General features: G+C 64.7%; 100 protein-coding genes and 3 tRNA genes (2 of these 103 only partly in view). 52 read left to right on the forward strand and 51 right to left on the reverse strand.

Annotated features, from left to right (window positions below; translation table 11 throughout):
* The 5 genes from ABRP28_RS15235 to ABRP28_RS15255 all read left to right on the forward strand — a co-directional run.
* A protein-coding gene (locus ABRP28_RS15235) for an AAA family ATPase (protein ID WP_350003432.1) crosses the window boundary here: on the forward strand, window positions 1–1447 show its 3' portion. It extends 1244 nt beyond the left edge of the window; only the last 1447 of its 2691 coding nucleotides appear in the window; its start codon lies beyond the left edge, outside the window; the stop codon is at window positions 1445–1447.
* Between the two features lie 188 nt (window positions 1448–1635).
* Window positions 1636–3198 carry a sugar transferase gene (locus tag ABRP28_RS15240; RefSeq protein ID WP_374152981.1) on the forward strand — a complete coding sequence of 521 codons (1563 nt, stop codon included), beginning with the start codon at window positions 1636–1638 and terminating at the stop codon, window positions 3196–3198.
* Between the two features lie 53 nt (window positions 3199–3251).
* Window positions 3252–4397, forward strand: a complete 1146-nt coding sequence (locus ABRP28_RS15245; protein ID WP_350003428.1) for a Gfo/Idh/MocA family oxidoreductase — start codon at window positions 3252–3254, stop codon at window positions 4395–4397.
* 85 nt (window positions 4398–4482) lie between these two features.
* Window positions 4483–5613, forward strand: coding sequence for a DegT/DnrJ/EryC1/StrS family aminotransferase (locus ABRP28_RS15250; RefSeq protein WP_350003668.1), 1131 nt, complete (start codon window positions 4483–4485; stop codon window positions 5611–5613).
* On the forward strand, window positions 5610–6275 hold the full coding sequence (locus tag ABRP28_RS15255) for a NeuD/PglB/VioB family sugar acetyltransferase (RefSeq protein WP_350003427.1): 666 nt from the start codon (window positions 5610–5612) through the stop codon (window positions 6273–6275). The genes ABRP28_RS15250 and ABRP28_RS15255 overlap by 4 nt, the downstream gene beginning before the upstream one ends.
* Here the strand turns inward: ABRP28_RS15255 and ABRP28_RS15260 are convergent.
* From ABRP28_RS15260 to ABRP28_RS15335, 16 genes are all read right to left on the reverse strand, one after another.
* Window positions 6272–7591 (reverse strand): M18 family aminopeptidase, encoded by a 1320-nt coding sequence (locus ABRP28_RS15260; RefSeq protein ID WP_350003425.1) that lies wholly within the window; start codon window positions 7589–7591, stop codon window positions 6272–6274. The genes ABRP28_RS15255 and ABRP28_RS15260 overlap by 4 nt on opposite strands.
* A gap of 33 nt (window positions 7592–7624) precedes the next feature.
* Window positions 7625–8317 carry a response regulator transcription factor gene (locus tag ABRP28_RS15265; protein WP_350003424.1) on the reverse strand — a complete coding sequence of 231 codons (693 nt, stop codon included), beginning with the start codon at window positions 8315–8317 and terminating at the stop codon, window positions 7625–7627.
* Window positions 8314–9666 (reverse strand): histidine kinase, encoded by a 1353-nt coding sequence (locus tag ABRP28_RS15270; RefSeq protein WP_350003422.1) that lies wholly within the window; start codon window positions 9664–9666, stop codon window positions 8314–8316. Before ABRP28_RS15270 ends, ABRP28_RS15265 begins: the two co-directional genes overlap by 4 nt.
* 28 nt (window positions 9667–9694) lie before the next feature.
* Window positions 9695–10540 carry an ABC transporter permease gene (locus tag ABRP28_RS15275; RefSeq protein WP_350003420.1) on the reverse strand — a complete coding sequence of 282 codons (846 nt, stop codon included), beginning with the start codon at window positions 10538–10540 and terminating at the stop codon, window positions 9695–9697.
* Window positions 10537–11484: an ATP-binding cassette domain-containing protein gene (locus tag ABRP28_RS15280; protein WP_350003418.1), complete on the reverse strand. Its 948-nt coding sequence runs from the start codon at window positions 11482–11484 to the stop codon at window positions 10537–10539. The genes ABRP28_RS15275 and ABRP28_RS15280 overlap by 4 nt, the downstream gene beginning before the upstream one ends.
* 149 nt (window positions 11485–11633) lie before the next feature.
* Complete coding sequence (locus tag ABRP28_RS15285) at window positions 11634–13133, reverse strand: phosphatase PAP2 family protein (protein ID WP_350003414.1); 1500 nt, start codon at window positions 13131–13133, stop codon at window positions 11634–11636.
* Between the two features lie 64 nt (window positions 13134–13197).
* Window positions 13198–14391, reverse strand: a complete 1194-nt coding sequence (locus tag ABRP28_RS15290; protein ID WP_350003412.1) for an MFS transporter — start codon at window positions 14389–14391, stop codon at window positions 13198–13200.
* Window positions 14388–15161 (reverse strand): DeoR/GlpR family DNA-binding transcription regulator, encoded by a 774-nt coding sequence (locus tag ABRP28_RS15295; protein WP_350003410.1) that lies wholly within the window; start codon window positions 15159–15161, stop codon window positions 14388–14390. The genes ABRP28_RS15290 and ABRP28_RS15295 overlap by 4 nt, the downstream gene beginning before the upstream one ends.
* A 41-nt stretch (window positions 15162–15202) precedes the next feature.
* Window positions 15203–16885: an ATP-binding cassette domain-containing protein gene (locus ABRP28_RS15300; protein WP_350003408.1), complete on the reverse strand. Its 1683-nt coding sequence runs from the start codon at window positions 16883–16885 to the stop codon at window positions 15203–15205.
* Between the two features lie 96 nt (window positions 16886–16981).
* Window positions 16982–18166 (reverse strand): IS30 family transposase, encoded by a 1185-nt coding sequence (locus ABRP28_RS15305; protein WP_374152828.1) that lies wholly within the window; start codon window positions 18164–18166, stop codon window positions 16982–16984.
* A 77-nt stretch (window positions 18167–18243) separates the two neighbouring features.
* The gene (locus tag ABRP28_RS15310) at window positions 18244–20232 is read right to left on the reverse strand and encodes a penicillin-binding transpeptidase domain-containing protein (RefSeq protein ID WP_350004119.1); all 1989 of its coding nucleotides are present in this window, start codon (window positions 20230–20232) and stop codon (window positions 18244–18246) included.
* 69 nt (window positions 20233–20301) lie between these two features.
* Window positions 20302–21750, reverse strand: coding sequence for an NAD(P)/FAD-dependent oxidoreductase (locus tag ABRP28_RS15315; RefSeq protein WP_350004120.1), 1449 nt, complete (start codon window positions 21748–21750; stop codon window positions 20302–20304).
* A complete protein-coding gene (locus tag ABRP28_RS15320; protein WP_350004121.1) occupies window positions 21743–23209 on the reverse strand; it encodes a glycosyltransferase 87 family protein in 1467 nt (488 codons plus the stop codon). Before ABRP28_RS15320 ends, ABRP28_RS15315 begins: the two co-directional genes overlap by 8 nt.
* Before the next feature lie 161 nt (window positions 23210–23370).
* The gene (locus ABRP28_RS15325) at window positions 23371–23508 is read right to left on the reverse strand and encodes a hypothetical protein (RefSeq protein ID WP_350004122.1); all 138 of its coding nucleotides are present in this window, start codon (window positions 23506–23508) and stop codon (window positions 23371–23373) included.
* A 579-nt stretch (window positions 23509–24087) separates the two neighbouring features.
* Window positions 24088–24672 (reverse strand): histidine phosphatase family protein, encoded by a 585-nt coding sequence (locus ABRP28_RS15330; RefSeq protein ID WP_231454169.1) that lies wholly within the window; start codon window positions 24670–24672, stop codon window positions 24088–24090.
* Window positions 24669–26192 carry a CCA tRNA nucleotidyltransferase gene (locus ABRP28_RS15335; protein WP_350004123.1) on the reverse strand — a complete coding sequence of 508 codons (1524 nt, stop codon included), beginning with the start codon at window positions 26190–26192 and terminating at the stop codon, window positions 24669–24671. Before ABRP28_RS15335 ends, ABRP28_RS15330 begins: the two co-directional genes overlap by 4 nt.
* Window positions 26193–26399: 207 nt before the next feature.
* On the opposite strand from ABRP28_RS15335, the gene ABRP28_RS15340 reads away from it, so the two are divergent.
* The 5 genes from ABRP28_RS15340 (at window position 26400) to trxA (ending at window position 32424) form a co-directional block, all read left to right on the forward strand.
* Window positions 26400–26900 (forward strand): NUDIX hydrolase, encoded by a 501-nt coding sequence (locus ABRP28_RS15340; RefSeq protein WP_350004124.1) that lies wholly within the window; start codon window positions 26400–26402, stop codon window positions 26898–26900.
* 71 nt (window positions 26901–26971) lie between these two features.
* Window positions 26972–29125 carry a murein biosynthesis integral membrane protein MurJ gene (gene murJ, locus ABRP28_RS15345; RefSeq protein ID WP_350004125.1) on the forward strand — a complete coding sequence of 718 codons (2154 nt, stop codon included), beginning with the start codon at window positions 26972–26974 and terminating at the stop codon, window positions 29123–29125.
* 164 nt (window positions 29126–29289) lie between these two features.
* Window positions 29290–30846, forward strand: a complete 1557-nt coding sequence (locus ABRP28_RS15350) for an ABC transporter substrate-binding protein (RefSeq protein WP_350004126.1) — start codon at window positions 29290–29292, stop codon at window positions 30844–30846.
* 258 nt (window positions 30847–31104) lie between these two features.
* Window positions 31105–32061 (forward strand): thioredoxin-disulfide reductase, encoded by a 957-nt coding sequence (gene trxB, locus ABRP28_RS15355; protein WP_350004127.1) that lies wholly within the window; start codon window positions 31105–31107, stop codon window positions 32059–32061.
* Window positions 32062–32097: 36 nt separating this feature from the next.
* Window positions 32098–32424, forward strand: a complete 327-nt coding sequence (gene trxA / locus ABRP28_RS15360; protein ID WP_188810651.1) for a thioredoxin — start codon at window positions 32098–32100, stop codon at window positions 32422–32424.
* Between the two features lie 4172 nt (window positions 32425–36596).
* Here the strand turns inward: trxA and ABRP28_RS15365 are convergent.
* From ABRP28_RS15365 to rpmH, 8 genes are all read right to left on the reverse strand, one after another.
* On the reverse strand, window positions 36597–37883 hold the full coding sequence (locus ABRP28_RS15365; protein ID WP_350004128.1) for a ParB/RepB/Spo0J family partition protein: 1287 nt from the start codon (window positions 37881–37883) through the stop codon (window positions 36597–36599).
* A gap of 63 nt (window positions 37884–37946) precedes the next feature.
* The gene (locus ABRP28_RS15370; protein WP_350004129.1) at window positions 37947–39014 is read right to left on the reverse strand and encodes a ParA family protein; all 1068 of its coding nucleotides are present in this window, start codon (window positions 39012–39014) and stop codon (window positions 37947–37949) included.
* 89 nt (window positions 39015–39103) lie between these two features.
* Window positions 39104–39754: a 16S rRNA (guanine(527)-N(7))-methyltransferase RsmG gene (rsmG, locus tag ABRP28_RS15375; RefSeq protein ID WP_350004244.1), complete on the reverse strand. Its 651-nt coding sequence runs from the start codon at window positions 39752–39754 to the stop codon at window positions 39104–39106.
* 21 nt (window positions 39755–39775) lie between these two features.
* Entirely contained in the window at window positions 39776–40342 is a 567-nt protein-coding gene (locus ABRP28_RS15380; protein WP_350004130.1) for a R3H domain-containing nucleic acid-binding protein, read from the reverse strand.
* Window positions 40342–41322 (reverse strand): membrane protein insertase YidC, encoded by a 981-nt coding sequence (yidC, locus tag ABRP28_RS15385; RefSeq protein WP_350004131.1) that lies wholly within the window; start codon window positions 41320–41322, stop codon window positions 40342–40344. Before yidC ends, ABRP28_RS15380 begins: the two co-directional genes overlap by 1 nt.
* A gap of 15 nt (window positions 41323–41337) precedes the next feature.
* Window positions 41338–41733, reverse strand: coding sequence for a membrane protein insertion efficiency factor YidD (gene yidD, locus ABRP28_RS15390; RefSeq protein ID WP_350004132.1), 396 nt, complete (start codon window positions 41731–41733; stop codon window positions 41338–41340).
* Complete coding sequence (gene rnpA, locus ABRP28_RS15395) at window positions 41726–42136, reverse strand: ribonuclease P protein component (RefSeq protein ID WP_350004133.1); 411 nt, start codon at window positions 42134–42136, stop codon at window positions 41726–41728. The genes yidD and rnpA overlap by 8 nt, the downstream gene beginning before the upstream one ends.
* Before the next feature lie 39 nt (window positions 42137–42175).
* Window positions 42176–42313, reverse strand: a complete 138-nt coding sequence (rpmH, locus tag ABRP28_RS15400; protein WP_003800212.1) for a 50S ribosomal protein L34 — start codon at window positions 42311–42313, stop codon at window positions 42176–42178.
* A gap of 467 nt (window positions 42314–42780) precedes the next feature.
* Here rpmH and dnaA point away from each other — a divergent pair, with 467 nt between their 5' ends.
* The 12 genes from dnaA (at window position 42781) to ABRP28_RS15460 (ending at window position 56086) form a co-directional block, all read left to right on the forward strand.
* A complete protein-coding gene (dnaA, locus tag ABRP28_RS15405; protein ID WP_231454159.1) occupies window positions 42781–44205 on the forward strand; it encodes a chromosomal replication initiator protein DnaA in 1425 nt (474 codons plus the stop codon).
* A 525-nt stretch (window positions 44206–44730) separates the two neighbouring features.
* Entirely contained in the window at window positions 44731–45855 is a 1125-nt protein-coding gene (gene dnaN, locus ABRP28_RS15410) for a DNA polymerase III subunit beta (protein WP_350004134.1), read from the forward strand.
* Window positions 45856–45977: 122 nt separating this feature from the next.
* Window positions 45978–46862: a phosphogluconate dehydrogenase (NAD(+)-dependent, decarboxylating) gene (gene gnd / locus ABRP28_RS15415; RefSeq protein WP_350004135.1), complete on the forward strand. Its 885-nt coding sequence runs from the start codon at window positions 45978–45980 to the stop codon at window positions 46860–46862.
* Between the two features lie 45 nt (window positions 46863–46907).
* On the forward strand, window positions 46908–48119 hold the full coding sequence (recF, locus tag ABRP28_RS15420; protein WP_350004136.1) for a DNA replication/repair protein RecF: 1212 nt from the start codon (window positions 46908–46910) through the stop codon (window positions 48117–48119).
* A complete protein-coding gene (locus tag ABRP28_RS15425) occupies window positions 48103–48663 on the forward strand; it encodes a DciA family protein (RefSeq protein WP_350004137.1) in 561 nt (186 codons plus the stop codon). Before recF ends, ABRP28_RS15425 begins: the two co-directional genes overlap by 17 nt.
* Before the next feature lie 380 nt (window positions 48664–49043).
* Window positions 49044–51131 carry a DNA topoisomerase (ATP-hydrolyzing) subunit B gene (gene gyrB, locus ABRP28_RS15430; protein WP_350004138.1) on the forward strand — a complete coding sequence of 696 codons (2088 nt, stop codon included), beginning with the start codon at window positions 49044–49046 and terminating at the stop codon, window positions 51129–51131.
* A 54-nt stretch (window positions 51132–51185) separates the two neighbouring features.
* The gene (gene gyrA, locus ABRP28_RS15435; protein WP_350004139.1) at window positions 51186–53864 is read left to right on the forward strand and encodes a DNA gyrase subunit A; all 2679 of its coding nucleotides are present in this window, start codon (window positions 51186–51188) and stop codon (window positions 53862–53864) included.
* On the forward strand, window positions 53857–54534 hold the full coding sequence (locus tag ABRP28_RS15440) for a DUF3566 domain-containing protein (RefSeq protein WP_350004140.1): 678 nt from the start codon (window positions 53857–53859) through the stop codon (window positions 54532–54534). The genes gyrA and ABRP28_RS15440 overlap by 8 nt, the downstream gene beginning before the upstream one ends.
* 97 nt (window positions 54535–54631) lie before the next feature.
* Window positions 54632–54705: transfer RNA gene (locus ABRP28_RS15445), tRNA-Ile, on the forward strand.
* A 69-nt stretch (window positions 54706–54774) separates the two neighbouring features.
* Complete coding sequence (locus ABRP28_RS15450; protein ID WP_217700331.1) at window positions 54775–54891, forward strand: DLW-39 family protein; 117 nt, start codon at window positions 54775–54777, stop codon at window positions 54889–54891.
* Between the two features lie 71 nt (window positions 54892–54962).
* Window positions 54963–55038, forward strand: a tRNA-Ala gene (locus ABRP28_RS15455).
* Window positions 55039–55135: 97 nt separating this feature from the next.
* Window positions 55136–56086, forward strand: coding sequence for a DMT family transporter (locus ABRP28_RS15460; RefSeq protein WP_350004141.1), 951 nt, complete (start codon window positions 55136–55138; stop codon window positions 56084–56086).
* A gap of 21 nt (window positions 56087–56107) precedes the next feature.
* Here the strand turns inward: ABRP28_RS15460 and ABRP28_RS15465 are convergent, their stop codons facing one another.
* Window positions 56108–56983: a glycosyltransferase family 2 protein gene (locus ABRP28_RS15465; protein ID WP_350004142.1), complete on the reverse strand. Its 876-nt coding sequence runs from the start codon at window positions 56981–56983 to the stop codon at window positions 56108–56110.
* Between the two features lie 146 nt (window positions 56984–57129).
* On the reverse strand, window positions 57130–58071 hold the full coding sequence (locus ABRP28_RS15470; protein ID WP_350004143.1) for a hypothetical protein: 942 nt from the start codon (window positions 58069–58071) through the stop codon (window positions 57130–57132).
* Window positions 58072–58226: 155 nt separating this feature from the next.
* On the opposite strand from ABRP28_RS15470, the gene ABRP28_RS15475 reads away from it, so the two are divergent.
* The 3 genes from ABRP28_RS15475 to ABRP28_RS15485 all read left to right on the forward strand — a co-directional run bounded on the left by ABRP28_RS15475 (window position 58227) and on the right by ABRP28_RS15485 (window position 60661).
* Complete coding sequence (locus ABRP28_RS15475) at window positions 58227–58772, forward strand: peptidylprolyl isomerase (protein ID WP_350004144.1); 546 nt, start codon at window positions 58227–58229, stop codon at window positions 58770–58772.
* Window positions 58773–58781: 9 nt separating this feature from the next.
* Window positions 58782–59660 (forward strand): rhomboid family intramembrane serine protease, encoded by an 879-nt coding sequence (locus tag ABRP28_RS15480; protein ID WP_350004145.1) that lies wholly within the window; start codon window positions 58782–58784, stop codon window positions 59658–59660.
* A 533-nt stretch (window positions 59661–60193) separates the two neighbouring features.
* Entirely contained in the window at window positions 60194–60661 is a 468-nt protein-coding gene (locus tag ABRP28_RS15485) for a carboxymuconolactone decarboxylase family protein (protein ID WP_350004146.1), read from the forward strand.
* Window positions 60662–60904: 243 nt separating this feature from the next.
* Here ABRP28_RS15485 and ABRP28_RS15490 read toward each other — a convergent pair whose 3' ends face one another.
* Together ABRP28_RS15490 and ABRP28_RS15495 are read right to left on the reverse strand one after the other, a co-directional pair.
* A complete protein-coding gene (locus ABRP28_RS15490) occupies window positions 60905–61516 on the reverse strand; it encodes a DNA-3-methyladenine glycosylase I (RefSeq protein WP_350004147.1) in 612 nt (203 codons plus the stop codon).
* A 44-nt stretch (window positions 61517–61560) separates the two neighbouring features.
* Complete coding sequence (locus tag ABRP28_RS15495; protein ID WP_350004148.1) at window positions 61561–61812, reverse strand: cell division protein CrgA; 252 nt, start codon at window positions 61810–61812, stop codon at window positions 61561–61563.
* 173 nt (window positions 61813–61985) lie between these two features.
* Here ABRP28_RS15495 and ABRP28_RS15500 point away from each other — a divergent pair, with 173 nt between their 5' ends.
* Genes ABRP28_RS15500 through ABRP28_RS15510 form a run of 3 tightly spaced genes read left to right on the forward strand, consistent with a single transcriptional unit; the run spans window position 61986 to window position 63588 of the window.
* Window positions 61986–62780, forward strand: a complete 795-nt coding sequence (locus tag ABRP28_RS15500; protein WP_350004149.1) for a class E sortase — start codon at window positions 61986–61988, stop codon at window positions 62778–62780.
* Between the two features lie 2 nt (window positions 62781–62782).
* Entirely contained in the window at window positions 62783–62950 is a 168-nt protein-coding gene (locus tag ABRP28_RS15505; protein ID WP_231454144.1) for a hypothetical protein, read from the forward strand.
* Window positions 62947–63588 carry a gamma-glutamyl-gamma-aminobutyrate hydrolase family protein gene (locus ABRP28_RS15510; protein WP_350004150.1) on the forward strand — a complete coding sequence of 214 codons (642 nt, stop codon included), beginning with the start codon at window positions 62947–62949 and terminating at the stop codon, window positions 63586–63588. Before ABRP28_RS15505 ends, ABRP28_RS15510 begins: the two co-directional genes overlap by 4 nt.
* Window positions 63589–63605: 17 nt before the next feature.
* Here ABRP28_RS15510 and pknB read toward each other — a convergent pair whose 3' ends face one another.
* The 7 genes from pknB to ABRP28_RS15545 are packed head-to-tail and all read right to left on the reverse strand — an operon-like array spanning window position 63606 to window position 73053.
* Window positions 63606–65561, reverse strand: coding sequence for a Stk1 family PASTA domain-containing Ser/Thr kinase (pknB, locus tag ABRP28_RS15515; RefSeq protein ID WP_350004151.1), 1956 nt, complete (start codon window positions 65559–65561; stop codon window positions 63606–63608).
* A 15-nt stretch (window positions 65562–65576) separates the two neighbouring features.
* Complete coding sequence (locus ABRP28_RS15520; RefSeq protein WP_350004152.1) at window positions 65577–67319, reverse strand: protein kinase; 1743 nt, start codon at window positions 67317–67319, stop codon at window positions 65577–65579.
* Entirely contained in the window at window positions 67316–68776 is a 1461-nt protein-coding gene (locus tag ABRP28_RS15525) for a penicillin-binding protein 2 (protein WP_350004153.1), read from the reverse strand. Before ABRP28_RS15525 ends, ABRP28_RS15520 begins: the two co-directional genes overlap by 4 nt.
* Entirely contained in the window at window positions 68773–70170 is a 1398-nt protein-coding gene (locus tag ABRP28_RS15530) for an FtsW/RodA/SpoVE family cell cycle protein (protein WP_350004154.1), read from the reverse strand. The genes ABRP28_RS15525 and ABRP28_RS15530 overlap by 4 nt, the downstream gene beginning before the upstream one ends.
* Window positions 70167–71819 carry a PP2C family serine/threonine-protein phosphatase gene (locus ABRP28_RS15535; protein ID WP_350004245.1) on the reverse strand — a complete coding sequence of 551 codons (1653 nt, stop codon included), beginning with the start codon at window positions 71817–71819 and terminating at the stop codon, window positions 70167–70169. The genes ABRP28_RS15530 and ABRP28_RS15535 overlap by 4 nt, the downstream gene beginning before the upstream one ends.
* A gap of 11 nt (window positions 71820–71830) precedes the next feature.
* Window positions 71831–72313 carry an FHA domain-containing protein gene (locus tag ABRP28_RS15540; protein WP_350004155.1) on the reverse strand — a complete coding sequence of 161 codons (483 nt, stop codon included), beginning with the start codon at window positions 72311–72313 and terminating at the stop codon, window positions 71831–71833.
* Complete coding sequence (locus ABRP28_RS15545) at window positions 72310–73053, reverse strand: DUF3662 and FHA domain-containing protein (RefSeq protein WP_350004156.1); 744 nt, start codon at window positions 73051–73053, stop codon at window positions 72310–72312. The genes ABRP28_RS15540 and ABRP28_RS15545 overlap by 4 nt, the downstream gene beginning before the upstream one ends.
* 374 nt (window positions 73054–73427) lie before the next feature.
* On the opposite strand from ABRP28_RS15545, the gene ABRP28_RS15550 reads away from it, so the two are divergent.
* Window positions 73428–73510: transfer RNA gene (locus ABRP28_RS15550), tRNA-Leu, on the forward strand.
* Between the two features lie 193 nt (window positions 73511–73703).
* On the opposite strand, the gene ABRP28_RS15555 is transcribed toward ABRP28_RS15550, so the two are convergent.
* Both ABRP28_RS15555 and ABRP28_RS15560 read right to left on the reverse strand, forming a co-directional pair.
* Window positions 73704–74402 carry a FadR/GntR family transcriptional regulator gene (locus tag ABRP28_RS15555; protein WP_231457646.1) on the reverse strand — a complete coding sequence of 233 codons (699 nt, stop codon included), beginning with the start codon at window positions 74400–74402 and terminating at the stop codon, window positions 73704–73706.
* Between the two features lie 10 nt (window positions 74403–74412).
* A complete protein-coding gene (locus tag ABRP28_RS15560; RefSeq protein WP_350004157.1) occupies window positions 74413–75540 on the reverse strand; it encodes a mandelate racemase/muconate lactonizing enzyme family protein in 1128 nt (375 codons plus the stop codon).
* Between the two features lie 154 nt (window positions 75541–75694).
* Between ABRP28_RS15560 and ABRP28_RS15565 the strand changes: the two genes are divergently transcribed.
* Complete coding sequence (locus tag ABRP28_RS15565; RefSeq protein WP_350004246.1) at window positions 75695–76624, forward strand: NADP-dependent oxidoreductase; 930 nt, start codon at window positions 75695–75697, stop codon at window positions 76622–76624.
* A 15-nt stretch (window positions 76625–76639) separates the two neighbouring features.
* Here the strand turns inward: ABRP28_RS15565 and ABRP28_RS15570 are convergent, their stop codons facing one another.
* Window positions 76640–77350 (reverse strand): TetR/AcrR family transcriptional regulator, encoded by a 711-nt coding sequence (locus ABRP28_RS15570; RefSeq protein ID WP_350004158.1) that lies wholly within the window; start codon window positions 77348–77350, stop codon window positions 76640–76642.
* 138 nt (window positions 77351–77488) lie between these two features.
* Here ABRP28_RS15570 and ABRP28_RS15575 point away from each other — a divergent pair, with 138 nt between their 5' ends.
* Both ABRP28_RS15575 and ABRP28_RS15580 read left to right on the forward strand, forming a co-directional pair.
* A complete protein-coding gene (locus ABRP28_RS15575) occupies window positions 77489–78877 on the forward strand; it encodes an NAD(P)/FAD-dependent oxidoreductase (RefSeq protein WP_350004159.1) in 1389 nt (462 codons plus the stop codon).
* Between the two features lie 110 nt (window positions 78878–78987).
* Window positions 78988–79470: a pyridoxamine 5'-phosphate oxidase family protein gene (locus ABRP28_RS15580; RefSeq protein WP_350004160.1), complete on the forward strand. Its 483-nt coding sequence runs from the start codon at window positions 78988–78990 to the stop codon at window positions 79468–79470.
* Window positions 79471–79537: 67 nt separating this feature from the next.
* On the opposite strand, the gene ABRP28_RS15585 is transcribed toward ABRP28_RS15580, so the two are convergent.
* Window positions 79538–80146: a hypothetical protein gene (locus ABRP28_RS15585; protein ID WP_350004161.1), complete on the reverse strand. Its 609-nt coding sequence runs from the start codon at window positions 80144–80146 to the stop codon at window positions 79538–79540.
* A gap of 60 nt (window positions 80147–80206) precedes the next feature.
* Window positions 80207–80809 (reverse strand): hypothetical protein, encoded by a 603-nt coding sequence (locus ABRP28_RS15590; RefSeq protein WP_350004162.1) that lies wholly within the window; start codon window positions 80807–80809, stop codon window positions 80207–80209.
* Between the two features lie 215 nt (window positions 80810–81024).
* On the opposite strand from ABRP28_RS15590, the gene ABRP28_RS15595 reads away from it, so the two are divergent.
* Genes ABRP28_RS15595 through ABRP28_RS15605 form a run of 3 tightly spaced genes read left to right on the forward strand, consistent with a single transcriptional unit; the run spans window position 81025 to window position 84366 of the window.
* A complete protein-coding gene (locus ABRP28_RS15595) occupies window positions 81025–83487 on the forward strand; it encodes a nitrate reductase (RefSeq protein WP_350004163.1) in 2463 nt (820 codons plus the stop codon).
* Window positions 83484–83966: a hypothetical protein gene (locus tag ABRP28_RS15600; RefSeq protein WP_350004164.1), complete on the forward strand. Its 483-nt coding sequence runs from the start codon at window positions 83484–83486 to the stop codon at window positions 83964–83966. Before ABRP28_RS15595 ends, ABRP28_RS15600 begins: the two co-directional genes overlap by 4 nt.
* A gap of 19 nt (window positions 83967–83985) precedes the next feature.
* On the forward strand, window positions 83986–84366 hold the full coding sequence (locus ABRP28_RS15605; protein ID WP_231457652.1) for a VOC family protein: 381 nt from the start codon (window positions 83986–83988) through the stop codon (window positions 84364–84366).
* Between the two features lie 39 nt (window positions 84367–84405).
* On the opposite strand, the gene ABRP28_RS15610 is transcribed toward ABRP28_RS15605, so the two are convergent.
* Window positions 84406–84810 (reverse strand): DUF5997 family protein, encoded by a 405-nt coding sequence (locus ABRP28_RS15610; protein ID WP_066272755.1) that lies wholly within the window; start codon window positions 84808–84810, stop codon window positions 84406–84408.
* Between ABRP28_RS15610 and ABRP28_RS15615 the strand changes: the two genes are divergently transcribed.
* A complete protein-coding gene (locus ABRP28_RS15615) occupies window positions 84809–85615 on the forward strand; it encodes a LysR family substrate-binding domain-containing protein (RefSeq protein WP_374152982.1) in 807 nt (268 codons plus the stop codon). The two genes, ABRP28_RS15610 and ABRP28_RS15615, sit on opposite strands and share 2 nt — an antisense overlap.
* Before the next feature lie 171 nt (window positions 85616–85786).
* Here ABRP28_RS15615 and ABRP28_RS15620 read toward each other — a convergent pair whose 3' ends face one another.
* The 3 genes from ABRP28_RS15620 to ABRP28_RS15630 are packed head-to-tail and all read right to left on the reverse strand — an operon-like array spanning window position 85787 to window position 87728.
* Complete coding sequence (locus ABRP28_RS15620; protein WP_350004166.1) at window positions 85787–86449, reverse strand: DUF3618 domain-containing protein; 663 nt, start codon at window positions 86447–86449, stop codon at window positions 85787–85789.
* A complete protein-coding gene (locus tag ABRP28_RS15625) occupies window positions 86446–86877 on the reverse strand; it encodes a phage holin family protein (protein WP_350004167.1) in 432 nt (143 codons plus the stop codon). The genes ABRP28_RS15620 and ABRP28_RS15625 overlap by 4 nt, the downstream gene beginning before the upstream one ends.
* Window positions 86874–87728, reverse strand: coding sequence for a hypothetical protein (locus ABRP28_RS15630; RefSeq protein WP_350004168.1), 855 nt, complete (start codon window positions 87726–87728; stop codon window positions 86874–86876). The genes ABRP28_RS15625 and ABRP28_RS15630 overlap by 4 nt, the downstream gene beginning before the upstream one ends.
* A 307-nt stretch (window positions 87729–88035) precedes the next feature.
* Here ABRP28_RS15630 and ABRP28_RS15635 point away from each other — a divergent pair, with 307 nt between their 5' ends.
* Window positions 88036–88566 carry a MarR family transcriptional regulator gene (locus ABRP28_RS15635; protein WP_350004169.1) on the forward strand — a complete coding sequence of 177 codons (531 nt, stop codon included), beginning with the start codon at window positions 88036–88038 and terminating at the stop codon, window positions 88564–88566.
* A 72-nt stretch (window positions 88567–88638) separates the two neighbouring features.
* Here ABRP28_RS15635 and ABRP28_RS15640 read toward each other — a convergent pair whose 3' ends face one another.
* Complete coding sequence (locus tag ABRP28_RS15640; RefSeq protein WP_350004170.1) at window positions 88639–88974, reverse strand: hypothetical protein; 336 nt, start codon at window positions 88972–88974, stop codon at window positions 88639–88641.
* A 29-nt stretch (window positions 88975–89003) separates the two neighbouring features.
* A complete protein-coding gene (locus tag ABRP28_RS15645; protein ID WP_350004171.1) occupies window positions 89004–90260 on the reverse strand; it encodes a D-arabinono-1,4-lactone oxidase in 1257 nt (418 codons plus the stop codon).
* Between the two features lie 155 nt (window positions 90261–90415).
* On the opposite strand from ABRP28_RS15645, the gene ABRP28_RS15650 reads away from it, so the two are divergent.
* Window positions 90416–91705 (forward strand): glycoside hydrolase family 27 protein, encoded by a 1290-nt coding sequence (locus ABRP28_RS15650; protein WP_350004172.1) that lies wholly within the window; start codon window positions 90416–90418, stop codon window positions 91703–91705.
* On the opposite strand, the gene ABRP28_RS15655 is transcribed toward ABRP28_RS15650, so the two are convergent.
* The 3 genes from ABRP28_RS15655 to ABRP28_RS15665 form a co-directional block, all read right to left on the reverse strand.
* Window positions 91702–93468: an amidase gene (locus tag ABRP28_RS15655; protein WP_350004173.1), complete on the reverse strand. Its 1767-nt coding sequence runs from the start codon at window positions 93466–93468 to the stop codon at window positions 91702–91704. The genes ABRP28_RS15650 and ABRP28_RS15655 overlap by 4 nt on opposite strands.
* Entirely contained in the window at window positions 93465–94559 is a 1095-nt protein-coding gene (locus ABRP28_RS15660) for an agmatine deiminase family protein (protein WP_350004174.1), read from the reverse strand. The genes ABRP28_RS15655 and ABRP28_RS15660 overlap by 4 nt, the downstream gene beginning before the upstream one ends.
* Before the next feature lie 62 nt (window positions 94560–94621).
* The gene (locus ABRP28_RS15665; RefSeq protein WP_350004175.1) at window positions 94622–95338 is read right to left on the reverse strand and encodes an alpha/beta hydrolase; all 717 of its coding nucleotides are present in this window, start codon (window positions 95336–95338) and stop codon (window positions 94622–94624) included.
* A gap of 226 nt (window positions 95339–95564) precedes the next feature.
* Between ABRP28_RS15665 and ABRP28_RS15670 the strand changes: the two genes are divergently transcribed.
* Window positions 95565–97139 (forward strand): sodium-dependent transporter, encoded by a 1575-nt coding sequence (locus ABRP28_RS15670; protein ID WP_350004176.1) that lies wholly within the window; start codon window positions 95565–95567, stop codon window positions 97137–97139.
* Window positions 97136–97273 (forward strand): methionine/alanine import family NSS transporter small subunit, encoded by a 138-nt coding sequence (locus ABRP28_RS15675; RefSeq protein WP_013599219.1) that lies wholly within the window; start codon window positions 97136–97138, stop codon window positions 97271–97273. Before ABRP28_RS15670 ends, ABRP28_RS15675 begins: the two co-directional genes overlap by 4 nt.
* A 34-nt stretch (window positions 97274–97307) precedes the next feature.
* Here the strand turns inward: ABRP28_RS15675 and ABRP28_RS15680 are convergent, their stop codons facing one another.
* Window positions 97308–98801, reverse strand: coding sequence for an arabinan endo-1,5-alpha-L-arabinosidase (locus ABRP28_RS15680; protein ID WP_350004177.1), 1494 nt, complete (start codon window positions 98799–98801; stop codon window positions 97308–97310).
* A 295-nt stretch (window positions 98802–99096) separates the two neighbouring features.
* Here ABRP28_RS15680 and ABRP28_RS15685 point away from each other — a divergent pair, with 295 nt between their 5' ends.
* The 7 genes from ABRP28_RS15685 to ABRP28_RS15715 all read left to right on the forward strand — a co-directional run bounded on the left by ABRP28_RS15685 (window position 99097) and on the right by ABRP28_RS15715 (window position 107128).
* Window positions 99097–100431, forward strand: coding sequence for a sugar ABC transporter substrate-binding protein (locus tag ABRP28_RS15685; protein ID WP_350004178.1), 1335 nt, complete (start codon window positions 99097–99099; stop codon window positions 100429–100431).
* A gap of 143 nt (window positions 100432–100574) precedes the next feature.
* Window positions 100575–101480, forward strand: coding sequence for a sugar ABC transporter permease (locus ABRP28_RS15690; protein ID WP_350004179.1), 906 nt, complete (start codon window positions 100575–100577; stop codon window positions 101478–101480).
* A gap of 11 nt (window positions 101481–101491) precedes the next feature.
* Complete coding sequence (locus tag ABRP28_RS15695; protein WP_350004180.1) at window positions 101492–102445, forward strand: carbohydrate ABC transporter permease; 954 nt, start codon at window positions 101492–101494, stop codon at window positions 102443–102445.
* A gap of 3 nt (window positions 102446–102448) precedes the next feature.
* Complete coding sequence (locus ABRP28_RS15700; RefSeq protein ID WP_350004181.1) at window positions 102449–103810, forward strand: arabinan endo-1,5-alpha-L-arabinosidase; 1362 nt, start codon at window positions 102449–102451, stop codon at window positions 103808–103810.
* On the forward strand, window positions 103807–104457 hold the full coding sequence (locus tag ABRP28_RS15705; protein ID WP_350004182.1) for a DUF624 domain-containing protein: 651 nt from the start codon (window positions 103807–103809) through the stop codon (window positions 104455–104457). Before ABRP28_RS15700 ends, ABRP28_RS15705 begins: the two co-directional genes overlap by 4 nt.
* A gap of 69 nt (window positions 104458–104526) precedes the next feature.
* A complete protein-coding gene (locus ABRP28_RS15710) occupies window positions 104527–106077 on the forward strand; it encodes an alpha-N-arabinofuranosidase (RefSeq protein ID WP_374152864.1) in 1551 nt (516 codons plus the stop codon).
* A 1-nt stretch (window position 106078) separates the two neighbouring features.
* On the forward strand, window positions 106079–107128 hold the full coding sequence (locus ABRP28_RS15715) for an arabinan endo-1,5-alpha-L-arabinosidase (protein WP_350004248.1): 1050 nt from the start codon (window positions 106079–106081) through the stop codon (window positions 107126–107128).
* A gap of 82 nt (window positions 107129–107210) precedes the next feature.
* Here the strand turns inward: ABRP28_RS15715 and ABRP28_RS15720 are convergent, their stop codons facing one another.
* Window positions 107211–109172, reverse strand: coding sequence for an adenylyl cyclase (locus tag ABRP28_RS15720; protein ID WP_350004183.1), 1962 nt, complete (start codon window positions 109170–109172; stop codon window positions 107211–107213).
* A 287-nt stretch (window positions 109173–109459) separates the two neighbouring features.
* On the opposite strand from ABRP28_RS15720, the gene ABRP28_RS15725 reads away from it, so the two are divergent.
* The 5 genes in view from ABRP28_RS15725 to ABRP28_RS15745 are tightly spaced (at most 2 nt apart) and all read left to right on the forward strand, a layout consistent with a single transcriptional unit that may run on beyond the window.
* Window positions 109460–110752: an extracellular solute-binding protein gene (locus tag ABRP28_RS15725; RefSeq protein ID WP_350004184.1), complete on the forward strand. Its 1293-nt coding sequence runs from the start codon at window positions 109460–109462 to the stop codon at window positions 110750–110752.
* 2 nt (window positions 110753–110754) lie between these two features.
* The gene (locus tag ABRP28_RS15730) at window positions 110755–111744 is read left to right on the forward strand and encodes a sugar ABC transporter permease (RefSeq protein ID WP_350004185.1); all 990 of its coding nucleotides are present in this window, start codon (window positions 110755–110757) and stop codon (window positions 111742–111744) included.
* Window positions 111741–112658, forward strand: a complete 918-nt coding sequence (locus ABRP28_RS15735; RefSeq protein WP_350004186.1) for a carbohydrate ABC transporter permease — start codon at window positions 111741–111743, stop codon at window positions 112656–112658. The genes ABRP28_RS15730 and ABRP28_RS15735 overlap by 4 nt, the downstream gene beginning before the upstream one ends.
* A complete protein-coding gene (locus ABRP28_RS15740) occupies window positions 112655–114139 on the forward strand; it encodes a family 1 glycosylhydrolase (RefSeq protein ID WP_350004187.1) in 1485 nt (494 codons plus the stop codon). The genes ABRP28_RS15735 and ABRP28_RS15740 overlap by 4 nt, the downstream gene beginning before the upstream one ends.
* Window positions 114139–114607 carry the start of a LacI family DNA-binding transcriptional regulator gene (locus ABRP28_RS15745; RefSeq protein WP_350004188.1) on the forward strand. 593 nt of this gene lie beyond the right edge of the window, so only the first 469 of its 1062 coding nucleotides appear in the window; it begins with the start codon at window positions 114139–114141; its stop codon lies beyond the right edge, outside the window. Before ABRP28_RS15740 ends, ABRP28_RS15745 begins: the two co-directional genes overlap by 1 nt.

Below are 114607 nucleotides of genomic sequence, written 5' to 3' on the forward strand. Positions count from 1 at the left end.
CCGGAATCCTGCCTTGATCCTCCGGCTGACAGGGCTCTCCTTCGAAATCGACTTCATCCAGGGCGGAGCAGTCCGTTCCAGCATGGTGCTGCGCCTGGTCAAGGAATTTGGCCAGCATGATCCTGGCTTCGCCGCCAACCTCCTTGCCGTCGCCGCCGTGTACTACGCGGAACGCTGGGAATTCCAGGATGCGTGCGAGCTTCTCCAGTACGCCGGCAAGTTCCAGGAATCGGCATCGGCCGAGTGCCTTGAGCTCATGGAACGTGCCCGGCTGCTCACGGAGTCCACCAGTGGCGACGGAGTGCAGCCCGGACGCAAGTACAGCCTTGAGGGCGGATCCGTGGCCGGCCTCCTGATCCAGGGCCGCGCCTACAGCTACGCGGAGCGCTATGACCAGGCGCAGGAGCTCTTTGCCATGGTGCGGACCTCCACACGGGACGCCCACGTGAACTGGCGGGAAACGGCCCTGTTCCTGGCCGTGGACAACGAGATCAGGGCAGGAAACGTCCGGACGGCGAGCAAGCTCATGGACGACCTTGAGCTTTTTGAACCCGAGTTCAAGTACCACCGCGGCCTCCGCCACGTTTTCAGGGTCTGGCGCGCCCATGCCCTGGGGGATGAAGCCCTCGCCCACAGCTACGCGGCCGAGGCACAACGGTTTGCCGGCGCTGAAAGCCACCCTGCCATCACTGCGCAGCTTGCTGCATGGCAGGGCCATTTTGCACTGCTTCGGGGTGACCTTGCAGAATCCCTGGCCCAGCTCTCGCGTGCCGCTGAAATTGGCACAGGTTTCACCAATCCCACGTTGCTGCGGTGCGATGCGGACCTCGTGGAGGTACTGGTCCGGCTGGGACGCCACCGGGAAGCCACCCAGGCCCTCCTCAGCCTGGAGAGCCGGTCGGTGGGATTGCGCTCACCGTGGCTGATGATGGCGGTTGCGCGCAGCCGTGCCATCCTGGCCGACGGCGAGCAGTCGCTGCAGTTGTTCGGCCAGGCCTTGGACAGCAGGAACTCGCGGGATTCGTTGCTCGAACGGGCAAGGACCATGCTGTGCTACGCAGAAAGGCTGAAGGCACTTGGCCGGCTGCGGGACGCCCGCGACGGTCTCCTGCGGGCCAAGGTCATGTTCGACGAGGTGGGCGCCAACGCGTGGATCCAGCACGTGGACGCACTCCTGCTGGACGAACGGGTGGAAGCACCAGGCCCGCAGGGAAACCCGGCCATGCTGCTGCTTGCTGACCACGAACGCGTCCTGGCGAGGATGGTTGCCCGGGGGATGCGCAACAAGGAAATCGCTTCAACACTCTTCGTCTCCGTGAGGACCGTGGAAGTGAGGCTGACCGCCATCTACCGCAAGCTCGGGGTTGAGTCACGCGCCCAGCTGACTGCCCTGGCGGCCAGCAAGGAAAAGGCAGCTCCGGAGCCGTACATCCTGCCGGTCCTTTAGCGCCAACCGCTGCTGCTGCAGCTACCCGCATTATCCACAAAGTTCCTTCGCGGGACCCACAAAGGGCCCGCGCAAATCCTCCGCAGCGGGCTTTCCGTGACTAGTTTTGCTTCACGGCCAGAGCACAAGCGGACATACCGGAAGGGGTCACCATGGCAGAAGCACCCGTCACCGGACAGCGGCGTCCCATGCTTTACGGGACCAAACGCTCAGCGCTCACCGGCGGCCTGGCAGGTGAGCGTCCTGCCCTGGCGGGCGACGGTCCCGTCCCGGCGGCAGCTCCCGGCTACCGGCCGGCCGTCAGCCTGGTTCCTTCAGCGCTGGGACGCAAGGCGTCCTCCGCCGACTGGATTTCAGTCCACATCAACCTGTTGCGTGTCACCGACTCGCTGCTGATCGCCGGGGCAGTAGCTCTTGGCTACCACCGCTCGAGTCCAGGACTTCTGGACAGGACATCAACGGCCGCGGGCATCGCGGCCAGCGTTGCGCTGGCACTGATCTGGATCGCTGCACTGGAAATCTACAAGACACGCGATCCGAAAGTCCTTGGGGTCGGCGCTGACGAATACAAGCGGGTCATATCGGCCACCTTCCGTCTCTTCGGATTCATTGCAATTGCGTCGGTCGTGTTCTCCATCGAGAGCGGCGCCACCATGTTTGCCGTTTCATTGCCGGTGGGCATCCTCTCACTGACCGCGAACCGCTGGCTTTTCCGCCGCCGGCTGGCGACGGAAAAGGCCAAGGGGCGGCACCTGTCACGGGCCATCGTCGTCGGTGAGCCCGAGGATGTCCGCTACGTCGTCCAGCAGATCGAAAAAAAGTCCGGCCCCGTCTACAAGATCCTCGGCGTATGCCTCCCCGGTTCCCGCCGCGGGGCCAGGCTCCGCGTGGGCGAGCAGCTGGTGCCCGTGCTTTCTTCCACGGATGACATTGCCCGGACGGCACGCCTCTCCCAGGCAGATTCCGTGATCATTGCCGGACCCCTCCCGGGCGGCAACAAGTTCATCCGTGAACTGGGGTGGAGACTGGAGGAGTGCTCTGCCGAAATGGTGCTGGCAGCCACCCTCACGAACGTCGCGGGACCCCGGATTCACTGGCGTCCGGTGGAAGGGCTTCCGCTGATGCACGTGGACATTCCCCAGTACTCCGGCGGCAAGCACATCCTCAAGCGGGTCATGGATGTGACGCTTGCGGGTGCCGCGCTGACGGTGCTTTCACCCCTGCTGCTGCTCCTCGCCGTCATCGTCCGGATGGACAGCCCGGGGCCCATCCTGTTCCGCCAGGACCGCATCGGCAAGGGTGGCCAGACGTTCGGCATGTACAAGTTCCGCTCCATGGTGGTCGATGCGGAGGAGCGCCAGGCCGTGCTGCACGATACCAATGAAGGCGCCGGTGTCCTGTTCAAGATGCGCAATGATCCCAGGGTCACCCGCTGCGGGCGGTGGATGCGGAAGTACTCGCTGGACGAACTCCCGCAGCTCTGGAATGTGGTGCTTGGCGATATGAGCATGGTGGGGCCACGCCCTCCGCTTGCCCGCGAGGTCAGCGGATACGAACGGCATACCCACCGGCGCCTCCTCATCAAGCCGGGCCTCACTGGCCTGTGGCAGATCAACGGGCGCTCGGACCTGTCCTGGGACGAGGCCGTGCGCCTGGACCTCTACTACGTCGAAAACTGGTCCATCCCAGGTGACCTGCTGATCTTGTGGCGGACTTTCCGTGCCGTTATCCAGCCTTCCGGCGCCTACTGACAGCCCCTACTGACAGCGCCTACTGACAGTGCCTACTGACAAAGAGGATGAGAATGGAAGCTTTCGCTAAGGACTCCGGCCACGGCAGGGACGGCGTGAACGCGGACAGGTTGCGTATCGCTGTGGTTGGCGCAGGTTCCCGGGGAGCGGGCATGGCCGAAACCCTCCAGGACAGCCCGGACTGGGACCTGGCGGCCATTTGCGACGTGGACTCCCGCCGGGCCGCCAAGGTCTCGGAAAAACTTGGCGGTACGCCCTGGTTTGAGGCCATCGACGAATTGCTGGACAGTGTGGAGGTGGATGCGGTGGCAATCGCCACCCCCCTCCGGGCCCTGTTCGGAACAGGAATGACTGCGCTGCGGGCGGGCAAGCACGTTCTGGTGGAACAGCCGCTGGCGGACAGCCTGGAACTCGGGCAGGAGATGGCGGCGGAGGCGGACGCCAGGGACGTTGTCCTGATGGCAAACAAGGCGCAGTGTTTTGAGCCTGCTGTGCAAAAGATGCGGAAGCTGGTGGCCAGCGGGTCCCTGGGCGATATCCTCTTCGTCGAAGCCGTGCGCACCGAAAGCAACCTGTCCCGGACTGACCGGGACGTTTTCTGGGACCTTGCCCCGGACAGCCTCGCCCTCCTTGACTTTGTTTTTGCCGGGCGCCTCAACCCCCAGGGTGTTTCGGCCCTCGGCGGGGACCCGCTGGGTACCGGCCGCGACTGTGTTGGCCACGTGAACTTCAGACTTCCCAACGACGCTACGGTGCACCTGCATGTCAACAACCTGAGCCGCGTGAAGAGCAACCAGCTGGTCATCGCAGGTTCACAGCTCGTCCTGGTGTGGGATGCCATGCTGCAAGAGGAGCAACTGGGCATCTTCGACTCTGATTCATCCACCCAGCAGCGGCGGCGGTCCCCATACTGGGCGGAGCCCGGCGCACTTCAGGTGCCGGCCGAAGATGGACCGGTGACCGCCTTCGGCCAGGAGGCGCGGAATCGCGCGGCTGCCGAGTTTGCGCGCCGGGCGCGCGGCCAGCAGAGGGCACCGTCCACCAACACATCCGGCCTGCGGGTACTCGGCATGCTGGAGGCCGTCACCCGCAGCAGGGGCCTTGAAGGCCAGGCGTCAAGCATCCAGGTACCAGGGCCCGAGGATTACCAGCAGTATGCCGCAGGATCGTGGCTTGAAAGCGTCCTGTGGTCCAGGTGAGACAAGCCGCCCGTCTTCGTTCCGTTCCTCCTAGGAAAGATGGTGCCTCGTGGCCACCGAATCAGCTGTTGCACGCATCGAAGTAATGAAGCCCTGGCTGGGGCAGGAGGAAGCCCACGCGCTGGCCGAGGTGGTCTTCTCCGGATGCGTTACCCAGGGTCCGAAAGTCAAGGAATTCGAGGCCGACTTCGCAGCCGCACAGGGGGCCCGGTTCGCCGTGGCGACGTCGAGCGGCACCACCGCGCTGCATCTGGCCCTCGTGGTGGCGGGAATCGGTCCCGGCGACGACGTTGTTGTGCCTTCCCTGTCCTATATCGCCACGGCCAACGCCGTGACGTACGTCGGAGCGCGCCCCGTCTTCTGCGATGTGGATCCTGCCACCGGCAACGTCACCGCAGAGACGATCCACGCCGCCCTGACCTTGGACACCCGGGCGGTGATAGTGGTGGACCAGGGCGGGGTGCCCGTGGACCTGGACCCCATCCGCGATCTTTGCGACCGCCACGAACTCACGGTCATCGAAGACGCAGCCTGTGCAGTGGGCTCGCAGTACAAGGGCAAGCCGGTGGGCGCCGGCGCCCACATCAGCGTGTGGTCCTTTCATCCCAACCACATCCTCACCACCGGCGAAGGGGGCATGCTCACAACCCGTCGGGCGGACTGGGCGGCCCGCGCCCGGGCCCTGCGGGAACATTCAAGCAGCCTGGCAGCCCTCAACCGGGAAGAACTGTTCCTGTCCCCCCGCGAGGTCTGCCTTGAAGTTGGCTTCGACTACCGCATGACCGACCTGCAGGCCGCCGTCGGAATCATCCAGCTGCGGCGGCTGCCGCAGATGGTGGAACGGCGGCGGAACATCGCGGGCCTGTACGTGGAGGCCCTCAAAAGCCTCAAAGGGCTGAGGATCGTGTCCGATCCCCCCTATGGCACCACGAACTACCAATCCCTGTGGATGGAAGTCCTCCCGGGATTCCCCATGACCCGCGAAGCGCTGCTGGAAAGGCTGGCCGAGGCCGGCATCACCGCACGGCGCGGGGCGTATGCCGCGCACCGCCAGCCGGCGTACCGCTGGCGCGACAACGGCAACGCCAGGCTGCAATCCACGGAGCGGCTGAGCGACCGCACCCTGGTCCTCCCTGTCTTCCACGAGATCGACTCGTCCAGCATCAACCGCGTCATCAATGCGATCCGGAACGCAGCGCACCCGGTGGGCACGTGAGTGAACTGATCCTTATTTCAGTGAGCGGCCTTGCCCGTGAAGTCCTGGCGATGGTGCGAAGCAGTGGCCAGTACGACGTCGTGGGCCTGCTGGACGACGACAAGGAGATGGCGGGGGTCACCGTTGACGGTGCGCCTGTCCTGGGAAGCATCGATGATGCCGCCAACTACACCCACGCATTTTTGCTGGTGTGCCTGGGGTCAGGGAAGGCACGGGAGGCCGTGGTGGACCGGCTCACCTCGCTGGGCATCCATGAATCGCGGTATGCAACAGCAGTGGACCCCTCGGTCCAGTATCCCGAGGGCTGCCGGATCGGGCGGGGAAGCATCCTGTTGCGCAATGTCACCCTGACAGCCGCCGTCACGCTGGGCTCGCATGTGGTGGCGATGCCCTCGGTGACTTTCACGCATGACGACGACGTGGCGGACTTTGCGACGTTCGGCGCCGGCGTGTCGTTGGGCGGCGGCGTCCGGGTAGGGAAGGCTGCCTACCTCGGCATGAATTCGAGTGTCCGGGACAGGACGTCGGTGGGTGACTATGCCACGGTGGGCATGGGTGCTGCCGTCCTCAGTAACGTGCCCGCCGGAGAAACGTGGGTTGGAGTCCCCGCCCACGAAATCGACCAGCACCTGTTCGCCTTCGGAAAGGAACCGTCCCGCTAGGCGGCAGTGCGGAAGAACAACTCGGCCACCGCGGCCAACCGCCAGGGGTCCTCCACCCCGCACAACTCCCGCGCGGAATGCATGGAGAGCAGCGGAACACCCACGTCCACCGTCCGGATTCCCAGGCGGGTGGCGGTCAGCGGACCGATGGTGGAGCCACACGGAATCGCGTTGTTGGACACGAACTCCTGGTACGGCACGCCGGCATCGGCACACAGCCGGGCCCACAGTGCCGCGCCGGGGGCGTCAGTGGCGTAGCGCTGGTTTGCGTTGATCTTCAACAGCGGGCCGCCGTTCAGCACCGGATGGTTGGCGGGGTCGTGCCGCTCCGCGTAGTTGGGGTGTACTGCGTGGCCTGCGTCGGCAGAAACACAGAACGACGCCGCCAGCGCCTGGCGCCGCTGGCTGACCGTGGCGCCGAGGCCGTCAGAGATCCGCACCAGGACATCCTCGAGGATGGGTCCGCAGGCACCCGAACGGGAGTTGGAGCCGATCTCCTCATGGTCGAACGCCGCCAGGACGGCGATCGGGCTGCCGGTACCGGAAACAGCACCGGACACAGCACCGGAGGCGTGCGCGATCAGGGCCGCCAGCCCCGCATGGGTCGAGGACAGGTTGTCCAGCCGTCCGGAGGCAAAGAATTCGCTGTTGCCCCCAAAAACCGAAGGTGCCTGCGTGTCCGCAAGGACGACGTCGTACCCGCCAATTTTGGCAGGGTCCACGGAAGCCCCGGAAACGTGGGAGGCCAGCACGGCCAGCAGGTCGGCATCGGCAGGATTGCCGAGCCCCCACACCGGATTCATGTGGCGCTGCTTGTCCAGGGCCAGGCCGTCGTTGACAGCGCGGTCCAGGTGGATGGCAAGCTGCGGGAAACGGAGCATTGGCCCGGTGGCGGTCAGGTGCTCGGTGCCGTCCAGCATGACCAGGCGGCCGGCCAGCTGCAGTTCCCGGTCAAGCCACGAGTTCAGCAGCGGCCCGCCGTACACCTCCACACCGGCCTGGAGCCAGCCGTGGGCACCCGTGGTGGGCTTGGGCTTGAGCTTGAAGGTGGGCGAATCGGTGTGCGCGCCCAGGATGTTGAAGCCCGTGGCCGGCCCCGCCCCTTCGGGAACGACCCACGCGATCAGCGCCCCGTCCCGGATGATGAAGGACCGGCCCGGCCCGCCTTCCCAGGGCTGCAGTTCGTCCAGGCGCACAAAGCCCGCGTCTTCCAGCCGCCGCGCTGCTTCGTGCACGGCGTGGAAGCTCGACGGCGAGGCGCTGACGTAGGCGCCAAGGTCCTGGATGTGGTCTGCGGCGGAGGCAAGGGAAGGCATGGTCTCGAGTCTAGACGGCGTTGGGCCGCGGGCTCAGTAGTCCGGGTTGCTCGGCACCACCAGGCCGGTTTCGTAGGCGTAGACAACGGCCTGGACCCGGTCCCGGAGGTGGAGCTTGGTGAGGATGCGGCGCACGTGGGTCTTCACGGTCGCTTCCGAGAGGTAGTACCGGTGGGCGATTTCGGCATTGGACAGCCCTTCGGCCATCGCCTCCAGCATCTCCGTTTCCCGCGGGGTCAGGTCAGCCAGCAGGGGGTCCGGCGCGGGAACGGCCGGGGCCGGCCGGGCGGCACCGCGGACATACGTTTCCAGCAGGCGCTGCGTTACGCGCGGCGCCACCACGGCGTCGCCGCTGGCCACCACCCGGACGGCGCTGACCAGTTCCGACGGCGCCACGTCCTTTAGGAGGAAGGCCGAGGCCCCTGCCTGGAGGCCGGCAAAGGCATACTCGTCCACGTCGAAGGTGGTCAGGATGATGATCCGGGCACAGGAACCGGCCGCGGTGATGGCCCGGGTGGCCTCGATGCCGTCCAGCACGGGCATGCGGACGTCCATCAGCACCACGTCCGGGTTGAGCTCCCGGACCTGGCGCACGGCGTCGGCTCCGTCCGAGGCTTCGCCAACAATCCTCAGGTCCTCTTCGCCCTCCAGGATCAGGCGGAATCCCATCCGCAGCAGCGGCTGGTCATCGGCCAGCAGGACGTTGATGGGTGCGTTGCCGGTCATGGGTTGCCTTGCAGTTCGTAGGGGCGGATCGATCCAGCGGACTCCTCGCCGGGCCAGGACAGTACAGCGTGCACGCGCCAGCCCCGGCCGCTGGGCCCAGCTTCCACCGAGCCGGAGTAGATCCTGGACCGCTCGGCCATCCCCGCGAGCCCCTGGCCGGACCCATGGGAACCGCCAGCGCCGGGCGGAGAAGCAGCCCCCTCCGTGGCGGGATGTCCGGCCACCCCGGCACCGTCGTCGAGCACGTCGATGGTGACGGTGGAGCCGGAGCGGACAACGGTGACGTCCACCCGGGTGAGGGCGCGGCCGTAGCGGAGCACGTTGGTGAGCGATTCCTGCACGATCCGGTACACCGTGAGCTGGAACGCCGCATCATCGGGCAAGGCCGGCCCGGTGTGGGAGTAGTGCAGCGGCAGGCCCGCTATGCGGAAGCCTTCCAGCAGGCTGGCCAGGCTGTCCCCCGCCGTAAGGGGCAGCCTGGGGGCGGCTGTTCCGGTGTCATCGCGGAGCACGCCGAGGACCCGGCGCATGTCAGCGAGGGCGGTCCGTCCCGTCCTGGACAATTCGCCGAGTACCTCGCCGGCGCGCTCCGGGCTTTTCCGGACCACGACGGCGGCACCGTCGGACAGGCTGATCATTACCGTCAGCGAGTGGGCCACGACGTCGTGCATTTCGCGCGCGATCCGGTTCCGCTCGTTGACGGAGGCGAGACTTGCGGCCCGGGCGGCCCAGGCGGCGACTTCCTGCTCATGCTCACGGCGTTGACGGACGCCGATTCCAATGCCCGTGGCCACGATGTTGGACAGGGTTATCGTGGCGCCGGTGGCGATGCTGGTCAGGAGGTGGAAGTCGCCCGGGTTGACTCCGGGATCGTGGACGAAGGAGTTTTCCATGGGTCCCACGGCTGCCAGGAGGTAGAGCAACGCCAGCGGAGCGGTGCCGGCGGCCATGGTGATGAGGGCGAAGCGGCGGGTGTGCGCCACGGCCACGGCATACAGCGAGAACCACAGCCCCGCGGACACGTTGGAGCCCCAGGGGTGCAGCAGGGTGACTGCCACTTCCGCCACCGCGACGAAGGCCACCAGTCCTACGGGGTAGAACCGGCGCAGGAACAGCGATCCGGCCACCAGGACCAACAGGCCGGCTGCGGGCCAGTTGCCCGAGGAGGCGGCATCCACCGCGGTGGGTGCCACCAGCAGGCTGTAGCTGGCAGCCACAACTGAATCCATGACCAGCGGGCGCCCCTGCAGGTATCGGCGAAGCCGCCCTTTGCGCCTCGCCGTGAGTTCGGCAAAGGACGCGTCGGCCTGCCCGGCCGGCGCGTCCCTTGTATATGCCGTTTGGTTCATATCTGAGGCTGCGCGTTTCGTGGGGGTGCTAGACGTCGCGCTTCTTCAGCACGATCATGGCTGCCGCCACCGGAACAACCACCCACACGCCCAGCCATGTCCAGGCCTGCCAGACCTGCAGGGCGTCCTCAGCGGGGGCAGCTGTCACGATCCGCTCGAAAAGGCTGTCCGGCAGGTACTTCCGCGCTTCCTCGAAGAACTCCCCGGGGATGAGCTGGAAGGCGATGGGGACGACGAAGAACAGCCCCACCAGGGACATGATGCCTCCTGCTGAGTTGCGCAGGAGAGTTCCAAGGGACAGGCCGATTGCCGCTACTGCAGCCACATACAGGCCGCTGACCAGCAGGAGGCGGCGGGAGTGTTCGGAGCCCAGGTCTATGTCAAAGCCGTAGTTGTCCAGGATGGGGGTTGCCGCCACGTAGGCCAGGAGGGATGACACCACGGTCACCACGAATGCGCACGCCGTCACCACCATCAGCTTCGCAATGAAGGCCGGCGTACGTTTGGGAACCGCCGTGAAGGTGGACCGTGCCATCCCGGTGGTGAATTCCGAGCTCATGAGCAGAACCGCCAGCGATCCGATGATGAGCTGGGCGAAGGCGATGCCAGACGTGGGGATTCCCGCCGTAAGGTCGCCGCCCTGGGCAGCGAAGGCGGCGGCTGCCTGGGGGTCGTTCCGGGCTGCCTCCGAAAACTGTCCGATGCCCCACGCGTTCAGGGCCGCAAAGCCCACCATCACCAGCACGGTGGATGCCACCAGGATCAGCGTGGAGAGCAGGGTCCGGAACTTGATGAACTCCGAGTTGAGGACGCGCAGGAAACCGGGCCCGGGCGTGCCCTGCTGCCGGCGGGATTGAAGTGCTGCTGTGCTCATTGCTGTCCTCCGGTCTGGGTGGGCGCCGCAGCTCCCGTGGTGATGAGGGAGTGGTACTCCACCTCGTCCTTGGTCAGTTCCATGTACGCCTCTTCGAGGCTTGCCTGGAGCGGCGTGAGCTCGTAGACCATGATCCGGTTGTCCAGCGCTGTCCGGGCGATGTCCCTGGCGGGCAGGCCGGCAACCTCAAGGAGTTCGTGGTCCTGGATTTTCACGGAGACGCCGTCGGCCGCCAGCAGGCGCATGAGCTGCTCCGGCTGGTCCGTCCGGACCCGGGCGCGGGACTGGCCCTTGCCGGTGATGATTTCACCAATGGGGGCATCGGCAATGATCCTGCCCCGGCCAATGACAATCAGGTGGTCTGCGGTCATGGCCATCTCGCTCATCAGGTGGCTGGACAGGAATACTGTCCGCCCTTCCGAGGCCAGGTACTTCACCAGGTTCCGCACCCAGACCACGCCCTCCGGGTCCAGGCCGTTGACCGGTTCGTCGAGGATGATGGTCTGCGGGTCGCCCAGCAGTGCGGCGGCAATGCCCAGCCGCTGTCCCATGCCAAGGGAGAACCCCTTCACCTTTTTCTTCGCCACTTCCCCCAGTCCGGTCATCTCGATGACCTCCTGGACCCGTTTCCTTGGAATACTGTGGGTCGCGGCCATGGCCAGGAGATGGTTGTACGCCGTGCGGCCGGTGTGGACGGCCTTGGCATCGAGGAGGGAGCCCACTTCACGCAGGGGTGCGGCATGCTGCGCAAACGGCACCCCGTTCACGGTGACCGAACCTGACGTCGGCCGATCCAGTCCCATGATCATCCTCATGGTGGTGGATTTTCCTGCGCCGTTGGGTCCCAGGAAACCGGTGACGCGGCCTGCCTGGACGGTGAAACTGACCCCGTCCACGGCGGTTTTATCGCCGTAGACCTTGGTCAGCCCTGTTGCCTCAATCATGGAATGTTCCTTCGAACGAAAGCTGTGGACTGCGGGATGTCCTGCAGAAGACTGGTACGCACCACGCTACCCACGGCCGGGATGGATTGCGCCGGTCTCAGGGATGATTCAGGGACAGCTCAGGGTAGTCCCCTTGGATGACCGGGAAGTCACTGGGGCTGCGGCGAGTAGTAGGAAAGGGCCCGGCGGCGCACTGTGTACTCAACGCTGCGGACGCCGGCCAGTGCCTCACCGTCCACTGCCAAAGCCATCGGTGACCCGCCGGCATCGATCCGCACCCGTGTTGCCTCTGAGAGGTGGGTAATCCGCGAGGTGGACACCGTGCCCGTCAGCACGGACCACAGAAGCCGCATCCGGGCGAAGGATTCGTCGGCCGTGATCATGCGGACGTCGAGCACGCCGTCGTCCATGACGGGCCGGAACAAGGGCGCGTGGTCGCGCGGGTAGAACCGGCCCCTTCCAACGTATGCGATCCACACTTTGTGCCGCCTGCCGTCGACAGTGAGGGTGAGCGGGGTTCCTGCCGCGAACGTGCGGAGCATCGCCACTACGCCGGCCAAGGGCTTTCCCAGCGCAGGCTGCAGTTGTTCCCTGCGGCGCACGAAATTCGGGTACAGGCCAACGCTGGAGGTGTTCAGCATGGTCAACTGTGCCTTTTCCGGGCTGCCAGCCAGTCCGCGCTCCACCGTGACGATCCCCAGGTCCGCCAGCGCCGCTTCTCCCCTGGATGCGGCGGCCACAGCCTCCTTGAGGCTTCCGGTGCCGGCGTCCCGGGCAAAGTGGTTCAGGGTGCCGCCGGGGAGTACCAGGAGGGGAAGGGAATGCTCGACGGCCGCGGCGGCCGCAGCGCCGACCGTACCGTCACCGCCCCATACCCCGAGCGCACGGGTGCCGGGATGTTCCGCGGTAAGCCGGATTTCCTGCAGCAGGTCCTGGTCGGGATGGACGGAATTAATATGGGCGTTTGGGAATACTTCCTGCAGGGCCGCGGCCGTTTCCTCCGTGAAGGATCCGCCGAGGGTGTTAACCACGATGCTCAGACCCGTGCCGCCGGGGAGTTCGGGCGCCGGCGTCCTGCTGCGCGCCACCTGGGGAAAAGGGGGGCGTACCGGCCACCACTTCCGCGTCACGAGGGCAGCGCCGGCGCCCAAGGCGGAGCCGAACAACACATCGGAAGGCCAGTGCGCTCCGGTGTGGACGCGTGAGTAGGCGACCCCCGCCGCCACCGGTGCCAATGCGGCCCCAATCCCGGGCTGGACGAGTCCCGTTCCAACCGCGAAGGCGACGGCAGACGCGGAGTGGCCTGATGGCATTGAGGAACTCGTCGGCTGGGGGTGGACGAACCGGAAGACCGGAAGATGTTCCGGCAGCGGCCGCGTCCGGGGGAGCAGCGTTTTGAAGACAACGTTCGTAACCGCCGAAGCCACTGCCTGGGCTATAAGGCCGTGCAGCGCCGCACGGCGCGGCCGTCCCGGAAAGGCAGCCATCGCTGCAGCAGCGGCGATCCAAAGCTTGCCGTGATTGGCAGAGGCGGAGAGCCGGCGGAAGAAGGCATCATGGTTCCCTCCCGGGAGATCCGAAACATGCCGCACCAGGTATCTGTCCAGGCGGCTGATCCATCGATGGCCCCGGCGCCATTTGCTCTGCATTCCATCACCCTACCGCGCACGCAAAGCGAATTTTCCTGTCTGCCGGACCAGCCCGTGCGCGGCGTTAACCGGCCTTAAGGGGCTTAGCCACTCCTGCGAGCAGGAGCGCCAGGAGGATCGGGGCGAGGATGGCCAGGAGCGCCAGGTGGATTCCGGTGAGGTCGCCCAGGTACCCCAGGAGCGGAGGCCCGGCGAGGAACGATATATAACCCAGCGTGGATACAACAGACACCCTTGCGGCGGCATGCCTGGGATCGTCCGCAGCGGCGGACATGCCCATGGGGAAGGCCAGCGCTGCGCCAACTCCCCACAAGGCAGCTCCAACGGCGGCAAGCCACACGTTTCCTGCCAGCACGAAGAGGCAGAGCCCGGCCGCTGCGGCAGCCATGCTTGCCCGCAGGACGGCAACGCGGCCGTACTTGTCGATGACGCGGCCGCCAAGGAAGCGCATTGCCGTCATGGCAAGGACGAAGAGCGCGAACATCAGGGCGCCGGTGGATTCTGAGGTGCCCAGGCCGTCTACGGAGGCTTTGGCGATCCAGTCATTGCCCGCCCCTTCCGTCAGTGTTGCCCCCAGGACCACGATGCCGATGAGCAGGGTGCGGCTGTCGCGCCAGGCTGACGGGCCTTTTGCTGCCTTTGGTTCTCCATCAGGTGTGGCGTTGGAGATGTGCGGGAGGAAGTAGCGCGGGGCGGTCAGCATTACCAGTACCACCACGCCGGCGATGACCAGCAGGTGCAGGGGAAGGCCGACGCCCAGGTTCGAGAGTCCGGCGCCGATCAGAGCGCCGACGAAGGCACCGCCGCTGAAGGCTGCGTGGAACTGGGGCATGATGGTGCGCCGCAGCTTGTGTTCCACGTCGGCGCCTTCGATGTTTTGGGCTACGTCCCAGAGGCCGATGGCTATCCCGAAGAAGAACAGGGAAACCGCCGTCCCCGGAATGGAGGCAACAGAGAGCGACGCCGCGATTCCTACCCCCGCAAGGGCCGCCAGGCTGCCGCCGAAACGTGCGGTGTTGGCGGTCCCGATCCTGCCCACCACGAGGCCCGCAGTGGGGAGGGCGAGAAGCGAACCCACGGCGGTGCACAGCAGCAGCGTGCCCATCTGGCCGGAGGTGATCTCCAGGGTCTCGGTGACGGCGGGAATCCTCGCGGCCCAGCTGGCAAAGACCAGGCCGTTGATGCCAAATACCACAAAGGTGGCTGCGGCAGCGGCGTTCAGTCCAGCGTGCTGCTCTGTTCCGGTGTTGATGCTCATACAGTCACTACTTCCAGGGAGTATTTGTCGAGTTGCGCGCGGTCTTGGGCGCTGAAGCTCTTATCGGTCACCAGGACGTCCACCCGTTCCAGCCCGGCAACCAGTGCCCGGGCCTGTGCATCCCATTTGGAGGCGGCGGCTGCCACCACTACCCGGCCGGCGGATTCCAGCCCGGCACGTTTCACTGCCGCATCATCGATGTCGTGGGCCAGGAGGCCGGCGTCGAGGTCCACAGAGCACGGTGTAACAACGGCGGTATCGAAGCGCAGTGACCGGATGTTGGATTCGGCGAGCGGGCCGCGGAAGCACAGCTCGCCGGGGACAAGGCTGCCGCCCGGCAGCAGCAGGGCAGGACGGGTGCCCGCGGTGGGTTCTTCGCCCGCGAGGATGGTCAGCGACCTGAGGGACATCGGCATGACGGTCAGGTCCCTGCCGCCCAACGCGCGCGCCACCTCCGCAGCTGTGCTGCCGCTATCCAGCCAGACGTGTTCACGGTGCGCCAATAGTCCTGCCACCGCAGCCGCGATGCGCCGTTTGGCGTCCTGGTCCTCCAGCTCGCGCTGGCCGTAGCCCGGATTTTCGCCGCGGCCGATCAGGCTCCGCGCCCCGCCGTGGACGCGGCGGAGGACGCCGTTCGCTGCCAGGACCTCGAGGTCCCGCCGGATGGTGGCGCCCGAGGCGTCGCAGGCCACCGTCAGCTCCTCCACGGTCACCTCATGGCGCTTGCGGAGCAGCCCGGCAATAGCGCGGTGCCGCTCGTCAGTCTTCATGATCAAATGATAGCAACTTCTGATCATTTGATCATGCTGGGTTAGCGGACGCGCTCCACGCGCTTTTCGTCCCATACCGGCTCGGCAGATTCGTACACCTTGCCGTCGGATCCGAACACCAGGAAGCGGTCGAAGGTGCGCGCGAACCAGCGGTCGTGGGTCACTGCGAGGACGGTGCCTTCGAAATGGTCAATGGCCTTCTCAAGTGCCTCGGCCGAGTGAAGGTCCAGGTTGTCCGTCGGTTCGTCAAGGAGCAGCAAAGTGGCACCACTCAGCTGCAGCAGCAGGATCTGGAACCGTGCCTGCTGCCCGCCGGAGAGGGACTCGTACTTCTGCTCCGACTGCCCCGCCAGTCCATAACCGTCCAGAGCCCCGGCCGCTGCTTCGCGTCCGAGTCCCGAACGGTGCTCATCACCACGGTGCAGGATTTCCAGCAGCGTCTTGCCAAGGAGGTCAGGCCGGACGTGGGTCTGGGCAAAGAACCCGGGACGGATCCTGGCGCCAAGTTTCACCGTGCCCTCGTGCGGCACTTCGGCGATTTCGACGTCGGAAACGGGCAGGTGCTCCCGCTCAGGATCGGTCCCTCCCGTTGCCAGCAGCCGGAGAAAGTGCGACTTGCCCGAGCCGTTGGAGCCCAGGACGCCGACGCGGTCACCGAACCATACTTCGGTGGAGAAGGGCTTCATGAGCCCGGTCAGTTCCAGTTTCTCCGCCACGATGGCACGCTTGGCGGTCCGCCCGCCCTTGAGGCGCATCTGCACATTCTGCTCGATGGGCAGGGCCTCTGGGGGCCCAATTTCCAGGAACTTCGCCAGGCGGGTCTGGGCAGCGTGGTACCGGTTGGCCATGTCCGAGCGGAATGCAGCCTTGTTTTTGTACATGTTGACGAGTTCCTTGAGCTTGACGTGCTCCTCGTCCCACCGCTTCCGCAGTTCCTCGAAACGGGCGTTCCGGTCTGCCCGCGCCTCCACGTAGGAGCCGAACCCGCCGCCGTGGATCCAGGCGCCGGCACCGTTGATGCCTGGTTCCAGCGTGACGATGCGCCCCGCGGCGTTGTTCAGCAGCTCACGGTCGTGGCTGATGAAGAAGACTGTTTTCCTGGATTCATTCAGCTTCTCCTCAAGCCACCGCTTGCCCGGAACGTCGAGGTAGTTGTCCGGTTCGTCCAGCAAAAGGAGGTCGTCCGGCCCGGCAAAAAGCGCTTCGAGAACCAGCCGCTTCTGCTCGCCTCCGGAAAGGCTCGACGCCGGGCGGTGCTGCGCGCGGTCAAAGGGAAGTCCCAGCGCGGCCATGCACACCTCGTCCCAGACGGTTTCGACGTCGTAGCCCCCTGCGTCTCCCCAGTCCACGATGGCCTGGGCGTACCGCATCTGGCTGGGCTCGTCGTCGTGCTCCACCATGGCCAGCTCGGCGTCGTCCACCTCACGCGCCGCTGCCGCCAGCGCAGGCGGGGCAGCGGATACCAGCAGGTCCCGGACGGTGGAATCGTCCCGGACCTGGCCCACGAACTGCCGCATGATGCCCATGTTCCCCGAACGCCCGATCACGCCTTCATCCGGGACCAGGTCACCGGCGATGATGCGGAAAAGGGTGGTCTTCCCGGTGCCGTTGGGGCCGATCAGGGCGGTCTTGGTGCCGTCCGGGACCTTGAAGGTGACCCCGTTGAGCAGCTGGGTGCCATCGGAGAGGAAGTAATCTATGCCGGAAACGTCAATATGGGCCACGTACTCCATCTTCCCACGGCCACGACGGAGAGTTTTTGTCCACTTATGGCGACTTTGCCGGCGGCAATGTCAAGTGGTGGGAGCAACGCGGGGTGGTTAGGCCGCTTGCAGCAGCTGGTTTAGCCGGTTGGCTGGGGTATCGAGGTTGAGGGTCGGTCGGGGGCGGCGGTTGAGCTTTGCCGCGATGCGGTTGAGGTCCTCAGGGGTATGGGCCGAGAGGTCGGAGCCTTTTTCGAACCAGAACCGCAGGAGCCGGTTGGTGTTTTCATTGGTGCCGCGCTGCCAGGGCGAGTGCGGGTCGCAGAAATAGAGCGTGGTTTCCAGCGCGGTCTGGATCTTCGCGTAGCCGGCGAGTTCTGTGCCGCGGTCCCAGGTGATCGAGCGGCGCAGGTGCTCCGGGAGGTTCGCCATTTCCCGGATCATCGCGGCGGCGACGGTTTCGGCGGTATGGTCCCCGGGCAGGTGCAGCAGGATCGTGAACCGGGTTGAGCGCTCCACGAGAGTGCCGATCGCGGTCCCGTCAGAACCGATGATCAAGTCACCTTCCCAGTGCCCGGGGACCGCCCGGTCCTGGACCTCGGCGGGGCGTTCGCTGATCTTGAACGCCTCCTTGTAGGGGCTGCTCTTGAGCCGGTCGGCGGTGTGGGGGATGCGTTGTTTACGTTTCAGGCTGAGGTTTTCGGCCAGGTCTTTCCGCAGGCTTCCGCGGGTTTGGACATACAGGGCCTGGTAGATCGTCTCGTGGCTCACCTGCATAGTCTGGTCACCGGCAAAGTAAAACGCCAGCATCGACGAGATCAGCTTCGGACTCCACCCATCGTCCATCCACACCGCGATCAGCCGGCACAAATCCTCGTCCTCGATGAGCTTGAAGGGCTTGGGCCGGCGGCGTGCCTGATGGGCTCTGGTGTGCGCGACTTTAGCGTTGTACCTGCCCTCGGCGTCACAGTTGCGGTTGACCTCCCGCCAGATGACGGACTTGTCCCGTCCGATGGCCGCACCGATCTTCGCGTAGCTCATCCCGGCTTGCCGGCCCATCTGGATCATCCCCCTCTCGGCTTCGCTTAGTGCCCGCCCGCAGGAGACCTCCACGGACGGGGCAGGATCTGCCAGGCCGCCATGGGCCGAGATGCTCAGCGTCATCTGACCAGACTCGGCCCACCACTTCTTCCCGGTCCCGCGCGAGGCTCCGACACGCCGTGCAGCCTCACTGACGGACGCGCCGGAGCACACCAAATCAAGAAAATCATCACGAACATGGACAGGAAACAACTTCGGCATCAAACGCTCCATCAATCAGAACGTTGCAACCACCATATGAATCTGCCGGCAGCGAAGTCGCCATACATGGACAAAAACTACCCGGCTGCGGTGAGGAACTCCTTCAGCAGCGGCCCGGACGTCGTCGCTCCCAGTCCGCCGTCCTCCACGAACACGGCGACTGCCAGGTCGCCGTGGACAGCCACGATCCAGGCATGCGTCTTCGGCGGGTTTTCTTTGCCGTATTCAGCGGTGCCGGTCTTTGCCCCCACGGGTGCCCCGGGAACGCTCGAAAGGAATCCTGCGTGGCCGGAGGTGACCACGGCGCGCATCATGTCACCGAGGGCAGTGGCCTCGGCAGCGGTAATCGGCTCGCCCGACGCCGTCGACGGCGGTTCCGCCGTAGCGGACGCGGAAGGCTGGGCTGCCGGTGCCGTGGAACCGCTCGTCGTGCCGGCCGCGGCAGCACCGCCGTCGGGATTCAGGACCAGCTGTGGTGACACCGGTGCGCCCTTGGCCACGGAACCGGCCATCATGGCCGCCGCCAAGGGAGAAAGCAGCACCTTGCCCTGCCCGATCATGGAGGCGGCATGCTCCGTCCCGGCCGCCTCGCCGGGGACCGATCCGAGGAACGCGTCGGCGCCCAGTGAAGGTGCTTCGACAGCGATGCCCATGGCCAGGGCGGCGGCCTCGAGCTGTCCCTGTGACACGGTGTCCCGGGCGGCGATGAACGCCGTGTTGCAGGAATGTGCAAAAGCGTCCCGGAGGCTGACGGAACCCAGGGAGCCCTCGGGATAACCGTCGGCATTCTTGAAGGTGCGCCCGTCAACCGTGAGGGTCGGCGTGCACTCAACCTTGGAATCGGGGGTCAGCCCGTTGCGGAACATGGCCAGGGAATCCACCATCTTGAAGATCGATCCCGGGGCGTACTGGCCCAGCATGGCCGTGTTGTAGCCGTTGCTGCCGGGACCCGATGCCACGGCCAGCACGGCACCGCTGGAAGGGCGCAGCGCCACGATTGCCGATGCCGGTCTCACGTCCTCCAGGGTGGTCTCCGCCAGTGCCTGCAGGGCCGGGTCGATGGTTGTCTTCAGCGGAGTACCGGGCTCCGGCGCGACTTCAAAGAGCACCCGCCGGGGGTCCGTTGCCGCGGACTGGATCTGTTCGCGGGTCAGGTCGGCGCGCTGCGCGCGGATCACGACGGCGTCCGTCCCCCTGAGCTGTTCGTCGTACTGCTGCTGCAACCCGCCGATGCCGGTGACATCGCCCGCCGCCAGGGCGCCCTCCGAGGCTTCGATCTGTTCAGCAGTGGCCTCTCCCACGGTGCCGAGCACGGCGCGGGCGAAGGTCCGGCTGGGTGCCAGCGGCACAGAGGCAGGTATGGCACGGGCACCAGGGATGGCTGCGATCTGCTCATTGGTGATGGTCCGGCCCTCTTCACGCAGGGTGATCGCCGAAACAAAGGCTTCAGCACCGGAAGCCTGCACCTGCTGGACGTAGCCGGCAGGGTCGACCCCCACGAGGGAAGCAAGCCTGGTGGCGGAGTCGGCGGGATCGGCAGCGCCCAGCTGCGGTTTGTCTATGCCGACGTTCACCACCGGACGGTAGGTGACCAGGGGCACGTCCCCGGCCCCAAGGATGTCCGCGCGCGGCGGGGACTGGGACCCCTTGGCCAGGATCTCGCTGTCCGCGAGGCCGGGTGCCAGGGTTGCCGGGTTCCAGACCGTGAGCCATTTGTCCCCGGACTTCTTGAAGTTGGCCGGGACGGTGTATTTCCACTCGGCCTCCCCGAACTTCCAGGTGTAGTTCAAGGGAGCTGAGGCGTTGTCCCCGTCCAGGGTGACGGCGCCTGCTTCAACCTCGGGCTTCTGTGGATCCAGTGCTTTGAAGACGCCGCGCAGTTGATCGTTGGCGGCAGCGGCGTCCTTGCCGTCGAAGGCCACCCCCGCCACATCGAGTCCCGAAACTGCTGTGGCAAACTGCTGTGCTGCGGCTTCTGCGCCGCTCCTGCCGTCGTCGCAGGCCACCAGCGAAGTTCCCAGGATGAGCGCAGCTACGGCAACAGAAAGTTTTGTTGATTTCCCCATCCGGCCATTATCACCCCGCACAGCAGGTGGAATTGGCCACCGGGAGGGCCTGGAAGTGTTGCGTTTTGGCTACGGCGCGCCCAGGCCCAACGCCGGAACGGGCAGCTGGAATATGTCCTTCAGCGCATGGGTTGCCGCGTGCAGCCCGGGCATACCGGTAACACCGGGACCGGGCGGCGTGGAGGAGGAACAAAGGTAGACGCCGCGCATGGGGGTGCGCCAAGGGTGCCGGGACACCACTGGCCGCTGGACCAGGCCGCGGAGGTCCATGGTGCCCGCGCTGAAGTCCCCGCCGATGTAGTTCCGGTTGTACTCGGCCAGCTGGGCCGCGGTCACCACGTTGGTGTCCACCACGAGGTCCCTGAAACCGGGGGCGAACCTCTCCAGCTGTGCGGTGATGGCTTCCGCCATGTCCCTGGTTGACCCAGCCGGCACGTGGCAGTAGGTCCACAGGGTGTGGCGCCCGGCGGGAGCACGCCGCGGATCGAAACGGGAGGGCTGGGCCACCAGCACGTAAGGGCGCTCGGGGTGCCGGCCCATGCTGACCTCGTTTTCCGCGTGCGCGAGTTCCGCCCTGGTCCCGCCAACATGGACTGTTCCGGCGTCAGCCAGTTCCGCAGCCTCCCACGGCACGGGGCCGGAGAGGATGAAGTCCACCTTGCACGAGCCGTTCCCGTAGCGGAAGGCCTCCAGGGCTCTGCGGTAGCGCCCGGGAAGGGAGTCGCCGGCCATGTCCACCAGTCCACGCGGCGCAACATCGAGGAGGGTGGCACGCGCGGGCGGAAGGTCAGTCAACCGGTTTATCGGGGCGTTGGTGTGGAGGATGCCGCCATGTGCCTCTATGTCCGTTGCCAGGGCGGCGGCGATGGCAGCAGAACCACCCAGGGGAATGGGCCACCCTTCCGCGTGGCCCAGTGCTCCGAGCATCAGCCCTGCCCCGGAAGCGGCCAGGGACGGAAGGTGGGACACGGCGTGGGCCGCAACACCGCTGAGGAGCGCAGGAGCGGCTTCCTCCCGGAACCGGGCATTCCAGAGTCCCGAACCTTGCTCCAGGGTCCGCAGGCCGAAAATGCCCGCGGCCACAGGATTGCGGGGAAGGCGGAAGAGCTGGTTCTGCGTGAAGTCCATGACGTCGTCGATATTCCGCACGATGGGGCCCATCAGCCGCCGGTACGCCGCGCCGTCCCTGCCGAGTCCAGCCGCTGTCCGGTCCAGCGACCGGTAGGCGAGGGCTGACCGGCCGCCGTCCAGCGGTGATCCAAAGGAAAGCTCGGGAGTAACAAGTTCCATCCGCTGTGAGAGCTCGAAAGCCCGGAAGAAGGGCGAGGCCAAGGCCATTGGATGAACCGCGGAGCAGACGTCATGGAAATGGCCCGGCTGCATAAGTTCGGCAGTGCGGGTTCCGCCGCCGACCACAGGCGCGGCTTCGAAGACCTCCACGGCAAGCCCTGCCCTTGCCATCACTGCCGCGGCGGCCAGCCCGTTGGGTCCTGCGCCCACCACCGTTACGTCAGGCATCTGATGCTGCCTTCCGCGGGAGCGTGGTGCCTGTCCGGCGGCGCAGGTTCAGCCGGAACCGGTCCGGCGCGCCGGTGAACGGCCCGCCATGCGGATCGTCGAGGTGGTGCCGGCGGATGGGATCGTAGGTGGGGTCGTAGATGTCCCAGACAACCCGTGCCATCAGGTAGGCGACGGCCAGCATGTGCGCTGCCACGGCAAGGACGTAGTAGGGCATATCCAGGTTGTGCTGCGAGGAGCCGGCGCTGGTCACCTGTCCAAGGTACATCCATACTGCGGCCCAGTGCAGGCCTTCGATGCCCTGCCAGACCACGAAATCGCGCCACCGCGGCCTGGCCAGCGCCAGGAGAGGAATCAGCCACACGACAAACTGCGGCGAGTAGACCTTGTTCGTCAGGATGAAGGCCGCCACAACCAGGAAGACAAGCTGGGCCAGGCGCGGGCGGCGCGGCGCGGTCAGGGCAATCACGGCGATGAGGGCGCACCCCACCACGAACAGGCCGAGGGACAGCAGGTCTACGGCTGCACCGCTGAGCTCCTGCCCCCTCAGCCTGCCCAGCACCAGGTTGTAGGCAAACCAGGGTGAGCTGTATCCGGCGCCGCGGTCCGCCGAGAACTGGAAGAAGTAGGCCCAGCCAGGGAAATTTGTGACGGCGAAGGGGAGGTTGACAAGGGCCCACGAGGCAGCGGCAGCCCCAGCGGTCTTGAGGAAGGGCTGGAAGCGTCCGGTCCGGATGGCGAGCAGGAGGATGGCGCCCAGAATAAGCAGCGGATACAGCTTTGCTGCCGTGGCAAGACCGATAAAGACGCCGGCCAGCACCAGTCGCTCGCGGGAGAAGAAGTACATGCCCACGGCAAGGAGGGCCACCGCCCAGAGGTCCCAGTTGATTGTGCCGGCCAGGATGATGCCCGGCGCCAAAGCCACCATGGCCGCGTCCCAGGGCCGGCGGGCGCTCATCCGGGCGGTGGTTAGCACCGTGACCGCCGCGGCGGCGGCCAGAAGAGCGGCATTGATATCGAAGTAGGCAAGTATCCGGGCATCCGGGGTTCCGGTGCCGGGGACCAGCCACGCCGTAACCCCGGCGATAAGGGCCGTCAGGACAGGGTATTCAAACTGGCTCCCTGTTCCCAGGATGGGGAAGTTGCCGTCTGCCAGTCCGCGGTTGCGGAACAGTTCAGGGAAGTCGGAGTAGCAGGTGGCGTAAAACTGGGTGGGGGATTCCCACCCGTTGGCGCGGCAGTATCCCTTCAGCAGGATGCCCGCCAGTGCCGCCAAAACGGTCAGCAGGACAAGTACCCGTTCCACGCTGAAGACGCCGGGGGAAACGATCCCTGGAGCGGTCCGGGATCCGAGGGGTCCGCCCACCACTTCCGTGAAGTTCCTCAGCAGGACATCGCTGCGGCTTGGAACAACAAGGCGCAGCCTTCCTCGATGCTCGGGCGGCTGGGTGTCCTCCATGTCTTCGAGCTTACCGCCGCACCCCGAAGCCGTTTGGACGCCCGGGCGGGGAGCCCACGCGCCGCCGCGTGGGCTCCGGCCACAGGTTCGCTGATATCCACGGCAGCTCCTGGCTGAGGCAGTTCTTTTCGCAGCTGTCCCGGACCGCCCCCGCAGGTTCCTTAGCGGGTTCCGCCGATCTGCTGGTGCATCAGGACGAACACGTCCTCGCGTTGCTTTTCCAGCAGCGTCTCATTGAACTTCCTCCGGATGCTGCGCCGTCCTTGGGCGGGAAGCAGGAGTTTTCTGAACTTCTTCATGGCAATCACCTCCTTCAGTTGAGGGCGTGCGCCTACATTTGGGCACGGCAATTAGGCCCCTCCTAGCCGGATAAAATTGAGGCAGGGAATTATGGCGGTGCGAATATTGGCAGAAAGAATTAGACGCCAATTACCCGAAAATGGGCACTAAAGCTGCCGATGATCAGGGCAATAGGCAAAAGAATAGGCAGGAAGATTCCGTGTTCCGGGAAAATCGGTCACAGTGGCCGCACCTGCAATGCGCAGGTTGGTGCCCTGCCGATCCAAGGCCCGGGGAAAGGACGCTGCTGCCCGGAGATCCAGGCGGGAGTAGCGGCTAGGAGCCGGCGTAATCCCAGAGGGGGCGCACAAAAGCATCAGTGGCCGGGGCAGCGGTGATGGTCAGCTTCCGTCCGCTAGTCAAAGTAATCATTGTCCCAACCTCCTTTTCTGCTCTGCCGCGGCTGGGGCTAAGGCCCGGGCAGCGTGCGCCGTGATCCCGGCAGGACGCCCTGGGAACAGGAATAAAATTACACTACTGGTTGGATGATTCGCTACTAGATAGCTGGAATTTATCCAATTAATTTTTGGTTTTCGCTGCTAAAGGCCCCAGCGGACGATCGCGGGCGTCTTTTTATCCCACCCGAGTGTGCACACCTTTGCAGTACCCAGAATGAAATGGCGGCCCTCGGCAGGCGGCAATTCCAGCCAGCGCGCGGTAAGGATCCGTGAAAAGTGGCCGTGGGCCACAATCAGCACATTGTCCATGCCGGACTCGAGCACGCGGCCGATAATTTTGTCCGCCCTGGCCGCAACTTCATCCAGCGTTTCGCCGTTGGGAACGCCGTGGGTCCAGATGAGGTAGTCGGGATTGTCTTTGCGGATCAGGTCCGAGCTGATCCCTTCGTAATCGCCGTAGTTCCACTCCACCGCCAAGGGTTCGTGCTGGGCGTCGGGAAAGCCGGCAAGCTCGGCCGTACGCCGTGCGCGCCTCAACGGCGAGGTGAGCACGAGGTCGAAGTCCACGGGGTCCAACACCTTCCGGGCCTCCACGGCCTGCTGTTCACCCTCGACGGTCAGTGGAAGATCCGTAAGCCCGGTGTACTGGCCGCTCTTGGACCATTCGGTCTCGCCGTGGCGCAGTATCCAGAGCTGGGGCCGGGGGGCAAGGGCAGGAATGGTCACTTGGACTCCTCAGAAGGGGACGGCTCGACGGCGGCGGGGGACGTTCCAGCGCCAGGCGCAGGAGGTGTGGGTTCGGCAGGCGCCGATTCCGGCTGCCTTGCCCACCAGCGGAGCAGCCGTGCTTCCGCTTCCTCCGCCGGCAGGGGACCGTTCTCCATCCGCTCATTCAGCAGGAACTTGTAGGCACGGCCCACTACCGGACCGGGTTTGATGCCCAGCAGGGCCATGATCCGGGCGCCGTCAAGATCCGGGCGCACGGCATCCAGCGATTCCTGCTCCCGAAGGGCGGCGATGCGGGCTTCGAGGTCGTCATAGGCGAAGGCGAGGCGTTCGGCTTTCCGCTGGTTGCGGGTGGTGACGTCCGATCGGGTGAGCCGGTGCAGCCGTTCCAGCAGGGGCCCGGCATCGGTCACGTAGCGGCGGACTGCAGAGTCGCTCCAGTCTGCATCCCCGTAGCCGTAGAAGCGCATGTGGAGTTCCACGAGGCGGGCCACGGCTTTGGTGGTGTCGTTATCGAAACGCAGCGCCTTCATGCGTTTGGAGGTGAGCTTTGCTCCCACCATGTCGTGGTGACGGAAGCTCACCGCGCCGCCCGGTTCGAAGCGGCGCGTTGCCGGCTTCCCGACGTCGTGCATCAATGCTGCGAAGCGCAGCACAAAGTCCGGACCGGGCACCGGGCCCTCGCTGTCCGTCTCCAGCTCCGCTGCCTGTTCCAGTACCTGGAGGGAATGCTGGTAGACGTCCTTGTGCCGGTGGTGCTCGTCCGATTCCAGCCGCAGGGCGGAAACCTCCGGCAGCACGAACTCGGCGAGGCCCGTGTCCACGAGCAGATCCACGCCGACCCGCGGACGGGCGCCGCAGATGAGCTTGACCAGTTCGTCCCGTACCCGTTCGGCGGAAATGATGGTGATCCGTTCGGCCATCTGCGTCATGGCCTGCCGGACGTCGTCGTGGACGGAAACACCCAGCTGGGCAGCGAAGCGCGCCGCGCGCATCATCCGCAGCGGATCATCCGAGAAGGAGGCTTCCGGTGCCCTGGGGGTAGCCAGCACGGAGGCATGCAGGTCGCGTACGCCTCCGAAGGGATCCACCAGTTCCAGGGAGGGCAGTTTCAGGGCCATGGCGTTGATGGTGAAGTCCCGCCGGAGCAGGTCATCAGTCAAGGAGGAACCGAAGGCCACCACGGGCTTGCGGGAATCGGGATCGTACGCCTCTGCCCGGTAGGTGGTGATTTCGATCTGGAAGCCTGCCTTGCGCATGCCGATGGTGCCGAAGGCGCGGCCGATCTCCCAGTAGTTGTCCGCCCACTTCTTGATGAGGGCCACCGTCTGGTCCGGGGTGGCGTCGGTGGTGAAGTCCAGGTCGGGGGAGGTCCGGCCCAGGAAGAGGTCGCGCACCGGCCCGCCCACCAGCGACAGCTCGTGGCCGGCGTCCACGAAGCGCTGGCCGAGCTCCAGGACCACCGGGTCCACCTGGAAATCGACGGTCTGGGAATCAGTCTTGTGATGTGCGTGAGCCATAGTTACTTAAGCTTGTCAGAAACCAGCGCGTCGGCAGGCCAAAATACGGTCAAGATCGTGCGGAATCACTCCACCGCCGGCAAAGTGCGTCATATGCAGTCCATGTTGGTGTCATGTTCCGGTCATCACGAGCGGGCAACAGTCGTTAGAGTGGACTCCATGGCCCAACCAGTACCGAGCGCTCCAGGCAGGAGGACGAACGCACCATTGCCCTCGGCAATCGGTGCGCACGTTGCGCCCGCCCAGCATGCGGCACCGGCATCGCTGCCTACGGTTGAGGAAGTCTCAGCCGGCGGCGTTGTAGTGGACACGTCCGACGCCGAGATGAGGGTTGCGATTATTGCCCGCCTTAACCGCGGCGGACGTTTGGAATGGTGCCTGCCCAAGGGCCATCCGGAGGGCAAGGAAAACAACGAGCAGGCCGCGGTAAGGGAAATCGCCGAGGAAACCGGCATCGAGGGGGACATCCTCGCGCCCCTCGGAAGCATTGACTACTGGTTTACGGTCAGCGGCCACCGGGTCCACAAAACGGTCCACCATTACCTACTGCGCGCAACGGGCGGCGAACTGACCATCGAGAACGATCCGGACCAGGAAGCCGTGGACGTGGCATGGGTTCCCATCCAGGAGCTGGCCCGGAAGCTGTCCTTCCCCAATGAGCGCCGGATCGCCGACCTCGCCCGCGAGGTCCTGCCGGAGCACCTGTAGGACTGCTGGTATCCGGGCGCAGGGTGCCGGCGTTGCGGCTTTAACCGCCTTCGGGTGAGACGATGAAGTCGATGTCAGCAACCAACTTTCCTTCCGATAAAGCCGGCCGGCCCGGCAATTCCGTCCCGGACGGCGTTCCCCCCGAACCGGCCGCCGCGGACAGCAGCCCTGGCGCTGTGGCTGCCAGTGAAACCCGGTCCAGCGCCGTCATGGCCGCCGGGACGCTCGTGTCCCGGTTCCTGGGCTTTGGCAAGACCTGGATGCTGGGTACGGCGCTCGGCCTGGGTTCCACCGTCAATGACACGTTCATCAACGCCAACAACCTGCCCAACCTGATCTTCCTGCTGGTAGCAGGCGGGGTATTCAACGCCGTCCTGGTGCCGCAGATCATCAAGGCAAGCAAGGCTCCGGACAGGGGAGCGGACTACATCAGCCGGCTGCTGACGCTGGCTGTGCTGCTCCTGCTGGGTCTGACGGCGCTGGTGACGCTGGCTGCCCCCTGGGTCATTGAACTGACCACCCAGGGCTACACGCCGCAGCAGAAAGCGCTGGCCGTGGCCTTCGCCTTCTGGTGCTTGCCGCAGATCTTCTTCTACGGCCTCTACGCCCTCCTGACCCAGGTCCTGAACGCCAACGGAGCCTTCGGGCCCGCCATGTGGGCGCCCATCCTTAACAACCTGGTGGCCATTGCCGGGCTGGGAATGTTCATCTGGATTTTCGGTGCCAACGAACTGAATCCGCACACCCTGGACAACTGGGGCGAGACCCAGACCCTGCTGGTAGCCGGGTTCTCCACCATCGGCGTCATCTCCCAGACAGCCATCCTGATGATCCCCGTGATGCGGCTCAAGCTGGGCATCCGGCCGCGCTTCGGCTGGCGCGGGGTGGGACTGGGCCAGGCAGCCAGGCTGAGCGTCTGGACCCTGCTGACCGCCGCCGTCGGCCAACTCGCCTTCCTGTACGTCATGCGTATCGCCACCATTCCCGGCGCTGAACGCATCAGGCTGCAGCAGGCGGGGGACCCCGCGGCTTACATGCTGCCCGGCAACGCCGTGCTGGAGGTGGCCAGCCAGCTCTACCTGTTGCCGCACTCCATCATTGCCCTGTCGCTGGCCACGGTGCTGTTCAACCGCATGACCCGGGCTTCCCAGGACGGCAACCGCGACGAGCTGCGCGATGCCCTCTCGCACGGCCTGCGGACCATGGCGGTGGCAACCGTGTTTGGTGCCCTGGCGCTCTTCGCCTTGGCGGGTCCCTTGGGAATGTTCTTCTCGGGCGGGCTCCGGCAGGACGGCGTGATGCTGGCCCAGACGCTCACCATCCTGGCGCTGAGCACGCCGTTCATGAGCGCGAACTTCATGATGTCGCGGGTGTTCTACGCGAACGAGGACGCGCGGACGCCCTTCTACGTCCAGCTGCTCCTGGCAATTGTCTATGTGGCAGGTGCCTTTGCCATCCAGTTCCTGCCCGTCACCCAGATCATTTACGCCATCGCGGTCCTCTACATGGTGGGCAACATCCTTTCGGTGGTCATCAGCGCCTGGTTCCTGCGGCGCCTCCTGGGGCATTTGGACGGGCCACGGATCGCCAACTCCTATATCCGCATGGGGTATGCAGCGCTGGGTTCAGCCATCGCCGGAGCCGGCGCCCTCTGGCTGCTGGGGAGCTACAGTCCTGACGGGTTTGCCTGGCGCGACAGGCTCACAGCCCTTATCACCCTCATCGTGGTGGGCCCGGTGATGCTGGTCGTCTATTTCTTCCTGCTCAAGCTGTTCCGTGTCTCCGAGCTGCGCGACCTGCTCCGGCCCCTCCTCGGCCGCCTGGGGCGCGGCGGACCGGCCGCGCCTCCCGCCGGAGGAGGGACCACGCCGTCGGACTCCCCATCCGGTTCGCCTTCTGATGCGCCGTCCGGCTCGCGGGGGCGTCCAGACCCGGAGCGCGCCACCACCTCTGTGGACACGGGCCTCATCCCAAGGATTTCCGGCGAGTTCGATGCTGTCTCCTTCAGGGCCGGACCGGCTCCGGAGCACGGGGAGCGGAAGGAGCCCCTCGACGGTGATGGCACGCCAAGGCCCGACGGCGGCTACCTCCCCGGGGAGGACCAGCCCAGCACCGCGCGGGGAGGATTGCTGCGGGAGCAGATCCCCCTGCCAGGGCGCCGCACCTTCCAGGGGAAGCCCGGCGAGAACCCACATTTCAAGTCAAGGCACCCCCGGAAAAAGTGATGTTCCAGCGGTTCCCGGCCGCCTTTGTCCAAGGTGCAAGGGACGCAATCGGCTAGGATCGAAAAGGTACAGGGTAGTTGCATCCAGGGGTCAGGCGCCCGCCTGCTCCTGGACGATGGTTGCATCATTCAAGCCGGCAATCCCGGACAGTCTAGGAGGAACACGTGTCCAACCCGATCGATGTCGGATCAGTACTGGGCGGCCGCTACAAGGTCACTGCCACGGTACTGGCCTCGCACGACCACGATCTGGTGCTGGACGGTGTGGATCAGGTCCTGAACCGTCCCGTCAGCATACTGGTGGCCGGCCCCGGCAACACCGAACAGGTTGCCCAGAGTGCCCGCGAAGTAGCCACCGGCGAACGCCCCGGCACCGTCCAGGTCCTGGACCTCGGCATGAGCGAGGCAGCCACCTACCTCATCACCAACCACACCTCGGCAGCGGATCTGCTGGACCTGGTGGTCGCCTCCAACCCTCCCTACGTAGAGCCGTTCTTCACGGACACCCTGGGAAGCGAAATCTTTGGGCAGCCACGCTCGAACGAGCCGGAACCCTACGACGATGAGGACCATGTAGAAGCCGGCTACATCAACTACTCGGACAACCACCCCAGCCAGGTCGATCCCTACCGCGCAGCACCGGCTGTACCGCCGAAACCGCCAGTCCGTCCTGCTGGCGCGCCGTCCACCGGCCGGACGTCCAACGGTGCGTCCCCGGTTGGCAGGGCAGCTGCAGCAGGGGGAGCTCTGGCGGCCGGTGCCGCCACAGGCTCCGGTTCCGATCGATCCGGACACCCGGAGGATCACCAGACTGCGCCCCGTCCCGCTGTAGGACCTGCGCAAGGATCTCCCGGCTCGCCTGGCGGGAAGCCGAAAGTGTCCCTGTGGTCCGACGACGATTATGCGAATGCTGAAGAGCATTCCCCGGCTGGCCCGTCCACCGACGACAATCCTGGACCTGCAAAGAAGAAGTCTTCCGTTTTTGCGCGTTCGGCTGCGCCGGCCGCTGCCGCTGGTGCGTCCTTCCCCGATCAGGGCCGCTATGACGACGACGACCGTGACGAGCCTGCCCGCGAGCCCCGGTCCATGCGTTGGTTGGTTGGCGGACTGCTGGCCGTAGTGCTTATTGCCGGGCTTGTGTTTGCCGTGACCAACCTGGGCAGCCTGTTTTCCACCCAGCCACAGGCAGGGCCCACGGCAGCCAGCACCAACAGCAGCGCGCCCGAAGACACGGCAGCTGCCACGCAGGCGCCCACAACCGCCCCTCCCGCTGTGCCGCCAGCCATCGAGAGCATCACCAGGCAGGGCAACTTCGATTTTGCTGCCACCTTTGATGGGGACCTCGTGAGGGCATACGACGGGAACGCCGCGAGCTTCTGGTCCGATATGGAGTTTGCCACCGAGAACTGGGGCGGACTGGCCCCACAGGGCGTCCCCCTCGTGGTGAAGCTCGAGCAGCCCGCCCAGGTATCCTCCATCACCCTTTCGCAGCTGGGCGGCTCCGGTGGCAACATCACCGTGTACACCAACGACCGTCCTTCACTCGATGGCGCCAAAGCAGTTGGCACCAACAGCTTCACCTCGACAGACCTCACCATGCCGTTGGCGGAGCCGGTAGAAGCCGAGTACGTCATTGTCTCCATCAACTCCCTGCCCCGGCTGGCTGCTCCCAAGACACGCTACGGATTCGGCATCAGGCTGGCGGAGATCAAGGTCCAGTAGCCAATTTCCTCCGGTCCAGGGTTCGGCCTTCACCCCCACCGGAAGTACCCGGGGGACTAAGGCCGCGGACCGGAGGAACACAAGGCGCGCTGCCGTGGGGGCGGTAACCTTGGAAGAGCGCCTACGGTGACGGCGGCCCGCTGTCTGCCGGTATGTCACCGTGTCCGGGCGCCGGAATAATCAGCAACAAGTAGCAGTTGTGCCATGTGGCCGGCCTCCACGAGGGGCGCGTCAACCAAGGAAGAGGTTCACCGTTCAGTGACCATCGCAGAAAACACCGCGTCCGACGTACGTGATGTCATTATTGTCGGCTCCGGCCCGGCGGGCTACACGGCTGCTGTCTACACGGCCCGTGCCAACCTGAAGCCGCTGCTGCTGGCCGGCTCCGTCACTGCCGGCGGTGAACTCATGAACACAACGGATGTTGAAAACTATCCGGGCTTCCCGGAAGGGATCATGGGCCCAGACCTGATGGAAAACTTCGAAAAGCAGGCTGTCCGCTTTGGCACAGAGATCCAGTTCGAGGATGTCACCAGCCTTGACCTTGAAGGCCCGGTAAAGACGGTCACCATTGCAACGGGCGAAAGCTTCAAGGCGAAGGCGGTTATCCTCTCAACAGGCTCGGCATACCGTGAGTTGGGCCTTCCGAACGAGAAGCGCCTGTCCGGGCATGGTGTTAGCTGGTGTGCAACCTGCGACGGTTTCTTTTTCAAGGATCAGGACATTGCCGTGATCGGCGGCGGTGACTCCGCGATGGAGGAGGCCCTGTTCCTCACCAAGTTCGCCAGGTCGGTAACCGTCGTTCACCGCAGGGACTCCCTGAAAGCTTCGAAGATCATGGCTGACCGCGCCCTTGCCCACGAGAAGATCAGCTTCGTCTGGAACAGCACAGTGGATGACGTCATCGGCGACGAAAAGGTGACCGGTTTAGAGGTGAAAAATCTTCTTGACGGAAGCATTTCAGATCTTGCAGTTACGGGCGTGTTCGTAGCGATCGGCAACGACCCCCGAACCGATTTAGTCAAGGATGTCTTGGACCTCACCCCGGAGGGCACCATCGCCGTGGAAGGCCGCAGCTCCAGGACCAGCATTCCCGGCGTCTTTGCTGCCGGCGACGTGGTGGATCCCACCTACCGCCAGGCGATCACTGCTTCAGGCTCCGGCTGTGTTGCGGCGATCGACGTTGAGCACTACCTCGCAGACTTGCCCGCGTAAGTACCGTCACGATATCCGAAGAGAGAGATCAGGTTAATGAGTAACGCCAAAGACGTAACAGACGCCAGCTTCAGCACGGACGTACTGTCCTCAGAAAAGCCGGTAATCGTTGATTTCTGGGCTGAGTGGTGCGGTCCCTGCCGCAAACTGGGCCCGATCCTCGATGAGATCTCTGTCGAGTACAGCGAAAAGGTGGACGTGGTCAAGGTAAACGTCGACGATAACCCGGCTATCGCTGCGGAATACGGCATCACCTCAATCCCCGCTGTTTACCTCTTCCAGGGTGGGGAAGTGAAGAGCACAGTCATCGGCGCCAAGCCCAAGCAGTTCTTCGAAAAGGAATTCGCAGACGTACTGTCCTAAGGATTTTATTTCGCCTGAATTGAACAGAATAGTGGCCACTGCACAGCGGTGGCCACTTTTTTGTCCCCACATTGCCTGCAACGTAGCCATGTCTTGCCCGCTGCAGGGCCTTCACTGAGTAACGGTGGTGCCTGTTTCACGTGAAACGTGACTCTGGGTTCGCCTGCTCGCGGCTCGAGCACAAATGCTACGCGCTTCTCGGCTCAATTCTGATGCCCAAGCGTAGTGTGCCCTCACAACTAGCGGAGGGATTCCATGCCCTCGGTGCACGTCCTGAAAATCCACAAAAACATTCAACAGATGCCATCTGGGGAACCAGTCGCTTTACACGATGATCTATAGCGCTAAGAGTCCCGAAGACACCGGGCCCCGTATACGCTCACTTCAGAATCGACGGCAAGCAAGAGCGCTTGCTTGGACGGAATAGGCTCCCGTAGGCGGAACCGGCTGCCCATCGTCCTCCGGAGGAACTCTAGCGAGGTAAACGAAGTAGACCCGGGCAGCTTCTGCGGTGGTATGGAGAACGCGGTCGCCACTGCCGGACCGTGCCGCGTTTCACGTGAAACATCGTGTCCGCTGAGCAACTGACACGCAGAGCTCGGACCCAATCACATGTTGTCTTCTTTTCAGAGCCCACAGGAACAAGCTAGAACAATTGCCTTGGTCTGTTACCGTCTGCGCGCACGTTGGTACGGATAGCAAGCAACCAGCGCTAACCTACCCGCCCTGCCCCTGGGAAAGTGCGTGGCGAGAGCCTGATGCCCATATGTCACTGGCAGAATTGGCGGGCTGCGCACCTTTTGGGTTCGGCTGCATGCCCAGTGCACCCTGCCGCATGCGTCAGAAGCACAGGGGAGCTGTTCACCAGACTTGGAGGGCAGCCGCGACCCAACGTGCCACGGTTTCAGTCAACCACGTCACTTGCAGACGCACGTTCCCCCTGCGGTCAGTTGCCCCTCGGCTGCAGAACTGAGTCTTTTGTCCACGCTAGCGGTCACCGGGCGATCTCCCCACGTTTTCCCGTAAATGCACGTCGCTCCATACGGGTATCAGAGAGCCATGGACTTCAAGCGAGCTCAGGCCCAGGGGACAGCTGCTGTGGACCTGCAGTAGTGCGAATACATTGTGTGTCACGGCAGCAGTCGCTCGCTGATGCGGACTCCATCAGTGCAACGCCAGGACAGAAGTGCGCTTTCCGACCCTTGGGAGTCAGGCCCGGCGTTCACGCAGCAGTACTGACCTGCGCGCGGCCAGACGGGGGCGGCCATGTTTCACGTGAAACAGAATGCGCGGCCGGCGGTCCGTGCTCCTCAAACCGCGATGCTCCCCTTAAAGACACGGCGCCGCACCCGGCAGTACGATTCTACTGATCGGACGTGAGCTCGAGAATCGCCGATGGTAGCCCAATATCGCTAGCGATATAGGGGCCAGCTCTGCATAGCGTGATCCTCTCGCCTGCGCCAGGGACGCGTAGAAGGGGCTTGTGTGCAATGTGTTCTCATCGCGCACGACCTGGCGTGCTGCTCAAAAGGACCGCCCCTTTCTCTGGCCGATCCCAGCAAAGGCGCACGCGGAGTTGCTGACCCCAACCGCGTGTACGACATCAGCAGGAGTACGAAAGGAAAGAATCCAGGCGTTTCCGGGGAAACGTGCAGTTTCAGCTCACCGGCCCAACTGCTGAGCGCAGCGTTGAGGTAGGCGTTGACTTGGAAGCCACACCCGCGTCAAAAGAAGCGAAGGGCCTGAGGCGCCTACGCCGATGATGACCAACGCTAACCTTCCTACAGCGCCAGAGAGCCAACAGGTGTTCTGGACCATGACCGATATCCACAGCGTTTTCCACAGAGCTACCGGCGGGTATTCACAGCAATATCCACAGGGCTAAAGGCCTTTGGCATCGCCACCTATCTGACGAAGATCGAAAGATATGTGGCTACCAAGCACAGACTGCAACTAGTGTCGTAGCTCACGACTCAAGGCTCTCGAGCTGTGCGGCTCTTACGGGGCGGGAAAGTCGCTTGAAATACACGTATCCGGGCTGTTTATGCCGCCTTGGATGCGCCGAGCACAGCAGCCGGCTGAGTGTTTCACGTGAAACACCGAGGGCCCCACTATCGGTCACCTGCGTGGGGCCCAAGACCCTGCCGCCAGCCCGGCAACGCCGTGCAACAACAGGGCCGTAAAACGCGCTTCCTTCCGACACCTCCTTATCCACAAAGTTATCCACAGCGATTTCCACGGCCTGCAATACCAGCCTAGAATGACCCGAGAAGGAAAGAGACAGGGGGAGAGAGCGCCGTCTTACCCCTGCATCAGCGAGGTCAGGAGCCGGTGAACCACTATCGATCAAGTCCAGGCTTATGATCTGCCAGGCTGGCACACGATAGTGAACCCTTGCAGCGCCTGTCGCAGCCCTGAACGCGGACAAGGGCCGCGCTCCGGAACGAAGTCATTGTCGGAGTCAGAGAGGCCGTGCAGGAGCCAACGAGGACTAAAGTAGCTCCGAGCAGGGGAGCGGACTCTGGACGCGAGTCACTGGCTAACGAAACCGAGCTTCGAGCGGCACGTGTACGATGTGCAGCGCGCGTCCCCGGTCCAAACCCGAGGGAAGCCAGACCGATCGCGGCACTGGCAACATTGGATATGCAGTAATAGGCGCCAGACGACCCGTCGATGTATGAGGTCCAGGGAAATAGCGGGATTCGTAGGCTCCAAGCTCAGAATAAGTACCAGCCGATCGGGGGGCCTGCGCCGCTGTTCGATAACGGTGCTATCCATGCTGAAGCAGTTACCCTGCGCCTCTCCTTCCGCTCGGACTCCGCCCACGCCCACCGCACTCCGAGGTCGTGAGTTCGCTGACCCAAACCATGGAAGGGGCTTCCACGCTAACTCCGGCATGGACCCTGACTTAGACTCTCGTTCTAACCAGTTAGGACCCCGTTCGGGTCTACCGACGTGCCCCTGTTTCACGTGAAACGGGGCGTACACCAGAAGTTGACCGCGGGACCTCTCGGACAAGTGACCGACATAGTGCCGTCCTCCGCCCAGGGAAGAGCCGGGGCACAATGTCCCTAACCGGAGACGAGCAACTTCGGGCACCGGTTGTCGGCCGTGGACGCAATGCGTTTGGACAGACTGGGACCGAGGAGGAAATTGCCATGGGAACACACGTGCCATCGCCAGGACTTAACCTGAGGACACCGCCGGCACCAAGACTGGACAAGGCAACCTTAGAGACGGCACTCCACCTGCCGCAGCCATAGTTTGCTCGGCCCACCTGCGGCAAGGGGGACTATAGCTCTCTTGCTTCGCTTCTTTGCTAGCGACGAAAAGGACCCAGCAACGGGGGGCAAAACTGGGTCTGCGCAAGAGGAGCCAGCGGAACTAGGATGTGGAAGGCACGGACGTGTCCATACCACCGCATGTTCCACGTGAAACATCGACGCATTCCGCTGCAGCTGGGGGACAAGTGTTCATCGGACGGTTCAAAGATCCATACACAGCCGTGCCTTACAACAGCACCATTGATTTATCGTGGTCTCATTGCCCACTGCGTGACTCCATCTCCATGTGGGAGGACGATGCGTGCTGCCACGAGTGACCACCTTCGCCGCTATAACGGTTACCCCAATGGCCGGCTAGCCCATAAAAAATAGGCCTCGTTTCCCCCCAGCCAGCCCTGCCCTCTACCTCGCGGCCCGTACCTACCCCCTAAGTGCCAGTCTGCCGAAGGAACAGTAGGGAAACTCCGAACCGTGCCGACCGGCGAGGAGTTTCACGTGAAACTCACTACGCCTAAGGGAGCACGCACAATCGTGTCTGGAGCCGTTACGTAGGCGTCTTAGGCCTGCAGAAAGACTTACAGCTGCTAGGTGCGGTTTCAGTTTCGGGCCTGAGATGGGCTAGTACGTACTCAGGCCTAAGCGCTTCCGCCCAGATACTGCGCAATAGATGCAGGTAACGGAGGTGACGGGCTTCGCAAACAGCGATGCGCCACGCGGTTGCGCTCAGCGTGACCACGTGAGCCCCCAATTGTGCCAGCCCTACAACGGTTGCAGGTCCTCCCAATATAGAACCCGGTAGCTACTGCGCATGGTCCCTAATAGCGACGCCCCCAAGAAACAAGTAGGGCCCGATTCGATGTGAACCGAGCCCTACTCAGTGAAAATTAGTTAATTACTCTGGCCGGGAGCCAGGACCTCCATAATGCGGTTAAGGTCTTCTACGCTCGCGAATTCAATGCTGACTTTTCCCTTACGGACGCCAAGGGAGATCTTGACGTTGGTATCAAGCCGGTCGGAAAGCGAGGATGCCAAATAGTCGAGCCGCTCATGGCGGGCTCCAGGACGGGGAATGTTGCTCTTCGTGGGTTTCGCCGGATCCTGGTACAGCGTCACAGCTTCTTCCGTTGCGCGGACCGACATTCCCTCCGCAACGATCTTCTGAGCCAGGCGCTCCATTGCGGCAGCGTCAGGAAGGGCCAGGAGGGCGCGAGCGTGGCCTGCAGACAGAACACCGGCCGCTACGCGCCGCTGTACCAGCGGGGGCAGCTTGAGGAGCCGCAGGGTGTTCGACACCTGCGGACGCGAACGGCCGATGCGGTCGGCCAGCTGTTCGTGCGTGGTCCCAAAATCTTCCAGGAGCTGCTGGTAGGCCGCAGCTTCTTCCAGGGGGTTGAGCTGGCTGCGGTGCAGGTTTTCCAGCAGTGCATCCCGAAGCAGGTCGTCGTCGGTGGTGTCCCGGACGATTGCAGGGATGGTTTCGAGGCCAGCGGCCTGAACTGCCCTCCATCTGCGCTCACCCATAACGAGCTCAAATGGTTCGCTACCTTCTTCGGTTGACTTCCGCACGACAATTGGCTGGAGGACGCCAATTTCGCGTACCGAGTGAACGAGTTCAGCCATGTCGTCTTCATCAAAGACAGACCGCGGCTGTTTGCGGTTGGGATGGATGTCAGAGACTGGAATCTCTGCAAAGCGGACACCCGGCACTTCCACCAGATCAACACCGTTGTCGTTCCATGCGGGGGTTTCACTGCGTCCATCGGTGGTACCTGCCGAAGCAGCCTCCTCCGGCGTGCCCGCCTGCTCCTGCCCTGCTTTGTCAGCATCGTCGACGCTGTCTGCCGGTGTAGCCGGCGCTTCCGTCTCGGCCTTAGCGGCAGCATTCGCCTTCGGTGCCGTCGTACCGGCTTGCGGCCCCTTGGTTGCAGCAGACTTGGCTGAAGGTTTGGCTGAGGAGGATTTGGAGGACGCAGCCGCGGCACGCTTCTCTTCCGCCGGCTTCGACGGCAGGGTATCGGCTGCCTCATCCAGAGGCTCGGTCTTCTTGCGTCCCTCAGGGAAAAAGAGATCTACCGGACGCGAGACGGTTGCAGCATTGCCCGACCCGTTGGCGGCGGCGGAACTTGGAATCAGCGCACCCAGACCGCGGCCCAGGCCGCGTCGTTTCTCGCTCATTGGTAATCCCTCCAGTGGTAGAGCCGGGCATCGCCAGGCTCCGGTCGTTGCAGTTTGAAGATTTTAGCGCTCTGCTATTTCAGCAGCGGCTTCCAGATAAGACAGGGCTCCACTGGAGGAAGGGTCGTACGTCATCACCGTCTGCTGGTAGCTTGGCGCCTCAGATATGCGGACCGAGCGCGGAACGACAGCAGACAGGACCTGGTCCGGGAAGTGCTGGCGTACCTCGGCCGCAACTTGGGCTGCAAGATTGGTGCGGCCGTCGTACATGGTCAAAAGGATCGTCGAAACAACCAGGTCAGCGTTCAAGTGCTTCTGGATCATCTCAATGTTCTTGAGCAGCTGGCTTAGTCCTTCCAGTGCGTAGTACTCGCACTGGATGGGGATGAGTACCTCGTTGGCTGCGCAGAAAGCGTTAACGGTCAGCAGGCCAAGGCTCGGCGGGCAGTCAATGAAGATGTAGTCGAGCCGCTGCTCGCCGTTCTTCTCGCGTGTTTTGGCATAAACGTCAATCGCCCGCCGGAGCCGCTGCTCGCGGGCCACCAGGGAGACCAGCTCAATTTCCGCGCCTGCCAGGTGGATGGTTGCGGGTGCGCAGATCAGGTTCCCGATGTCCGGGCATGGTGCCACCACATCCGCGAGAGGGACATCGTTGATCAGGACATCGTAAATGCTGTCCACGTCCGCGTGGTGTTCGATCCCCAGGGCGGTGGATGCATTGCCCTGGGGGTCAATGTCGATGACCAGGACGTTAAGGCCGGCGGCCGCAAGGGCCGCGGCAATGTTGACAGTGGTGGTGGTCTTTCCCACCCCACCCTTCTGGTTGGAGACCGTGAAGACACGGGTGTTCTCCGGCCGCGGCAGCTGGCGGCCTACCAACCGCTCACGACGTTTCGTTTCGTGCGCAAGCTCCCGGGCTATGGGGCTTGAATCATCAATCGCATCGATTACATTTGATCGTCCGCCAGCGGTTGTTTCACGTGAAACGGCTGCTGACTTGGAAGCGTTCGAAACCTTCTGCGGGTGAATTCCACCCCTGCCCGGCGCCGCGAGAGGACCAGCGACAGAACGTGCTGACCCCAAAGACACAAACGGGGGTATCCGTTGTGTGGAGGGTTCGCTACTTGTCACTGGGGCACACTCACTCTCGTTCAGCCAAATTTGCTGCCGATGTCTAGCCTAACTGCTGGACCCGGCAGAGTTGGGCCACCGGGCCCGAACTAGGCCTTCTTTTGGGACTTGTTTACAACGATACGGACCACGGTGGTGGGTTCCTCCAGGAGGCTCTCACCAACAGTGAGAACTGATGTCTCGACGCCGCCAAGCTTACGGATGGTCTTGGCGGCTTTCTCGATCTCCTCTGCGGCACTGCGGCCCTTGATGGCCACCACTTCACCCTTGCCGGCAAGCAGGGGAATCGTCAGGCCGGCGAGGTTGCTAAGGGCGGATACGGCCCTTGCCGTCACCACATCCGCCTCCACGTGGCCCACAGCCAGCTCAGCCCGGGTCCGCATAACCGTCACATTGTCCAGCCCGAGGTCGTCAACCACTTCCTGGAGCCAAATCACCCTGCGTTCCAGTGGTTCGATGAGGGTCAGCTCCAGGTCGGGTCGCGCAATCGCGAGACACAGCCCGGGCAGACCGGCACCGCTGCCGACGTCGGCAACATGGCTCCCCTCAGGGATCTCACTTTCAATGACGGCGCAGTTAAGGACATGCCGGCTCCACAAGCGGGGGATCTCACGCGGACCGATCAGGCCCCGCTCCGTGCCGGAGGTGGCCAGGTGTTCCACATAGCGCTTAGCCAGGTCCAAACGGTCGCCGAAGATCTTCTCAGCAGCGGCAAGTTCAGCCTGCGTGATGTCAACCATGATTAGCGGATCAGCCATTCTCTACTCGGCGGATACTACGATGTGGCGTCCAGCGCCTTCGCCCTCGGACTCGCTGACCAGTCCCAGGTCGGCGACAGCATCATGAACGATTTTCCGCTCGTAGGCGCTCATCGGTTCCAGTGCCACCGGCTGGCCGCTTTCCTTCACTGAAGCTGCGGCGTCCTCGGCAATCTTCTGCAGGTGGCCGGTACGCTCCTGGCGGTAGCCGTTGATATCAAGCACCAGCCGGGAGCGGCTCTCCGTTGCAGACAGCACTGACAGGCGCGTGAGTTCCTGAAGGGCTTCGAGGACTTCGCCGTCCTCACCCACCAGGCTGTCCAGGGCATCGGACTCTTCTTCGGTCACGATGGAAATGTACGTGCGTCCGTTACGGACCTCAATGTCAATGTCGCCATCGATGTCGGCGATGTCCAGGAGCTCCTCGAGGTAGTCCGCTGCAACGTCCCCCTCTTCCTCCAGGCGGCTGGCTGATGAGGCCCGGGGCAGGGAAGCCTCCCCGTTCTCGGACGCGTCCTGATCGTCGATGATCTCCTCGGACAGGGCGTGTTCGGTACTCTCGGCAGACATTACTTCTTCTTCCTGTTCTTGCGTTGTGGCTGGATGCGCTGGCCCTTTGCCTGGGCCACGGCCGCGGCGGCATCAGCGTCCTCGGCGGCCTCGTCCTTCTTGCCGCCCAGGATGGGGAGCGCCGGAAGGCCCTTGGCAGCCCGGCGTTCGGCGAGGGCCTTTGCAGCGGGGGATCCCGGCGTCGGCATGCGGCGGATCACAAAGAACTGCTGGCCCATGGTCCACAGGTTGGTGGTGGTCCAGTAGATGAGGACGCCGATGGGGAAGTTGATACCGCCCACGCCGAAGACAATCGGCAGGATGTAGAGCATCATCTTCTGCTGGCGCATGAACGGGCTGGCCATGGCTTCTTCGGACATGTTCTTGGCCATGATCTGCTTCTGCGTGATGAACTGCGAAGCCGTCATGGCGAGGATCATGAGGATGGAGAGGATCCAAACGGCGACGACGTTGCCGCCGGGGGGCGTGCCGTGAAGCAAGGTCGCGGAAAGCGGAGCACCGAAGATTGTGGACTGATCGAACTGCACCACCTGCTCGTGACTCATCGCGCCGATGCCCTCGCCCTCGCGGCTCGCCGTCGAGATGCCCGACAACACGGTGAACAGTGCGAAGAAGAACGGCATCTGGATCAGCATGGGAAGGCAGGCCGAGAACGGGTTGGTCCCGTGCTTCTTGTACATGGCCATCTGTTCCTGCGCCATTGCCTGGCGGGACAGCTGGTCCGTCTTGCCCTTGTACTTGTCCTGAAGCTTCTTCAGGTCCGGCTGCAGCAGCTGCATGCCGCGCTGGGCCTTGATCTGCTTGACGAACACGGGAATCAGGGCGGCACGGATCACCAGCACCAGGCCGATGATGGACAGCGTCCACGTCCAGCCGGAGGCTTCCGGCAGGCCAATGGCAGTCAGTCCCTCATGGAATCCCACCATGATGATGGACACAAGCCATTTGAACGGAAACATGATTGTTTCAAAGAAGTCCATACTTATCCCTATTCGTCAGGCCGCACTGCGGCCTTCTCCATCAGTCCGAGCAGCCAGGTACTTGTCCGGGTTGTTCAGCACAACAATTGTGGGGGTCTGGTGTTCCGGCCATTCCCGGTGGCCGGCGGGGACGTGGTCCACACCGCCGGCATTCCAAGGGTGGCAGCGGCTGAGGCGCCGGACAGCGAGCCAGCTTCCCTTGACGGCGCCATGGACGGTGACAGCTTCCAGCGCATAGGCCGAGCAGGAGGGGAAAAACCGGCACACCTGGCCGTACAAGGGTGAAATCACCTTGCGGTAGGCCGTGAGAAAAAGAATGAGAAGGTTCCGGGGCAGGTTCCAGAGGAACAGCCCCACGGCTGCGGCACCACGTTGGAGAGAAGTAACGACGACGGCGGTGGCGTTACGCACGCGGTGTCCCCTCCTGTGTTGTACCGGCCGAATCCTTGGCAGCAGCCCTTGCCGGGCGGCTGGCCAACCGGACCATCGTCGATTCCAATGCGGCATTGTAATCCGACAGCAGCTGGTCCCAGCTGGCAGTTGCGGACGCCGGAAGCGCCCGGACCACTATGGCAAACCCGGTACCGTACTCGCGCAGCGAGGCAGCACCTGCTTCTCTCAGTCTCCTCTTAACGAGGTTCCTGACCACAGCGTTCCCTACACTCTTGGAAACGATGAACCCGATCCGGCTGGGTTCGTCAGCAGCAATGGCTGCCGTATATAACACTACGTTCCGGCGTCCATTGCGGACACCGGAACGTACAGTTGTTGAAAAATCGGTTGCAGTCCTCAAACGGTTACGGGTGGCCAGCACCTTAAACTCGCAAAGAAATGTCTACCGACGAGTCAGTATTTAGGCCGACAGCTCGGTGCGACCCTTGCCACGACGGGCTGCCAGGATGGCACGGCCGGCACGGGTACGCATACGAAGGCGGAAGCCGTGCTTCTTGGCTCGACGGCGGTTATTCGGCTGAAAAGTCCGCTTGCTCACGTTAGTTACTCCAGTGGATCAAAGGTGCGCCCACCCGATCAATATGGGGAAGAACTGGCCGACGCTAAGTTTTGTATATGTACGCTTCCCCCGGCTGCTCAAGCGCACTGCGCCTAAGAGATTCAGATGGGGCCAAAAAGCGGACACAAAGGACTTCACAACGTTAGGGCAATCCAAGGGCCGGAGTCAAACCGGGAGCGCCCTGGGCGGCTATCCCCAGCTGTGCCTAACCTGCCCCCGCAGCCTGTGGATGAAGTGGCTCACAGACCCGTTTTCCGAACCACACCGGTGTAATTATCCACAAGCTACTTGCCAGCTATCTTCTAGGCTTTTCATCCCCTAGAGTGGCCCAGTAGCCGATTATCCACGGACTGTGCATAACCCTGTGGATGAAGCTGAATCCATCCTGGTTCATGACTCGCGGCTGCAGGCAATGCAGGCAAAGCAAGTTTTGAGGGAACCGATTGATGACAGTAGACGAAGCCAACCACGCCAATACTGTCGGAAGTTCCTGGCGGCGCGTCATCAGCCTGCTGGAGCAGGACCACCGCGTTTCACCACGGCAGCGGGGCTTTGTCATCCTTGCCCAGGCCCAAGGCCTGATCGGTTCCACGCTCCTGGTGGCCGTCCCGAACGAACTCACCCGCGAAGTTCTCCAGACCCAGGTCAAGGACGCCCTGGACGATGCGTTGCACAACGTGTTCTCCGAGGACATCCGCTGCGCCATCGACGTCGATACCGACCTCGTTCCTATCCACACGGAGCCTGAACCCGTCGTCGTCGAGCCGTCCTTCTCCCCGGACCAGCTCATTGAGCAGAAGCCGCAGCCCATGCTGCCCAGCACGTCGCACGAGTTCGGCCGGCTGAACCCGAAGTATGTGTTCGATACCTTCGTCATTGGTTCGTCCAACCGCTTTGCCCACGCCGCCGCCGTCGCAGTGGCTGAAGCGCCCGCGAAGGCGTACAACCCGCTCTTCATCTACGGCGATTCGGGACTGGGGAAGACACACCTCCTGCACGCAATCGGCCACTATGCCCGCCGGCTCTACAGCGGCATCCGCGTCCGCTACGTGAACTCGGAAGAGTTCACCAACGACTTCATCAACTCCATCCGTGACGATGAAGGCGCCAGCTTCAAGACCACCTACCGCAACGTCGACGTACTGCTCATCGACGACATCCAGTTCCTCGCGGGCAAGGACCGGACGCTCGAGGAGTTCTTTCACACGTTCAACTCGCTGCACAACAACAACAAGCAGGTGGTGATCACCTCGGACCAGCCGCCCAAGCTGCTGGCAGGGTTCGAGGACCGCATGAAGTCACGGTTCGAGTGGGGCCTGCTCACCGATATCCAGCCGCCTGAACTCGAAACCCGAATCGCCATTCTCCGCAAGAAGGCACTGAGCGAAGGCCTGTCCGCACCGGACGACGCCCTCGAGTACATCGCCTCCAAGATTTCCAGCAACATCCGGGAGCTCGAGGGCGCGCTGATCCGCGTCACCGCGTTCGCCAGCCTCAACCGCCAGCCCGTCGATGTGGCCCTTGCCGAGATGGTCCTCAAGGACCTCATCACCGACGACGGCGCCCAGGAGATCACGTCCAGCCAGATCCTGCAGCAGACCGCCGAGTACTTCAAGCTGAGCATGGAAGAGCTGTGCAGCAAATCGCGCACCAGGACGCTGGTGACTGCACGCCAGATCGCCATGTACCTCTGCCGTGAGCTCACGGACATGTCGCTGCCGAAGATTGGCCAGGAACTTGGCGGCCGCGACCACACCACGGTGATCCATGCCGACAGGAAGATCCGCGAGCTGATGGCCGAGCGCCGTGTGATCTACAACCAGGTGACCGAGCTGACCAACCGGATCAAGCAGCAGCAGCGCGACTCGTAGCCCCCGCATCTATACCTTATTAACAGGTGCATGTGGATAAGCCTGTGGATACTTAAGGGGACAACCGCGGTTAATGGGCTTAAAACCCTTAAGGCGCCTGTGGATTCGAAAAATCGCGAAAAATGTTGTCCCCATCCACACCCTGTTTAAAACCTCCGCCACCCACAGTCCATGAACAGGGCTTAACCGCCGGATCTTGCGGTGAGCGGGAGTTATCCACAGTTTCCACAGCAGTTATTAACACTACTAATCCCAAGAAATTGAAATCCCTCAAACAACAAAACCCGTCCACCCTCCCGAACCTCTCCAGGCCAAGCGGCCCAAAGGGGGCCTGGCCGACTTGGGGGATGGGTTAATCCCGGATCTTCCGGCTAAGCTGTCAGCAGCGCTCCCATCCCCGGGTTTTTGTGTGGTTCCCACAGCACGGACCATGCACCAGCACGGGCGGGGCAACAACTCCTCGGAACTCCCGGCGGGACGTTTCAGGAACATCAACGCAGCAGCAATGAAAGGCGGCACCCTTCCGTGAAGTTCAGAGTCGATCGGGACGTCCTGGCAGAAGCCGTCACCTGGACAGCCCGCTCGTTGTCTCCGCGGCCGCCCGTACCGGTCCTGTCCGGATTGCTGTTGAAGGCCGAAGCCGGCACCGTGAGCCTCTCGAGCTTTGACTACGAGACCTCTGCCCGGCTGGAAATCGCAGCGGACATCAGGGACGAGGGCACCATCCTGGTTTCCGGCCGGCTCCTGGCCGACATCTGCCGCAGCCTGCCCTCTGCTCCAGTCGACGTTGAAACCGACGGCAACAAGGTGACCCTGACCTGCCGACGCAGCAGCTTCCACCTGGCCACCATGCCGGAGGCCGAGTACCCGCCGCTTCCCGCACTTCCGCCCATCAGCGGCACCGTTCCCGGCGATGCTTTCGCCCAGGCGGTATCGCAGGTGATCATCGCCGCGAGCAAGGACGACACCCTGCCCATCCTCACCGGGGTGCGGATGGAAATCGAGGACGACCTCATTACGCTCCTCGCCACCGACCGCTACCGGCTGGCCATGCGCGAAGTTCCGTGGAAGCCGGTCACTCCCGGCATCTCGACCAGTGCACTGGTCAAGGCCAAAACGTTGAACGAAGTGGCCAAAACCCTCGGCAACAGTGGCGACATCCACCTCGCCCTGGCCGATGACGAAAGCCGGCTGATCGGATTCGAAAGCGGCGGACGCACCACCACCTCGCTGCTGGTTGATGGCGACTACCCCAAGATCCGCTCACTCTTCCCGGACTCCACCCCTATTCACGCCACCGTGCAGACCCAGGAACTCGTGGAAGCAGTCCGGCGCGTCTCCCTCGTGGCAGAACGCAACACCCCGGTCCGCCTGGCCTTCACCCAGGGCCAGCTGAACCTGGATGCCGGCACGGGAGAGGACGCCCAGGCCTCCGAAGAGCTGGAAGCCCAGCTTTCCGGTGAGGACATCACGGTGGCTTTCAACCCCCATTACCTGGTGGAGGGACTGAGCGTGATCGAAACCAAGTTCGTCCGGTTCTCCTTCACCACCGCTCCCAAGCCCGCCATGATCACGGCCCAGGCTGACGCCGACGGCGAGGACCAGGATGACTACCGTTACCTGGTGATGCCCGTCCGCCTGCCCAACTAATCCCCACCGCCACCCTCGCTTCGCAAGTCCCCATCGGCCAGGGAACCCTGGCGGCGGGGGCCCCACACAGTTGGGCTGCCCACGAATTGTTCCCACCCCCTAGCGCAGAAAAGAGTGCCACCATGCACATTGGACTGATTGGCCTTGGCAAAATGGGATTCAACATGCGCGAACGGCTGCGCAAGGGCGGGGTTGAGGTCACCGGATACGACCGCAACCCGGAGGTGACCGACGCCGGCTCCATCGATGAGCTCCTGGCGGCAGTTCCCACTCCGCGGCTCATCTGGGTGATGGTTCCCGCCGGCGACATCACCGATGCCGTCATCAAGGAGTTGGGCGAGAAGCTCAGCGAGGGCGACCTTGTGATTGACGGCGGCAACTCCCGCTTCACCGAAGACCAGAAGCACGGTGAACTCCTGGCCGCCAAGGGGATCCATTTCGCGGACTGCGGAGTTTCCGGCGGAGTCTGGGGACTGCAAAACGGCTACGGTCTCATGGCTGGCGGAGACGCCGCGGACATTGAGCGGGCACTTCCTGTCTTCGACGCCCTGCGCCCCGAGGGGGACCGCGCGGACAGCTTTGTCCACGTGGGCGGAATCGGCGCGGGCCACTACGCCAAGATGGTCCACAACGGGATCGAATACGGCCTGATGCAGGCATATGCCGAGGGCTACCAGCTGCTGGCGTCCAAGGACATCATCAGTGACCTGCCCGGAACGTTCCGTGCCTGGCAAAAGGGCACCGTGGTCCGGTCCTGGCTGCTGGACCTCCTGGTCAAGGCCCTCGATGAGGATCCGGGCCTGCAGAACATCGACGACTACGTCGAGGATTCCGGTGAGGGCAGGTGGACAGTGGAAGAAGCCATTGCCAACGCCATTCCGGCTCCGGCCATCACTGCGGCGCTGTTCGCCCGGTTCGAGTCCCGCGAGGACAGTTCTCCGGCCATGAAGATGGTGTCCGCGCTGCGCCACCAGTTCGGCGGCCACGCCACCCGTCCCGCCAAGTAATGCCCAGCAGGGAACCGCGAGTTCCCGGAATTGCCGAAAAGCCGCGTGTACCTAGAACACCTCTCCCTGACTGACTTCCGCAGTTATGCCCAGGTTGACCTTGCCCTGGGGCCGGGTGTCACCGTCCTGGTCGGATACAACGGCATCGGCAAAACCAACCTGATGGAAGCCATCGGCTACCTGGCCACCCTCAGCTCACACCGCGTCAGCTCGGATGCTCCGCTCCTGCGGTTTGGGACGGAGCGCGCGCTGGTCAGGGCAAGGCTGGTCCGCGGGGAACAGATCACTGTCCTGGAACTGGAAATCAACGCGGGGCGGGCCAACCGCGGACGCATCAACCGCAGCAACCCGGTGCGGGCACGCGATCTCCTGGGGATTTGCCAGACAGTTTTATTCGCGCCGGAGGACCTGGCGCTGGTCAAGGGCGATCCTTCCAACCGCCGCCGTTTCCTCGACGAGCTGTTGGCCAGCCTCATTCCACACCACGCGGCCACCCGCAGCGATTACGACCGCGTCCTGAAGCAGCGCAACGCCCTGCTGAAATCCGCCCGCGCCGGCAAATTCACGCCCGCCCATGAGGCAACCCTGGATGTGTGGGACCAGCACATGGCCAAGGCCGGGGCCGAACTGCTCCACGCGCGCCTTGAGCTGGTTGAACGCCTGCGGCCGCACCTGGGCCGCGCGTATGCGCAGCTGACTGATGCGTCAAAACCGGCCGACGCCGTCTACCGTTCCAGCCTCCAGAACCAGATGGACGACGACGGCGCCCCGCAGCGAAGTGCCGCCGGCACCAGTGCCGGGGGTACTTCGGCTGACATGGAGGACCTGCGGCAGTTCTCTATGGAACAGCTCGCTGACCGGTACATCAAGGCCTTCGCAGAATCGCGCCGCAAGGAGATAGAGCGGGGCATTTCGCTGGTGGGTCCGCACCGTGACGAACTGGAACTCATCCTGGGCCAGGCCCCGGCTAAGGGCTACGCATCCCACGGCGAAACCTGGTCCATGTGCCTGTCCCTTCGGCTCGCCTCCTATTACGTGATGCTGGATGACACCAGGACGGGAGGGTCTGCTCCCATCCTGATCCTGGACGACGTTTTTGCCGAGCTGGACGTCCAGCGTCGGCGTAAACTGGCCGCAATAGTCTCCGGCGCGGAACAGGTCCTGGTGACCGCCGCCGTCGACGCCGACATCCCGGAAGAGCTCTCCGGACGGCGGGTGAAAGTCATCCCGGGAGGTATTGATGAGCAGGGACAGTGAAAAAGGCGGCGGGCTCCAGCCCGGCCGCGACCCCGACAACATCGATGCTCCCCAGGTTGCCCTGAACAGGATGCGGGACGCCGCCGCGGCGCGGGGCGAGATCCGCAGGACGGCATCCCGCCCGGGTTCCGCCAAAGCCAAGAAGGGCATCCGGGACACCCGCGGCTTCAGCCAGTTCCACGCCAGCGGCCGCGACCCCCTCGGATTGGGCAAGGTGGTGGGGCGGCTTGTGGCCGAACGCGGCTGGACCTCGCCCGTGGCAGTGGGATCCGTCATGGCGGAATGGGCCACGTTGGTTGGCCCCGAAATCTCGGCCCACTGCACGCCCGAAAGCTTTACCGACACCACCCTCCACGTCCGCTGCGACTCAACCGCCTGGGCCACCCAGCTCCGGCTCCTCAGCACCAGCCTGCTGGAGAAGTTCCGGGTGGAGCTGGGCGACGGAGTGGTGACGAAGATCCAGGTTTTGGGCCCCTCCGCACCGAGCTGGCGCAAGGGCGGCCGGTCCGTCAACGGACGGGGTCCCCGCGACACCTACGGGTAGCGCCGGCGGCGGAGTCTTGAAAATCGACGTAGCGGCGTGTAGAGCCCTGAAAGGGCGGGAGGGTGTATAGGCACCCGGAGGCCGTCCTGCCAGCGCGCCCTAGGCGTGGCCAACGGCCTCCCGCAGGCACACCACTGCCCGCGGAAGGCCCCGGAATGCGGGGAAATAGCCGTCAGCACGGTAGAATCGTTGTAGATAACTGGGCGCGGGTGAACGTTGACTGGGTCCGTTTTCCGCGTGTTTTAAGCCCGCGGAACGCGGGTCAACCGTCAGCCATACATCGGCGCTACAAGTTTGTGCCTGTTGGCGGATGACTTCCTGCGGTGACCGGGGAAGGAGTCGGCCGGCCATCATCGAGAACAGAGGAGTCGACAGCGCCTGTGGCTAACGACAATACAGATATTCTGGCAGCTGAACCCGCAGTCGAGGATGCCCGCACGCCTGACACCCCGGCCGCTCCAGGGACGCAGCGTGAATACGGCGCCAGCGACATCACTGTCCTTGAAGGCCTGGAAGCCGTCCGGAAACGGCCAGGCATGTACATCGGCTCCACGGGACCGCGCGGACTCCACCACCTTGTCTATGAAGTTGTTGACAACTCCGTTGACGAGGCCCTGGCCGGCTACTGCACGCACATCGAGGTTGTCCTTCAGGCCGACGGCGGCGTGAAGGTTGTGGACGACGGCCGCGGTATCCCCGTGGACATGCACCCCACGGAACACAAACCCACGGTTGAAGTGGTCATGACCATCCTGCACGCCGGCGGAAAATTCGGCGGCGGCGGATACGCCGTCTCCGGCGGGCTCCACGGCGTCGGCATTTCCGTAGTGAATGCCCTGTCCAGCCGCGTGGATACTGAAGTACGGCGCCAGGGGCACGTCTGGCGCATGTCCTTTGCGGAGGGCGGCAAGCCGCAGGGCAGCCTGGTCAAGGGCGAGGAGACAGACCGCACCGGCACCACCCAGACGTTCTACCCGGATCCCGCCATCTTCGAAATCACCGAGTTCGACTTCGAGACGCTCCGCGCCCGCTTCCAGCAGATGGCCTTCCTCAACAAGGGACTCCGCATCACGCTCACGGACGAGCGCACCTCCGCCGAAGCCGACGGCGACGCCGACCTTGACCTGGACGCCGTCGCGACAGAGGGCGAGGTCAGCGCGGAGCATCGCACCGTGGTGTACCAGTACGACGACGGCCTGCTGGACTACGTCAAGCACCTGAACTCGGGCAAGAAGGTGGATGTGGTCCATGAGGACGTCATCGCCTTTGAAACCGAGGACAAAGATCGGAAGATCGCCCTCGAAATGGCCATGCAGTGGACCAATGCATACTCGGAGAGCGTGCACACGTACGCCAACACCATCAACACCCACGAGGGCGGAACCCACGAAGAGGGCTTCCGGGCCGCGATGACGTCCCTGATCAACCGCTACGCGCGCGAAAAGGGAATCATCAAGGAAAAGGACGACAACCTGACCGGTGATGACATCCGTGAAGGCCTCACTGCTGTCATCTCCGTGAAACTTGCCGAACCCCAGTTCGAAGGCCAGACCAAAACCAAGCTCGGCAACTCTGAGGTCAAGGGCTTTGTGCAGCGCGTGGTCACTGACGGCCTGGGCGACTGGCTGGAGCGCAACCCTGGCCCTGCCCGCGATGTCATCCGGAAGGCGATCTCCGCAGCGCAAGCCCGCATGGCCGCACGCAAGGCCAGGGACAATGCGCGCCGCAAGAGCCCCCTGGAATCCTTCGGCATGCCCGGCAAGCTCTCCGACTGCTCCTCGAAGAACCCGGAGAAATGCGAGGTCTACATTGTGGAGGGCGACTCCGCAGGCGGTTCCGCCAAGCGCGGCCGCAATCCGGAGACCCAGGCCATCCTTCCCCTCCGGGGCAAAATCCTGAACGTGGAACGCGCACGCCTGGACAAGGCACTGGGAAACGCCGAAGTCCAGTCCATGATCACTGCCTTCGGCACGGGTATCGGCGAGGACTTCGACCTCTCCAAGCTGCGGTACCACAAGATCGTCCTGATGGCCGATGCCGACGTGGACGGCCAGCACATCACAACCCTGCTGATGACCCTGCTGTTCCGCTACATGCGGCCCCTGATCGAAAACGGCTACGTCTACCTGGCCCAGCCGCCGCTGTACCGCATCAAGTGGTCCAACGCCGCGCACGATTACGTCTACAGCGACCGCGAACGCGACGCCAAGCTCGTGGCCGGCCAGGCCGCCGGGCGCCGCATCCCCAAGGACAACGGCATCCAGCGCTACAAGGGCCTCGGCGAAATGGATTACACCGAGCTGTGGGACACCACCATGGACCCGGACCACCGCACGCTGCTGCAGGTGACGATGGACGACGCCCTCGCGGCCGACCAGATTTTCTCTGTCCTGATGGGCGAGGACGTCGAATCACGCCGCAACTTCATCCAGCAGAACGCCAAGGACGTCAGGTTCCTCGATATCTAGGACAGAGTCCGGCAGATATTCGGTTACTGACATATACCTGAAACGGAATTTAATATGAGCGACGAAACACCCGAGAACCCGGCCTCCGAGGACGGCATTCCGGACACCGTTCTTGAAGGCGATGTGCTGATAGACCGCGTGGAGCAGGTGGACCTGCAGACTGAAATGCAGCGGTCCTACCTGGACTATGCAATGGCCGTCATTGTTGGCCGTGCCCTTCCCGATGTCCGCGACGGACTGAAGCCCGTGCACCGCCGGGTCCTTTACGCAATGTTCGACGGCGGATACCGTCCGGACCGTTCCTTCAACAAGTGCGCCCGCGTGGTGGGCGAGGTCATGGGCCAGTACCACCCCCACGGCGACACAGCGATCTACGATGCACTGGTCCGCCTCATCCAGGACTGGACCATGCGCTACCCCCTGGCGCTGGGCCAGGGCAACTTCGGCTCCCCGGGCAACGACGGCGCTGCTGCCCCGCGGTACACCGAAACAAAGATGGCTCCGCTGGCCATGGAGATGGTCCGTGACATCGACGAGGAAACCGTCGACTTCCAGGACAACTACGACGGCAAGAACCAGGAACCCACCATCCTGCCCGCCCGTTTCCCCAACCTCCTGGTGAACGGCTCCTCAGGCATCGCCGTCGGCATGGCCACCAACATCCCGCCGCACAACCTCCGCGAAGTAGCCGACGGCGTGCAGTGGTACCTGTCCAACCCCACGGCCAGCCGTGAGGAACTGCTGGAGGAACTCCTGCTGCGGGTCAAGGGCCCCGATTTCCCCACCGGCGCCACCATTCTGGGCCACAAGGGCATTGAGGACGCCTACCGGACCGGCCGCGGTTCGGTCACCATGCGCGCTGTGGTGAACGTGGAGGAACTCCAGGGCCGCACCTGCCTGGTGGTCACTGAGCTCCCGTACCAGGCCAACCCGGACAACCTGGCCATCAAGATCGCCGAACTTGTCAAGGACGGCAAGATCCAGGGCATTGCCGACCTCCGGGACGAAACCTCGGGCCGCACCGGGCAGCGGCTGGTGATCGTGCTGAAGCGCGACGCCGTGCCCAAGGTGGTGCTGAACAACCTCTACAAGCACACAGAACTGCAGAGCAACTTCTCCGCGAACATGCTGGCCATCGTTGACGGCGTTCCCCGGACGCTGAGCCTGGACGCCTTTATCCGGCACTGGGTCACCCACCAGCTGGACGTCATCGCGCGCCGTACCCGGTACCGGCTGCGCAAGGCCGAGGAAGAAGCCCACATCCTGCGGGCACTGCTGAAGGCACTGGACATGCTGGATGAAGTGATCGCCCTCATCCGGGCCTCCAACACCACCGAGGCCGCGCGTGATGGTCTGATGGAGCTGCTGGACATCGACGAGCTGCAGGCCCGGGCCATCCTGGACATGCAGCTGCGCCGCCTTGCGGCCCTTGAACGCCAGAAGATCCAGGACCGGCACGCCGAACTCGAAGCCCTGATCGCCGAGTACAACCAGATCCTTGGCTCGGAGCAGCGCCAGCGCGAGATCATCAGCACCGAGCTGGGCGAGATCGTGGACAAGCACGGGGATGACCGCCGCACCAAGATCCTCATGGGCTTTGACGGCGACATGTCCATGGAGGACCTCATTCCCGAAGAGGAAATGGTGGTCACCATCACCCGGGGCGGCTACGTCAAGCGGACCCGCAGCGACAACTACCGGTCCCAGCAGCGCGGCGGCAAGGGCATCAAGGGTGCCCAGCTCCGTGGTGATGACGTGGTGGAGCACTTCTTCGTCACCACAACGCACCACTGGCTCCTCTTCTTCACGAACCTGGGCCGGGTGTACCGGGCCAAGGCGTACGAACTGATGGAAGCTGGCCGCGACGCTAAGGGCCAGCACGTGGCAAACCTGATGGCATTCCAGCCGGACGAGCACATCGCCCAGGTCCTGGACCTGAAGGACTACCAGCAGGCTCCCTACCTGGTGCTTGCAACCAAGCGCGGGCTGGTCAAGAAGACCCGGCTGGAGGATTACGACACCAATCGCTCCGCGGGCGTTATTGCCATCAACCTCCGCGACGGGGACGAACTGGTGTCCGCGCAGCTGGTGTCCGAAACGGACGACCTCCTGCTGGTGTCCCGCAAGGGCCAGTCCATCCGCTTCACCGCAACGGAGGATGCGCTGCGCCCCATGGGACGGGCAACCTCCGGCGTTACCGGCATGAAATTCCGTGAAGAGGATGAGCTTCTCGCCGCCAATGTGGTGACCGACGGCTCCTACGTCTTCATCGTCACCGAGGGCGGTTACGCCAAGCGGACGGCTGTGGAGGAATACCGGCTCCAGGGCCGTGGCGGGCTGGGCATCAAGGTAGCCAAGCTCGCCGAAGAACGCGGTGACCTGGTGGGGGCACTGATTGTCCAGGAGGAGGACGAGGTCCTGGTGGTCATGGAGGGCGGCAAGGTGGTCCGCTCCTCGGTTGCCGGAGTCCCCGCCAAGGGACGTGACACCATGGGCGTCATCTTCGCCAAGCCGGACAAAAATGACCGGATTATCGAGGTGGCACGCAACAGCGAACGGGGTCTTGAGGGCGAGGAATCGCTGGAGGATGACGTAACGTTGGCTGAAGATGGCGGATCCCCCGAGGATTCCACCAGCCCAGCAGTGGCAGAAGAATCACCGGCCGTTGAGTCAGAGGACGCCTCGGGCGACGCTGAGCCGAACGAAGACTACACGGAGGTAACGAGTGAGTAATCCCGACTCATTTCCCAAGTCGAACAGTACCGTTCCCGACGGCAACCGGCCTTCGGCCGCACCCCGGGTAAACGCCCCCGTTCGTCCGCAGCAGCGCCCGGCCGCACCCGCCGCCGCCCCCGGGCAGCGCCCCGCCGTTCCCGGCCAGCGTCCCGGGCAGGGCCAGAACGAACGTCCGGCAGGCCAGCCCGGCCAGCGCCCGGTCCAGGGACAGCCCGGCCAGAGGCCCGCGGCAGCCGGCCAGCGTCCCGCAGGTGCTCCGGGGCAGGGAAATCCAGGCCTTGTGAAGCCTGCTCCGAAAGCTAAGGTACGGCGCGCCCGGCTGCTCATCAGCAAGGTGGACCCGTGGTCTGTCCTGAAGATGGCCTTCCTGCTGTCCGTGGCGCTGGGAATCGTTACGGTCGTGGCCGCCATCGTCCTGTGGACCGTCCTTGACCTGACGGGCATCTTCGACCAGGTGGACAGCCTGTTGGGCACCCTGGCCGGCTCCGAGGGCGGCGGCTTTGAGCTGAAGAAGGTCGCTTCCCTGGGCCAGGTGGCATCGTTCGCCACCATCATCGCTGTGGTGAACGTGGTCCTGCTGACCGCGCTTTCCATGCTTTCCGCTGTTCTTTACAACATCTCTGCCACCCTGGTGGGCGGCATTGGCGTTACCCTCACGGACGACTAAGGTCCAGTTTCCGCAGGCCTGACAGCTGCGGAAAGGCCCGATTTGAGATCGGGCCGGGATGTGCTGTAAAGTCATGTCTCGGCCCGATGAGGCATCGGGGCGTATAGCTCAGGCGGTTAGAGCGCTTCGCTGATAACGAAGAGGTCCCAGGTTCAAGTCCTGGTACGCCCACGGAACCTGTGCAGGTTCAAGTGTAGGTTCGGATTGCGCAACCCGCAGCCGGACCGGAACGGGGAGCATGTGAAGAAGTTGCTTGTATTGGCAGCGGCAATCGCAGGCGTCCTGGTCTACCGGAAAGCACAGGAATCCGAGGCCCGGAAAGATGTCTGGAGCAAGTCAACCGACACGGTGGACTAGCCCTGGTGCCCGGAACGGAGCTGGTCAAAGGCTCCTCGGTTCTAGGGTATGATTGACGGGTTGCTTCTTATGGGGGCATGGCGCAATTGGTAGCGCACCTGCTTTGCAAGCAGGGGGTTCGGGGTTCGAGTCCCCGTGCCTCCACCATAGGAAAGTCCCGGTCAGCGGAAACGCTGGCCGGGACTTTTGCTTTGGCAGCCGGACTGCGGAAATGTCCGGGCCGGCTGCGCATTAGGGTAGTCCAGTGAACTTCTTTCTCGCGGCCGTCGGCGTGTTGGGTGTCGCCTCATCCGGCCCCCTGATTGCTGCCACCCTTGGGGCCACAACCGTCAGTGCCCTGGCCATAGCCTTCTGGCGTAACGCCATCGGCGCAGCCGTGATGGCCTCCCCCACCCTCATCCGCGAGCCCCGGCAGTTTGGCAGGATCACACGGCGCGAGTTCCGCTGGTGCCTGCTGGCCGCCGTCGCGCTGGCCCTGCACTTCGCCTGCTTTATCACCTCCCTGCAGCTGACCTCTGTTGCTGCCGCTACAGCACTGGTCTGCCTGCAGTCGGCTTGGATAGCTGTCTTCCAGCTCTTCCGCGGCACCCGCCACCGGTGGCAGGTGCTGGCTGGACTGGGCATCGCCTTCGGCGGCGTGGTTGCCATCACCGGATTCGACATGGGGTCGTCGCCGGATGCCCTGCTGGGTGACCTGCTGGCTGTAGCCGGCGGGGCGCTGGCCGGCCTCTACACCTTGGCAGGAGGAAAGGCCCGGCAAAGCATGACGACGGGCACCTACACCACGCTCTGCTACGGCATGTGCGCAGCCCTGGTCGCCGTCCTCGCGGTCCTGGGCGGGCAACCCCTAGTGGGCTTTGAAGCCGGAGGTTGGCTGGGAATCCTGGCCATCACGGTCTGCGCGCAACTGGTGGGGCATACCGCGTTCAACCACCTGCTGGCCACCATGAGCCCGCTCCTGGTCTCAATGATCATCCTCCTGGAAATCCCGGGCGCCGCGCTGCTTGCCGCGGTCTTCCTCCACGAAACCCTACCCGCCGGTACCTACGCCGGCCTCGGCCTCATTCTGGCGGGACTTGCCGTGGTGGTGCTGGGCCAGCGGTCCGGGAAAACCGCGCGCCGTGGAAGGGAAGCAGCAGGCGGGCGGGAGGAACCGCCGTCGGACCGTCCGCTCGCTGAGCTCGGGACTGACTGACGCCGCCGCCTCGGGGGCCCTTTACTGGCCGCCGCGGCGTACAGGCTGGGCGGTGTTCACGGTGTGGATGGCCCGGAGGAGCTTGGCCGGGAAATACACCGAAAAGAACACCACCATGGGAGCCTTCAGGGCCATCTTCTTGACGTTGTGCGCTTTGTAGGTCCGGTCAAAGCGGGTGACGTAGTAGCGGTAGTCCCGCGGTGAATCCTCAAGCCTGCGGGCAGACATCCCGGACACCATCTGCGGGCAGTACTGGATCTTAAGATCGTTCTCGGCCAGATGCAGGGACAGGTCGATGTCCTCGTGCATCTCGTCCCTCTCGTCGCGGCAGGTTTCGGCCCGGATGATTTGCCACGCCGTGGAACGCAGGGCCATGTTGGAGCCGAAGAGGAAGTGGTACTGGTGCTTGGCCAGTTTCAACATGAGCTGGCGCATCTTGTCGTCTGCTTTGAGCCCGAACCGGCGCATCGGCATGTCGTAGTACACCACCGGGCCGGTGGCTGCCTGCACGGAGGGGTCGAGGAAGGCTTTCTGCACCTGCTCCACCCAGTCCGGCTCCACCACCGAATCGGCGTCGATCCTGCCCAGGACGTCCCCGGTGGCGTGGTCCAGCCCGAAGTTCCGGGTGGGGATGAGCCCCTGCTCCTTGTCCTGGCTGAGCAGGATAATGGGGCTTTCCGGGTATTCAAGCTGCATCTGCTGCACAATGCGGGCCGTGCGATCCTTGGACAGGTTGTCCACAACCAGGATCTCGTGGGCCGGGACGGACTGGTAGATAGCGGCTATGAGGCATTGCCGGATGACGCTTTCCTCGTTGTACGCCGGAATGACAATGGACACGCGGGGCAGGTCTGCTGCGTCGTTCAAGGCATCCCCAGAGGATTGTTCGGCTGGCATCGGTTCAAATCTAGCACCGAACCGGTGCCCTGCCCCGGACACAGTAGCCATCGCAGACAGGAAAAAGGCCCCGCCTTGCGGCGGAGCCCTTTCCGGCTGCTGCTCCGGCCCCCCAAACGCGGACCGGTCACATCAGGACTACTGAATCAGGACTGCGAAGCGCCCTTGTCACCGTTGCCCATGTTGGAGGCGATGTTCTTGGTGGCGGTCTTCGCGTCCGTGGCGGTCTTCGTTGCGCTGTCCTCAGCGTCCTCGGCAACGTGCTTTGCCTTCTCGCCGGTCTCCTCAGCCTTGTCCTCGGTGGCGGACCCGGCGGTTGCCGGAGCTGCCGCGGCAGGCGTGACCGTAGCCGGTGCCTCCTGGACCTCGTTCACCGTGGTGGCCGGTACGGGTGCGGGCGTGGGTGTTACCGGTGAAGGAGTCTTCCAGGGGTCTTCGACCGGTTTGGAGGCCTTCCAGGCTGCGACGCCGGCGGCGACCGCGGCAGCGATCACACCGAAAACCAGCCAGCCGCGCTTCTTCTTGGGGGGTTCCGGCTGTGCAAGCTGGATGCCCACCGTGCGGCCGGCCTCGGTTGCGGCTGCCTTCAGCTGCGTGCCGGTGGTCTGTGCCTGCTCCTGGATGGCATGGATGATTCCCACGTCGCCGAGTTTGTGGGCCACGGCATCGACCCGCGCCGGAGCATTTTCCAAGGTGCGGTGCACGGCCACGGATGCGGAGCCGATCTGGTCCGAAAGGCGCGGCAGGTATTCCACAACCACACGGTCACGGGCATTGAGGATCACCGGGGTGGCCTTGTCCAGCGCCTCGTGCAGCCGGGGCGACGCACTGTCCACGGCGTCGTTGATCTTCGGAGCCAGCTGGGCCAAGCCGTCCTGGATGCGCGGGGTCACCGTAGCAACACCATCGGCCAGGTTGTAGGCCGCGGACTTCAGGCCCTCCTGGACCTTCGGGGACGCGGTGTCCAGGCCATGCTGGAGGCGGTCAATGGCTGCTTCCACACGGGGGGTTGCCCAATCCTTGGCATTCTCCATTGCGCTGGTGACTGACAGTTCAAGGTCACGGGCAATACGGTCCGACTTCTTCACAACTACCTCCCGATTAATGTGACGGTTCTGTGGTTAGCCTACGTGGCTTGGTGTTCACCTGCTATTCCCCCAGCGGATTTTAGGAGGATTTCACCCAGCGCGGAACTGCGGCGGCAGCCGTTCCCTCCATAGACCGCCGTGGAAGAATAGGCCCTATGACTGCCATCGCAACTGCAAAAGCAACCATCCACACCAGCCTCGGCGACATTGTCGTCAACCTCTTCGGCAACCACGCCCCCAAGACGGTCAAGAACTTCGTTGGCCTCGCCACGGGTGAGCAGGCATGGACCCACCCGGAGACAGGCGAAGAGAAGAACGGGACGCCGCTGTACAACGACACCATCTTCCACCGCATCATCAAGGACTTCATGATCCAGGCCGGCGATCCGCTGGGCCGCGGAACGGGCGGACCCGGTTACCGTTTCGATGACGAGATCCACCCCGAACTCAGCTTCAACCAGCCTTACAAGCTGGCCATGGCCAACGCCGGCATCCAGATGGGCAAGGGCACCAACGGCTCGCAATTCTTCATCACCACCATCCCCACGGACTGGCTGCAGGGCAAGCACACCATCTTCGGCGAGGTGGCGGACGACGACTCCAAGAAGGTCGTTGACGCCATCGAAGGTGTTCGCACCGGAATGGGCGACCGTCCGGTAGAGGACGTCACCATCAACAGCATCGACATCGAACAGCTGTAATACCGCACCATGAGTTACGGAATTCCGGCGGCTGAGCCGTCCGCCCAGGTTCCGGTGTGCCCGCGGCACCCGGACCGGCCCTCCTATGTCCGCTGCCAGCGCTGCGGACGACCGGCCTGCCCCGACTGCCAGCGGGCGGCCGCCGTCGGATTCCAATGCGTTGACTGCGTCAACGAAACAAAACGTACGACGCCGGAGGTGCGGACCGTCTACGGCGGCACCGTAGCTGCGGGCAAACCACGGGTGACGTTCGGAATCATCGCCGTGTGCGTCCTTGTATATGCCCTGCAGTGGCTGATTCCAGGCCAGGTGGTCTACGAACAGTTCGCCTACAACAACGTGTTCGCCACACCCCGGTACGGAGCGTTCGAACCGTGGCGCATGCTTACCGCTGCGTTCCTGCACTCGCCGGACTCGCTCCTGCACATCATCCTCAACATGTACACGCTGTGGATCTTTGGCCAGGCATTGGAGCCCCTCCTGGGCCGCGCCCGCTTCCTGGCGCTTTATCTGATTTCCGCCGTGGGCGGTTCCGTGGGATACCTCCTCCTCAACCCGGTCCTTGTTCCGGGCCAGGGACTGGTGGGCGTGGTGGGTGCATCCGGCGCCATCTTCGGCCTCTTCGGGGCCATGCTGCTGGTGCAGCGCCACCGCGGCGGCGAGACCCGCCAGCTCTGGGTTCTGATCGCCATCAACGGAGTGATCGGTTTCCTCATTCCCCAGATCGCCTGGCAGGCGCACCTTGGCGGACTCATCACCGGCGGTCTCTGCGCGGCCGTGCTGGCCTACACACCCCGCGGCCCGCGGCAGCGGCTCCTCCAGGCCGCAGGACTGGCAGCAGTACTGGCCCTGCTGATAGCCGTCAGTTGGGTGAGGATTTCCCTCTAAGCGCCTCCGCCAGCGGGGAGATCAATCGCATTATCCAAAAATCCCGCCGTCCTGCAGGACGGCGGGATCTTTTTGTTTTCCACAGCCCTTATCCACACTGTTGGTAACTTACAGCCTTGTAGTTCATCCCCAAGACCCTCCCACACCCCTGATCTGCGGCGGTTTTCCCCAGAACTTGGGCGTTTTTCTCCACAGCTGTGGATAACCTCTGGGGATATGGATGTGCTTAAGTGGAAAAACCCGCCTCCGGAGGTCGTTCTGTGGATAACAGTGGAAAATTCTCTTCCTACGCGCCTCGTATCGCCTTCAAGCACGCGTCTATCAACACAGTTATTCACACTGTCAATAAACAACACGTCTGTAGTTCCCCTGCCCGCATGTGCCCGCTTCGCAGCGTGCGGGCCTCTGCGGTCCAGGGTTGCCCACGTAGTATCCACAACTGTGGATAACTTGTGGGTATCGTCTTGTTGGTAAGTGGATAAGCAACGAGCGCCTAGCCTTGCTTTGACGTCACTTTTCCCACAGGAGGGTCCATGAACGCGACCACCAAGCACGTTTTCCTCGACAAGCAGCACCCCGCGGTATGGCGGGCGCTTAATGGCCTGGGGCTAAAGGTCAAGGAGGCGGCGCAGGAAGCGGGGATGGAGCCCAGGACGATGGAACTCCTGCACGTGCGGATCTCACAGCTAAACGGCTGTGCCTACTGCCTGGACCTCCACGTGCGGGATGCGGTGCAGGCAGGAGAGTCTCCCCAGAGGCTGGCCGTCCTCCCGGCCTGGCGGGATACCTCTCTGTTCACCGAAAAGGAGCGTGCGGCCCTGGCACTGGCCGAGAGCATCACCCAACTCCCCGGCCACCACTCACAGGAGCAGGAGGAGGCCTTTGCCAGGGAGCACCTGACAGAGGAGGAATTCTCCGTGGTCAGCTGGCTGGCGATTGCCATGAACGCCTTCAACCGGGTGTCGATCACCAGCCACCACCCGGTCCGCAAAGAGCGCTGAGCCCGGACAAGGCTTAGCGCTGTACGTTATCCACAGGTATTCCACACTGTTAATAACTGCGTCCCAAATACAGGTTTAGCCTCTGGCGCCTCCGCGCCAAGGATCGGCACGTCGGGCAGCCGGTGAAGGGCCCTTGGCTGTGGATAAGGTTGCCAACAGTTGGGGAAACCGCGGAGGGCGCCACGCAGTGCGGCCAGCGGCGCACTTCCTGGGCCCGTCTGCCCGGCCCCCGGCGTCTCCGTCCTACCTTGCGTCCAGCCAGATTCCCGAGGATCCCCGACGGTGGCTTCCCAGCAAATGGGTGTCCACCATTCCGATGGCTTCCATGAGGGCGAACATGGTGGTGGGACCTACGAAGGCGAAGCCCCTTTTGCGGAGGGCCTTGGAAAGGGCGACGGATTCCGCGGACTGGGTGGGGATGTCCGCATGGGTCCGGGGGCGGGGGGTTGACCCGGGCTGGAACTGCCACACAAAATCCGCCAGGCCGCCGTCCTGCCGCAACAACAGGGTCGCGTGGGCATTGGTGACAGCTGCACGTATCTTCAGCCGGTTCCGGACGATCCCCGCGTCCTGCAGCAGCCGCTCGACGTCGGCCTCCGTAAACTGTGCGACGGCGTCGGGGTTGAAGCCGGCAAAAGCAGCCCGGAACGCTGGGCGCTTGCGGAGGATGGTGGCCCAGGAGAGCCCGGCCTGGAACCCCTCCAGGCATATGCGCTCGTAAAGGCCCTGCTCATCCCTGACGGGCATGCCCCATTCATGGTCGTAGTACTCCCGCAACAGCGGGTCCGAGGACGCCCATGCAGGCCGGGCCAAGCCATCGCTGCCCAGCAGGACGGCGTGATCGTCAGGAGGCATGCGTTTCCCCGGGGTAAGTTCCGGCCTCACAGCCGTCCAAAAACCTATGAGCGCCAGCGGGTGGTCATCAGGAATCCGACGATGGCGATCCCGAAGCCAGCCACGATGTTCCACGACTCCCATGCCTGGACGGGAAAGCGTCCTTCGCTGATGTAGAACGTGATGATCCAGAACAGGCCGATGATCATGAGGCCGAACATCACGGGCTTGAACCACACCGGGTTCGGCTTGTACGTCTGGGACGAAGCCTGTGGGGCGCTGCTGGCAGTTTTCTTGCGCGGCTTTGACTCGGGCACTGGCTCTCCTTGGCGGGCTGAGGCAAGCTCGGCGTTCCGGGCTTGATATCCTGCAAGAAGGAAATTGCCAGCGGTCTGCGCGATCTTGGTCAAATCTGGATTCTTACTAGCAGCCAATTCTAGCCGTAGTTCATGGGCCGCCGGTGCCCGACGGACCGCCCCAAGGAGAACGCGTGGTGTTGCAGGAAAAGGCGGGCCGAGCCGCTGCGGCGCCTGCCGGCGTCGTAATTCTGCGTGGAGCAGTCCAGGTGGTTGGCGAGCTGCTCATCACCGCCGGCATCGTCCTCCTGTTGTTCGTTGCCTGGCAGCTGTGGTGGACCAACGTCGAATCGGACGCCAGGCAAAGCGAAGTGATCAAGGAATTCGCGCAGGATCTTGGCGGCGCTGCCCCGGCCGCGCCGGCAGCCCCGGATGCTTCTGCACCTGCCGCCGGGGAAGACTTCGGTGAGCCGGTGGTGTCCGCCGCTCCCGGCCACGCCGGCACTATCGGCATTATGTATATCCCGCGGTTCGGAGCGAACTACACCCGGCCCATCGTGGAGGGCACCACCAGCGATGTGCTGGACACCCTGGGGCTGGGGCACTACGGAACCACTGCCATGCCCGGAGCGGTGGGAAATTTCGCCGTTGCCGGGCACCGCCAGACCCACGGCGCCGTCCTGGACAACATCCACACCCTGGTACCCGGGGACAAGATCTATGTCCAGACCAAGGACGGTTATTACGTCTATGTCTTCCGCAACAACCAGATCGTCATGCCATCGCGCACCGACGTCCTGGAACCGGTGCCCACCCTCCCGGGAACTGTCCCCACCGAAAGATACCTGACCATGACAAGCTGCAACCCCCGCTTTGGGGCGGAAGAGCGCATCATTGCCTACTCGCTCCTGGACAGTTGGCGCCCCGCCTCGGCAGGGCCTCCCGCTGAAATCGCGGACCAGGTGGCTGCAGCGATCGGAAAGGGCTGACTATGTACGGCTGGATCTTCCGGCATCTTCCCGGACCCCTCTGGCTGCGGATCTTCACCTCATTGGTGCTCATTGCGGCGGCACTGGTATTGATGGTTCAGTTCCTTTTCCCCTGGATGTCCGAATACACCCAATTCACCGACTCAACGATTGGTTCAGCAAGCCAGTGACCACAACCAAAATCCTCGTGGTGGATAACTACGACAGCTTCGTCTACACCCTGGTGGGCTACCTCCAGGAACTCGGCGCCGAGACCACGGTTGTCCGCAATGACGATGTAACCCTGGCAGAGGCCATTGAACTGGCCAGCACCCGGGACGGTGTGCTCATTTCACCCGGCCCCGGCAACCCCGCTGAAGCCGGGGTATGCATTGAACTGATCAAGTGGTGCGGCGAGAACAGTGTGCCCATGTTCGGCGTATGCCTGGGGCACCAGGCCCTCGCCGAGGCCTTCGGGGGGAAGGTCACCCACGCCCCGGAGTTGATGCACGGCAAGACGTCCCTGGTCCAGCACATTGGCACCAGCGTCTTTTCCGGACTGCCCTCCCCCGTCACCGCCACGCGCTACCACTCGCTGGCAGCCGTCCGCGAATCAATCCCCGACGTCCTGGAAGTCACCGCAGAGACCGCCTCAGGCGTGGTGATGGGGCTCCAGCACCGCACTGCGCCGCTGTGCGGCGTGCAGTTCCACCCGGAATCGGTGCTCACCGAGGGCGGCTACCAGATGCTGGGCAACTGGCTGGAGTCGCTGGGAATGAAGGGCGCGGCCGCCCGGGCAGCCAAACTAAGCCCGCTGATCCAGCACTGACCTGCCTGCTGCCCCGGTCAGTCGTCATCCTTGGTGGAGGTCGGCTTGGGAGTGGGAGTTGGCGTGGGCTCGGGGCTTGGCGGGGGCGGCGGCGGGGCCTTGGCCACCACGATCGTGACGGTCTTGCCCTGTTCCACCGTCGCGTTGACCGGATCGCTCTGATCCGTCACCCTGCCAGCCTCCACCTGGGCATTCTCCACCTCGATCACCGCAGGAACCAGGCTCAGCTCCTTCAGCGCAGCCTCAGCCTCTTCGCGGGTACGTCCCCGCAGTTCCGGAAGCGCCACCTTGCCGGTGGACACAATCAGCTCCACGCTGGTTCCCACGCCCACCATCTGGCCGGGCGCGGGGCTGGTGGTGATCACGATTCCGGCAGGAACCGTGGCGCTGTTGGCCGTGGTGGTTGAGGGGGCTCCAGCCAGGCCGCTTTGACGCAGGATATCCCTGGCCGCTGCTTCTGTCTTCCCTGGCAGGCTTTCAGGAATCATGACGGCGCTGGGGCCCTCGGAGATGTTCAGGACTACCTCCGCGCCCGGATCCATGGATGCGCCGGACTCCGGCTCGGTGCCGATCGCCGTGCCCTTGGGAACGGAATCGTGCTGCGAGCGGACAATCCTGGGCTTGAGGTCCGCGTTGTACAGTTCCTGCAGCGCCGCTGACTCGGTCATGGCAGCCACCACCGGAATCTGGACTTTGGGCACTTCCGGGGCAGGCCGGTTGACGGTGGTGTACAGCCACAGCGCCCCGCCGGCGAGGACCAGCAACGTGAAGACCACAAGGGTCGCGATCCACGCACGACGGCGGGACTTCTGCCGGGGGCTCGGCTCACGTTCAGGCGGGAGGCCAAGCGGCAGCACCCCGGCCTCGTTATGGTCATCCGCAACGGCTGCGAGGGGCATGTTGGCGCCTTTTTCACCGGAAGAGGCGTGCGTTGCGGCCAGCCTGCCGGTGGGAGCATCGTCCAGGAACCCGGCGCCTGTGACACCGAAAGCTTCGGTGGCCGGAGCAGACGGAACGGGGACGTGGTCATTTGGATCCGTCGGCGCTTCGGAGGCCGGCAGCGCCGGTACCGGCACCCCCGACCGGGCGGCGCGGAGGGCACGGCGGAAGGCTGCGGCGTCCTGGAACCTGTCGTCGCGGTTCTTTTGCAGGGCCTTGGACAGCACACTGTCCAGGGCCGGAGTGACGTCCGGATTGAGGGTACTGGCCGGCTCCGGTATTTCGCGGACATGCTGGTAGGCCACCGAAACGGGGCTGTCACCGACGAACGGCGGACGTGACGTGAGCATTTCGTACAGCAGGCAGGCAGCGGAGTAGAGGTCGCTGCGCGCGTCAACGGCTTCGCCGCGGGCCTGCTCGGGAGACAGGTACTGGGCAGTGCCCACCACGGCTTGTGTCTGGGTCATGGTGGCCGAAGAATCCGCGATGGCGCGGGCTATCCCGAAGTCCATCACCTTGACCGAGTTGGTGCTTTCGCAGTACATCACGTTGGCCGGTTTGATGTCCCGGTGGACGATCCCGGCCTTATGGCTGTATTCGAGCGCGCCCAGGACGCCCATGCAGTAGTCGATGGCCTGGCCGATGGTGACGTCGTGGCCGCGGATCAGTTCGCGGAGGGTCTTTCCTTCCACGAACTCCATCACGATGTAGGGCACCCGGACGTCCTCGGAGCCATCGTGGACGAGGTGCTCCCCGGTGTCGTATATGGCGACGATGGAGGAGTGGTTGAGCGCCGCCACCGCCTGTGCCTCGCGCTTGAACCTGGCCTGGAACTGCGGATCACGGGCCAGGTCCGGCCGCAGCAGCTTGATGGCCACCGTCCGCCCCAGGCGGGTATCCACACCGCGGTACACGTCCGCCATGCCGCCGCGCCCGATCAGGCCGCCCAGCTCGTAGCGGCCGCTAAGGACACGGCGGTTATCCACCGGGAGGCTGTCCTCACGGTGCAACGGGGTGCGCGGTGACTCATTCATGGGATGTCCTGGCGGCTACGGGTTGCAGGTTGGGGGCGTGCCCGGCTGCTGGCCGTCCGTGCAGTCGGGCAGTGCTGACTCGACGGTGGGCGCCGCCACCGCCGAGGTGGTGGGTGCCGCCGTAGGAGCCGAAGGTGGAGCTGGAGCTGGGGCGGATGTTGTGGGTTCCGGCTCGGGTGCCACGGCGTAGACGACGGTGATTGCGGTGCCCTCCGGCACTGCTCCCGTCGGGTTCAGTTCGATGACCCTCCCCGGGGCGTCGTCGGTGCTTTCCTGCGGCACAACGGTTACTGCGAGGCCCAAGGCAGCAAGATCCGCCTGCACCTGCCGGTAGTCCTTGCCAAGATAAGCGGCCGGTATCACGTTGACCAGTTCCGGCGTGGGTTCTTGAGTCGCCGTGGGCGTCGAGCGGGTCTGCGTGGGGGTGGCGGACTGGCTTGTCCGGGTGGGGCTGGCGCTGCTCGGCGCCGCGCTGCTTGTGGTCACCGCGGACGTGGGGTCCTCGGAGGGGAAGAGGATTCCCCGCTGGCTGAGGAAGAACCCAACAAGGGCAAACAAAAGCAGCAGGATCAGTGCGATCAGCGGCCAGGTCCAGGGGCTGCGGCCCTTGCGCTGGGGCTCATCGGCGGGCTCGTCGTCGTACGTTGTCTCTTCCGGAATCCACTTGCGCTCCGCGGCGAGGGCGTTGGCCCGGGCCAGCGTCCCCTGGGGGGCGTCGGCATCGGCGGCTGCACCGGCGGCGCCGGCGGCCGCTCCCGCGGCTGCACCCGCAGCACCCGCGCCGAGCACCGGCAATGCGGACGTCCGGCTTGGGGAATCATCCCGCTGCGCGCCGATGACCCCGGTGGGCGCCGTGGCGGTGTCCACCGGAGCCGTGATGGGACCGGTGTCAGCGTCAAAGAGGAGCATCCCAGGGACGGCTGCGCGGGCGGCGCTGATGTCACCGTTGCGGATGGCTTCGGCTGCCTCGGCCAGCTTGATGGCGTTCTCCGGCCGGTCCTTGGGGTCCTTGGCCAGCATGGACATCAGGAGGGCGCGTACCGGGGTGGGCAGTGATTCCGGAAGGGGCGGCGGAGCATCATTGACCTGGGCGAGGGCAATCGCGATCTGGGATTCGCCGGAGAAGGGGCGGTGGCCGGTCAGGCACTCATAGCCGATGACGCCGAGAGCGTAGATGTCCGACGACCCGGTGGCCGTCTGGCCCGTGGCCTGCTCGGGTGCCAGGTATTGCGCGGTGCCCATCACCTGGCCGGTCTGGGTGAGCGGCACCTGGTTGGCGAGGCGGGCAATGCCGAAGTCCGTGACTTTGACCCGTCCGTCAGGGGTGATCAGGAGGTTGCCCGGTTTCACGTCGCGGTGCACCAGGCCCTGGGTGTGGGCAACGGAGAGGGCACGGGCGGTCTGGGCGATGATGGACAGCGTACGGTCCGGCGAGAGGACCTGCTCGTGTTCGATGATGCTGCTCAGCGGCTGGCCTGGGACCAGTTCCATGACCAGGTAGGCGGAACCTTCCTCCTCGCCGTAGTCGAAGACGTTGGCGATGCCCACGTGGTTCAGGAGCGCGGTGTGGCGGGCCTCAGCGCGGAAACGCTGGAGGAATCCGGGATCGCCCGTGTACTCCTCTTTCAGCACCTTAATCGCGACGATGCGGCCCAGGACGAGGTCTTTGGCCTTCCACACCTCGCCCATGCCACCAATCGCGATCCGCGTGGTCAGCTGGAACCGCCCGCCGAGGGTGATTCCGGTTGTAGGCCTCACTTATTCAACACCGCCTCAAAAATTCTCTTCGCGTTCGGACTGGTCAGCTGTGCTCCGGTGGTGATGTCCACGCCTTCCATGACGATCGTGACACCAACCTGCGGGTTGTTTGCGGGGGCAAAACCGGTGAACCACGAGTTGTTGGCTCCGTTGCCGAGCTCGGCCGTTCCTGTTTTTCCTGCCACCTGGACGCCGGGAACCGCCGCCCGATTGGCGATGCCCTCGCTGACCGCACTCACCATCCACTCCGTAATCTGGTTGGCGATCTCCGGGGTGGTGGAGGTCCGCAGCGGCTTTGGCTGCGGTTCATCAATCACCCTGAGGTCTGGGGAGCGCAGGGTTTTGATGAGCGTGGGCTGCATCTGGACGCCGTCATTCGCGATTGCGGCGGTCATCAGCGCCACCTGCAAGGGCGTGGCCCTGACGTCCTTCTGCCCGATGACGGACTGCGCCAGGCCGGGGCCGTCGAGGTCGTCAGGGAAGGTGTTTCCGCTGGCGTAGTCAAGCTTGAGCTGGTCGCCCATGTCCTGGCCGAAACCAAACTTATTGGCCTGTTCGGCAATGGCGTCGCGGCCAAGGTCAAGGGCGATGCTGGCGAAGGGGGTGTTGCAGGACTGCTGGAGCGCGAAGGCGAAGCTGGCTGTGTCCCGCGTGTAGCAGTTGCCGCCCGCGTAGTTGGGCAGGCGGTACTGGATGCCCTCGAACGGCAGCTCCGCGGGGTTGGGGAGTTCACTGTCCTTGTTGTACTTCCCGGATGCCAGAGCCGCTGCGGTATCCACCAGCTTGAACACGGAGCCAGGGGCCAGGAGCTCCCCGGTGGGTCCGCTCACGTTGGGGTTCAGGTTGATCCCGGGCACCTTGACCAGCTCGTTCATGCTGGCATCTGCCGCGGCGAGGTCCTGGGTAGCTACCAGGTTCGGGTCATAGGAGGGTTTGGAGACCATGGCCAGGATGGCTCCCGTCTTGGGGTTGGTAACCACAATGGAGCCACGCTGGCCGTCTGGGATCAGGCTGTAGGCAAGCTGCTGGATTTCAGGATCGATGGTGAGTTCCACGGACGCACCCTTGGGCTGGTTGCCGAGGAACAGCTGGCCCACCCGGTCCAGGAACAGCTGGTCCGAGTTGCCGGCCAGCTCGGCTCCCATGGACTGCTCCAGGGCGGTGGCGCCAAAGTTCTGTGAGAAGTAGCCGGTAATTCCTGCATAGAGTTCCGGCTGCGGGTACGTGCGCTGGAAGGCACAGGTCTCCGAACCGGTCTCCACGGACTCCGCCACGGGTGTTCCGTCCACGATGATGGCGCCACGATCGTTGCAGAAGCTTTGCAGGACAGCGCGCTGGTTCCAGGGGTTGGCCTTGAGTTCGTCCGCCCCGATCACCTGGACGTAGCTGATGGCACCGAAGATCAGAGCGAACATGGCGATGGCCGCCACCCATGAATGCCGTATTGCCTGGTTCACAGGTGCTTCACCGCCTCGGTAGGAGTATCAATGCCGGGTGCTTCCGAGCCTTTGCCCGGCGGCAGGGGAGTGGTGTCTACGGGGCCGCGTGCCGTATGCGAGATCATCAGGAGCAGGCCAACAATGATCCAGTTGGCCAGCAGGGACGAGCCGCCGGCCGCCAGGAAAGGCGTGGTCAGGCCCGTCAGCGGGATCAGGCGGGTCACGCCGCCGATCACCACAAAGCACTGCAGTGCCACGGCGAAGGACAAACCGCAGGCAAGCAGCTTTCCGAAAGCGTCGCGTGTGCCCAGGGCGGCGCGGAAGCCACGGGTGAACAGCAGCAGGTACATAAGGACGATGGCGAACAGGCCAATGAGCCCCAACTCCTCGCCCAGGGAAGCGATGATCATGTCGCTGTTGGCGAAGGGAACCAGGTCGGGGCGCCCCTGGCCCAGTCCGGTGCCCACCAGGCCGCCATTGGCCATGCCGAAGAGCCCCTGGATGATTTGCCGGCTTCCACCAGGAAACCGGTCGTAGACCTCGGGTGTGAAGGCATTGAGCCAGCCGTCGATGCGGAGCTGCACGTGGGAGAACACCTGGGCGGCCAGGAATCCGCCGCCGGCGATGAGCGCCAGGCCTATGACTACCCAGCTGATCCGGCTGGTGGCCACGTAGATCATCACAATGAACAGGCCGAAGAACAGGATCGAGGATCCAAGGTCCCGCTGGAAGATCAGGACGCCGATGCTGACCAGCCAGGCGGTGATCATCGGGCCCATGTCCTTGAACCGCGGGAACTGCAGCGGCCCCACCTTCCGGCCCGCCAGCAGGATCAGGTCGCGGTTGGAGGAAAGATAACCAGCGAAGAATATGGCCAGGGTGATCTTGGCGACCTCACCAGGCTGGAAGGTCATGGGGCCAAGGCGGATCCAGACCCTCGCACCAAGGATCTCGCCGGCCGTGATGCCCGGAACCAGGGGCAGGATGAGGAGCAGCGCGCTGGCAGCAAGGGAGATGAAGGTGAAACGGCGAAGGACCCGGTGGTCCTTGAGGAACCAGATGACCGCAATGGCAACAGCCATGGCGATCAGGGTCCAGCGCAGCTGGTTGTTTCCGGTGTCGTCACCGGGTGCGTCCAGCCGGTGGATCATGGCGAGCCCGAGCCCGTTCAGTGCCACCACGAGAGGAAGTATTACTGGGTCAGCATACTTTGCGCGGAAGCGCAGGACCCCGTGGAACACCAGGGCAGCGACGGCCAGGAGCCCGGACTGGAACCAGAAGTCGGAATCGAAGGCGTTTTCCCGGTCGATCCCCACCAGCATGCTGGCACCGATGCCCACGGCGAGGGCGAGCAGGAGCAGCACCAGTTCGACGTTGCGGCGTGGTTTGGGCATGGTGCTGGGCTGGCTCATTGGACCGCCTCACAGGTGACGGAGGGGCTGGGTGACGGCGATGGGCCGGCTGGCGCGGGAGCTGCCTCCGGGGCTGGAGTTGGAGACTCCGTGGGAGCCGGGGACGGGCTGGTCGCAGCCGGCGAAGGTGAGGGCGGTACGCAGTCCTGCTCAGGAGACGTTGTCCCGGTGAGCTCAAGGTTCTTTACGATCCGCTGCGCGTCGTAGAGGTCATTGGCGGGCACGGTCTGGCGGACGCGCTGCTGTGAAAAGGGCGGCAGCGAATCCATCCGGATCTCGGTAACGGTCTCCAGGCTGGACAGTCCGATGGGTCCAAGGCGCTGCGAAACCCCGTTGAAGATCGCAACCCGGGAATCATGCTCGCCTACGTAATACCGGGTCTGCGTCCAGGCGTAACCCAGCCACAGCCCTGCGGTCAGGGCAACCAGCACTACGGCGGAAACCGCCCACGTAACCCACCGGCGCGGCTTGAGCGGGACCAGGTTGTCCTCCGGGTCGTTGCCCGGCTGTTCGGCCCTGTGGGTGAGGAGGGTTGCTGCCCGGCGCGCCACAGTACGTCCGGCAATAGTTGGGATGGAGCCGGACTCCGCCGCCGCAGCTGCAGCACCCACAAGTTCGTGAGGCCGGGAGGCAAGTTCCTCCCTGAGTACTTCTGCTGAAAGGTGCTCGCCCAGGTGCGGATCGGTGGAGCCCTCCTGCACGGACGGCGCAGCGCTGGTGTCCTTGCCGCCCGCCGCGTCTTTCGCTTCCTCGGAGTCAGGGTCCCCGTTGTTCCCGGCGGGGGTGGTGCTGCCCTCCGGTGGGGTGCTTTTCCGCGCTGCCGCGGCAGCGGCCAAGGCTGCACCTGTGGAAGGAATGACTTCGACGGCGGCTGTACTGACGTCGTCGGGCGTTTCTTCGACAATTTCCACCATGATCACCGTGACGTTGTCCGGGGAACCGGCTTCCAGGGTCAGGTCCACCAGGGTTTCCACGCATTCGCGGAGGTCCTTGGTTTCCCGCACTGTCCGTTCCACGGCGTGGCCGGCAACGTAGTTCAGCCCGTCGGAGCAAAGCAGCCAGCGGTCTCCCGGCAGTACGTCCAGGGTGTCGAGATCAAGTTCGGGACTGGCGTCGACGTCTCCCAGGACCCGCATCAGGACATTCTTGTGCGGGTGGCTTTCGGCCTCTTCCGGGCGGAGCCTGCCTTCGTCAATGAGCCGCTGGACGAACGTGTGGTCCACGCTCACCTGCTTGAATTCGCCCTTGCGCAGGCGGTAGGCACGGGAATCACCGATGTGTGCGAAGTGGAGCTTTCCCTCCGCCAGCAGGAGTGCCGTGACCGTGGTGCCCATTCCCGCCAGCTTGGGGTTCTGGTGCACCAGTTCGGACAGCAGCGAGTTGGCAGTCTGGATTTCGTCGGCAAGGACAGTGCCTGCGTCACCGTGGTAGCCGCCGCGGTCCAGGTGGATCATGTCCAGGACGGTGGCGGCGGAGGCGACATCGCCGCCGGCATGGCCGCCCATACCGTCCGCGACAACGGCTAGGTGCCGGCCCGCGTAGGCGGAATCGTCATTCTTGGAGCGGATGCGGCCGACGTCGGAGCGCGCGGCAAAGCGCATGATGAGGGGCCGCTCCGGGGGCTGGTGCCCGTTTGCGGGGGACTGCATTGCGGCCACGGCTATGGCCTCAATTCGATGACCGTCTTGCCGATTCTCACGGGTACCCCTGGCTCAACCGGCAGGGCACGGGTAAGTTGCTGGTCCGCCAGGTACGTTCCGTTCGTTGAGCCGAGATCCTCGATGAACCAGCGGCTTCCTTGGGGGAAAAGCCTGGCATGGCGGCCCGAGGCGTAGTCGTCCTCCAGGACCAGCGTGGCCTCCTGGGCCCGTCCCAGGAGGATGGGGCTGGCGGCCAGCGGAAGGGTGGTTCCCTTGAGCGGCCCCTCGATGACAACGAGCTGGTGGGCCTGCTGCTTCACCGGCTGAGGTGCGGCTTCCGCCAGATCAGGATTCTTGCGGACCTGGCGTTGGGTCGGGGCTCCGGAAGCTGCCTTGCGTCCCACCATGAGGTCCCGTCTCATCGCCGAGACGATGCTGAAAATCAGCACCCAAAGGAGCAGGAGGAAGCCAAAGCGCAGGGCCGTGATGGTCAGGTCGCTCATGCGCGGCCGCCAGGGCCGGCAGGCAGAAGGCGGAAGATGATTTTTGTCCGTCCCATAGTGATGGTGGAGCCGTCAGTGAGTTCGGTGCTCCCTGACACCTTCTGCCCGTTGACGTAGCTGCCGTTGGTGGAACCCATGTCCACGGCGCTGGTCACTCCGTTCGCCGTGCGGATTTCCAGGTGGCGGCGCGAAACCCCGGTGTCCTCGACATGGATGTCGGCATCCGAAGACCTGCCCAGCACAATCGAGGGCGCGTTCAGGGAGTACCGCTGCCCGTCGATGTCCAGGACGGGCTGGAGCCGGACCGGCTGGCGACTGGGAGCGGCCGGCACGTTGGACCGCGCTGGGGCGCCGGTGGGGGAACCCTGGGACTTCTCGGTGGAGGAGATGATTTCAAAGTCGCCGGCCCGCAATTCGCTGTCCCGGCGGAAGGAAATCCGCACTGAACCCTGAAGCGTATAGCCCTGGCTGCGAACGTGGTTGATCACCACATCGCACAATTCTTCCGCCAGCGGGGTGCCCCATTCCTGGGCCCTCTTGAAGTCGTCGTCACTGAGCTGGACGTCGAAAACATTGGGTGCCAGGGTGCGGCCGGCCGATACTGTCAGGGCCTTGTGGTCCACCTCGCGGCGGAGCCTGCTGGCGATTTCCACGGGTTCAACCTGGGCCCGCGAGCCGGTGGAGAAGACGCCTCGGACAGCCTTTTCAATGCCGCGTTCAACCTTGTCCAGCAGACCCATGATCCTTCTCCTTTCCCCCCGGCTGCGGGGCTGCTTCCGTTCCGGAACTTCACCCGCCGTGCAGTTCACAACTCAGGAGCGTGCGCGCGTGCGGCAGCCACTCCTACATCCGATACTACTGGGCAGGCCTGTGAATGACCTTAATCCACAACGGCCCGCCGCCTGCAAAAGTTCGCTTCCCTGGCGCGGGAAGGCCGGATCCGGCAGCAGTTCCCTGCCTGGACGGAGGCGCGAATGTGCTGGTTCCGCCGGGCCCGGGCAGGCGTGCGGACCCCAATTGGTAATTTCCGTGCAGTGTCCGTTATGCTTGATCTCGCTGCTTTTACAAGGTTGCGGATCCTGGAAACGGGGCCCTGCTGAGTGGAAGAAGTTGCGCGCGAGTGGCGGAACGGCAGACGCGCTGGCTTCAGGTGCCAGTATCCGAAAGGGTGTGGGGGTTCAAATCCCCCCTCGCGCACGCAATTGGAAGAGCCCCGGTCTTAGGACCGGGGCTCTTCTGCGTTCACTGGGTTTACGTAAAGCCGATTGCACCGCTGTTTGGACTTTTCACCCTGGGGTTTCCGGGTGTTATGTCCAAACCCGGGTGCCTCAAGGCCTGGTTCGACGACGGGAGCCGGTTGGTGCCAATGCGGTGGCGATATTCCCGCCCGCTAGGGGCGCGCTGAGGCCTTGAACCGGCGTCGTGAATTTGCCAGGTGGCTGCGCATGGCGGCTGCGGCGGCGGCCTCATCCCCGTCCGCGATCGCCTCCGAGATGGAGCGGTGCTCCTGCACCACCTGGTCAAAGTGGTCCCGGGCGTAGTGTTCGACGCCGGTCATCAGCCGGGTGCGCGGCATCGCGATCATCGTCTGGCCCAGCGCTGCAAGGCAGTCGGAGTAATAGGGGTTGCCGGAGGCGGCGGCCACAGCCCGGTGGAACTCAAAGTCCGACTTCATGGCGTGCGCCGGGTGCCCCGCACTGGCGGTGAACTCCTCAAGCGCTGTGGTGACGGCCCGCAGTTGCCGCTCAGTGTGGTTGCGCGCTGCCAGCGCAGCGGCTTCCGTCTCCACGCCCATGCGGAACTCCAGCAGATGCAGCCGGTCCTCCATCGTGGCTACCGGGCGCGCCCCCGGCCCGGGAGAGGGCCCGTCCGACGGCGGTGTCAGGGCAAAGCTTCCCCGCCCCCGTTCGGTTTCCACCAGTCCCTCGGCCTGGAGCCGGGTCAGTGCGGCCCGCACGACGGTACGGCTGACGCCAAAGTCGCTGATCAGGGTGTTTTCACTGGGAAGCTTCTCGCCCGGCTGGATGACGCCGTCCACAATGCGCGTGCGAAGGTCGGCGGCGAGGTCCGCGGTGAGGTTCCGGCTCATGGCAACTAGGTTACGCGCCGAACTCCACTGATTCGGTGGTCCACGCACGCGCCTGGTCGCTCAGGGTGATGCCGAGGCCGGGGCGGTCCGGCACGATCATCCGGCCGTTTTTGGTCTCGAGGCGTTCGTTGAACAGCGGATCCAGCCAGTCGAAGTGCTCAACCCAGGGTTCGCGCGGGTAGGCAGCGGCCAGGTGCAGGTGGATCTCCATGGCGAAATGCGGGGCCAGGCCCAGCCCGCGCTCGTCCGCCAGGGCGGCGAGGCGGAGGAACTGGGTAATGCCGCCCACCCGGGGCGCGTCCGGCTGGATGATGTCGCAGCTGTTGGCGTTGATCAGGCCCTTGTGTTCAGCGACGGAGGCGAGCATTTCGCCGGTGGCAATGGGAGTGTCCAGGACCTGCGCCAGGTGCGCGTGGCCCTCGAAGTCGTAGGCGTCGAGGGGTTCTTCAATCCAGATCAGGTTGAACTCTTCGAGCTGGCGTCCCATCCGAAGGGCGGTGGCCCGGTCCCATTGCTGGTTGGCGTCCACCATCAGCGGAACGTCCCAGCCAATATGCTCGCGAACCCCGGCGACACGGCGGAGGTCCTCCTTGCTGTCCGGCAGGCCGACCTTGATCTTAATGCCGCCGATGCCCTCCTCAATTGACTGCGTGGCGCGGGCCTTGACCTCCTCAAGGCTGGCGTTGAGGAAGCCGCCGGAGGTGTTATAGGTCTGTACGGAGTCGCGGTACGTGCCCAGGAACTTGGCCAGTGGCAGGCCGGCCCGCTTGGCTTTGAGGTCATAGAGGGCAATATCGATCGCCGCCAGGGCCTGGGTGGCCACCCCGGAGCGGCCCACCGACGCGCCGGCCCACAGCAGTTTGGTGTAGATCTTCGCGATGTCGTTGGGATCCTCGCCGATAATGCCCGCGGCGACTTCCTTGGCGTGTGCGTACTGCGCCGGACCGCCGGCGCGCTTGGAGTAGCTGAAGCCGACGCCCGTGTGCCCAAGTTCCGTGGTGATTTCAGCGAAGAGGAAGATGACCTCGGTCATGGGCCTCTGGCGTCCCGTGAAGACTTTCGCGTCGCTGATGGGAACAGGGAGGGGCAGGCGGGCGGTGGACAGCTTGACGTGCCGGATCAGGTCGACGGTACTCACGGGTTCTCCTTCGGGCGGGGCCGGGCTCCTTCGCCCGCCCTCTTAGGATATAAGTATGGCACTTGTATTACAAGTGCCATACTGTCTCCGTGTGATCGGCCACTCCCGGCACGCGGCAGGAATAGCGGCGGGCCGGGACGCTGTTGACGCAGGAATGAAGGCAATCACCTACAGCGAATATGGCAGCCCCGACGTTCTTGGGCTTACCGAGCAACCCATGCCGAAAGTGGGGCCTGGAATGGTCCTGGTCAAGGTGAAGGCGGCGTCGGTCAACCCGGTCGACTGGAAAATCATGGCGGGCTACCTGGATGCGGCAATGGACCTGCAGTTCCCGGCGATCCCGGGGTGGGATGTGGCCGGCGTGGTGGAATCCGTGGGAATTGATTCCCGGCAGTTCAAGCCCGGAGACGAAGTGATCTCCTACGGACGCAAAGATTATGTCCATGGCGGCAGCTTTGCCGAATACATTGCCCTTCCGGAGAGGCTCCTGGCGCGAAAGCCGGCAACCCTTGAATGGCACGAGTCGGCGGGGCTTCCCTTGGCGGGTTTGACCGCCTACCAGGTCCTGAACCGCCTGGGCCTCGCGTCCGGCGAAACCGTGCTGATCCACGGCGGAGCCGGCGGTGTGGGATCCCTGGGCATCCAGATTGCCATGGCCCTGGGCGCCGACGTCATTGCGACCGCGTCGGAAAAGAACCACGAATTCCTTCGCTCCCTGGGCGCGCATCCCATCGCCTACGGCGAGGGCCTTGCCGGCCGGGTCAGGTCGCTCCGCCCGGGCGGGGTGGAGGTGGTTGCCGATTTTGTTGGCGGGAACCTTGAGGCCACCCTGGCGGTCCTTGCAGAAGGCGGCAGGCATGCCTCCATTGCCGACAGTGACGTTGAGGAACATGGCGGCGCCTGGATGTGGGTAAGCCCCGTCGGCGCCCAGCTGCAGGAGCTTGCCGACCTGGTGGACGAGAGGAAGATGCGGGTGGAGGTTGCCAAGGTGTTCCCCCTGGCCCAGGCGGCGGATGCATTCCGGCTCAACATGGAGGGGCATACCCGCGGCAAGATTGTTGTGGCAGTGGACCAGTCCGCCTGATTCCTGGGGCGGACGCTACTTCCTGATCGCCCCGAATCCCGTGATCAGGGCCTCGAGTCCGCGATGGAACGCGGTGTCGGCCGGGCGGCCCCGTTCCTGCCCGGCCGGCGCGTCCCGGCGCGACGCCGAGCTCCGCACGGCAGCCGTGAAGTAGGGGGTGGACTCCGCCATTGATCCGGATTCGAAGATGTCCTCCGGCGCCGTGACGTCGTAAGCGGAGCCAAAGATGAAGGACTCCAGTGCCACGATGGCGGGAATGATGTGCTCCTGGGGGAACCCGGCGTCGGCGAATCCCTTGCTTACGGTCTCGTACATGGCCAGGGTCTGGGGCGCATCAGTGACGGGCAGGACAGCGATGACTGGAATCAGTGGCGTGTGGGCGGCAAAGACGTCCCGGTAGCTCCAGGCCCACGTGCGGACCCCGGCTTCCCAGGCTCCGGAGCCGAATCCTGAGACGTCAACCAGGGACATCAGGTGGTCCTCCACCAGGAGCAGCACATCCTGCTTGGAGGCTACGTGGTTGTAAAGGGCCGACGGCGCCACGTCCAGTTCCCTGGCCAGCGCGGCCATGGTGAGGCCGTCATACCCCTTGCGGTTGATCAGCTCCAGTGCCGCCGCCGTGATGCCGGCCTTGTCCAGGACGGCGGCGGACGGCCTGCCGGCCCTCCGCCTCTGGGTGCCGGCACTCCCCGAGGGGCGCCCCTGAGTGGCTGATACTGCCGGCATGCCTGCCCTTTCGTTGGTGGTCTCCAGCATTATTCCACCGGGCCCTTCCCGTCCCTGCCAGGACCGGCTATAGTTCTAATAAATGAATGCCGTTCATTTAGTGGTCCCGTCACTTGGCAGGACCAAAGAGAGGACATCATGCAGAACCTGAACCGCGACGTCGTGGTCGTCGGAGCCGGGCCGTCCGGGCTCACTGCAGCCCGTGAACTGAAGAAGGCCGGCCTCACCGTTGCCGTGCTTGAGGCGCGGGACCGCGTGGGCGGCCGCACCTGGACCGGCACGGTTGACGGTGCAATGCTGGAGATCGGCGGCCAGTGGGTCTCGCCGGATCAAACCGTGCTCCTGGAACTCCTGGACGAATTGGGCCTCCAGACGTACCCCAGGTACCGCGAGGGTGAGTCGATGTACATCGGCGCGGACGGGGTCCCTGTGCGCTACGCCGGAGATTCGTTCCCCGTGGACCCTGATACGCAGGCCGAAATGGATAAGCTGACCGCACTGCTGGACGGGCTGGCAGCAGAAATCGGTGCCACCGAGCCGTGGGCGCACCCGAAGGCGCGTGAGCTGGACACTATCTCCTTCCACCACTGGCTGCGGCAGTACTCGTCCAACGAGGAAGCGTGCAACAACATCGGCCTCTTCATTGCCGGCGGCATGCTCACCAAGCCGGCCCACGCTTTTTCCGCCCTGCAGGCCGTGCTGATGGCGGCCTCGGCGGGGTCCTTCACCCACCTCACGGACGAGGACTTCATCCTGGACCGGCGCGTGGTGGGCGGAATGCAGCAGGTGTCCCTGTTGCTCGCGCAGGAGCTGGGCGACGACGTCGTCCTTAATTCCCCGGTGCGTACCATCAACTGGGAGCCGGATGCCGAAGGGCACCGCGTCACCGTGGTCTCGGACGGGGCAACCGTCAACGCGCGCTACGTGATCATGGCCGTGCCTCCCAACCTCTACTCACGCGTCTCCTTCAACCCGCCGTTGCCGCGCCGCCAGCACCAGATGCACCAGCACCAGTCACTGGGCCTGGTCATTAAGGTCCACGCCGTCTACAGCCGCCCGTTCTGGCGGAACTCCGGACTGTCCGGCACCTGCTTCGGTGCCGGATCCCTGGTCCAGGAGGTGTACGACAACACCAACTTCGAGGACGCCAGGGGCACCCTGGTGGGGTTCGTCTCGGATGAAAAGGCCGACGCCGTCTTCGAGTTGGGTGCCGAGGAACGCAAGCGCGCCATCCTGGGGTCCATCGCCGGGTTCCTGGGTGCCGAGGCACTGGAGCCTGAGGTCTACTACGAGTCGGACTGGGGTTCGGAGGAATGGACCCGCGGTGCGTATGCCTCCAGTTACGACCTCGGCGGCCTGCACCGCTACGGCAAGGACCAGCACGCCCCGGTGGGCCCCATCTACTGGTCCTCATCGGATCTGGCCGCCGAAGGCTACCAGCACGTTGACGGCGCCATCCGGATGGGCCGGCACACCGCGGCCCGGATCATGGAAGTGGCGCGTGTTGCTGTGCCTGCCGGAGCCTGAGCGGGTTTCAGCGCACGGCGGACAGGACGTCGCGGGCTGGAAAATAAGCATGCTTACCAATAGGCTGGCCGGAGGGGAGTTTCCCCGCAAGCAGACCAACGAGGTGAGATATGACTGACACTGAGAGCATCAGCAAGGTTACGGACATCATCAATGATTCCCGCATCGGAATGTTGACCACCATCAACGAAGAAGGCGCCCTCGTGAGCCGGCCGCTGGCTGTCCAGGAGGTAAAGGACGACGGCGACATGTGGTTCTTCACGGGCCTTGGCACCTCACAGGTGGCCCATGTCCGGGCGGACCCCCGCGTGAACGTCTCCTTCGGCAAGAACACCGAATGGGTTTCCGTCGCGGGAACGGCGCAGGTTGTCACGGACCGGGACAAGATCCGCGAGATGTGGAACCAGGCGGTTGAAGCCTGGTTCCCGGATGGGCCGGATACCCCCGAGGTGTGCCTGCTCCGCATCGACTCGGACTCGGCGGAATACTGGACCAGCCCCGGCGGTACCGCTGCCACGGTGCTCCAGTGGGTCAAGTCCAAGGTCACCAACAGCCGGATGAGCGTCGGCGAGAGCGGCACGGTGGACCTGTAGGGTCTGCCGGCCGGATGGAATTGCAGGGGCGGGGCGGCTGGGCCGCCCCGCCCCTGGCGTTGTGCCGTTAGCCGGGCTCGACCGCTGAGAGGGCGGCCTGGACCTCCGGCAGCAGCATCTCGTTCCGGCCCCAGACGGGGTCGAAAACCTCCACATACCAGGAGTCGGCGAGCAGCAGGGCCAGGGATTCGTTGGTTTCGTCCGCCCAATCCCGGATCTGTTCCTCGTCAACCGGATTCTCGCTGGAGCCCAGCACCGTGGTGACTTCGGTTCCTGCCAGCGTCACCGGGATTGCGGCGCTGCTGGCCTCGCCGGGGGCGTGGACCACCGTGACCAGTTCCGTGCGGGCGGACAAGCCGATAAGGGCTGAGGCAGCGGCTGCGGAGCAAAACCCCGTCACGTACTGCCGTTGTGCCGCCGGGCCCAGGCGGAGGCCGGGCTGGGACTCCTTGGTGAAGAGACCGTGACGGTTCAACTCCGCTAGGGAGGCCGCGAGTGGCCTGGTTTCACTGTCAAAGCCGGGGGCGAAGGTTCCAGGCTGGTACTGGCTCGCCCCTTCCAGCCAGCGGGCGGTCAGTTCTCCGGCCGCAGCCAGGGTGGTGGCCTGCCGCCAGACGCCGCGGTCCTCAAGCCTCCGGCCGAACTGGTCATGGGTTGGCAACTCCTGGGGATCCATCGTTGGATGCTATCGCCGCAGGGTTCCCTTTTCCATGGCAGGCGAAACAGCGGGTAACGTCTAGGCCTGCTCCGCCGGGACGCCTGCTGCCCGCTCGGCAGCGGCAAGGGTGGCACCCAGGCTGGTGACGGCGTCGGGATATCCCTGGTGGGGCGCGCCGCGCAGCTCGTCAGCCTGCCTCATGGCCTTGATAAGGGCCGAGGTTTCGGGGGTCCGGACGTCCGTCAGGGCCGGATAGTCAATGGAGCAGGCCGGATCCAGCTCATAGCGCCGCCACCGGGCGATCAGTTCGTCATGCCGCGCCTGCGCTGCAAGGTGGGCGGACTCCAGCGCCCGGAAGTCATGCCGCGCAGTACGCCGCGCGAGATATTTCGGCGTCCAGAGGTAGGCGGCCACGCTGGCGGCAACGCCCGCGGCTCCCAGGAACAGTCCCGTCCACGGTGAGATCAAGGTGGGAATGAGCAGGGCGGGAACAGCAACGGCTGAGCCCAGGAACAGATCCCAGAACAGCTGGTCTGAACGCCCGGTCGGGCCGCTCCCGCCGGCAAGCGCGCGCCGCCGGACCACGAAGATGGTGGCCGCAACGCTGGCAACCAGCACCGGGCCGCAGAGCAACAGGGCCCAGGCTCCCTGGACCAGTCCTTCGAAGAATCCTTCCCCCATGGCGGACACCTGACTTCCAGCGCATGCCCGGGCCGCGGAATCCCGGGCTGGTCATTCCATTCCACCCCGTTCCCGGGAGCGGGTCAATGGCTCCGCCGCGGTGGGGGACAGTAACTCCCGGTCAGGTCCTGTTTCGGCAGGTGGAAGGCGGGTAGGTTTGCCGTACGGGGACCGGCGTCGCTGCCGTGCCCGATTTCGGGACAGGAGATGGACTGATGGCTCGGATAGACCGGATCGCCGAACCCTGGGGCAGCAGGACCCCGTATCCCAGCGGAGGAACGTGGCCGGTGCGGGTTGACTCGCATCTGGCCGAAGGCGTCGTCCCGGAGGATGTTGACCGATGGGTGCAGACGGCCTCCATCCTCCACTCCAACGGCGATGCCATGGATATCGCCGTGAAGGACAACCGGATTGTGGGTGTACGCGGGCGGGCGGAAGACCGCGTCAACCACGGCCGGCTGGGGCCCAAGGACCTTTACGGCTGGCAGGCCAATGCCTCCCCGGACCGGCTGACCAGGCCCCTGGTCCGCGAAAACGGGAAACTGGTCGAGACCGACTGGGATACCGCCATGGGCAGGGTTGTGGCGCAGTCCAAGGCGCTGCTGGCGAAGCAGGGCGCCAGCGGCATCGGCTTCTACACCACGGGACAGCTGTTCGCCGAGGAGTACTACACGCTGGGCACCATCGCCCACGGCGGTATCGGCACCAACCACGTGGATGGCAACACGCGCCTGTGCACCGCCACCGCGGCGGAGGCCCTCAAAGAATCCTTTGGCTGCGACGGTCAGCCCGGCTCCTACACGGACGTGGACCACGCCGACGTGATCGCACTCTACGGGCACAATGTCGCCGAAACCCAGACAGTCCTCTGGAGCCGCATGCTGGACCGGCTGGCCGGGCCCAACCCGCCCAGGCTCATCTGCGTGGACCCGAGACTTACTCCGGTGGCCAAGGCTGCAACGGTCCACCTCGCCCCGCGGCCGGGCACGAACGTTGCCCTGATGAATGCGCTCCTGCACGAGATCATCGCCAACGGCTGGGTGGACCAAGAGTACGTCAAAGCCCACACGGTGGGGCTCGAGGAGCTGGAGAAGGAAGTCAAGAAGTACCCGCCGGCGCTCGTCGCCGAAATCTGTGGGGTCCCGGCAGAGAAGATCCAGGAGGCAGCCCGGATCATCGGCCAGGCCGAGCGGCTGCTGTCCACCGTTCTGCAGGGCTTCTACCAGTCGAACCAGGCCACGGCCGCCGCGGTGCAGGTCAACAACATCAACATCATCCGGGGCATGCTGGGCAAGCCCGGCTGCGGGATCCTGCAGATGAACGGCCAGCCGACGGCGGAGAACACGCGGGAGTGCGGCGCCGACGGGGACCTCGCGGCTTTCCGGAACTGGTCCAACGACGCCCACGTCCAGGACCTGGCCCGGGTGTGGAACATCGATCCCATGTCCATCCCGCACTACTCGCCGCCCACCCACGTCATGCAGATGATCCGGTATGTGGAGGAGGGTTCCATCAGGATGCTGTGGGTCAGCGGCACCAACCCGGCTGTATCGCTGCCGGAACTGGCCCGCGTGCGCTCCATCCTGAAGCAGGACCGCCTCTTCCTGGTGGTGCAGGACATCTTCCTGTCCGAGACCGCCCAGCTGGCCGACGTCGTCCTGCCCGCCGCCACCTGGGGCGAGAAAACGGGGACGTTCACCAACGTGGACCGCACGGTGCACCTGTCCGAAAAGGCGGTGGAGCCGCCCGGCGAAGCCCGCCCGGACCTAGACATCTTTCTCGATTACGCCCACCGGATGGACCTGAAGGACAAGGACGGCCAGCCGCTGATCAAGTGGCACGACGCCGAGTCCGCCTTCGAGGCCTGGAAGGAATGCAGCCGCGGCCGCCCCTGCGACTACACCGGCATCACCTACGCCAAGCTCCGCGGCGGTTCCGGCATCCAGTGGCCGTGCAACGACGAAAACCCGGACGGCACGGAACGCATCTATGTGGACGGGAAGTTCTGGGCGCATCCCGAGTATTGCGAAACGTACGGCCGCGACCTGGTCACCGGCGCTCCCGTGGAACCGGAGGAGTACAAGGCCCTGAACCCGGACGGGCGGGCCATCATCAAGGCCGCTGAGTATGTCCCGCCCCACGAGCTGCCCAGCCAGAAGTTCCCGCTGCAGCTCATCACCGGCCGCACCCTCTTCCACTTCCATACCCGCACCAAGACCGCTCGCGCGCCGGAACTGCAGGCGACGGCCCCGGAGGTGTGGGTTGAGATGTCGGCGCACGACGCCGGCACGTACGGGATTGCCGAAGGTGACGTTGCGGAGGTGGAGACTCCACGGGGGTCGGTACGCGCGCAGGTGCGCGTTGGCGGCATCCGCGAGGGTGTGCTGTTCCTGCCCTTCCACTACGGGTACTGGGACACCGGCGCCGGGCACGAACCAGGTGACATGGGCCGCGCCGCCAACGAGTTGACCATGACCGACTGGGACGCCGCGTCCAAGCAGCCCATCTTCAAGACCGCCGCAGCCCGCATCCGCCGCGTGGGCGCAGGCAAGGGACCGGCGCCGGCGCCGACGAACACGGCGTCCGCACCCGCGGTCGAACTTTCCGGCGCAGGGACCAGGGGCATCCCGACAGCGTTTGCCGAGGAAGACACCACCGCAGGGGAGGAACCGCGATGAAGATCGGACTGGTACTCGAACAGCTGCACCGGGACGAAAACGACCTGGCGCAGGAGCTCTTCCACATCTCCGAACGGCACAAGGTGGACCACGAGATCTACCACCTTGGCCGCGACCTGGCGAAGTGGTCTCAGCAGCACGTCCGTGAGATCGCCGCCATCGCCACCCGGTATGGCCAGGATCTTGACCCCGAGCCGCGGAGCGAAAACACGTTGACGGAGCGGCTCCGGGAAAAGGGCAGCCGACTGATCGGCCGGGAAGGCGAGGCCGGGCTGGTACTCCTGCGGGACCTGCGCGAGGTGTACATCAAAGCCTGCGGAGTGTCCGCGGACTGGGAACTGCTGGCGCAGGCGGCTCAGGGGATCAAGCACACGGACCTGCTGGAGGTGGCCCAGCGCTGCCATCCGCAGAACCTCCGGCAGATGAAGTGGGCCAACGGGAAGCTCAAGGAATCCGCAACCCAGGTCCTGGTGAGTTGAGGGGGGTATGTTGGGGTCCATGAGACTCAAAATGTGCAGCATCCACGTCAAGGACCCCGCCGCCGCCCACGCCTTCTACACAGGAACCCTGGGCTTCGAGACGCTGATGGCCATGCCCGAGCACAACCTGTACATCATCAAGGACCCGGGCTCCGACGCCGGTTCAGTGGGGCTGCTCCTGGAGCCCAGCGACAACCCGATCGGCGCCGCCTACATGAACGCCGTGCACGACGCCGGTCTCCCGGCTATCGTCTTCGGCGTGCCGGACGTGCGCGCGGAGTACGAGCGGCTGGTAGCGGCGGGGGTCAGTTTCAAGGGAGAGCCCGCTGAGGACCCGTCCGGGATCAGCGCGGTGTTCGACGACGGCTGCGGCAACTTCATCCAGCTGCACCAGGACTGAGGGGTCCGCGAACAGGCCCCTGATGAGACCGGGTCGGGCCTACTCGGCTTTGGCGCGGGCCTTCTTGGCGTCCTTCTTCGCGGATTCTTCCTTGACGCGCTGCGCCTCGGCCCGGACGGCGGCGTGCGTTGCCCGCTCAGTGACCAGCCACTGCGGGGGCGCCTGCAGCAGCGCGGTGATCTCCGCCGTCGTCAGCGCTTCCTCCACGCCGCCGCGCGCCAGGCCGCTGATGGAAACGTTCAGTTTCTGGGCCACCACCGGGCGGGGGTGCGGGCCGTTGCGGCGGAGCTCGGCAAGCCACTCCGGCGGGTTGGCCTGCAGTTCGGCGAACTCGGCGCGGGTGATGGTTGAATCCTGGAACTCCTGGGGTGTTGCGGGCAGGTAGATGCCAAGTTTCTTGGCAACAGTGGCCGGCTTCATGGACTGGGAGTTTGCAGAGGTCATGCTTCAAGGGTATCCGGGCGGACGGTACTGTGAAGACGTGCCCTCCCACGACATCCCCCAGACAACCAGTCCCGGTGACCAGGACCAGCCTGCCGGGCAGGCGGACGACGCCGCGCCCCGCACGCTCCGCATCGCGTATGTGGCCGGGGTAACCCCGGGCAAATGGATCCGGCGGTGGGAAGAGCGGATGCCGGACGTTCCGCTGCAGGCGTTCATGTCCGACGACGGCGCCCAGGTTGCGGTGCTCCGCGAGGGTTCCGCGGACCTCAGCTTCGTCCGGCTCCCCGTGGAGCGCGAAGGCCTCAGCGTCATTCCGCTGTACGAGGAGCAGCCGGTGGTGGTGGCACCCAAGGGGCACGAGATTTCCGTATTCGAGGAGGTGGCCCTGGCGGACCTGGAACAGGAATCCTTCCTCGACGTGGCTGCACTCGGAGGCCCGGAGGCCGCCCTGCAGGTGGTGGCCACGGGCGCCGGGCTGGCCATCCTCCCCATGTCCGTTGCCCGGCACTTCAACGTCAAGGACACGGTGGCGCGGCGGCTCACCGGCGCTCCGGGCACGGAAATCGCCGTGGCGTGGGCCTCGGATTCAACGGATGAAGTAATTGAGGAGTTCATCGGGATTGTCCGCGGACGGACGGCGCAGAGCTCCCGGCAGCCCTCGGCCCAGCCGGTGAAAACCAAAAAGGAACCCAAACCGGACCGCCGGGGCACCGGAGCCAAGAAGGCGCCCAAGGTTGCCCAACGGTACGCCCCGAACCCGGACAAGGGGCGGGGCAAGGGCTCGCGGAAGAAGGGCAAACGCTAGCTGGTTCGTGCCCGGACATTTAGTGCCGGACGCTTGGTGCTGCTGGCTTAGTTCCCATGCTTTATGGCGGCTAAAGCCAGCGCGTGCCGCACAAGCAGGAATAACAGCGTTAACGGCAACAGGCCGGCTCCAAACGGAGCCGGCCTGTTGCCTGGATATTCCTAGGTGCTCCTAGGTGTTTTTGACGTTGCCTGCGGCGTCGGTGGCGTGGTCTTTGACGTCGGTGGCGGCGTGCTGGCCTTCGGTTTTGACGTTCTGGGCGGCGTCGGTGGCGGTGGCCTTGACGTTTTCCATGGCTTCCTGGGCTGGTTCCTTGAGGTCCTGGACCATGTCCTTGGCGGCGTCGGTGACCTGGGTGGCCAGGGGCTGGGCTGCGGTTTTGAGCTGGTCCGCGGCTTCGCGTTCCTTCTGGCTGGCCGGGATCAGCGAGGAGATCAGCATGCCGGCGCCGAAGGCGATCAGGCCCGCGGCCAGGGGGTTGCCCTGGGTTTTGGCTTTGACCTGGTCGGGCGCGTTGGAGATCGCTGTTCCGGCGTCGCCGAGTTTCGCGGCGGCGGTGTCCTTGGCTCCGTGCAGGGTGTCCCCGGTGGAGTGCAGGGCGTTGCCGGTGTGTCCGGCTCCGCTGTGCATGGTGTCCTGAACACGGGTGGTGGTGTGGTCTGCTGCGCCCATGATTTTCTCCTTGACCCCGCTGACAGTGTCTTTGAGCTTGTCGGTCTGGCGGTGGACGATGTTTGAGGGGGTGACTTTGTCCGCCACGGCGTCGACGTTGGTGCCCAGGCGTGCGCGGGTGGCTTCTATGTCTGAACGGATTGCGTCCGGGTTATCGCTCATCGGTTTACCTCACCTGGTTTTAGGGTTGGGGGTATTTCGGACAGGGTTTCGCCGGTCTGGGGCAGGCCCTTGATCTGTTTGAGTTCCTTGCGGCCGATCGAGGCCAGGACCGCGGCGATGATGCCCCAGATCACGGCGACGATCACGGCGGCCCAGCCCAGGGGCATCAGGGCGCCCAGGGCGAACATCAGGCCCAGGGACAGGAAGAGCAGGACGAAGTGTCCTGCCACGCCTGCCCCGGCGAGCATGCCCGAGCCCTTGCCGGCCTTCGTGGCCGACTGCTTCAGCTCAGCCTTGGCCAGCTCGACTTCCTGGCGCATGAGCGTGGACAGGTCACGGGTCACATCCCCAAGCAGCTCACCGAGTGAGGCACTATCAGCCCTCTGGTGCGCCTCACTCGGAGCGGGTTCCGGAATAGAACTACTCACAGCTGGCGTCCTTCCGATGAGCGGTAACCGCCGTCGGTGCTCCGGTAGGAGCCGTCCTCGTCGCGGTAGGGGTCATCCTCGTACCGGAGCGGGGTGTCCTCAGCAGTGCCTGAAGGCAGGGAGGTTGTGGATACCGGAGCGCCGCCGCCTACAACGGGCTCGCTGTAGAGGTCGTCGTTCCCGGCTGCGTACACGGTCTCCTGGCGGAGCGGCGCAACCGGCTGGGGCTGCACGGACCGCTGTGCCGGCGAGCCCTGGACCGCGCCGTGCGAATCCGGTGCGCCTGCCGTCAGGCCACGGGTGAGGCGGCCGGCCAGGACTCCGGCGCCTGCTGCCAGCAGCAGGAAGGTGCCGGGGTTGTTGCGCGCGAACCTCTGGACTTCACCGAGAATGTCTCCGGGCTGCTTGTTTTCCAGCCAGGAGGCCACGGAGTCGGTGGTGCCGGCGGCCTGGCGGATCAGGTCGCTGGCCATGCCCTGCTGGTCCGGTGCGTCCGCCATGCTGTGCAGCTGGCTGGAGATAGTGCGGATGCCTTCAGCGGCCTTCTGCTGCTGGGTTCCGGCCTGGCTGGTGAGGCCGGACTTCGCCTGGTGCAGGAGATCCTGCGCGCTGGACTTCGCCTCGGAAGCCACGTGGGCGGCTTCTTCCTTGGCGGTCTGCGCCACGTTCTGGGCTGACGATGCGGCGTGGCCGGCGACGTTCGAAGCCTCCTCCTTTGCCGCCTGGCTCTTGGAGGTGCCGGCAGAACCCGCAGCGGGTGCCGTGCCGAAAGTCTCGGCGCCTGCGGTGTTCGCACCATAGGGATCGGTGGTTGCAGTGCCGGGGGTCTGGGGCCATTGGTTCTCTGTCATCGGGCTCTCTTTCCTGTAAGGGTCAGCTGGCGATCAAGAACCAGCAACGCTGGCTAGTAGTAAGCATGGTTACTAATTAGATACTAAGCACACTTCCCTTTTGATGCGCAAGGGCGCCATCCAATAAGCCGTGTGGAAAAGGGCGGGAGGCCTCCGACGAAACGGTCCGGGCGGCCTTGGCGGCCCGGCGGATAGTAAGCCTACTTGCGAACCGGATGCTAAGCATGCTTATTGTAGAGAACGTAGCGACGCAACAAGAGGTGATCAACACCCTGCACTTCGCCACCCACAGGAAGGCCACGGCCCGATGACCAGCAACCTCGATCCAGATGCCCACACCAGCTACCGCCTGATTTCCGTGGCGGCCAGGCTGGTGCAACGGCGCCAGGACGACGCCCTGGCGCACTTGGGCCTTACCCGCGCGGCAGTGATAGCCCTTGAAGGCCTCGCCGGCGGGCCCCTGAACCAGGAGCAGCTCGCCGAAGCCATACGGGTCCAGAGCCAGACTCTGGGACGTGTGCTGCTTCGGTTGGAGGGCGCGGGCTACATCACCAGGACGCGCCAGTCCGCCGACCGCAGGCAGTTCAAGGTGGAGCTTACGGAATCCGGGGCAGCCATTTTGGAGGCTGCCCGCCGGGAAGAGATCAACGCCTACCCTGATGATCCGAGCATCGGCTGGAAAGTCCTGAGCGAGGAGCTGGCAAAATTCGTGAGCGCCCTCCCTGCAGGCCGAAGCCATGAGGTGGTCCCGTTCGCTCCGCCTGAGCACCGCAGTGCGAGGCGCCCCCAGGACACCCGGGGATCCGCCTTTCGCGGCATGGACGAGTCCGGCCACTGAGGCTTGGGCTGCTCCGGACGCTTGGGCTGGCGCTAAAGTCGCCAGCCGGCATAGTCAGCCTATGCTGGCCTGCTAAGCCGCGCAGGCATCCTTGAGTGCTTGGACGGACTCTGCCGGCACTTCGTCTCCGGCCTCTGCAATCTGGCCCAACGGCGTCGTAATTTCCGCCGGGACGCCTGCAGTGGACGCTGCCGAGACGAGGCCCGCCAGCAGCTGCTTGTCCTCAACGCTGACCAGCCCGTCCTGGACCACCGCGCAGATCTGGCGGTTCACCTCGGCGGCGCCCGCAGATGCCACCTTCGAGGCGGCGTCACTGACGGCGTTGCCCGCAGCCTCCTCAACGGCACCACAGCCGGCAAGGAGCAGGAGCAGGGGAGCGGCGGACAGTGCTGCGAGGCGGCGGTTCATCAGTCCAGCCTATCGGGTGCGCCCAAGTGTTACCTGGCGCTTGCCGCCGGAACGCCCAGGATGCTGTCCAGCATTCCGTTCCGGAACTTTCCCTCCGGATCGTGGGCTGAGGCCAGCGAGCGGAAGGCGGCGAACCGGGGATACAGCGCCTCCCAGTCGTATTCCGCAGCGGAGAACAGCTTGCCCCAGTGCGGACGCGCACCGAAGGGCCGCAGCAGGCCCTCGAGTTCCGGCAGGACCGCCTCCACTTCGGGCTGCAGGGGCCGCCACGTGAAGTGCAGGGCAACGCTCTGCTGCCGGTAGAAAGGGCTGAGCCAGAACTCGTCCGCGGCGCCGGTCCGGATCTCCGACACAAACAGCAGGGGCGCGAGCCTGTCCGCAAGTCCGCGGACTGCCTCAATTGCGGCCGGGGCGTGCTCCAGCGGCAGGATGAACTCGCTCTGCAGTTCCTCGCCCTTGCTTGGCGTGAACTCGTGGCGGAAGTGGGGAAGGCGGTCCAGCCACTGGCCGGGTTCGTCCAATTGGAGGGTGCAGTTTTCCGCGGACATATCCGGCAGCGGGTGCCGCGGGCTCGCGGCGGCGGTGGCGCCGAACAGATCCTCTAGGGGAGGCTCGGAGTCCAAGGCCTTGAGCCAGACCTGGCTGATGGAATCACCGGCATAGTCCGTAAAAAGGCTGACGCTGTAGGCGCTGGATGCCAGTTCCCGGAAGCCCGTGAGTGCCCGGTTCCACGGCAGGTTCTCCAGGACTCGCTGGCGCATCTTGAAGCTAGGCTGGACGGCGAGTTCCAGGCCGGTCACGACCCCCAAGGCACCGAGTCCCACCACGCTGGCCAGGAATTCGTCGCCATCAGTGCGGGAGAGGGAGACGCATTCGCCGGAGGGACGCACCAGGTCGATGGACTGGACAGCTCCGGCCAGGGACTGGTTGTCCACGCCCGAGCCGTGCGTTCCGGTCTGGACCGCCCCCGCCACCGATATATGCGGAAGCGAGGCCAGATTGTGGATGGCAACGCCGGACTGCTCCAGGGCGCGGCACAGTTCACCGTAGCTGACGCCGCCGCTGACCCGCACCGTTGCCCGGTCCGGGGCCAGTTCGATTCGCTGGGGCAGCGCGTCCAGGAGCACGTGTACGCCCTCCGTGTCCCCCACGCGGTTGAACGAGTGCCGTGACCCAAGGGCCTTGACCCGGCTGGCGGCGGCAACGATGCCGGCAAGTTCTTCCACGGAAGTTGGCCGCCGGACCTCCGCGGAGGCGTAGTCAAGGTTCCCTGCCCAGTTCTTCATTGAGTCGGCTTTCCGGTTGGAGGTGCAAATTGGCTCCCTCAACTGTCAGCGCTAACAATCGGGCTGTCAAGGCGCGTTCACGGTGCCGGACGTGCTGGGCCCACGCATGCCGCGGCGCGCTGGTGCATCTCTTTCTATCGTTGTAAATTTGCAGGATGACGCGTGCGGGCACCCCTCCCATGGGCTGGAACAGCTGGGACTGCTACGGCACGTCCGTAACCGAGGAGGAGGTTCTGGCAAACGCCGCGTTCATGGCCAGGCACCTGCTGCCCTTTGGCTGGGACACCGTGGTGGTGGACATCCAGTGGTACGAGCCCGGCGCCCGGGCCGGAGGGTATAACGACGGCGCAGAACTGGAACTGGACCCGTACGGCCGGCAGCTCCCGGCGCCTAACAGGTTCCCGTCGGCCGCCAGTGGCCTCGGCTTCAAACCGCTCGCGGACCGGATCCACGGCCTGGGCCTCAAATTCGGCCTGCACATCATGCGCGGCATCCCCCGCCAGGCGGTGCGGGATGCCCTCCCAATTGAAGGGACGAATGCCACCGCGGACCAGGTTGCAGACACGTCCTCCGTCTGCGAGTGGAATACGGACAATTTCGGCCTGGACCACGGCCACCCCGGCGCCCAGGCCTACTACGATTCCCAGCTGCGGCTCTTCGCGTCCTGGGGCGTGGATTTCATCAAGGCAGATGACATGCTGGGCCCCTACTTCGCCGAGGAGATCGCGGCCTACCGCCGCGCGATCGACCGCAGCGGCAGGGACATGGTCCTCAGCCTGTCGCCTGGCAGGGCCCTGTCCCTGGCACACCTTGAGCATTTGCGCACCAATGCTGACATGTGGCGGGTTTCGGACGACCTCTGGGACAGCTGGGAGGATGTGGAGGCGCAGTTTGCCCGGATGGCACGCTGGGCTCCCCACCAGCGGCCCGGGAGCTGGGCGGATGCGGACATGCTGCCGGTGGGGCGGATCGCGCTGCGGGCAGAGCGGGGGCCTGCGCGGCTCACGCGCCTGACGCCCGACGAGCAAAGGACCATGCTCTCCCTCTGGTCCATTAGCCGTTCCCCTCTTATGCTCGGCTGCGACCTGCCGTCGTCACCGCCGGAAACCCTCGATCTGCTGACCAACCGCGATGTCCTTGACGTGCTCGCGGCGAGCCGCAACAACCGCGAACTGCTGCGGGACGGGCACCTGGTGCTGTGGGCAGCGGAAAGTACGACGACGGAGGACAGGTTCGCGGCAGTGTTCAACACCGGGACGGTTGCCTTGGCCCGGACGCTGCCGCTCGCTGACCTCGGCCTGCCGGGGCCGGGCAGCTGGACAGCCCGGGAGGCGTGGAGCGGCGCCGGGGCCAGGCTTACCCGTCTACATGGTGCCCCGGCCCTCGCGGTGGATCCCCCTGCCCACGGCGTGCAGTTCTACCGTTTCTCCCGCACCCGGGCTTAGCTCCCGGTGCCGGTGGGACCTGTGCGGGGCGGCGGGACCCTGCGCCTGCCGGTGGCTTCAAACGCGGCAGCGAGTCGCAGCAGGGCTGTGTCGCTGTAGGCCCTGCCGGCGAAGGTCAGGCCCACGGGCATGGCGATGTCCGCGGCAAGTCCCATGGGTACCGTCACCGTGGGAATGCCGAGATGCCGCGGAACCAGGTTGCCGTTGGACACCCAGACACCGTTGCGCCACGCCAGGTCTGCCGAGTGCTCGTTGCGGTCCGCATCGGCGGGACCAATGTCGGCAGCGGCGGGGAAGACCACTGCGTCGAGGCCCAGGCCGTCCATCCACTGTTCAAGGTCAACCCGGCGTGTTTCCTCCAGCCCGCGCAGCCCCTCAGCCAGGTGGGGTATCGCGGCCAGTTCGGGCACGCCGTTCTCCCGGATCCAGCCGGGGTAGTCGCTGATGTCGTCGTCGAACCCGTGGTACCGGTCCGGCAGGGAACCGTCCGGCGCGGGGAAGATGGCTGCGCCGTCGACGTCGGCCAGCCGGTTGAGGTGCGGGTCCCCGTTGGCGTCCAGGAAGTCGTTCCAGGCCCAGGCCGAGAGGTCAACGATTTCCCTGCGAAGGTAGCCGGGGGACACCAAGCCCCTGGTTGAAATGCTGGGGGTTCCGGGGCGGTCGCCTTCGTAGTTGGACACCACGGGGAAGTCCACCTCGATGACATGGGCTCCCGCGGCCTCGAGGTCGCGCCGTGCTGCCTCCCAGAGCCTGATGATCGAGTCCCTGGTATATATGCGCTGCCCGGTGGGTCCGCCAATCCCCGGGGCAGGGGTCGTTCCGGCATTCGGATCCGCGTTGATGTACATCCGCGGCACCCCAAAGCGTTTGCCGGCCAGGACGCGAACAGCGGCAGCCCGGTCCGGTGCGGCCAGCTCCACGTAGGAACCAGGACGCACCTCGGATGCCTTGGGCAGCTCGACCCAAGGCTGCACCCGCCAGAAGTCGCCCCGGGTTTCGGCGTCATCGGCCACCACAACATCCAGGACCTCGAGGAGGTCCGCCATGATGCGGGCGTGCGGCACCACCACGTCCATGGTGGGCACCAGAGGCCAGTTGCCGCGGACCGAGATCACGCCCCGGGACGGGGTGTATGCACAGAGCGCGTTGTTCGACGCCGGCGCCCGGCCGGATGACCAGGTTTCCTCGGCGAGCCCGAATGCGGCGAAGCTCGCTGCGGTGGCAGTACCGGAACCATTCGAGGACCCGGAGGCGAAGGCCGCGGTAAGGTAACCGGCGTTGTACGGGCTTTCGGCACGGCCGTATACGCCGTGCTGCATACCTCCATTGGCCATAGGAGGCATGTTGGTCAGTCCAATCAGGACTGCTCCGCCCGCGCGCAGCCGTTCTATGGTGAAGGCATCCTTCTGTGCCACGAGGTCCTTGAAGGCCGGTGATCCCGCTGCCACGGTAAGGCCCCGGACCTGGTAGCTGTCCTTGGCGGTGTACGGAATGCCGTCGAGGGGACCGAGCGTCGCGCGCAGGGCCCGGCGTTGGTCCGAAGCCCTCGCTTCCGCCAGGGCGTCCGGGTTCATCACCACCAGCGAATTTAGATGTATTCCGGTTAAGTCATACTTCTCGATCCGCGCCAAGTACAGGTGGACCAGTTCCTCGCTGGTGACCTCGCCCGCCTCCAGCGCCGTTCGGAGTTCGCTGATGGAGGCCTCGACGACGTCGAAATTGCCCTTCGGGACCCGCCTGCCGGCTGTCTCGGCGAGCCTCATGCCGCATCTCCCTTCGCTGCCGGCTGCTGCTGGGTGATGCAGTGGATGCCGCCGCCGAAGGCGAAGATGTTGCGTGCGTCCACCAGTTCCACGGTGCGGCCGGGGTAGGCGCGCTCCAGGATGCCGGCGGCGATGGCGTCATTGGGATCGTCGAAGGCGCACAGCACCACCACATTGTTAGCCACGTAGTGGTTGATGTAGGACCAGTCCACGAATCCCTCGTCGTCCTTCAACGCGGTGGGGGCTGGGACGTCGATAATGCGCAGCGGCCGGCCCTGCGCGTCGGTCTGTCCCGCGAGGGCTGCCCGGAGCTCTTGGTAGACCTTATGGTCGGGGTGCGCGGGGTCGTCCTGCCGGTGGAGGAGGATGGTGCCGGGCCCGGCAAAGGCCGCCACAATGTCCACATGTCCGCGGGTGCCGAATTCACCGTAGTCGCGGGTAAGGCCCCGCGGCAGCCAGATCGCCTTGGTGGTGCCCAGGGCAGCGTGGATTTCGGCTTCGACAGATTCCTTTGTGGCGCCCGGGTTGCGGCCAGGATCGAGTTGGACCGTCTCTGTTAACAGCACCGTTCCCTCGCCGTCCACATGGAACCCGCCGCCCTCGTTAATCAGGGCGCTGGACATTGCCGGAACTCCGGCCTGTCCGGCAACTGCGCGGGCCACGTCCCGGTCCTTGTCCCACGCGGCCCACTCCTGGGCACCCCACCCGTTGAAGATCCAGTCCACGGCAGCCAGCGAGCCGTCCGGTTGGTGCACGAAGGTGGGGCCGCTGTCCCTGATCCAGGCGTCGTCGAGGGGGACTTCGAGGACCGAGATGCCGTCACCGAGCCATTGCCGTGCGGTGGAGGCGTCGCGTGGGTCGGCCACCACCGTGACGGGTTCGTAGCGGGCGATGGTCAGAGCCACCTTGGTCCAGGCGGCGCGGGCTTGGTCCAAGGTTGAACTTCCCGCTTCGCCGAAGGTGTCGTTGGGCGGGGGAAAGGCCATCCAGGTGCCCTGGTGGGTGTCCCATTCGGCAGGCATGCGGCTGGCAGCTTCGGCGGTGGCAACGATGCCCGGAGAAGGCGTAGGGGAGGAATAAATGAATGACATTCATTTATTATGGAGACGACGGTGCCCCCAGGCAAGGGATCGGGGAAAAATTTACCCGCTGGCTAGTGGACGCCGGCGACTGTCCTCTCAACCGCAGCAAGGATGGCCTGGGCAAGCTCCGCCGGCTTGGTGAACTGGGGCCAGTGGCCCGTGGGCAGGTCCACGTACTCCACGTCCCGCATCTTGGACAGCTCCGCCACAAAGGGATGGCCGGCCTGGATCCACTCCTGCAGCAGCGAGGCAGGGAACTCGCACGCAATGACGGTGGCGGGCACGTCGTACCGCCGCTCGTCATGCAGATGCTGCCGGCCGTGGGCAACGCCCTTGGGTTCCGGAATGGCACGTGCCCGGAAAGCCTTGCGAAGGCCGTCGTGGAGGTCCACCAGGTCGGCGTCCTCGAACGCTTCCCACGGCGGCAGCGGAACGTCGTCGCCGTCGGACGGCAGTTCATCGTTGATGACGCCGCCCTCACCCAGCGGTCCGCTGTCCACATAGACCGCCCGCTCCACCCGGTCCGGGCGGGCGTCCAAGGCGCCATGGATGATGGCGCCGCCACCGGAATGGCCTACCAGGACCACCTTGGTGTCCAGGGCGTCAATGGCGGCAACCACGGCGTCGATGTGGTCCCGCAGGCCAATACCGGAGCGGTCTGCGTCAACGGATTGCATTCCCGGAAGGGTGAGCGGATGTGGGCGGTGACCGGCCGCCTCCAGCGCAGGCGTTACCTCCTCCCACGAGGAGGCATCCAACCAGAAACCGGGAACCAGGATGATGTCCATGATGGAACCCTACTCCCGGAGAAGGAGGTGGCGCCTGATCCCGGGCAGGGCGCGGGGCAGGCGGAGCACCAGGGCTTTCGCGGAGCCTTGGCGGGCAGTAAAGTCCCCGGAGTAGCCTGCGTTTCTCCGACGTGAACTGAGAGGTAGCCCTCATGAAACGGCCAGAATGCTTTTGCGGACCCGCCGGCCCCGTGCCGGGCCCGGCCAGCGCGGGGGGTGCGGCGGAATGAGCGGCGCAACGTCGCCGGGCCAGGCAGCACCGGCGAAACGTGAGACCTTCTCCTCCCGCCGGCTCTTTATCCTCTCGGCCATCGGCTCGGCGGTGGGCCTGGGCAATATCTGGCGCTTCCCCTACATTGCCTACGACAACGGCGGCGGGGCCTTCCTGATTCCGTACCTTGTGGCATTGCTGACGGCCGGTATTCCGCTGCTGTTCCTCGACTACGCCGTGGGCCATAAGTTCCGCGGGTCGGCGCCGCTGGCTTACCGCCGGCTCCACCGGGCCGCCGAGCCGCTGGGGTGGTGGCAGGTGCTGGTGTGCTTCGTCATTGCCGCTTATTACGCAGTGATCATCGCCTGGTCGCTGATGTACACCATCTTTTCCTTTACGGAGGCGTGGGGTGACGACGCCGAGGGCTACTTCTTCGGCAACTTCCTGGCCGTCGCTGAGGCGCCGGGCATCGGCTTCACCTACGTGCCGTCCGTTTTCTTTCCGCTCCTGCTGGTCTGGGTCACGGTCATCGCCATCATGGTGGCCGGAATCCGCAAAGGCATCTCCCGCGCCAACTCCATCCTCCTGCCCCTCCTGATGGTGATGTTCCTGCTCCTGGTGGTCCAGTCGCTCTTCCTGCCCGGCGCAGCGGAAGGCCTGAACGCCTTCTTCACGCCGGACTGGGCCGCGCTTGCGGACCCGTCGGTCTGGGCTGCGGCCTACGGACACATCTTCTTCTCGCTCTCCGTGGGCTACGGCATCATGGTCACGTATTCGTCCTACCTCGAGCGCCGGACGGACCTCACGGGTTCGGGCATGGTGGTTGCCTTTTCCAACTCGGGATTCGAGATCCTCGCCGGCATCGGTGTTTTCGCGGCGCTTGGATTCATGGCCCAGGCGGCAGGTACCGGCGTGAACGAGGTCGTGACCCAGGGCATCGGGCTTGCGTTCGTCGCGTTTCCCACCATCGTGTCCCAGGCCCCGTTCGGCGGGCTGATGGGCGTGCTGTTCTTCGGATCGCTGGTATTCGCCGGGATCACTTCCCTGATTTCCGTGCTGGAGGTGATCGTGGCCGCCGTCCAGGACAAGCTCGGCTGGGGCCGGGTGAAGGCGTCGGTGGTGGTCAGCGTGCTGGTGGCAGCTGTCTCCTTGGGCTTGTTCCCCACCGCAACAGGCCTGTACCTGCTGGACACTTCGGATGCCTTCGTGAACAGTTTCGGGATCACCCTGGGCGCGCTGGTTACCGTGGTGGTGCTGGCGTGGTTCCTCCGCAAGCTGCCGCTGCTCTCGGCCCACCTGAACCGCGTCTCAACCATCAGGATGGGGCGATCATGGATAGTGCTGGTGGCCGGCGTGGTGCCCCTCGCCCTGATCTACATGGTGGCCAACGAATTCATCAGCAAGATCAGCACCACGTACGAGGGGTACCCAGAGTGGTTCGTGGGGCTGTTTGGCTGGGGTATGGCCGGCGCGCTTGTGGTCCTGGCCCTCATACTGACGGCCATCCCTTGGAGCCGCAGTTCCAAAGCCCACCATGACCCCGAATACGACGACGTGGTCAAAGAGGATGCACGGGAGACGGCACCATGACACCTATCGCCATCACCATGATGATCATTGCGATCCTCACCGTATGGGGCGGGCTGGCGCTCGCGCTGGTCAACCTCAAGAGGCACCCCGAGGACGAAGGCGCCCTGCCCGAAGAGCACGCGCCCGAGCTCTGACCCGACTGTGAGCGCGGCTGCAGCCTTGCCGCTCTCACGGGCTGGGTTGTCCCTTGCCGCTGCTGCCGGTTTCGGGGGCGGGCAGGACGACGGCGTCGGTGGCTGCCTTGCCGTGGGCGTTGTGGAACACGGCGCGCACCAGGAGGTTCGGCTGTCCGGGTGTGGAGGCAGGCAGTTCGAGGGCTGAGGTGTAGGTACGCTCATCCGTCCGTTTGGTGACCGGTTGGCGGATGGCCTTCTGCCAGCTTGCACCGCCGTCGGAGGACGTTTCCCAGACGGCTACCGGGCCCGGCGTGCCCACGGCGGTGGCTGTGATGCTGGCCGTGCTGCCGGCTGTCCTTGCCTTGGGCTGCTTTGTGACTGAAGGCAGTTCTACTGTCTGGTCGAAGGCTGGCCAGCCGTCCACCCACTGGACTTTCTGGATGCCGAGGGTGGGGAAGTAGGGGATGTCCTGGTTGGAGCCGTCGTAGTAGTGGAACGCCAGGTAATCGCCGAAGACGGACTGCCCGCCCGGACCCGTGACGGCGCCGTGCGAATCCAGGACAACTGATCCGCCGCCGCCGAACATGTCGCGGCCGTTCTTGTCCAGGTATGGCCCCTTCACTGAGGTGGAGCGGCCAACGGTCACCTTGTAGGTGGAGTCGGCGCCGCGGCAACACGAATCGAACGAGACAAACAGGTAGTAGTAGCCATCGTGCCTGGTGATGTAGGGCGCCTCGACCGGGTTGCCGGGCATGAACCGGTCCGCGATGTTCACGGTTTTCGACTGCCAGTCCGCCACCGGCTTGCCGCTTGGCCATTCGATGGGCACCAGGAAGATGCCGTACCAGAACGATCCGATGGCCATGTAAGGGGTGCCGTCCGCGTCCTCGATGATGCCGGCGTCGATCGCGTTGAACGTCTTGCCGGGGTTGTTCGGGTCGAGGTCCGTGGCGGGGGAGGAAACCACCATGCCCTGGTCCACCCACTGGTAGTCCGGGTCGGCGGGATCCAGGGTGGTGTTGGTGGCGAGGGCTGTCAGGGACTTGTTGCCGCCAAAGCGCGACGCCGAGTAGTACAGGTAGTAGGTGCCGTCATGTTCGGTGATTTCCGGCGCCCAGAGGTTGCCCGGCAGCTCCCCGTCCGAGAAGTGCTCATCAATCCAGGCAGGAATCCGGTCCCAGACAGTACCGCTGTATTCCCAGGTGGTTCCCTGGTCGTGGGAGGACCACATTTGGATGGTGCCGCCGTTCTCACGGTTCACCAGGCCCGTTGAATAGACGTACCACGTCCCGTCGTCGGCAATGATCAGGGCGGGATCGTGGACAGGGGACGTCTGCCCCACAACGGTCTTGCCTCCGGGGAAATCGGCGAGCCGGGGCTCAGCGTCCCTGCTGAGCGGTGCTTTCGCATCCAGTACCGCTGAAACCGGGGCAACTGCGCCGGGCTGGGGACTGGCCGCCGTCGGGAGCGCTGCAGTTGAGAAGGCGATGCCCAGCGCTGCAGCCAATCCTGCAGCACGGATCGCCCATGAACGTGACGTCGTCATCACACAGGGTCCTTCCAAGGGGTGGGGCGGCGCCGGGGCGGCGCGCGAGGGGGGTCCGAAGGGCTGAAACTTGCAACGTTGTAAAGAAAGAATATGGCATGCGATGTGGATCACGTCAATGGTGCCTCGTGGATGCAAAAACTAATTGCCCACGGCCCCTTGACGATTCTTCGCCTGCTGTGTGAAGGTTTCTTACAACGTTGCAAAGCGCTCACAGAGGTTCCGCCACCGCAGGACCCGGAGCCCGGTACCGCCACCTGAACTGTTTGCTCCCCCAACCCGGAAGGACTGCGTGATGATGAAGTCACGTCCCATGGCCGCAACCCTGGCATTTTTTACTGCCGCCGGCCTCATGCTCGGCGGATGCTCCGCCCCCTCTGGCGGGGACGCCGGCGGTGAAAAGAAGCTCACCTTCATGTTCCGCGGAGGTGAGGACGAGAAGAAGGCTTACGAAAAGGCCGTGGAGCAGTTTGAAGCCGCGAACGGCGTGGACGTTGACATCATTGTTACCACCGCAGACCAGTACGCCACCAAGCTGAAGGCTGCCATTGCCGGCAAGCAGGTCCCTGACGTCTTCTACATCGGCCCCGGCGACGTCCAGGCGTACGTCCAGAACGGCATCGTCAAGGACATCACCGAATACGTGGAAGGCTCGGACACGATCGACCTGGAGAACATCTGGGAATACGGAGTGGACAGCTACCGCTACGACGGCAAGCGGGTGGGCGAAGGTTCCATCTACGCCCTGCCCAAGGACGTGGGCCCTTTCTCCTTCGGCTACAACAAGACCATGCTGGAGAAAGCCGGAATTCCGCTCCCGGACAAGGACAAGCCCTACACCTTCGACGAGTTCGTGGCCGCAGCCAAGAAACTGACGGCGGACACCAACGGCGATGGAAGCCTGGACCAGTGGGGCACGGGCCTGAACGTCCAGTGGAACCTGCAGCCGTTCGTCTGGTCCAACGGCGGGGACTGGCTCAACGAAGACCGGACCAAAGTCACAGTGGACACCCCCGAATTCGCCGAGTCCCTGCAGTGGTTCGCCGACCTGCAAAACGTCCACGGCGTAACCCCTTCGGTCGCCGAAGCCCAGACCCTGGACACCTACCAGCGGTGGATGAAGGGCGAAATCGGCTTCTTCCCCATCGCTCCCTGGGACCTCTCCACGTACCAGAAACTTGGCTTCGAATGGGACGTTATCCCGTACCCGGCAGGAGACACGGGCGAGACGGCCAGCTGGATCGGAACACTCGGCGTCGCGGTATCCGAAAGCACCAAGTACCCCGAGGAGGCCGTCAAACTGGTGGAGTACCTCACGGCCAACAAGGAAGCCCAGCAGAGCCTGGTGGATGCAGGCATCCAAATTCCAAACCTGAAGGACATGGCCGAGACCTGGGCTGCCGACACCACGACGAAGCCGGCCAACAAGGCCGAGTTCCTGCAGATCGTCAAGGACTACGGCCGGGCGCTTCCGGGCGGCAACACCTTCAACGCCGAGTGGTACGACGAGCTTTTCACCAACATCCAGCCGGTCCTGGACGGCAAGCAGAGCGCTGCCGACTACCTGAAGGAAGCCCAGCCCAGGATGCAGGAATTCCTGGACGCCGCCAACCAGCAGGCCGGCAACTAGCTCCGGTCCATGAGCAGGGCTGCCACCAGCCCTTCAAGAACCAGGTGCCGCGGCTCCGGCCAGCGCGGCCGCGGCACCTGTCCCACGCACCTTGCCGGTGCACTTCCTGAGCGCCACCATCACGAATCAAAGAGGATCCAGCGATGTCCACCATCACGCGCCCCCGCCGCTCGCGGCTTCACCGGAAGGAACACCAGGCCGCCCTTGCATTTGTTGCCATACCGGTGATCGGGTTCCTCCTCTTTACGCTCTTTCCACTGCTTTTCTCGGTTTACGCGTCATTCACCAACTGGAACGGCATCTCCGCTCCGGTCTTCAAGGGCCTGGACAACTACACCAAGATGTTCGGTGACCGCTACTTCCTGAAGTCGCTGTGGAACACGCTGTACATGATGATCGGCATCCCGATCGGGCTGGTCATCTCGCTGGCGCTGGCGCTCGCGATGAACCGGAAGATGCGCGGCACAACGTTCTTCCGCACCGTGTACTACCTGCCCGTCATCTCGTCCATTGCCGCCGTGGCCATCCTTTGGCAGTGGGCCTTCAACGGCGACTTCGGCCTGATCAACCAGGGCCTGGCACTGGTGGGAATCGATGGCCCCAACTGGCTGCAGGACACCGCTACGGTGAAGCCGGCCCTGATCATCATGGCTGTCTGGAAAGGCCTGGGCTATTCCATGCTGCTCTACCTGGCTGCCCTGCAGTCGGTGCCCCGCTACCTGTACGAGGCCGCGGCGCTGGACGGCGCCACCGCCTGGCAGCAGTTCCGGCACATCACTGTTCCGATGGTCGCGCCAGTCACGTTTTTCCTGATTGTCACCAGCGTCATCGCCGGATCCCAGATCTTCGTCGAAATCAACATCATGACGCCCACCGGCGGCCCTGAATTCGAGTCCGCCTCCATCGTTTGGTACATCTGGCAAAAAGCGTTCGACAACCTCCAGATGGGGTATGCGTCCGCGATGTCCGTGGTTCTGGGGCTGCTGGTCTTCGTCATTACCTTCATTCAGTTCCGGCTCAACCGCCGCAACCAGTTTTCGATCGATTGAGGCAGGCAGCCATGTCCGCACAGAACGTCATCACCACCTCTCCGTTGGAACCCAGCCAGGAAATTCCCGGCGGCGCGCGGGGCGGCAAACCTGCCGGCCAGGCGAGGGCAGGCAGGGGGCCCCGGTCCACCATGGAAACCCTCCGCCTGGGCAACATCATCACCACACTGATCCTGAGCATCGGTGCGATCGTGATGATCGCCCCGCTGGCCTGGACCTTCTCCACCTCGCTCAAAACGAAGGACGGCGTTTTCGAGCTTCCGCCCCAGTGGATCCCGGACCCTTTCGTCTGGGAGAACTACGCCCGCATCTGGACTGCAGGCCCGCTGCTGACCGGCATCCAGAACAGCCTGATCGTGGCCTGCTCGGTGACCATCGTGGGCTCGCTGGCGTCGGCGCTCGCAGCCTTCGCGTTCGCCAAGATGCGGATGCCCTTCAAGAACGTCCTGTTCCTGGGGCTTTTGTCCGGACTGATGATCCCGTTCCCCACCCTGATGATTCCGCAGTTCACCATCTTCGCCAGCATCGGTTGGGTTGATACGCTGCTGCCGCTGATCGTGCCGGGACTCTTCGGCAACATCATCATGATCTTCTTCCTGCGCCAGTTCCTGAACAGCATCCCGGACTCCATCGTGGAAGCCGCGCGGATTGACGGCGCCTCCTACCTGCAGATCTTCTGGACCCTGATCCTGCCCGCCATCCGCCCGGCGCTTGCTGCCCAGTTCATCCTCTGGTTCATGGCCATGTGGAACGACTACCTGGCGCCCATCATCTACCTGAACTCCCCGGGCACCCAGACCCTGCAGCTGGTCATCGCCAACTTCAACGCCCAGTACGCCATCCAGACGGATTACCCGCTGATCATGGCCGCATCCTTCGTGGCACTCCTGCCGGTACTGATCGTCTTCGTGGTCTTCCAGCGCCAGATCATTGAGTCCATCGCGCTTTCCGGATCCAAGGGCTGAGCCGTGAAGACCGCTGAGACAGCCATGCCCCTTGCGCAGGAGCTGCTTCCGCTCCCCTCAGGTGCGGGGCAGGGGCCGTCCTCCTGGGGAGCACGCCACGCCCACGACCCCACCGTGGTGCAGGACGATGACGGCACCTACTACATGTTCTCCACCGACGCCGTAGCCAACTCGAAAGATATACCCGCAGGAGTACATATCCGTACCTCCACTGACCTGGTCCAGTGGAAATACCAGGGAACAGCGTTCGACGGCGTCCCCGAAGCGGCTGCCACGTGGTCCGGCGCCCAAGGCTTGTGGGCGCCGGACGTGGTGCGCTGGCCGGGCGGTGGATGGCATATGTACTACTCGGCGTCCACTTTCGGCTCCAACACCTCCGCGATTGGCCTTGCCGTGGCGCCGTCTCCCAACGGTCCGTGGGAGGACCGCGGCCTGGTGGTGGCAACCCGCAAAGGTGAACATTCCCAAAACGCCATAGACGCAGCGGTTGCCTTCGACGCCGACGGTAACCCCTGGCTGACCTACGGCTCCTTCTTCTCCGGCATCTACATCCTTCCCCTGGACCCCGGCTCGGGGCTGCCCAAGGTGGCAGGTGACCTAGGCTCCGTCATTGCCTGCCGTCCGCGGTCGGTGGAGGGGGCGGTGGAAGGCGCCTTCATTCTCCGCAGTCCGCAGGATGGCCGCTACATCCTGTTCACCTCCTATGATTCGCTGTTCAGCACCTACAACGTGAGGGTGGCTGTAGCGGACCACATCACCGGCCCCTATCGGGATTTCCGGGGGATTGAAATGACCGACGTCGACGCGCCGCCGGCTGCCGTAGGCACCAAGGTGCTGGGCAGCTACCAGTTCGACGGCGGGACGGCCTGGCTGGGGCCCGGACACAATTCGGTCCTCACGCAGAAAGGACCGGACGGATCCGACGAGCACTTTGTGGTCCACCATGTCCGGTTTGCGGCCGAACCCAGCCAGCACGTGGTCCAGGTGCGCCGGCTCTTCTTCACTGCCGCCGGCTGGCCCGTTATCTCACCCCAGCCGTTCGCCGGGCTCCGGAGCGAGGCTGTTCCCGCTCCTGCCGAGGTGGCCGGAACCTGGCAGGTCCTGCGCTTCGACCCCGAAACCACCGACATTGCCCCTGCTGTCCGGATGGACCTCGAGTGCGTTGAGCCACGCTCCGCGGAGTTCCGGGGACGTCCGGCGGCTGTCCGGCTGCGTCCCACGGGCCCCGATCGCGAACCGGGCACGGAGATTGACGCCGTGGTCTTCGGCTCATGGGACTGGTCCCGCAACCGCCCGGCCCTTTCCTTTAGCGGCATCGACCAGCGCGGTGTGGCCTGGTCCGGAACCCGGGAGGGGCTGCTATGACCGATGCTCCACTGGGGTGGGCCGGGCGGCTGATGGACTGGCTCCGCTTTTCCACCCGGCTGGTCCTGGTCAACGTGCTCTTCGTGGCCGGAGCCCTGGCAGGGCTGGTGGTCCTGGGCGTCTTTCCTGCCGCGGTGGCTGCCACCACTGTCCTGGGCAGGCTGCGGAACGGTTCGGCCGGGGAAAGCCTGGTGCGGGACTTCATCACTGCCTACCGCTTCCAGTTCCGGCACGCCAACCAGGTGGGAAGCGTCTTCTGGATTGCCGGCGTCGTCCTTGTCCTGGACTTCACAGTCCTGTTGGGGCCTGCCGCGACAGCGATGCCGGCAACCGTACACGCCGTCCTCCTGGTGCTTTCCATGGTTGCCGTAGGAGTCACGCTGGCCGCTGCCGCCACCGCGGTGGGCCTGTGCAGCCGCTACCGGGATTCCGCGGCCAGGACATGGCGGACCGCGTTTATGCTTCCGCTCGTATCGCCCGCCATGAGCCTTTCCCTGCTGGCCACCTTGGCGGCCGCCGCCGTCGTCTTCTCCGGAATGACGGTGCTGGTGCCCCTCATCGGCGCCTCGGTCCCGCTGCTCATCTCCGGATGGGTGGTGGGCCACCGGCTCGCCCGGCTGGAAGTCGCAGGACCTTCCCCCGCCTAACTTTCCCATCACCACTCCAATGAGACCCACCCTCTTTTTACAACGTTAGATAGAACAGGAATACACACCGTGACCATCACTTCCGCCGCTTCTGAACAGACCGACCTGGCTGTCGTGGCACCCACCGTCATCACCGTGGACCGCTCCGCCGTTGTGGCCCCCGTCAACCGCCGCATCTTCGGCTCCTTCGTGGAGCACCTGGGCCGCTGCGTCTATGACGGCATCTACGAACCCGGCCACCCCACAGCCAATGAGGACGGCTTCCGCCTGGACGTCATCGAACTGGTCAAGGAGCTTGGGTCCAGTACCATCCGCTACCCCGGCGGCAACTTTGTCTCCGGCTACCGCTGGGAGGACGGCGTCGGGCCGCGGGAGCAGCGTCCCGTACGCCGGGACCTTGCGTGGCACTCGCTTGAATCCAACCAGGTTGGCCTGGACGAGTTCGCCCGCTGGTGCAAGCTCACCGGCTCCGAACTGATGATGGCCGTGAACCTGGGCACGCGGGGCATCGAGGCGGCCCTTGACCTGCTGGAGTACACCAACCACCCCTCCGGCACCGCACTCAGCGAGCAGCGCATCGCCAACGGCGCCAAGGATCCCTACAACATCCGCATGTGGTGCCTGGGGAACGAGATGGACGGTCCCTGGCAGATCGGCCACATGTCGGCAGAGGACTACGGAAAGCTCGCCGCCCGCACCGCCTCCGCCATGAAGACGGCGGACAAGAACCTGGAGCTGGTGGTTTGCGGCTCGTCCGGATCCGCCATGCCCACCTTCGGCGAGTGGGAGCGCGTGGTCCTGGAACACAGCTACAACTACGTGGACTACATTTCCTGCCACGCCTACTACCAGGAGCGCAACGGCGACCTCGGCTCCTACCTGGCGTCCTCGCTGGACATGCAGTACTTCATCGAGACCGTGGTGGCCACCGCTGACCACGTCAAACACAAGCTCAAGAGCAAAAAGACCATCCAGCTGTCCTTTGACGAATGGAACATCTGGTACCTGGACGAGCACCAGGCCTCCGACGAGGTCAACGAGGAATGGACGCACGCACCCCGCCAGCTGGAGGACACCTACTCCGTGGCTGACGCCGTGGTGTTCGGCAACCTGCTCATGACACTCCTGAAGAACCACGACCGCGTTGCCGCCGCTTCCCTCGCCCAGCTGGTGAACGTGATCGCGCCCATCATGACCGAACCGGGCGGGGACACCTGGCGGCAGACCACGTTCTTCCCGTTCTCCGTCACGTCACGGCTCGCGAAGGGCGAGGTGCTCTGTCCCCGCATTGAAGCAGGAACCTACACGACGGCGGTGTACGGTGAGGCACCGCTGGTGGACTCCGTGGCCACCACGGACGCAGCCACCGGAGAGTCGGCCATCTTCCTGGTGAACCGCAGCCAGACCGAGGCGATCGATATCACTATCAACGTTTCCGAGCTCAACGCAACGGTGATCACCGAGGCCGTCACCCTGCACGACGAGGATGTCTACGCCAAGAACACCCTCCAGGACCAGGATCGGGTGGGTTTGAAGCAGCTCGACGGCGCCGTCCTGGAGGAGGGCACGCTCACCGTCACCCTGCCGCCGGTGTCCTGGTCCGCCGTCGCGCTTGGCTGACGTGCCCGTCCAGGCGCAAGGCGACGCTGCCGGCCGCACTGCTGTTCCAACCTTGGTGGTGCGGCTGGCGGCGGTGCTGTCCGCTGTCGTCGTCCTTGTCCTGGCCGGCTGCGGCGCCCCGCCCGCCGCGGCACCGGAGGCAAGCGCCGCCGATTTGACCGGCGACTTCTTCACCCACGACCCCGCGCTGGTCAAAGGGGAAGCCGGGGAACCCTGGTTCATCTATTCAACCGGCAACGGGCAGGTGGCGGACGGCAATATCCAGGTGCGCCGCTCCAGCGACGGGGTGCACTGGGAATATGCCGGCGAGGTCTGGCAGGAAAAGCCGGCGTGGCTGAACGAAGCGGTGCCAGGGGTGGACAACCTCTGGGCTCCCGAGCTGTATGAGCATGACGGGACCTGGTACCTGTACTACTCGGCGTCCACGTTCGGGAAGAACCTTTCCGTGATTGCGCTGGCTACCAACAGCACGCTGGACCCGGCGGACCCCGCGTACGAATGGGTGGACCGGGGGCAGGTCATCTCCTCCAAAGGGGAACGGTTCAACGCCATTGATCCTGGCATCGCGGAGGACGAGAACGGCACGCCCTGGATGTCTTTCGGATCGTTCTGGACCGGCCTGCAGCTCGTGGAACTCGCCTGGCCCGCGGGCCTGCGTGCTGACTCTGCTGAACCGGCGGCCATCGCGGACCGCAAGGCGCCGCCCAATGCCATAGAGGCGCCGTACATCCTGCCGCACGGCGGAAAGTACTACCTGTTCTTCTCCCGGGACTTCTGCTGCCAGGGGCTGGAGAGCACGTACAACATCGCCGTGGGGAGGGCGGACAGTATCACCGGTCCCTACATTGACGCGGAGGGCAAGGAACTGCTCGACGGCGGCGGCACCCCTTTGCTTTCCTCGGACGGCGGCCGGGTGGGACCGGGCGGACAGTCGGTTTCCGGTAATGTCCTCGCCTTCCACTACTACGCGGAAGAGCTTGACGGCGCCTTCCGGCTTGGCCTCGCCGGGCTGGAATGGAAGGACGGCTGGCCTGCCGTGCGGTGGGGCTGACCCGCGAGTTTTTGTCCAGATACGAGGACTTCCGGGGCGATTATCTCCCCGTATCTGGACAAAAACTCGTCAGGAAGCTTCGTTAGGGGAAGCTGGGGACGTAGCTGGGGACCCCGACGGCGTCCGTTGACACCGGTGCGCCGGTGTCATTGATGACGTGGTCCAGCGTGCCGGCGCCCAGATTGACCGTGAGCAGGCTGTGCAGCTTCACGCCCGGCGTTACGGGTACCTCAAAGCCCCGGGTGGCGTGGATGGTGGGATCCACGTTGTTGTAAACGTAGCTGCCGCCGCCCCAGAGTTCGTGGGTCTTGACGGAGTCTGCAATCTTGTAGCCGGCCCAGCCCAGGACCCCGTCGTGCTGCCAGGCGGCCTGGTTTGGCGCGTCGTAGGGCAACTCATTCTGGAAGAAGATGGTCCTGCCGTTCTCACCGTTCCAGATGACGTTGTACTCCTGGTAGTGCTCCACGAACAGGCCCGTGGCGGTGACATTGTCCCCGTTGATGATCACGCCGTTCCTGCCGGTATTGGTGGTCCAGCCCACCCCGTTGCCGTGGTCGGCGCGCCAGGCCCAGATGTGGTCCAGGAGGACGTTGTCGCTGTTGACCTCCAGGCTGACGGAGGCTTTGCCCACGTGCGGTCCGCCGATCCGGAAGAACACGTCGTGGAGCGTGGTGGGGTTGGCGGGATCGGTGTGTATATCCGAGTTGGCGGACCCGCTGCCCTCGCCCTGCCGGGCCTTTCCGATCCGCATCAAAGCCGGTGAATTCACTTCACCGGCGTCGATAGTGACGGCGGCGATGTCCACGCCGGGCACATCCGCAACCGTCAGCGGGACGGCGCCGTTGACGGCGGTGAGGGTGGCGATGCCCAGCCCCAGGACTACCGTGTTGGCCCTTTTGACCTCGATGCTCTCATCGATGCCGTAAACGCCGGGGGTGAGCAGCAGGTTCTTGCCGCGTGCCAGCTGGGAGTTGATGGTCTTGGCGGAGTCCGAGGGGCTGGCCACATAGAACTCGGCCAGCGGGATGCTGCGGCCCGGCGTTGGGCCGTTTTCCCAGGTGGTCCCGGAGGAATCCATGCGGACGGCGGGAACGAACACGCTGTACTGGCCGGCAGGATCCAGCGTGAGGTAAGGCTTTTCGCGGCTGATCGGGGTATCCGCCAGGGTGGTGTACGGCGGGTTGGGGAAGGACTGCGTCGGTGCGCCATCCACTCCGGAGAAGACCTGGTTCCAGACCCCGTTGGACCAGTTGCCAATGCTGCTGTCCCGCACGAAGTACTGCTGCTGCGAGCCATTGATGACGTCGCCGGTCTTCGAATCGGAGATAAATCCGCCGCTGGCATACTGCGGCCCCGCGGTGCAGTAGTCCATGAGGGAGAGGTTGCCGCCCGTGATGTTGATCCGCCGCATGGGTGATGCCTGTGAGGCTGCCCAGAAATTGGCGGAGCTGCGGCAGCCCTCGAGGCCGGTGACGTTGATGGTGAGGTTGGACAGGGACCGCCAGAAGTTGTTCAAGGCAATGCAGTTGTCCGCAGTGAGGCACCGGTTGTAGACGTCCACGTGCCCGTTGATGGTGACATCAGTGGGGGAAGCGCCCAGGCCCGCCACCTCGGTGGAGTAGCCCACCTGGACAATGAGCGGCTCCTCAGCACTACCGTAAGTTCCCGGCTTGAACAGCAGTGAGTAGCGTTTGGACCCCATCTCGTCGTCCACCTGTTCGGCGGCGATGGAATCAACCGTGGCCTGGATTTCAGCCACCGGCATGCTGGGATCGAAGATGCGGACGTTGGGGCCGAAGTCCGGTTCCACGCTTTGGGGAAGGGCCGGGGGAGCGGCCGGTGCAGGGGCCTGGGGTGCCGGCGCTTGCGGTGCGGCCGGCGTGGCGGTCCCGGCAGCGGTGGCCATGCCTCCGCCACTGCCGATCAGGCCGACCAGGAGGGCAACGGCGCCGGCGACATGCCGGCCCCTGCCCTGCGTGCGCCGCAGCGGCGGGTCTTGCGGCCTGCCGGAGCGCGGCGGATGGGGGAGATGGGCTAGCGGCATTGCTGGTCCTGTTCTTTGGTGGGATTCGTCGAGGCTGACTGCAGGCGGCTTGATCGGGGCGGCCGTGGGAGCGCTCTCGTCGGGGAAGCGTAACACCGCCCAGTGGTGTGGGCAAGGGTTGCGTGGAAGCGCTCCTACTACTTCTTGACAAGGAGCTGTGAGGTGGGACACCATGTGGTGAGAGCGCTCCCACCACAGCATCATCCCGGCCAGTCGCTCACCACTTCTCCGCCTCCGGCCGTCCACGCGGACCGGCAAGGCATTTTTCTGACGAAGGAGTCTTCCCCGTGAAAAACCCAACCACGTTCACCGTGCTGTCCGCTGCGGCCGCCTCCCTGGCGCTGTCGCTGACGGCCTGCGGATCAGCAGCCCCCGAGAAGGGCGGCGTCAACGACGCCACCGGCTCAGAGCCCGTGACGCTTACTGTGGGCACCTTCAACGAGTTCGGCTACGAGGAGCTTTTTGAAGAGTACGAAACGCTGAATCCCAACGTGACCATCGAGCACAAGAAGGCGGCAACCACCAACGAAGCACGGGACAACCTCACCACGCGCCTGGCAGCCGGCTCCGGTTTGTCCGATATTGAGGCCGTTGAGGTGGACTGGCTTCCGGAACTCCTGCAGTACCCGGACCGGTTTGCCGACCTTGCCGACCCCGCCGTGGAAGGACGCTGGCTGGACTGGAAGGCCGAGGCCGCCACCACCGCCGACGGAAAGCTCCTTGGCTACGGGACGGACTCCGGCCCCGAAGCTGTCTGCTACAACGCGGAGCTGCTCAAGAAGGCCGGCATGCCCAGCGAACGCGGGGAAGTTGCCAAAATGCTGGGAACCACCTGGGACAGCTACTTCGAAGCCGGCAAGGCCTACAAGGCCGCCAACCCGGATTCCGCCTGGTTCGACTCAGCGGGGGCCATCTACCAGGGCATGAGCAACCAGCTTGAAAAGGTCTACGAGGAAGAGGACGGCACCGTCATCGCCACGGAGAACCAGAAGGTCAAGGACACCTACAACCAGGTCCTGAAGGCCTCCACCGAGGACGGGCTGTCCGCCCACCTCAGCCAGTGGAGCGATGACTGGGCCTCCGGCTTCCAGACAGGTGCCTTCGCAACAACCCTCTGCCCGGGCTGGATGCTCGGAGTTATCGAGGGCAACGCGGCAGGCGTCACCGGCTGGGATGTTGCCAACGTCTTCCCCGGCGGCGGCGGAAACTGGGGCGGCTCCTACCTGACAGTCCCCACCCAGGGCGAACACCAGGCCGAGGCCAAGAAGCTGGCAGGCTGGCTGACCGCCCCTGAGCAGCAGATCAAGGCCTTCACCGCCAAGGGCACCTTCCCGAGCCAGAAGGAGGCGCTGGAAAGCAGCGAACTGCTGGGCCAGACGAACGAGTTCTTCAACGGTGCGCCCACCGGCCAGATCTTTGCCGAACGCGCCAAGGCCGTTGAGGTCACGCCCTTCAAGGGAACCAAGTACTTCGCCATCAACGACGCCATGCAGCAGGCCCTCACCCGCGTGGACGTTGACAAGTCGGACGACGCCGCCTCCTCCTGGGAGAAGTTCGTCACCGCAGTGAAGTCCCTCTAGGCATGGCTGTCACCGACCGGGTCCGGCCACGGAGCGCTGCGGGGCAGGTCCCGCCTGATGACACGAAGGGTGTCCGGCGCCTGGCCTTCTCGCAGCAGGTCTCCAAGTGGGACGTCAAGCTGTCCCCCTACCTCTACATCTCACCGTTCTTTATCCTGTTTGCCGTCACCGGGTTCTTTCCGCTGGTGTACACCGCCTGGGTTTCCCTGCACAACTGGAACCTCATTGGTGGGCAGGGGAAGTTCACGGGCCTGGAAAACTACGCCTTCGTTGTGGCCCAGCCCTACTTCTGGAACGCCGTAGGCAACACCTTCAGCATCTTCATCCTGTCCTCCGTGCCCCAGGTTGTCATCGCCCTGGTCATAGCGGCGGTGCTGGACGCGAACCTGCGGGCCCGGACGTTCTGGCGGATGGGGGTCCTGGTGCCGTTCGTCGTGGCGCCGGTGGCGGTGGGCCTGATCTTCAACAACCTCTTCGCGGACCAGTTTGGGCTGATTAACGGGATGTTGACGGCGGTAGGGCTGGACCCGGTCCGGTGGCATTCCGATTCCGTTGCCAGCCATCTGGCTATTGCCACCATGGTGAACTTCCGCTGGACCGGTTACAACGCGCTGATCTTCCTCGCGGCCATGCAGGCGATCCCGCGCGACGTCTTCGAAGCGGCAACCATCGACGGCGCCGGCAGGCTCCGGCAGTTCTTCTCCGTAACAGTGCCCATGCTGCGGCCAACGGTGATCTTCGTGGTGATCACCTCCACCATCGGCGGACTGCAGATCTTCGACGAGCCGCGGGTCTTTGACCAGTCCGGCCTGGGCGGTGCGGACAGGCAGTGGCAGACGCTGACGATGTATATCTGGGAACTCGGCTGGGGCCAGCGCAACTTCGGCAGGGCCTCTGCCGTGGCCTGGCTGCTCTTCCTGATCATTGTGCTGATCGCCCTGCTCAACTTCCTCATCACCAAGCGCATTGCAAGCCAGGGAGGCCGCAAGTGAGCTCCATCCCCATGATCGAACAGACCGCCGGGAAGGGGGCCGCCCGGGCAGCAGCGCGCCGCGGACCAGGGGCCAGGCGCTCGGGGGGCGGCCACGGCGGCGCCCGCCGGCCGGGTTTTCTCACCTACGGCTTCCTGGGTGCCGTCCTGCTGGCGTCCCTCTTTCCGCTCTATTGGTCCTTCCTGGTGGGCAGCCACGACAATACGGTCCTGAGCCGCGGCATCCCGCTGCTGCCCGGCGGAAACTTCCTGGCCAACGCCGCGAAAGTCTTTGACAGCATCCCGTTCTGGAAGGCAATGGGCAACAGCCTTCTCGTGTCGTGCGTGACCGCGGCGTCCGTCGTCGTATTTTCCACCCTTGCCGGATTCGCCTTTGCCAAGCTGCGCTTCCGCGGCAGCAAGGGGCTGCTGGTGTTCGTCATCGCAACCATGGCGGTTCCCACCCAGCTGGGCGTGGTCCCGCTGTTCATCGTGATGTCCAGGCTGGGGTGGACCGGCTCGCTGTGGGCCGTCATCATCCCGGGCGTGGTCACCGCCTTCGGCGTCTTTTGGATGACCCAATACCTCCGTGACGCCCTCCCCGATGAGCTCATCGAGGCCGTGCGGATGGACGGGGCCTCCATGATCCAGGCCTTCTGGTACATCGGATTCCCCGCAGCCCGCCCTGCGGCCGCCATGCTCGCCCTGTTCACTTTCGTGGCCACCTGGACGAACTTTTTCTGGCCGTTCATTGTCCTTGACCCGTCCAACCCCACCCTCCCGGTGGCGCTGCAGCTGCTGCAGGCCGCCCACTTCGTGGACTACTCCGTGGTCCTGGCCGGAGCCGTCCTGGCCACCGTCCCGCTCCTGCTCCTGTTTATCGCGGCAGGCCGTCAACTCGTATCTGGAATTATGCAAGGAGCAGTAAAAGGATGAGTTCCACCCAACTTCCGTTTCCGGAGGGCTTTCTCTGGGGCGCGGCAACAGCTGCGTACCAGATCGAAGGCGCAGCACACACCGGGGGGCGGCAGGACTCCATCTGGGACGTGTTCGCCCGGCTGCCCGGTGCCGTGGCGGACGGCCACAATGGGAACGTGGCCTGCGACCACTACCGGCGCTACAAGGAGGACGTGGCGCTGATGGACCAGCTGCACATGAAGGCCTACCGGTTCTCCACGTCCTGGGCCCGCTGCATGCCGGACGGCGTGACGCCCAATCCTGAGGGGATCGCCTTCTACTCCCGCCTGGTGGATGAACTGCTGGCTGCCGGAATCACGCCGTGGCTGACCCTCTACCACTGGGACCTGCCGCAGGCACTTGAGGACAAGGGCGGCTGGGCCAACCGGGACACCGCCTACCGTTTCGCCGAATACGCGGCACTCATGCACGGCGTCCTGGGCGACCGGGTCCGGATCTGGACCACCCTCAACGAACCGTGGTGCTCGGCCTTCCTGGGCTATGCGGCGGGCGTCCATGCGCCGGGACGGCAGGACCCGCGGGCAGCTTTGGCTGCCGCCCACCACCTCCTGCTCGGCCACGGCCTGGCAGCCCGCGGCCTCCGCCGCGAGGACCCGGACGCCACCCTGGGCATCACCCTGAACCTGACGGTCCCGGATCCGCGGGATCCCGGCAGCGAGGGGGACCGGGACGCGGCCAGGCGGATCGACGGCCAGTTCAACAGGATCTTCCTGGATCCGCTGTTCAGGGGCGAATACCCGGCCGACCTTCTGGCAGACGTGGCACACCTTGGCCTGGCCGAGCTCGTGCAGGACGGGGACCTGGACATCATCTCCACGCCGCTGGACCTCCTCGGCGTCAACTACTACCACGGGGAATCCCTCACGAAGGACCCGGTGGATCCCGGGGAACGGGCAGGACAGGAGACCACGTCGGCTCCAGGCCAGGCGGACCGCCCGGTGTCCTCCCCGTTCGTGGCAGCCGACGGCGTCCGCTCGGTGCCCCGCGGCCTGCCGGTGACGGGAATGGGCTGGGAGGTCCAGCCAGAGGGGCTGCGGCGCCTGCTCAACCGGCTGCAGGCGGAGTACACCGGCCCGGCCGGGATCCCCGTCTACATCACCGAAAACGGTGCAGCCTACGAGGACGTCCCTGACGAGGCGGGCTTTGTGGACGACCAGGACCGGCTGGGGTTCTTCGCGGCGCACCTCCGGGCAGTGCACGAGGCCATCGCGGACGGTGTGGATGTTCGCGGTTACCTGGCCTGGTCCCTGCTGGACAACTTCGAGTGGTCCTTCGGCTACCACCAGCGCTTCGGCCTGGTCCGGGTGGATTATTCAACCCAGGAGCGCATCCCGAAAGCCAGTGTGTTGTGGTACTCGGCGGTGGCGGCCTCGAACGCGATTCCGGCCGGCAGCAGCCCCGTGTCGCCTGCGGAGCCGGGTGTCGTATTGTCTGTGTAATGAACGAAAAGTCCCGCCGGCCCGGCCTCCTGCAAGCCGGGAGGCCCAGCCCGACGCTTGAAGATCTTGCCACGGCCGCCGGAGTGTCCCGCTCCACCGCCTCCCGTGCGATCAACGGGGGGCTGAAGGTCAGCCCGGAAGCCCAGGCCGCCGTCGACGCCGCCATCGTGGCACTCGGCTACACGCCGAACCGTGCGGCCCGGTCCTTGGTGACCAGGCGCACCGGGTCCATTGCGCTGGTCATTCCGGAGCCGGACGCACGGGTGATGATGGACCCCTTCTTCGCCGCCGTCATCACCGGCGTCAACGAAGCCCTCCGGGGCACCGACATGCAGCTGGTGCTGCTGATGTCCCGGGCGGGGGATGACTCCGCCCGGACCCTGCGCTACCTGCGGGGCGGGCACGTGGACGGCGCGATCGTGGTCTCGTTCCACAAGGCGGACGACTGGGCGGAGACCCTCGGCACAA

It is taken from the genome of Pseudarthrobacter sp. WHRI 8279, assembly GCF_040224115.2.
Classification (GTDB): Bacteria; Actinomycetota; Actinomycetes; order Actinomycetales; family Micrococcaceae; genus Arthrobacter.

Excerpts from the sequence above, each read along its gene's own strand:
- ABRP28_RS15240 (WP_374152981.1), top strand. The coding sequence starts at position 1,636 with ATGCTTTACGGGACCAAACGCTCAGCGCTCACCGGCGGCCTGGCAGGT.
- ABRP28_RS15245 (WP_350003428.1), top strand. The coding sequence starts at position 3,252 with ATGGAAGCTTTCGCTAAGGACTCCGGCCACGGCAGGGACGGCGTGAAC.
- ABRP28_RS15250 (WP_350003668.1), top strand. The coding sequence starts at position 4,483 with ATGAAGCCCTGGCTGGGGCAGGAGGAAGCCCACGCGCTGGCCGAGGTG.
- ABRP28_RS15260 (WP_350003425.1), bottom strand. The coding sequence starts at position 7,591 with ATGCCTTCCCTTGCCTCCGCCGCAGACCACATCCAGGACCTTGGCGCC.
- ABRP28_RS15265 (WP_350003424.1), bottom strand. The coding sequence starts at position 8,317 with ATGACCGGCAACGCACCCATCAACGTCCTGCTGGCCGATGACCAGCCG.
- ABRP28_RS15270 (WP_350003422.1), bottom strand. The coding sequence starts at position 9,666 with ATGAACCAAACGGCATATACAAGGGACGCGCCGGCCGGGCAGGCCGAC.
- ABRP28_RS15275 (WP_350003420.1), bottom strand. The coding sequence starts at position 10,540 with ATGAGCACAGCAGCACTTCAATCCCGCCGGCAGCAGGGCACGCCCGGG.
- ABRP28_RS15280 (WP_350003418.1), bottom strand. The coding sequence starts at position 11,484 with ATGATTGAGGCAACAGGGCTGACCAAGGTCTACGGCGATAAAACCGCC.
- ABRP28_RS15285 (WP_350003414.1), bottom strand. The coding sequence starts at position 13,133 with ATGCAGAGCAAATGGCGCCGGGGCCATCGATGGATCAGCCGCCTGGAC.
- ABRP28_RS15290 (WP_350003412.1), bottom strand. The coding sequence starts at position 14,391 with ATGAGCATCAACACCGGAACAGAGCAGCACGCTGGACTGAACGCCGCT.
- ABRP28_RS15295 (WP_350003410.1), bottom strand. The coding sequence starts at position 15,161 with ATGAAGACTGACGAGCGGCACCGCGCTATTGCCGGGCTGCTCCGCAAG.
- ABRP28_RS15305 (WP_374152828.1), bottom strand. The coding sequence starts at position 18,166 with ATGCCGAAGTTGTTTCCTGTCCATGTTCGTGATGATTTTCTTGATTTG.
- ABRP28_RS15310 (WP_350004119.1), bottom strand. The coding sequence starts at position 20,232 with ATGGGGAAATCAACAAAACTTTCTGTTGCCGTAGCTGCGCTCATCCTG.
- ABRP28_RS15315 (WP_350004120.1), bottom strand. The coding sequence starts at position 21,750 with ATGCCTGACGTAACGGTGGTGGGCGCAGGACCCAACGGGCTGGCCGCC.
- ABRP28_RS15320 (WP_350004121.1), bottom strand. The coding sequence starts at position 23,209 with ATGGAGGACACCCAGCCGCCCGAGCATCGAGGAAGGCTGCGCCTTGTT.
- ABRP28_RS15325 (WP_350004122.1), bottom strand. The coding sequence starts at position 23,508 with ATGAAGAAGTTCAGAAAACTCCTGCTTCCCGCCCAAGGACGGCGCAGC.
- ABRP28_RS15335 (WP_350004123.1), bottom strand. The coding sequence starts at position 26,192 with ATGGCTCACGCACATCACAAGACTGATTCCCAGACCGTCGATTTCCAG.
- murJ (WP_350004125.1), top strand. The coding sequence starts at position 26,972 with ATGTCAGCAACCAACTTTCCTTCCGATAAAGCCGGCCGGCCCGGCAAT.
- trxA (WP_188810651.1), top strand. The coding sequence starts at position 32,098 with ATGAGTAACGCCAAAGACGTAACAGACGCCAGCTTCAGCACGGACGTA.
- ABRP28_RS15365 (WP_350004128.1), bottom strand. The coding sequence starts at position 37,883 with ATGAGCGAGAAACGACGCGGCCTGGGCCGCGGTCTGGGTGCGCTGATT.
- rsmG (WP_350004244.1), bottom strand. The coding sequence starts at position 39,754 with ATGGTTGACATCACGCAGGCTGAACTTGCCGCTGCTGAGAAGATCTTC.
- ABRP28_RS15380 (WP_350004130.1), bottom strand. The coding sequence starts at position 40,342 with ATGTCTGCCGAGAGTACCGAACACGCCCTGTCCGAGGAGATCATCGAC.
- yidC (WP_350004131.1), bottom strand. The coding sequence starts at position 41,322 with ATGGACTTCTTTGAAACAATCATGTTTCCGTTCAAATGGCTTGTGTCC.
- dnaA (WP_231454159.1), top strand. The coding sequence starts at position 42,781 with ATGACAGTAGACGAAGCCAACCACGCCAATACTGTCGGAAGTTCCTGG.
- gnd (WP_350004135.1), top strand. The coding sequence starts at position 45,978 with ATGCACATTGGACTGATTGGCCTTGGCAAAATGGGATTCAACATGCGC.
- ABRP28_RS15425 (WP_350004137.1), top strand. The coding sequence starts at position 48,103 with ATGAGCAGGGACAGTGAAAAAGGCGGCGGGCTCCAGCCCGGCCGCGAC.
- gyrA (WP_350004139.1), top strand. The coding sequence starts at position 51,186 with ATGAGCGACGAAACACCCGAGAACCCGGCCTCCGAGGACGGCATTCCG.
- ABRP28_RS15465 (WP_350004142.1), bottom strand. The coding sequence starts at position 56,983 with ATGCCAGCCGAACAATCCTCTGGGGATGCCTTGAACGACGCAGCAGAC.
- ABRP28_RS15475 (WP_350004144.1), top strand. The coding sequence starts at position 58,227 with ATGACTGCCATCGCAACTGCAAAAGCAACCATCCACACCAGCCTCGGC.
- ABRP28_RS15480 (WP_350004145.1), top strand. The coding sequence starts at position 58,782 with ATGAGTTACGGAATTCCGGCGGCTGAGCCGTCCGCCCAGGTTCCGGTG.
- ABRP28_RS15485 (WP_350004146.1), top strand. The coding sequence starts at position 60,194 with ATGAACGCGACCACCAAGCACGTTTTCCTCGACAAGCAGCACCCCGCG.
- ABRP28_RS15490 (WP_350004147.1), bottom strand. The coding sequence starts at position 61,516 with ATGCCTCCTGACGATCACGCCGTCCTGCTGGGCAGCGATGGCTTGGCC.
- ABRP28_RS15505 (WP_231454144.1), top strand. The coding sequence starts at position 62,783 with ATGTACGGCTGGATCTTCCGGCATCTTCCCGGACCCCTCTGGCTGCGG.
- pknB (WP_350004151.1), bottom strand. The coding sequence starts at position 65,561 with ATGAATGAGTCACCGCGCACCCCGTTGCACCGTGAGGACAGCCTCCCG.
- ABRP28_RS15530 (WP_350004154.1), bottom strand. The coding sequence starts at position 70,170 with ATGAGCCAGCCCAGCACCATGCCCAAACCACGCCGCAACGTCGAACTG.
- ABRP28_RS15535 (WP_350004245.1), bottom strand. The coding sequence starts at position 71,819 with ATGCAGTCCCCCGCAAACGGGCACCAGCCCCCGGAGCGGCCCCTCATC.
- ABRP28_RS15540 (WP_350004155.1), bottom strand. The coding sequence starts at position 72,313 with ATGAGCGACCTGACCATCACGGCCCTGCGCTTTGGCTTCCTCCTGCTC.
- ABRP28_RS15545 (WP_350004156.1), bottom strand. The coding sequence starts at position 73,053 with ATGGGTCTGCTGGACAAGGTTGAACGCGGCATTGAAAAGGCTGTCCGA.
- ABRP28_RS15555 (WP_231457646.1), bottom strand. The coding sequence starts at position 74,402 with ATGAGCCGGAACCTCACCGCGGACCTCGCCGCCGACCTTCGCACGCGC.
- ABRP28_RS15565 (WP_350004246.1), top strand. The coding sequence starts at position 75,695 with ATGAAGGCAATCACCTACAGCGAATATGGCAGCCCCGACGTTCTTGGG.
- ABRP28_RS15570 (WP_350004158.1), bottom strand. The coding sequence starts at position 77,350 with ATGCCGGCAGTATCAGCCACTCAGGGGCGCCCCTCGGGGAGTGCCGGC.
- ABRP28_RS15575 (WP_350004159.1), top strand. The coding sequence starts at position 77,489 with ATGCAGAACCTGAACCGCGACGTCGTGGTCGTCGGAGCCGGGCCGTCC.
- ABRP28_RS15580 (WP_350004160.1), top strand. The coding sequence starts at position 78,988 with ATGACTGACACTGAGAGCATCAGCAAGGTTACGGACATCATCAATGAT.
- ABRP28_RS15585 (WP_350004161.1), bottom strand. The coding sequence starts at position 80,146 with ATGGATCCCCAGGAGTTGCCAACCCATGACCAGTTCGGCCGGAGGCTT.
- ABRP28_RS15590 (WP_350004162.1), bottom strand. The coding sequence starts at position 80,809 with ATGGGGGAAGGATTCTTCGAAGGACTGGTCCAGGGAGCCTGGGCCCTG.
- ABRP28_RS15595 (WP_350004163.1), top strand. The coding sequence starts at position 81,025 with ATGGCTCGGATAGACCGGATCGCCGAACCCTGGGGCAGCAGGACCCCG.
- ABRP28_RS15600 (WP_350004164.1), top strand. The coding sequence starts at position 83,484 with ATGAAGATCGGACTGGTACTCGAACAGCTGCACCGGGACGAAAACGAC.
- ABRP28_RS15605 (WP_231457652.1), top strand. The coding sequence starts at position 83,986 with ATGAGACTCAAAATGTGCAGCATCCACGTCAAGGACCCCGCCGCCGCC.
- ABRP28_RS15615 (WP_374152982.1), top strand. The coding sequence starts at position 84,809 with ATGCTTCAAGGGTATCCGGGCGGACGGTACTGTGAAGACGTGCCCTCC.
- ABRP28_RS15610 (WP_066272755.1), bottom strand. The coding sequence starts at position 84,810 with ATGACCTCTGCAAACTCCCAGTCCATGAAGCCGGCCACTGTTGCCAAG.
- ABRP28_RS15620 (WP_350004166.1), bottom strand. The coding sequence starts at position 86,449 with ATGAGCGATAACCCGGACGCAATCCGTTCAGACATAGAAGCCACCCGC.
- ABRP28_RS15630 (WP_350004168.1), bottom strand. The coding sequence starts at position 87,728 with ATGACAGAGAACCAATGGCCCCAGACCCCCGGCACTGCAACCACCGAT.
- ABRP28_RS15635 (WP_350004169.1), top strand. The coding sequence starts at position 88,036 with ATGACCAGCAACCTCGATCCAGATGCCCACACCAGCTACCGCCTGATT.
- ABRP28_RS15640 (WP_350004170.1), bottom strand. The coding sequence starts at position 88,974 with ATGAACCGCCGCCTCGCAGCACTGTCCGCCGCTCCCCTGCTCCTGCTC.
- ABRP28_RS15645 (WP_350004171.1), bottom strand. The coding sequence starts at position 90,260 with ATGAAGAACTGGGCAGGGAACCTTGACTACGCCTCCGCGGAGGTCCGG.
- ABRP28_RS15650 (WP_350004172.1), top strand. The coding sequence starts at position 90,416 with ATGACGCGTGCGGGCACCCCTCCCATGGGCTGGAACAGCTGGGACTGC.
- ABRP28_RS15655 (WP_350004173.1), bottom strand. The coding sequence starts at position 93,468 with ATGAGGCTCGCCGAGACAGCCGGCAGGCGGGTCCCGAAGGGCAATTTC.
- ABRP28_RS15660 (WP_350004174.1), bottom strand. The coding sequence starts at position 94,559 with ATGTCATTCATTTATTCCTCCCCTACGCCTTCTCCGGGCATCGTTGCC.
- ABRP28_RS15665 (WP_350004175.1), bottom strand. The coding sequence starts at position 95,338 with ATGGACATCATCCTGGTTCCCGGTTTCTGGTTGGATGCCTCCTCGTGG.
- ABRP28_RS15670 (WP_350004176.1), top strand. The coding sequence starts at position 95,565 with ATGAGCGGCGCAACGTCGCCGGGCCAGGCAGCACCGGCGAAACGTGAG.
- ABRP28_RS15675 (WP_013599219.1), top strand. The coding sequence starts at position 97,136 with ATGACACCTATCGCCATCACCATGATGATCATTGCGATCCTCACCGTA.
- ABRP28_RS15680 (WP_350004177.1), bottom strand. The coding sequence starts at position 98,801 with ATGACGACGTCACGTTCATGGGCGATCCGTGCTGCAGGATTGGCTGCA.
- ABRP28_RS15685 (WP_350004178.1), top strand. The coding sequence starts at position 99,097 with ATGATGAAGTCACGTCCCATGGCCGCAACCCTGGCATTTTTTACTGCC.
- ABRP28_RS15690 (WP_350004179.1), top strand. The coding sequence starts at position 100,575 with ATGTCCACCATCACGCGCCCCCGCCGCTCGCGGCTTCACCGGAAGGAA.
- ABRP28_RS15695 (WP_350004180.1), top strand. The coding sequence starts at position 101,492 with ATGTCCGCACAGAACGTCATCACCACCTCTCCGTTGGAACCCAGCCAG.
- ABRP28_RS15705 (WP_350004182.1), top strand. The coding sequence starts at position 103,807 with ATGACCGATGCTCCACTGGGGTGGGCCGGGCGGCTGATGGACTGGCTC.
- ABRP28_RS15720 (WP_350004183.1), bottom strand. The coding sequence starts at position 109,172 with ATGCCGCTAGCCCATCTCCCCCATCCGCCGCGCTCCGGCAGGCCGCAA.
- ABRP28_RS15730 (WP_350004185.1), top strand. The coding sequence starts at position 110,755 with ATGGCTGTCACCGACCGGGTCCGGCCACGGAGCGCTGCGGGGCAGGTC.
- ABRP28_RS15740 (WP_350004187.1), top strand. The coding sequence starts at position 112,655 with ATGAGTTCCACCCAACTTCCGTTTCCGGAGGGCTTTCTCTGGGGCGCG.